This window comes from Variovorax sp. ZS18.2.2, assembly GCF_024701975.1.
Taxonomy (GTDB): Bacteria; Pseudomonadota; Gammaproteobacteria; order Burkholderiales; family Burkholderiaceae_C; genus Variovorax.
Map to the genome: position 1 here is coordinate 111,360 of NZ_JANLNM010000009.1, position 109,826 is coordinate 221,185.

Genomic DNA, 109,826 nt, shown 5'->3' on the forward strand with positions numbered 1-109,826 from the left:
GTCACTTGAGCTCCGCGTCCACCTTGAAGCTGCCCTTGTCCCAGTCCAGCGTGCCGCTGGTCTTCACGGGATAGACGGGCTCCGGCGCGGGCTGGCCGTTCTCGGCCTTGGGCACCAGCGCCAGCGTGCGGGTCTGGCCCGGCAGGATCGGCGTGCCCTCGGGCACCAGCTCGAAGGCGCGGCCCTTGCTGTCTGTCGCGTCCAGGCTGCCTTCGAGGCGGCCGTGTGCGTCGCCGGTGTTGGTCACGGTCACGATGGTGCGGCGTTTGCCGCCGACCTCGCTGCTGGCGATCTGCTTCATCTCGAGCTTGGGCTCGGCGCCGTCGAGCATGAGGTACACGGCCACCGCGATGCGCCCGGTCACCGGCAGGCTCAGGCTCGCGCCCCCGCCCTGGATGATGGTCTGCTGCGCGGGCTCGGTGCCCTCGATGGCGATCATGAAGCGGCACTCGCCGCGCGGCGAACCCGCCGGCGGATCGATCTGGAAGCGGAACGATTTCTTGCCGCGCGCGGGCACCGTCACGCTGCGCCGCTCGAGCGCGACCCAGGGCCGGCAACTGCCGGGCTGCAGGTCGTCGTGGTAGGTGATGTTGCCGTCGGCCGAGTAGCTCCAGTCGATGGTGCGCACCGACACCTCGGTGGGGGCCGGCGCGAGGTTGTGGATGTCCAGCGACTGGCCCAGGCGCACGCCGCTCTTGCCGGACACCTCGAAGCGCGAAGGGGAAACGGCGATCTCGAACGGCGCGGCCGCCACGGCGCCGGCGCATGCCAGCAGCAAAAAGAACGAGGAGGCGCGCAGCCATTGCGGCAGCGCGCGGGTGTGAAGAAGAAGCTTGTTCATGGCAGGGTCTCGATTTCGAAGATCGATTCGAAGCTCAGGGAGGCGCCCGATGGCAGGCGGAGTTCGCGCGGATCGATGCGCAGTGTCAGGTCGAAGGTCTCGTTCATCCACGCCGTGGCAACGGTGCCGCTCCAGACCGGCACGCGCTCGCCCGGGCGGGCGGTGCCGCTCGCGAAGGCGCCGTTGCCGCGCCATTGCACCTGCAGCCCCGACGGAGAGCGCAGGCCCGGGATGCCCGCGGGAATCACGTAGAAGATGCGCGCGCGCCGGCCGATGTAGGGCACGGTCGCGAGCCGGTATTCGATGCGCCCGAACGGCAGGTTGAAGCTGGTGCCGTCGATGGGCTGCGCGTTGCGGAAGTCGCTGTTGACCTGGGCGCGCGGCGAGGTGGAGTCGTCCAGCCGTGCGACCAGCGCGCTGGCCGGAAGCGCCAGGCACAGCAGGAGGCCGGCGCATGCGGCGGTTCTCAGGACGGCGTGCATGCGCGCCTCACTCCATGGACGCCGTGAAGCGCACGGTGCCCTTGTAGTTGCCGGCCGGGTAGACGACGTCGTTGTCGTAGCTGAACTGCAGTCGCGTCGCGTTCATCGCGTTCGACTGGTAGGTGTAGCCCAGGCAGAAGATGAGCCAGAACGAGCAGAAGGTTGCGTTGGCGTTGAAGCTCGCGATCTGCTGGTTGTTGGTGTCGTTGAAGCGGCCGCTCTGGATGTCGCCCGAGGCGGCGTTGCCGTTGTTGCTGGCGACCCAGGTGATCTGGCTGAAGGGAATGGTGGTGCCGGTGCAACTGCCCGACTGGCAGGGCAGGCCCGCCAGCGAGTCGACCTTGAGCGTCACCGGCCGTGCCGTGGCCGAAGAAGTCGTCGGACGGATCGGTGTGACCGAGACGTCGATGGTTTGCGAGCCCGTCACCGCCGTGGGCGTGAGGCCCGCGTTGTTGCCGGTCACGCTGAAGGCCACGGTGTCGACGCCGCTGAGGGAGCCGACCCGCAGCGAAATGGCGTAGACGCCACCGTTGTCCGACACCGTCGTGATGACCGCGCCCGCGGGCATGGCGGCACCCGCCGCCAGCACCACGGCTGCGAGCAGGCCGCGCCACCGGCCCCGTGCCTTGCGGCCGGGTCCGTCGACGTGCGCTGCTCGCAAATGCATCAGATGCCCTGTGCGGTGTAGGTGATGGTGTTGGTGTACGTGTTGGCGCGCCAGTTGGCCGGCGTGCCGCTCAGAGCGTACGTCCAGGTGCCCGTGGCCACCACGTTGGAGGTGAATGCGGTCGAGGCGCAGGCGCCCAGGTTCGCGCCCGGATGGGGCAGCGTGCCGGTGGTCGCCACGGTGAAGTCGGCATTGGCCGGACCGCCGGTGAGGATGTTCCATGCACCCATGGCGCAGTTGATGGTGCCCGTGCCGGCATTGGTCCAGGCGTACACGGTGAGTGCGGCGGCCGTCGTGGCGGTGGTCACGGTCGGGGCTGCGCCACTCCAGTCCACGAAGGTGTTGGCTGCCGTGGCCAGGGGCGCCGTGGGAACGCCGGGGATGCTCAGTGTCGAGGTCCAGGCTATCGTGTCTTGCGTGGTGTTGGTCCCGCCCACGCGCAGCAGGATGAGCTTGGGCACGACCACACTCAGGTTGACCTTGGCCTGCGCCGTGATGGTGCCGGTGCCCGAGCCGTACTGGCTTTCGGCCATGGCGGCGCCGCCGGCGAAGAGGGAGAGGGCTGCCACGGAAATGGCGAGCATGCGATGGGCGATGGAACTGCGGATCATGAAATTGCCTTGGTTGAGAAAGATGAAAGGAGACACACAAAGAAAGACCGGGAAGACACGTCGCTCATTCGCCCACCTTGACCACGGGGATCTCGGCGGTGGCCTGGCCACGCAAGGGAACATTGACGCTCACGCCGCTGTCGCCAGCCGCACCCCAGGGGAGCGGCACGCTGTCGAGGGTGAGCGTCAGTTGATGGCGACCGGTCGTCACCAACGGGAATTCGAAACGGCCGTCGCGGTCGGTCGTGGTGCGGTAGCGGCCGTCCAGCTGCACCTCGACGTTGGCGACGCCGCCTTCGCCGGACTGCTGCGCGCCGTCGCGGTTGGCGTCGAAGAACACGCGCCCGGCCACGCTGCCGCCACCCGCTCCGTTGCTGCGCATGCCGGCGGTCTGGAAGGCGGCGCCCGCGCTGCCCTCCCAGCGCAGGTAGATATAGGCGGTCTTGTCGTTGCTGCGATAGAGCTGCGGGCCCGAGATCGACGTGGGCACCACGGCGGCACGCGCCTGGTTGAAGTTGGCCGCGAAGCCGACGCGCCAGCCCTTGGCGAGTTCCTTCTCGGCCGTGAGCGAGCCCGAGAGGCCACGGCTGGTGTACAGGCCGCCGCTTTGCGAGGTGTAGCGCAGGTTGCCGGCGATGTTGAAGCCGCTGTCCAGCCAATAGCGGAACTGCACGCCCGCCGTGGGGTAGTCGCGCGCCACGCCGCCGCTCTTGTCGTGCGCGTAGCCCAGGGTGGTGGTGAGCTCGGGGCGCATGTTCTCGTAGCGGCCGCCGATCCAGTCCTGCTCCCACTGCAGTTCCTGGCCGGTGGCGGCCTGGTCGCCGAGCACGATCAGTTCGTTGCGCCGCACCGTGAGGCTCAGGCGGCTGCGCGGCAGATCGAAGAAACGCGTTTGATAGAAGGCGTTGCCGTAGAGGCTGCGCGAGTCGGCACTGCTGTTGCTGCTGGCCGATGCTTGCTGGGCCTTTTCATAGCGCGTCTGGTAGACGCTCACGCTGCCGCCGGCCGATGTGTTGCGGTCGAACAGGTACTGGAAATTGCCGTTCCCGCCGGTGCGGCTGTAGCCCGAGAGATTGAAGTTGGCGTCGGGCTGCGCGCGCTCGTAGTCGAGCCCGCCGCCCCAGCTCATGCGGTTCGTGTTGCGGTCCACGCGCCAGTAGGCGCCGCGCGTGCCGGTGGCCACGGCGTAGTCGCCGAAGTAGAGGTTCGGCTTTGCCGTGTAGGCGCCGAATTCGTGGCGATAGAGGCCGGTGCGCGCGCTTGCCTCGACGAAGAGCCCCTGCGAATCGCCGGTGGCCACGCCCGGCGTCTGCGAACTGATGCGGCTGCCCAGCAGCGTGGCGCGGACCTTGAAGTCGCCGCTCTGCGTCACCTCGCGGCCGTAGCCCAGCGACGTGGCCCAGCTCATGACGCTCTTCGATCCGAAGCCCTGGGCGGTGAGCGGGTCGATGTAATACGCGGGGATGTCGCGCGCCTGGTCCACCTGCGCGGCGGCGAACCACTTGTCGCCCAGGCGCTGCGTGAGGCCGAGCCAGCCGAGCGTGCCCTGGTTCTTCTCGAAGCCGGGATACGGGCCGCCGGTCAGGGCGCCACGTTCGCCGAAGCCGGCGCGCAGGTCGGTGCTGTTGTTGAAGATGCGCGTCGATGCGCCGCGCACCGTGGTGCTGCCGAGCGAAAGGCGGTAGTTGCGGCCGAGCCCTTCGGTCAGCTCGCTGTAGATGTCGCCCACCGCGCTGTCGGCGAAAGTCTCCGTGGTGATCGGAAAGCCGAGGTTGCGCAGCGTGATGCGGCCGCTGCTCGCGTCCCGCGCGTAGCCGAGCGATCCGATGCTGCTGCCGCTGGCCAGGCTGTTTCCGCTCAGGTGGCGGCCGTCGGCCTGCAGCACGAACTCCCCGTAGTTGAGCGTCTCGCGGCGGTATTCGAGGCGCTGGCCGAACTCGGTCGCGCGCTGCCGGCCGTAGCCGGAGGTCTTCGAATCGCCAAAACCGATGCGGCTCTCGACCAGCCAGGCGCGAAAGCCCTGCGGCTGTTCTGCCTCTTGGGCGGCGTCGTCGGCGGATGCGGCGCCGGCTTCCGGCGCGCTCATGAAGTTGTCCTGGTAGGCCTTGGGGGCGGCCTCGATGAGCGCCTTCAGGCGCGCCTGCTCGGCCTGGGCGCGGTCCATCGACTGGATGCGGGCATCAGCCGCTGTGGGTTGCACGGCTGTTGCCTTCCCCGAGCCGGTCTGCGCCAGCGCTTGCGAGAGGCAGGAGAGCGCCGCAAGGCAGCCGACGCCCAGCCGCGCGACGACGAGGCGCCACGGCATTCCGGCCGGGCCGGCGGCAATCGACAGTGCCACGCTCGTCATCAAACAACATCTCCGTTCCTTTGGGCAGTGCGGCCCCGGTTGCAATCACAGGGTGCGGAGAGTAGTTCACAACTGTTAATTAAAGTAACTTGTATCAACTGAAAGTATTAATTCTGGTACTCGATGCCAAATTGTTCCGGTCCGAATGTGAAAAGCTGCCCCGTTTACGAACCCAATCGTTGTTTTTGGAACACCGCGCCTCAGTTGAAGAAGTTCGCGCTGCGCCGTCTTTCGGTCACCGCGCCGACTTAGAATTTTTTCGATCTCGACATTTCTCCCTCATGGCTGACTCCTCCAATACCAAACTCCCCTTCCAGGCCGAAGTCGCGCAACTGCTGCACCTCGTCACGCATGCGCTCTACTCCAACAAGGAAATCTTCCTGCGCGAGCTGATCTCGAACGCGTCCGACGCGTGCGACAAGCTGCGTTTCGAGGCGCTCGACCACCCCGAGTTCTACGAGGACCAGCCCGACCTCGACGTGCGCCTGACCTTCGACAAGGCCGCGCACACCCTCACCATCACCGACAAGGGCATCGGCCTGTCGCGCCAGGAGGCCATCGACAACCTCGGCACGATCGCCAAGAGCGGCACCAAGGACTTCATGAGCAAGCTGAGCGGCGACCAGAAGGCCGACGCCCAGCTCATCGGCCAGTTCGGCGTGGGCTTCTATTCGGGCTTCATCGTGGCCGACAAGATCAGCGTCGAATCGCGCCGCGCCGGTTTGCCGGCCGACCAGGGCGTGCGCTGGGTCAGCGGCGGCGCCGGCGACTTCGAGGTGGCCGACATCACGCGTGCCGAGCGCGGCACCAGCATCACGCTGCACCTGCGCGACGATGCCGACGAGTACCTCAACGCCTGGAAGCTGAAGCAGATCGTCGGCAAGTACTCCGACCACATCTCGCTCCCGATCCTCATGGAGAAGGAAGAGTGGAAGGAAGGCGAGAACGACCAGCCCGGCGACATGGTGAAGACCGGCGAGTGGGAAACGGTCAACAAGGCCAACGCCCTTTGGAGCCGTCCCAAGAAGGACATCACGCCCGAGCAGTACGAGGAGTTCTACAAGAGCATCAGCCACGACTACGAGGCGCCGCTCGCCTGGAGCCACAACCGCGTGGAAGGCAGCACCGAGTACACGCAGCTGCTCTACATCCCCGCCAAGGCGCCGTTCGACCTGTGGAACCGCGACAAGGGCGCGGGCGTGAAGCTCTACGTCAAGCGCGTCTTCATCATGGACGACGCCGAGGCGCTGCTGCCCAGCTACCTGCGCTTCGTGAAGGGCGTGATCGACTCGGCCGACCTGCCGCTGAACGTGAGCCGCGAGCTGCTGCAGGAAAGCCGCGACGTCAAGGCCATCCGCGAGGGCAGCACCAAGCGCGTGCTCTCCATGCTGGAAGACCTGGCGAAGAAGCAGAAGACCGCGCCCGAGAGCGGCGAGGGCAAGATCGACGTGGGTTCGGGCGAATCGGTGCCCGCACCCGAGCCGACCGAATCGGTGACCGATGTGGTCGACAAGAACGCGCCCACCGCCGCAGAAGCTGCTGCGGCAGCCGCCGACGAATCCGGCAAGTACGCGAAGTTCTACGCCGAGTTCGGCGCGGTACTCAAGGAGGGCCTGGGCGAGGACATGGGCAACCGCGACCGCATCGCCAAGCTGCTGCGCTTCGCCTCGAGCACCACCGACGCCGTGACCGTGAGCCTGGCCGACTACAAGGCGCGCATGAAGGACGGCCAGGACGCGATCTACTACATCACGGCCGACACCCTGGCCGGTGCCAAGAACAGCCCGCAGCTCGAGGTCTTCAAGAAGAAGGGCATCGAAGTGCTGCTCATGACCGACCGCGTGGACGAGTGGTCGCTCAACTACCTCACCGAGTTCGACGGCACGCCGCTGCAGAGCGTGGCCAAGGGCGCGGTCGACCTGGGCAAGCTGCAGGACGAGGCCGAGAAGAAGGCCGCCGAGGAAGCCGCCGAATCCTTCAAGCCGCTGCTCGAGCGCCTGAAGGAAGCCCTCAAGGACAAGGCCGACGACGTGCGCGTGACCACCCGCCTGGTCGATTCGCCCGCCTGCCTCGTGGTGCAGGACGGCGGCATGAGCACGCAGCTCGCGCGCATGTTGAAGCAAGCCGGCCAGCCCGCGCCCGACCTGAAGCCGGTGCTCGAAGTCAACGCCGAGCACGCGCTCGTGAAGAAGCTCGAGAGCTCCGAGCACTTCGACGACCTCGCCAACATCCTCTTCGACCAGGCGCTGCTCGCCGAAGGGGGCCTGCCGGCCGACCCCGCCGCCTACGTGAGGCGCGTCAACGCGCTCCTGGTGTGACGGCCTGGCCGCGCACCCTTCGTGCAGCAGTCGTCGTTCCGGCGGCGCTGCTGACGATGCTCCTGGTGAGCGGCTGTTCGCACTATCACATCGGTATTCCGCTGGTGCCCGGGCTCTCTCTGGGGCTCGGCGCCAGCAAGGACGGCAATTTCTCCGTCGGGCTCAACACCGGCTGGGGCCCGCTCGGCGCGGGTGTGTCGGTCAACAACACCGGCGTGGTGGCTGGCAATGCGGGCGTGGGTGTCGGCGTCGGCATCGGGCCGATCGGCGCCGGCGTCGGCGTCGGCGTGGGCAAGAGCGTGGTGCTGCACGATCCCAATGCGGGGAAGGCCGGGTACGCGCCCGCGGGCGGTGCCGCGCCGGTCACCACGGCGGCGGTGGGCGCCACGGTGCCGATTTCCGGCACGTCCGGCGTCACCGGCGTGGCGCCCGTGGCGATGATTCCGCCGGCCGCGCCGGTCACGGTCACCAAGGGCGGCGTGACCCGGCCGGTCGCCGCCTCCGCGCCGCAGCAGCAAGCGCCTGCGGTGCGCGTTTCCTACAGCACACCGGCCCCTGCCGCCGTTCCGGCCGGCAGCCTCGGCACGCCGGGCAATCCCGTCGCGCCCTGATGGTCGCGTCCTTCCATTCATCCGCGCCGCGGACCGGCGCGAGGGTGCCCCGATGACTCTCAGCACAGAAGCCGTCCTGGCGCTCGCGCCCGACGATGCGTCGGCCAAGGCCGCCAAGGGCCTCCTCGCACCGGCCAAATGGCCCACGCTCGGGTATTCCGACGAGGCCGTCTGGGGCGAATGCCAGGGCAGCGGCAGCAAGCCGTACCAGACGCAGGTCGATCTCACCGGCCCGGTGTTCCGCTGCTCGTGCCCGAGCCGCAAATTCCCCTGCAAGCATGGCCTCGCGCTGATGCTGCTGCGCGCGCAGAGCGACGCCAGCTTCACCGCCGCCGCGCCGCCGCCGTGGGTGGCCGAGTGGATCGCCTCGCGCCGCGACAAGGCCGAGAAGAAAGAAGCGCGTGCCGCCGAACCCGCGGCCGCTCCCGACCCTGCGGCGGCCGCCAAGCGCGACGCGCAGCGCTGGAAGCGCATCGAAACCGGCGCGCAGGAGCTCGCGCGCTGGCTCGACGACCAGACGCAGCGGGGCCTGGCCTCGCTCGGCAGCGAGCAACAGCAGGCCTGGGGCTCGATGGCCGCGCGCATGGTCGATGCGCAGGCGCCCGGCCTGGGCCAGCGCATCACGCAGGCGGCCGAGCTCATCGGCGCCGGCGAAGGCTGGCCGGCACGGCTGCTCGACCGGCTGGGCCGTCTTCAACTGATCGTCGACGCGGTGCCGCGCCGCGACACGCTTTCGCCCGCCACGCTGGCCGACCTGCGCATCGCGCTCGGCTGGCCGCAGGACCGCGAGGGCCTGCTCGCGGACGGCGAACGCATCAGCGATCACTGGCTCGTGCTAGGCCAGTGCACCGACGAGCGCGACGCGAAGCTGGTCGAGCGCCATGTGTGGCTGCAGGGCCGCACGAGCGGGCGGCGTGCGCTGCTGCTCGACTACTCGCATGGCGGTCGTGGTTTCGAAACCGGCTGGATCAGCGGCAGCGAGCGTGCCGCAGTGCTGTGCTTCTACCCGGGCCACGCGTCGCAGCGCGCGCTGGTGGCCGAGCTGCTGACGGATGCGCCTGCATCGACGGCACCCGCAACCGATACGCCCGACGAATGGCAACGCATGGCGCAACAGATTGCCGCCAATCCGTGGCAGCCGCTGCTGCCGATGGTGTGGGCCGAAGCAATCCCCGCACGTCATGGCGACCAATGGTGGCTGCGCCTCGATGCCGCGCCGCAGGCCTTGCCGATGCAACTGGCGACGCAGGAGGCCTGGCAGTTGCTCGCGCACTCGGGCGGCGCGCCGCTGCGCGTTTTCGGCGAATGGGACGGCGAGCAGTTCGCGCCGCTCACCGCTTGGGCTTCGAACGCTGCTGTCGGAAGCGCGCCGGTCTGGACCTTGGCTGGAGTGCGTACATGAGCCGCCGGGCCGCTCCCAAGGCGAATACCGCAGCGCGAAGCGCGGAGGTCATCGAATGAGTCACTGGAACACGCTGCTGCAGAGCGCACTGGTCGGCACAGGCCGCCAACCCGTGCCGGCGGCCGAAGGCATGGCGGGCGAATTCGGTGGATTGCTGCAAGCGATTCAGGCCGGTGACGCGCAAGGCCAGCTTCTGCGCGTCGCGGGCGCAGTCGCCATCGGCCGCCGCGCCGGCTTCGTGGCGCCAGGCCTCTCGCCTTCCGATGCACCGGTTGCCGCTGCGGACGAGCGCCCCGTGCTGAACGAACCCGCGCTGCAAGCCGCCATCGCCGATGCGCTTGCGAATGGCCCGCTGCGCTTGCAGCACGAAGGCCTCGCCGCGGTGACCGCCGCGGGCCTGCGCCTGCCCCACAACCTTCTGCCCACCGCGCTCGACGCCGGCCGCCGCGCCATCGATCTGCGGCCCGGCGTGATCCCCGCGCTCGGCGAGCGCGGCCTCTGGCTCGCCGCGCGCAATGACGACTGGCGCTACGCCGTCGGCGCCAGCGAGCAGGCCGATGCGCAGACGCGATGGGACGAAGGCAGCCTCGAGCAACGCCGCGCGGTGCTCGTCGAACAACGTCGCAGCGACCCCACCGCCGCGCGCGATCGCCTCGCCGCGGAGCTGCCGCAACTCCCCGCCAAGGAACGCGCCGCGCTGCTCGGCGCGCTGGCCGAGAACATCGGCCCCGACGACGAAGCCCTGATCGACGCCCAGCTCAAGGACCGTGCGCGCGACGTGCGCCAGGCTGCGGTCGAGCTGCTGCAGCGCCTGCCCGCCAGCGCCCATGCGCAGCGCATCGAAGCCTTCCTCGCGCCGCTGCTGTCGCAGGTGGGCGGTGCGTGGCAGATGAACACCCCCGAGGCCGTCGACCCGCGCTGGAAGGACGACGCCATCGATCCCGTGCGCCCCACCCACGACAACCTCGGCGAGCGCGCCTGGTGGCTCTACCAGCTCGTGCGGCAAGCGCCGTTGTCATGGTGGACCACGCACACCGGCATGACGCCTGCCGCGCTGCTCGGCTGGGCCGAGAAAAGCGACTGGAAAGACGCCCTGTTCCGCGGCTGGAATGAGGCCATCCTCGCCGTGTCCGATGTCGACTGGGGCGACGCGATGCTCGACCACCACCACACCCAATACAGCCAGCGCGCCTGGGTCGGCCAGTTGCTGGCGCTGCTGCCCCGCGAACGGCGCGAGCGCCACTGGTTGATCGAACTCGGCCTGGCGGGCAGCGGCGTGCAGAACGTGATCGCCTTCGCCGACCAGGCCTGTGCACCCGGCGAAACGCCATCGGCCGAACTCTCGCTCCAGCTTGCGGCCGCGCTGCGCGCTCGCGTCGAGCGCGGCGATCTCGTCAACGACTACGTGCTGCGCCAGGTGCTCGGCAACGCGGCCGCGCTGCTGCATGCCGATGCGCTGCACCTTTTGGCCGACCTGCCGCGCGCCGCAGAGGAAAGCCCCGGCCTCGCGAGCGCATTGAGCGACGCCGCGCGCATCGTGCGTGCGCGCCAGCTGTTTTCGACCCTTCGTCTTTCGTCCACTTCTTCTTCTTCTTCTTCTCAAGGCCGTCCATGAGCAATGTCCTGCGCCAGCATGCCGAACATCAATTCGCCGAAGAACTCGATGCGCTCCAGAAGGTCGACGACCGCCAGCGCCCGGGCAACTGGAAACTCTCGCCCTGGGCGGTGCTCACCTACCTGATGGGCGGCAAGCTGGCCAACGGCTTCGAGGTCAGCCCCAAGTACATCGGCAATTCGCGCCTGATGGAGATCGCGGTTTCCACGCTCGCCACCGACCGCGCGCTGCTGCTCTACGGCGTGCCGGGCACCGCCAAGTCGTGGGTGTCGGAGCACTTGGCCGCGGCCGTGAGCGGCGACTCGACCATGCTGATCCAGGGCACCGCCGGCACCAGCGAAGAGCAACTTCGCTATGGCTGGAACTACGCCGAGTTGCTGGCCCATGGCCCGTCGGAGAAGGCGCTGGTGCCAAGCCCGCTGGTGCACGCGATGCGCCTCGGCAAGATCGCGCGAGTCGAAGAACTCACCCGCATCCCGGCGGACGTGCAGGACACGCTGATCACCGTCCTTTCGGAAAAGACGCTGCCCATTCCCGAGCTCGGCAGCGAGGTGCAGGCCGTGCGCGGCTTCTCGGTGATCGCCACCGCGAACAACCGCGACAAGGGTGTGAACGAACTCTCCAGCGCGCTCAAGCGCCGCTTCAACACGGTGGTGCTGCCGGTGCCCGCGAGCGAGGCCGAGGAAGTGCAGATCGTGGTCAAGCGCGTGTCCGAGCTGGGCCGCGCGCTCGCGCTGCCGGCCGAGCCGCCCGCGCTGCAGGAAGTGCGCCGCGTGGTGCAGATCTTTCGCGAGCTGCGCAATGGGCAGACCGAAGACGGCAAGACGCGCATCAAGTCGCCCAGCTCCACGCTCTCAACGGCCGAGGCCATCTCCGTCATCAACAGCGGCATGGCGCTGGCCGGCCATTTCGGCGACGGCGTGCTGCGCTCGGCTGATGTGGCCTCGGGTCTCATCGGTGCCGTCATCAAGGACCCGGTGCAGGACCACGTGGTGTGGAAGGAATACCTGGAGACCGTGGTGAAGGAGCGCACCGACTGGAAGGACCTGTACCGCGCCTGCCGCGAACAGCTCTGAGCCCCGCGCCACCCCTGCGACAGCACATGGCTTCACCGCTGCACTACTTCGGCATCCGCCATCACGGCCCCGGCTGCGCGCGCAGCCTGCTGCGCGCCTTCGAGTCGCTGCAGCCCGACTGCATCCTGGTCGAGGGTCCGCCCGAGGCCGAGGGCCTGCTCTCCTTCATGGCGCATGCCGACCTGCGCCCGCCGGTCGCGATGCTGGTGCATGCGAATGACGACACGCGCCTGGCCGCCTTCTATCCCCTCGCCGAGTTCTCGCCCGAGTGGCAGGCGCTGCAGTGGGGCATGAAGCACGCACTGCCCACGCGCTTCATCGATCTGCCGCAGGCGCACCGCATGGCCATCGAACAGGCGGCGCGCGCGGCCGACGAGGCCAAGGCTGAAGCGCCTGCCGAAACGGCGCTCGACGATGACGAGACCGACGAGGTGCCGGTCACCGAAACGGTCCAAGGACCTGAACAAGAACAGACAGCCAACGCACTGCCCGACGACCCCTTCGACTGGCTCGCCCACGCCGCCGGCTATGCCGACGGCGAGAGCTGGTGGAACCACATGGTCGAGGAGCGCGGCGACGGGGAGGACCTGTTCGGCGCCATCGCCGAAGCGATGACCGCTGTGCGCGCCGAAACCCCCGAAGACCGCCGCGGACAGCGTGCGATGGAACGGGAGCAGCTGCGCGAGGCCTTCATGCGGCAATCGATCCGCGAAGCCGTCAAGGCCGGCCACCAGCGCATCGCCGTCGTCTGCGGCGCGTGGCATGTGCCGGCGCTGCAGGGCGCGGTCACCGCCAAGGCCGATGCGGCATTGCTCAAGGGCCTGCCCAAGCTCAAGGTGCTCGCGACCTGGGTGCCGTGGACCTATCGGCACCTCACGAGCGCGAGCGGCTACGGCGCGGGCATCGATTCGCCCGGCTGGTACGAACACCTGTGGCAACAGGGCCAGCAGGTCGCGGGCCGCACGACCGGCTGGCTCGCGCGCGTGGCGCGGCTGCTGCGGGAACACGACCTCGATTGCTCCTCCGCCCATCTGATCGAAGCCACGCGCCTGGCCGAAACACTGGCCGCGCTGCGCGAGCGCCCCGCGCCCGGTCTGCCCGAACTCGACGAGGCCGTGCGCAGCGTGATCTGCATGGGCGAGCAGGCACCGCTCACGCTGATCCACCAGCGGCTCACCGTCGGCGACCGCATGGGCCAGGTGCCCGCCGAAGTGCCGACCGTGCCGCTGCAGCGCGACATCGAGCAGGCGCAAAAGAGCCTGCGCCTGAAGCCCGAGGCGACCGCGAAGACGCTCGACCTCGACCTGCGCCAGCCCAACGACCTCGCGCGCAGCCACCTGCTGCACCGCCTGCGGCTGCTCGACCTGCCGTGGGGCGAAATCACCGCGGGCCAGCGCGCGAGCCGCGGCACTTTTCACGAGGTGTGGCAACTGCAATGGCAGCCCGAGTTCGCGCTGCGCATCATCGAAGCCAGCCGTTTCGGCGCGACCGTGGCGCATGCCGCGAGCGCGCGCGTGATGGAAGAACTGGCGACGGAAACCTCGCTCACCGCGCTCGCCGAGCAGGTCGACATCGTGCTGCTGGCCGACCTGCCGGTCGCCGTGCAGGCCGTGACCCGCGCGCTAGAAGACCGCGCTGCGCTCACCGGCGACGCGGTGCAGCTCATCGGCGCGGTGCCGCCGCTGGCCAACGTGTTCCGCTACGGCAGCGTGCGCCAGACCGACAGCGCGCTGCTCTCCCACGTGCTCGACAGCCTGATCGTGCGCGGCGCCATCGGCCTGCCGATCGCCTGCGGCGCGCTCGATGCCGAAGCCGCCGAGGCGCTGCGCACCCGGCTCATCGCCACGCACGACGCGGTGCGCCTGCGCGATGGCGAAGAAACCACCGCCGCCTGGCGTGCCGCGCTGCGTTCCATCGCCTTCGGCGAGACCGGCGCGCCGTTGCTGCGTGGCGTGAGCTGCCGGCTGCTGCTGGACGATGCGCAGCTCGAAGGCGACACCGCCGCGCAGCAGCTCGGCCGCAACCTCTCGGCCGGCGCACCGCCGACCGAGGCCGCCGCGTGGCTCGAAGGTTTTCTCAACCGCAACGCGATGGTGCTGCTGCACGACGAGGCCGTCTGGTCGCTGGTCGACCGCTGGCTCTCGGGGCTCGGCGAAGAGCACTTCGTGCAGGTGCTGCCGCTGGTGCGCCGCAGCTTCGCGGACTTTTCAGGTTCGGACCGGCGCGCGCTTGGCGAGCGTGCAAAACGCGGCGCGGTCGGCGGCACCTTGCCGGCCGCCGTCGCCGCCACCGACTGGGACGAAACACGCGCGGTGCTCGCGCTGCCGCTGCTGCGGGAACTGCTGGGAGTGAAAGCATGAACGTTCGCTCTTGCTCCCTCTCCCCCTGGGGAGAGGGTTGGGGTGAGGGCATGGGCCTTCGCATCTGCACCGCCTTCGCTGTCGTCGCTGGCCCTCACCCCCGCCCTCTCCCTAAGGGGAGAGGGAGCAACACGAGCACAGAGGCGACTCAATGAGCGCGAATCTTCAAGACCCCGCCGAAGACAAGACACTGCCGCCCACCGACCGTCTGCAGCGCTGGCGCCTCGTGCTCGGCAGCGAAGCCAACGCCAGCTGCGGCGCCGTCGAAGGCCGCGTGCGCGAGATCGACCAAGCGCTCGCCGCGCTCTACGAAGCCGACGGCCGGCGCGGCCTCGGCCAGGGCGGCCAGCGCGGCGGCCGGGGCGATTCCGCGCCCAGCGTGGCGCGCTGGCTCGGCGACATCCGCAAGTACTTTCCGAGCCAGGTGGTGCAGGTGATGCAGCGCGACGCGATGGAGCGCCTGAACCTGCGCCAGATGCTGCTGCAGCCCGAGATGCTGGAGAACGCGCAGCCCGACGTGCACCTGGTCGCCAATCTCGTGGCGCTCTCCAGCGTGATTCCCGCCGGCACCAAGGACACCGCGCGCGCCGTGGTGCGCAAGGTGGTCGATGAGCTCATGAAGAAGCTCGAGGAGCCGATGCGCAGCGCCGTGAGCGGCGCGCTCAACCGCAGCCAGCGCAATCGCCGGCCGCGCCATTCGGAGATCGACTGGAACCGCACCATCCGCGCCAACCTGCGCCACTGGCAGCCCGAATACCGCACCGTGGTGCCGCAGACGCTGGTCGGCTACGGGCGCAAGGCGCGCCAGCCGCAGCGCGAGGTGATTTTGTGCATCGACCAGAGCGGCTCGATGGCCGCCTCGGTCGTCTACTCGAGCATCTTCGGCGCGGTGATGGCGAGCCTGCCCGCGGTGGCGACCAAGCTCGTGGTGTTCGACACCGCCGTGGTCGACATGACCGAGCAGCTGCAGGACCCGGTGGACCTGCTGTTCGGCGTGCAGCTGGGCGGCGGCACCGACATCAACGGCGCGGTCGGCTACTGCCAGAGCCTGGTGCGCGAGCCACGGAACACCATCCTCATCCTGATCTCCGACCTGTACGAAGGCGGCGTGGAAGACAACCTGCTGCGCCGCGCCAACGAGCTGGTCGAGGCCGGCGTGCAGTTCATTGCGCTGCTCGCGCTGAGCGACGAGGGCGCACCCGCCTACGACCGCGACCTGGCCTCCAAGTTGGCGGCACTTGGCGTGCCGTCGTTCGCCTGCACGCCCGATGCGTTTCCGGGCCTGATGGCCGCGGCGATCAAGCGCGAAGACGTCGCAAGTTGGGCCGCAGGCCAAGGCCTGAAAACCAGCCGCGCGGCGTGAGGTGATGCCCGGCCTGTCCCGACGCAAGCTTGCGGCACTGGCCCTCGCGCTTGTGTCGGGCAGAGCAGCGCACGCGCAACGCGACTTCCCGGCCCGGCCGATCCGCTGGATCGTGCCGTACCCCGCGGGCGCGGTCGCCGACATCGTCGCGCGCACCATCGGCACCCAGCTCGCCATCGACACCGGCCAGCCGGTGCAGATCGAGAACCGCGCCGGCGGCAACACCGCGCTCGGCGCCATCGAGGCTGCGCGCGCGCCGGCCGATGGCTACACCGTGCTCTCTGTCGACAACGGCACGCTGGTGTTCAACCCGGCGCTGTACCGCAACCTCAGCTACAACCCGGCGCGCGATTTCGCGCCGGTCACGCTGCTGGGCCGGCTGCCGATGGTGCTGCTGGTCGGCCCGTCCAGCGGCGTGAAGGACGCGCGGGCCTTCATCGCGGATGCACGGGCCTTTCCCGGCAAGGTCAGCTTCGCCTCCGCCGGCACCGGCACGCCGCAGCACCTGGCGATGGAACTGCTCCAGCGGCAGGCGGGTCTTCGCATGGTGCACGTGCCCTACCGCGGCGCCGCGCCCGCACTGGCGGACCTGGCGGGTGGCCAGCTGCCCGCGATGATGAGCGACCTGGCCGCGGCCAACCGGTTCATCCAGAGCAGCAAGGCGCGCGCACTCGCGGTCGCCAATGCCACCCGCCTGCCGCAACTGCCCGCGGTGCCCACCTTCGCGGAACTCGGCCTGCCGCGGGTCGAGGCCGCCGCGCTCATTGGCCTGGCGGTGCCCGCGGGCACGCCGCCCGAGCTGGTGGCGCGGCTGCAGCAGTCGATGGCCAGCGCGATCCACAACCCGGCGGTGCTGCGCAAGCTCGCCGAGTCCGGCGTCGAGCCGGTGGGCAGCACGCCGGCCCAGTTCGAGGCGCTCATCGGCGATGAAACGGCGCGCTGGCATCCGTTGATCAAGAGCCTCAATCTCTCGCTCGACTGATCAAAAAACAGGCAATGTTTCAGTCCCCTTTACGGGGCCTTTGCACGAACTTTGCGCGGGTGTGCCGCCGCCCTCACGCTGAACTAAGAGTGGCTGCCTAGATTGGGGCATCGCACATGGAAGGTCGCGCGGACGGGTTGCACAAGGCAGGCCGGCTCGCACCCAGTCAATGACAATCCGCCGGTTCAATCACGTCATCCTTGCGGACGATTTCTTTCGGTCCGCCGCCAACGGTCTTCCGTACCACGCCGCGAACCGGCGATTCCTGCGCGGTTTTTTCGATTCCACGCTCGGCCGCCTGGGCCTGCCGGTGCGCGAGGTGGCGCCGCTGGAAGGTGGCGGACGCATCGATGTGGCGCGCCTCATGGCCCGGCTCGACCTGCCCTCGACGCCCGCTGGCTGGGCCCGCGCCTGCATCGCCGACCTGCTGCCGGTGCATGGCCGCGAGGGCATGCCGGCCTTCGACCCCGGGTGCCTGGTGATCGGCTGGGGCCTCACGCCGGCGCTGCAGCACTGCATTGCGCGCAGCGGCGCGAGCTACCTGGACATCGAGATCGATCCGCGCCGCTTCACCGAGCACCTGCATTTCTGCGCACGCACGAACGACCCGGTCATCGCCACTGCGCTGCAGGCGCGCCGTGTCGATGAAGAGGTGTTCTGGAACCACGCGGCCGCGCTCAAGGGCCACTTCGCGCGGCACGGCGCGCCGGCGCTGTTCGATCCGCGGCTTCGCATCGGGCTCTTCTTCGGCCAGAGCCTGGTCGACCTGTCGCTCGTGAGCGGCGGGCGCACGATGCACCCCGCGAGCGTGGTCGCACCGCTGCGCGAACTGGCGCGCAGTGTCGACCTGCTGGTGATCAAGCCGCATCCCTACGAGCCCGCGCTGCACGACCTCGCGCCGGTCGCACGGGCCATTCCCAACGTGGCGTGGACCGAGGAGAACACCTACGCGCTGCTGTCGGCCGCCAACGTGCATTTCGCGGCCAGCCTGTCGTCGAGCGTGCTCACCGAGGCGCGCTACTTCCGCAAGCCCGCGCATGCGCTGATCCGCGCCGACCGCAATGCGGCGGGGCAACTGCCGGTGGCGTGCTCGGCGTGGATTCCTGTCGGGCCCGAACTCGGTGCCATGGATTTCATGACCGCCGTCAGTGGCATCGATGACGCAGCACCACGCCACTTCGCCGCATGGCCCGCCACCGCCATCGACCGCGCCTTCATGACCCGCTGGGGCTTCGACGACCAGAGCCGCGGGCTGCACGACGTGGCCGAGCTGCAACTGAGCCGCCCCTACCTGTTCCACCCCGGCAGCCCCGCGACGGGTTGGCTGAGCCACGGCTGGTCGCCGCCCGATGCCGAGGGCGCGAAGAGCGTCGGCGAGCTGGCGTGCCTGGTGATTCCGCTGCCATCGCTGGCGGAAATGCTCTCGCACCAGCAGCCGCACCGCCTCGAGGTGCGCATCGACTTTCGCAGCAACCTCAAGACCACGAGCGTCCACGCGATGTTCGATGGCACGGTGCTGCCCGGCTCCTGCACCACCGGCGCGAAACGGCGCAGCCTGGTGTTCGAAGTGCGGCCCACGGCCGGCAGGAAGTGCCTGGTGCTGCAGTTCGTCGTGGCCGATGCGGGCCGCGGCAACGGGCGCCGCGCGGTCGCCAAGCCGGGCTTCACGCTCAGGAAGCTGCAGGTGTCGCTGCGCACGGCCCGGGGCGTGGTCTCGATGCCGCCGTCGGTGTCTTCAACGCAGTGGTCCGAGATGCGGCCGGTGCGTGCGCTGGCCCGGGTGTTCCGGGCGCTGCGCGATTCGGCGCGCGGGGTTACCGGGTAGGCGGCGCCGCGGCGGCGAGGTCGTGGAGCAGCACCGTCCAGTGCTGCAGGCGTGCGATGGCGGCCTCGCGGCCCTTCTGCGCCGCCTGGTGGGCATTGCCGGTGTCGGCCAGCGCGAGCAGTTCGCTCGCGGCCGTCGTCACGGCGCGCGCGAAATCCCCGGTGCGACCCTGCCACACCACGATGCGATGGTGCAGGCCCAGCTGCGCTGCGCGCTGCGCATTGATCGCCTGCTCGGGCTGGTCGGTCAGGAGCAGCAGGATCGGCTTGCGGTAGATCGCCGCGATCGACAGCGCCGCCATGCCGGGCGCCGAGACGATGAAGGCGCTGCGTGCGGCCATCTCGATCCAGTGCTCGTCCTGCGCATGCCAGCCCGCGCGCTGCGCATAGCCCTCGCCGACGAGGTGCGCCGGCACGCGCGCATCGGCCAGGCCGCGCTCCAGGCCGTCGGCCAGCGCGGCCTCCTGGAAATGCGGATTGAGGTAGACCGCGGCCTGCGGCGCGAGGTCGTCGTGCGCTTCCGTGTCGGCACCCATCACGGCCACCGGCGTGGCAAGTTCGTGCCCGCCGCGGCCGTCGTCCCGTGGCTCGCCATAGGCGAAGTCGTGCGCGATGCGCGCGCGGCTGCGGCCGATCTGCCAGGCGACGATGCGGCCGAAGATGCCCGCCATCCATGCCGGCATGCGCCCGCTGAAATTGGTCTCCAGCGCATGCCGCAGGCTCGCGCCGTACACATGCACCACCTTGCGCCGCCAGCCCGGCATCCAGCCCATGAACAGCAGCGCGGGATGGAAGGAGTCGTTCACCACCAGGTCCGCATCGCGGAACCACGCGCGCAGCCGCAGGATGTCGCGCAGCATGCGTCCCGGGCGGAACACGTAGTGCGCCACGTTGCGATCGGTCTCGCGGCGCAGCATGTTCTGCTCGCGGTCGAACTGCACCGCGTAGTGGCGCGAGAGCACCGGCGCCTCGATGCCGAAGCCGGCAAGAAAGCGCGCGCCTTCGTCGGAGGTGGTGAGCACCTGCACGCTGGCGCCCGCGGCGCGCAGCGAATGCGCGAGCAACTGCGCGCGCATCAGGTGGCCGCGCGCGTCCGCGGTCGCGAGGTAGACGATGCGCGGCGGCATCAATCGACTCAGGCGGCCACCGGCCGTGCACTGCCGGGGCGCAGGCGCAGGGCCAGGCCCGCGACGTACATGCCCAGCGCGCCGGTGATGCCGAAGCCGCGCTCGGTGTCGCGCACCTCGTGCATCAGCTGTGCGAGCCTTGCTTCTTCGTGCGGCGCCACGCAGCGCTGCAGCGTGTGGCTGCAGAGGCGGATGTGGCGGTCTTCGTCGGCGAGCACGCGCGTGAGCAGCGGGTGCAGCGCATGCCGCGGGCCGATCAGCGCGCAATGGCGCTGCAGGATGCGCGAGGCCATCTGCTCGGCGGCAAGGCCGATCGCATAGGCCGGCACGAGGCCGCCGTGCGCGAACTGCGGCGCATGGCGCTGGATGAGGCGCTGCCAGCGCGCGAGCTTGCGCCGGCTCAGCCAGTCGGGCTGCGGCGCTTCTTCGGGCGATGCGGCGGCCTGCGCGGTGCCGCCGCGTTCGATGATGGCATCGGCGAAGAGGCGTGCATGCAATTGCTCGTCGGCCAGGTGCTGGTCGAGCTGGCGCGTGAGCCATTCGGGCGCGCTGGTGCGCAACTCGCGCTGCAGCGCCTGCTCGGACGATTCCTCGCCGACGAGGTAGAGGCGCAACAACATCACTTCACCGGCACGGCTCGCATGCATCTGGCGCAGGGCGGCGCGCTTGATGTGGTGAACCAGCCGCGCCTGCAGCGACGGCCAGCCTTGCAACTGCGGCGGCGCAAGGCAGTCGAACGCGGTGGTCGGCGATGCGGCGTCAGCGTCCATTGGCCTTGGCCACCGGGGCCTGCTGTGGTTGCTGTTGCTGCCAACCGAGCACGAGGCCGATGAAGCTGTCCTGCAGGAACGCGCGCGCCGATGCATCGGCGCCGGCGAACTCGCGCTGCTGGCCGTCGTAGCGCACATAGCCCTTGCCGCCCGCGGCGCCGAGCACCAGCTTCTCGTTCTTCCTGAAGCCGCGTTGCATCAACGGCTGCAGCAGCGACTGCGATTCGAGCCCATAGAGGAACAGGTCGCGCTGCACCACCTGGCGCGGTATCTGCCCGCTCAACGCCTGCAGTTCGAGCGACCAGTTGCCTTGCCGCATCGCTTCGGAGAGTTCGATGCCCTTGGCCGAAGGCGCGCGGAAACGCGCACGTGCCACCGACTTGGAGGCGCGGCTCAAGCCCAGGCCGACGGTGATGTCCGCATCGGTGGCGCCGCCCGTCCGGTTGTCCTGCACCTGCACGATCTCGTTGGCGAGCCGCGCGGCGATGGAAGGTTTGGAAAGCGTCTCGCTGATCTGTGCCGGCGTGAACACGACTCGCTCGGCGCTGCCCTCGATCACCACGACCTGATACGGGTCGATCTTGATGTCGCTGAACTCGCCGCCGATGGGCGAGTGCGCATGGCTGCTCACCGACCACTCGTTGCCCGAGCGGCTGAGCAGGGCGTGGAAGGTCAGCGGCACGCGCTGGCCGCCGTTGCGTGATTGGCCTGAGCCTTGCAGAAGCACATCGCCCACGATGGTCTTCTCGCCGTAGATGCGCGGGTTGGCAAAGCGGATGGTGTGCGCGGCGCTGTCGAGCGCGGCGCGCGTGTCGGCATCGTCCAGCGCGAGACGGTTGCAGTCGCTGGCGGGGCCTGCGAGCGCGGAGAAGGGGCAGCCGCTGTCGGACTTGAAGTTGAAGACGCCGCGGCCGGTGAAGTCGGCGGCACCCGCTGCAACGCATGCGCCGGCCAGCACGAGAAGGCTGAAGATGCTTTTCTTGTTCATGTCGGGCGATGGTAGGAAAGCGCCTGGGCATCCGCGTTGGTGCGGCCGGTGGTGTGCAGGCCGATGCCGCGCGCGAACGCGCCGAGCATGTCGATGGCCGAGAAGCCGACGATCAGCGCCACGCCCGCAAGCCAGCGCAGGCCGCGCAGCGGAGGCAGGTCTTGATGATTGAGCGCGCGCACGCTGAAACCCAGTCGCGTGAACAGCACGCACAGCGGCCCGATCGGACCGCTCTTCGCCAGCCACTGCCAGCGCGCCGACACATAGCTGCGCAGCAGGTGCGGCGTGAGCGAATACGTGTCCTGCCCGCGCATCCAGCGCAGCTTGAGCGCCTCGGCGCGCGTGTCGGGCAGACGGTGCTCGGTGTGGGCCGCGGCCGCGTAGTGGATGGGCACGTTGGCCGCCTTCAGGCGCATGCCCAGCACCTGACAGTGCGCGCGGTACACGCCGTCGAGCGCCTGGTAGCTGTGCTGCTCGAACACGTCGCGGCGAAAGGCCACGTTGTTCGCGTAGAAGTTGCTCGTGGCGCCCGCGTGGTCGGCGTTGGGGAAGTACATGAAGTCGATGGTCGTGAGCGCGGTGCCCACGATGTTGGCCGCGTAGCTCGTGCGGCCTGCCACCACCGCGGGCGCATCGGCACCGCGCGTGAAGGGCATGAGCATCTGCAGCAGCCAGTCGTCGGCGGGCAGGCAGTCGGCGTCGGCGAACACCACGTGGTCGCAGCGCGCCGCATCGGTGGCCGCGAAGCCGACGTTCTTGGCGTCGTAGTAGCCGGTGGCGGCGTCGATGCGCACGAAGTCGATGGGCCGGCCCGCCAGGGCCGTGACAGCCTCGCACGATGCAATGCTCAGCCCGTCGTGCGTGATAACCACCTGGGCCAGGGCCGTGAGCGGCACCTGCTGTTTCGCCAACAGGGCGACGAGGCGCTGCAGGCTGGTGCTCGCGGCGGCCTCGGCATCCGCTCCGCCGCGCAGGTTGTTGGTCTCCAGGACCAGCGCGCAACGCGCGGCAACTTGATCGGGCATCATCGAATTTTCCTGTCCGGACATTGTTTTGAAGGCTTGCATCCTGCTTTTATCTCACAACCGCCGCTGCTGCCAGTGCCTTAAGCAAGGGGTACGGGGAGGGGGTTGCGCATGAAGCTGGCCATCTTCGGCGCCGGTTATGTGGGCCTCAGCTTCGCCGCCTGCATGGCCGAAGCCGGGCACGAGGTGCTGTGCGCGGACGCCGATGCCAGCCGCATCGAAGGGCTGCAACAGGGCCGGATGCCGCTGCACGAGCCCGGGCTGGAGGCGCTGGTGGCGGCGGGACTGGCCGCGGGGACACTGCGATTCGCGGCCGACGAGCGCGCGGCGAGCCTGCATGGAGAAGTTCTCTTCATCGTGGTCAACACGCCCGCTGATACCGAGGGCGATGTCGATCTGCAGCATGTGATGGCCGTGGCGCGCAGCATCGGCCAGCACCGCGACCGGGGCGGCGTGGTCGTCTGCAAATCCACCGCGCCAGTCGGCACCGCGGAGCAGGTCGAGGCCGTGTTGCACGCGGCGCTTTTGCAACGCGGTGCGGCACATCGCATCGCGGTGGCCGTGAACCCCGAGTTCCTGCGCGAAGGCTCGGCCGTGCACGATTGCCCGCAGCCCGACCGTGTAGTGATTGGTGCTACCGACCCCGCGGCCATCGACCTGCTCACGCGGCTCTATGAGCCTTTCGTACGCGACCCGGCGAAGCAACTGCTCGTGATGGACCGGCGCTCGGCCGAACTCACCAAGTACGCGGCCAACGCGATGCTCGCGACCCGCATCAGCTTCATGAACGAGATGGCGCGCGTGGCCGAGCATGCGGGCGCCGACATCGAGATGGTGCGCCGCGGCATCGGCTCGGACCGGCGCATCGGCCCCGACTTCCTGCAGGCCGGCGCGGGCTACGGTGGCTCGTGTCTGGCCAAGGACGTGCGGGCGCTTCGGCATGTGGCTGATCGCGAGGGCCAGCCGCTGCGCATCCTCGCGGCCGTCGAGGCCGCGAACCACGAGCAGAAGGGTCGGTTGTTCGACCTGATGACGCATCACTTCGAAGGCCGCATCGCGAACAAGACCATCGCGCTCTGGGGCCTGGCCTTCAAGCCCGACACCGACGACATGCGCGATGCGCCGAGCCTCGTGCTGCTGGAGCGCTTGTGGGCCGCCGGCGCGCACGTGCAGGTGCATGACCCGGCGGCGATGCCGAATGCGCGCACCATCGTCGGCGAGCGCGGCGATGTGCGCTGGTGCGACACGCCCGAAGACGCGCTGCAGGGCGCCGACGTGCTGGCGCTCGTGACCGAATGGCCCGTGTTCCGCCGTCCCGATTTCACGCGCATCGCGGGCACTCTGAAGACGCCCGCGATCTTCGACGGCCGCAACATCTACGACGCCGCCGAAGTCGAGGCCGCCGGCATCGCGTACTACGGCATCGGCCGCGGGCGTTCAGTGCTGCGCGGCGTGTCTCAGGCGTAAAGAGGTTCCTCGGCCATCTGCTCGCACTGGTCTTCCAGCACGAGGATCTGCCCCTTCCAGTAGTCGCTCGAGCCGAACCACGGGAAGTTGATCGGGAAGATCGGGTCTTCCCAGCGCCGCGCGAGCCACGCGCTGTAGTGGATGAGCCGCAGCGTGCGCAGCGGCTCGATCAGCGCGAGTTCGCGGCGGTCGAATTCGCGGAACTGCTCGTAGCCGTCGAGCAGGCCCGACAGCTGCGAGGTGCGCTGCGCGCGGTCGCCCGAGAGCAGCATCCACAGGTCCTGGACGGCGAAGCCGGTGCGTGCGTCGTCCAGGTCGACGAAGTGCGGGCCACCGCCGGGGCGATCGGTGGGCGTCCACAGGATGTTGCCGGGGTGCACGTCGCCGTGCAGGCGCAGCTTGCGTGGCTTGAAGTCGGAGGCCGGCGGCTGCAGCGCGAGGGCGGTTGCGCGGACCATGTCCAGTGCCTGGTTGCAGAGCTTTTCCCATTCGCGCTGCATGTCGAGCGGGATCTTGTCGTTCTCCAGCAGCCAGTCGCGCGAATCGAGGCCGAAGGTCTGCAGGTCGAGCGTGGGGCGGGCCTCGAAAGGCTTGGCGCTGCCCACGGTGTGGATGCGGGCGAGGAACCGGCCGACCCATTCGAGCACCTCGAAGTTGTCGAGTTCGGGCGCGCGGCCGCCGCGGTAGGGGCTCACGCTGAAGGCGAAGCCCGCGTGGTGGTGCAGGGTCTTGCCGTCGAACACCAGGGGCGGCACGGCCGGCACTTCGGCGGCGGCCAACTCCAGCGAGAAGCCGTGCTCCTCGAGGATCTCGGCTTCGCTCCAGCGTTCGGGGCGGTAGAACTTCACCACCACCGCACTGCGGTCTTCCAGGAACACCTGGTAGACCCGGTTTTCGTACGAGTTCAGGCCGGTGAGCCGGCCGTCGCCGTGCAGGCCGAGCGTCGCGAGCGCGTCGAGCACCACGTCGGGCGTGAGGCTCTCATAGGGATGGGTGTTGGCGGGCGCTGCGGGGGAAAGGGTCATGCGGCGATTGTCGCCACCCCCGCCCGGTTCGCCGTCACAGCCCGCCGGGTTGTTTGTAAAGCGAGAGGATATGGCCCGTGCGCGGGTCGCCCTTGCCGGCCAGCACCTGCGCATAGGCGGCCTGCACGGCCTCGCCGCCGCGGTGCTGCTCGGCGTGCAGCCAGGGGTTGCTGGCGTCGGTCACCGTGGCGAGGAAGTTGCGCCAGGCGGCCACCATGCGCCGGCCGAATTCGTCCGCGCCCCATTCGGTGGTGCGCTTCTTGATCTGCGCCGGCGCGAAGAACAACGTGGCGCGAGGGCCCGACAGGTCCTTGCCCGCGCCCTTGGAGGCGAGTTGCTCCACATGCGTGCCGCCGATCGAGCAGCTGTACTGGAGGTTCGCGAAGCGATCGTGGACGGCGTTGCGCAACCCGCCGTTGCCGGCGAAGTCGATGTACACGCCGGGCGTGTCGGCCGCGATGCTGTCGAGCGCGTCATAGGTCACCACGCGGTGGTAGCAGCCCAGGCTTTCGCAGAAGGCCACGTTGCCGGGCGAGGTGAGGCCGATCACCTCGATGCCTTTGCGCTGGTGCAGCTGGAAGGCGGTGCCATAGGCCGTCTTGCTCGATGCACTTGACAGCAGCATGGTGCTGGCGCCGAAGAAGTCGTTGTCGGCCATGAAGTCGTCGATCAGCCACGAGGTGATGAACAGCGGCCGCAGCAACGCCTGCAGGTCTTCGGTGTCGGTGGTGTAGAGCGGATCGGCGTTGCAGCGGAAATACTGGTTGTAGACCGCGGGCAACTCGGCGCGGTGCGCAGCCGCATCGGTGAAGCGCCCGGGCGAGAGCCGGTCGGGGCTCAGCACGGCGCTCGACGCCATCGGCCAGTAGCCGTAGAGCCGCTCGCCCACCGCCACGCCCGGGTGCAGCGACTGCACGACGCTCGCGAAGCCCCACACCGGGATGCTGCCCCAGCCTTCTTCCTCGGAGGGGAAGAACTGCCAGTAGCTCATCGCATCGCCGAAGGCGGCGTAGGTGATGTTGTTGGAGGTGAGCGCAAAGCTGTCGATGCGCACGCGGACCTGGCCGTCGGCCAAGGGCTGGTCGGTGGCGGTGTGCAGTCGCGTGGTGGGAAGGCTGTCCTTGCGGATCAGAAGGCTGGTGGTGCTCATGGTGTCGATCTCCACGGTGCGTTGAAGGGCGTGCGGCCACGTTAGCCAAGCTTGATGAAAGGCGCTATCGCGTTGTCCCTTTCCGCGTCACCCGTGAGACAACGCCGGGCATGAAAAAAGCGCCCCGGCTTGTGGCCGGGACGCTTTGTTTGCTGCGCTGAGCAGGGAATCAGACGATCGTCAGTTCGACGTCGATGTTGCCGCGCGTTGCGTTCGAGTACGGGCAGACCTGGTGAGCGGTGTCGACCAGCTTTTGCTTCTGTTCTGCGTCCAGGCCGGGCAGCGTGATCGCGAGTTGCACCGAGATGCCGTAGGCAGCGCCGCCGTTCGTCGGGCCGAGGGAAACCTTCGAGTCGATGGACACGTCGTCAGGCACCTTCACGTTGATCTTCGGGCCGACGGCCTTCATCGCACCGATGAAGCAGGCGGCATAGCCGACCGCGAACAGCTGCTCGGGGTTGGTGCCGGGCTTGCCCGAACCGGGCGAGCTGAGCTTGACGTCGATCGCGCCGTCGCTGGACTTGCCTGCGCCGTCACGGCCGCCGACGGTGTGGGCTTCTGCGGTGTAGAGCACTTTGTCGAGCTTGGTGGTCATGGTGATTCCTTTGATGATGGAGGGAGGGGGGTGAAAAAAGCTTCTCTCTTTACTGGATCGAAGCCGGGAGAAAAACGTGGTCGGTCAGGCCGCCTTCTTGACGCGGTCGCGCAGGGTCTGGATCTGCTGGGTGAGCGCGATGAGCTCGGGCACCGAGCATTCGGTGGCGGCCATGAGGCAGCCGGGAACGCCGGCTGCGCGGGCCTTCAGCTTGCGGCCGGCGGCGGTGAGCGTGATGTGCACGCGGCGTTCGTCGGCCACGTCGCGCACCCGGGCCACGTAGCCGTTGGCTTCGAGCCGCTTGAGCAGCGGGGTGAGCGTGCCGGAATCGAGCGAAAGGCGCTCGCCGAGTTCGGAGACCATCAATCCGTCCTGCTCCCAGAGCGCCAGCATGACGAGGTATTGGGGGTAGGTGAGCTGCAGCTTTTCCAGCACCGGCTTGTAGAGCCGGGTCATCGCCAACGAGGCGGAATACACGGCGAAGCACAGCTGATTGTCCAGCTTGAGCATTTCGTCGGCGGAGACGGTGGTGGAGCGCATGGCACGAATTCTATCGAGCAATTGAATTGTGTGCAATGTAATTTGAAAGCATCCGTTTCCAGATGCCTTCAGCCGCGGGTCTTCAGGCCTTGAAGCGCTTCCGCGTCAGCGCCAGCGCGATCCAGAACGCCACGACCGCATACACCGCCAGCACGCCCGCGTGCAGCCACCAGTCGGCCGGCCACTGGTCCATGAAGAGCGGCCGCACCAGCGCCACCGCATTGGTCAGCGGCAGCCATGCGGCCACCGCCTTCACCGCCGAGGGCAACTGCTCCAGCGGAAAGAACACGCCGCTCAGGAACATCATCGGCGTCATGAACAGCGTGAAGTAGTAGGTGAAGAAGTCGTAGCCCTTGGCGAGTGCATTGAAGATCAGCGCGATCGACGAGAAGGTGATGCCCGCGCCGATCAGCACCAGCCACGCGACGACGAGCTTCGGGCTGTGGCTGATGCCGAGGCCCAGCATCACGAACAGGATCGCGGTGACGGTGAAGATCGATTTGAATGCGGCCCACAGCATCTCGGCGAGCACGATGTCGTCCAGGCCGACCGGCGCATTCATGATGCCGTCCCAGGTCTTCTGCACATGCATGCGCGAGAACGCCGAATACAGCGCCTCGAAGCTCGCGGCATTCATCGCGCTCATGCAGATCGAGCCGCTGGCGAGGAACAGGATGTAGGGCACCTTCACGCCGTCCACCGCCACCTGCCCCACCAGCGCGCCCATGCCGTAGCCGAAGGCCACGAGCCAGATCAGCGGCTCGGCGATGTTGCCGATGAGGCTCGGTATCGCGAGCTTGCGCCACACCAGCAGGTTGCGCAGGAACACGGGCCACCAGCGCAGCGAGATCTCGGGTGCGCGCCAGGGGGAGGGCGGGGGCGGCGCGGTGTACGTCGTTGTCGTTGCAGTCGTCGTGTTCATGGTCTAGTTGTTGACATAGCGCTGAGCCCGCAGCGTTTCATTGCGTGCTGGCAAGTCCGCGATGGCGTAGAAAGGCTTTCGCCTTGATTGTCGCTATTGGTTATTAACAGTCTATTCAAACACTTGGCAATTGACGAACTTTGTCAAGTGAGTGGGTTTTATTGTCCTCGTGCAATTCATCACGACTGCAATTGCTGAACTTTTTCGGATGAGAACTTTGAGTGGGCTGTGTAGATAAATCACCCCCCACAATGAATTAGATAGCCTGGCTAGCAAGGCATCTTCAGGGGGATCGTCATGTCTGTATTCGGCGGAGTGTCTGCGCGCACGCTCCAAATTTCAAGCTCCGTCATTCCATCGAGCTGGGGCCGACCGGCTCTGGAGCCGGTGCGCCTTTCCGGCCGCGAGGGCTTGAACTCACTGTTCGAATACGAACTGCTGCTCAAGACCCCCGATGCGTTGAACCTCGGCGCGAGCGGGGCCGCTGACTTCGACCTCGACGGCTTCATTGGCCGAGAGATCACCTGCAACATCCAGCTCGACGGAGCGGGCGTATTCACTCCGGGTGGTGTGGGTGCATCGGTCGATCACATCGGCGCGGGCGTGCGCCAGATCAATGCCCTGATCACCGATGCCGCCATGTGGGGCGAGGAAGGCCGCCACATCCAGTACAGGCTGACGCTGCGGCCATGGTTGCACCTTGCCACGCTGACCACCGACTGCAAGATCTTCCAGAACAAGACCGTCGTCGAGATCCTCGACGAACTGCTGGGCGACTACGACTTCGCTGTCGACAAGCGCCTGATCGAGACCTACCCGGTGCGGGACTACCAGACTCAACTCAACGAGAGCGACTTCGAGTTCTTCAGCCGTCTATGCCAGGAATGGGGTGTCAGCTATTTCTTCGAACACAGCGAAGGCAGACATCGCCTTGTGCTCATCGACAACATGGGCGCGTACAAGAAGAATGCGAGCGCGGCCTATCAGGAGGTGGAGTACCACGCTCCGGGTTGGAAGGTGGATGCCGAGTACGTGCACAGTTTCGTGCCGCACAACCAACTCACGAGCGGCAGGTACGCGACACGCGACTACGACTACACCCGCCCGAGGGCCGACCTGAGCGTCGGCCGCAACGATCCGCGCCCCACCCGGCAGGCCGATGGCGAGGTCTACCAGTGGCATGCCGGTCAAGCCGGCAGCCACTATGTGCAGCCGCGCGCAGGCAGGGCCGAGGCCAACGACCCACAGGGCGAGGGCCGGCAGTTGGCGCTGCTGCGCATGGAGGCACGGCGCACCCACGGCGCCCGTGCGCGGGCCAGCGGCAACCTTCGCGGCATGGTCCCCGGGAGCAGCTTCGCGCTCAGGAAACACCCGCGCCAGAAGGCCAACGCCGAGTACCTGATTCTGGACACGCAGTTGCTGATCGAGGATGTGGCTCTGGACAGCCAGGTCAAGGGCGCTGCACTGGACGGAGGTCAGCGCTGGAAGGTCGAGGTGGACTTCACCGCGCACCCGATGGCGGAGCCATTGCGGCCAGCACCGACACAGGCCAAGCCCTTCACGCACGGGCCGCAGTCCGCACTGGTGGTCGGACCCGAGGGACAGAACCTTTGGACCGACGAACTGGGTCGCATCAAGGTGCAGTTCCCGTGGGACCGCATCGGTCAGAAGAATCAGCACAGCACCTGCTGGATTCGGGTGTCGAGCCCGTGGGCGGGCAACCAGCTGGGAGGCGTGCACATCCCGCGTATCGGGCAGGAGGTGATTGTCGATTTCATCGGCGGCGATCCGGACCTGCCGGTGTGCACCGGACGGCTGCACAACCAGACCAACTTGCCGCCATGGGCATTGCCGGACCAGTCGGCCCTGAGCGGATTCAGGAGCCGAGAGCTGACCCCGGAGGGCGGCAACAGCGCGCCTGGGCGTTCCAATCATCTGGTGCTGGACGACACGCCGGCGAAGATTCAGGTGCAGCTCAAGAGCGACCATCAGCACAGCCAACTGAGCCTCGGGCACATCACGCGCATCGAGGACAACGCCGGGCGCAAGGACCCGCGTGGCGAAGGCTTCGAGCTGCGCACCGACGGCCATGGCGTCATGCGTGCCGCTGACGGCATGCTGATCACCACCCAAGGCCGCGAGCGCGCCAGTGCCCATGCCAAGGACATGGGAGAAACGATCCGCCGCTTCACCCAAGCGCGCGACCAGCACGAGACACTCGCATCGTTGGCCCAGCAGCACAAAGTGCAGGACGAAGAAGACGATCAGGCGAGCGTGAGCGCGAGCCTCAAGGCGCAGAACGACGCACTCAAAGGGAACGACTCGGGCCAGGACGGGTTTCCCGAGATCGCGGCCCCGCACTTGGTGCTGGCCAGTGCGGCCGGCATCGGGGCCACGGCCCATGGCTCGGTACACGTAGCTGCGGGTGAACACATCGCAACGACCAGCGGCGGACACACCAGCATCAGCAGTGGCAAGAGCTTTCTGGCGAGCGCGATGGATGCGGTTCGCCTGTTTGCTCACAAGGCAGGCATCCGCATCTTTGCGGGCAAGGGGCCTGTGCAGGTACAGGCGCAAGACGACCTGATCGAGCTGGTCGCCAAGAAGGCCATCGAACTCATCAGCACGACCGATTGGATCAAGCTCAAGGCCAAGAAGGGCATCGAACTGGAGGCCGATGGCAGCACCTTGCGCATTGGCGACGGCAAGGGCTTTGTCTTCTACACGCCACAGGCCCATCACGTGTGGGCGCGTGACCACCAGACCTTCGGGCCGAAGTCCCTCAAGACGCCCCTGCCGCAATTGCCCACGAGCGTGTGCATTCCCTGCATGCTCAAGGCGGCCAAGGCCGCCAGCGCCATCACCCGTTTCTGAGGGCGACCCTTCGTATGGAAACCTTCTTTCTTGTGGACGGCGCGATGGTGTACAGCGAGATCAGCACCTCCAAGGTGTTTGCCGAAGTGAATGCACCTTGGTTTGCGCCGTTGATGCCGAGCACCGAACTGTGGCTGGCCGGACCGGTCCTGATCTCGCAGGATCAAGCCCGTGCCGCTAACAGTGAACCCGTTGCAACCGAGTGCGTCCGTATCGTCAACAGCTACCCGCACCGGCTGCACTTCGCGGTGATCGAATCAGCACTGCCGCTCGATCAACTGGCCGCGCATCTGCGCCATTTCGTCTATTTCGCAGACGACACGGGGCAACCCTATGGCCTGCGCATCGCGGACGGCCGCGTGATGGCCTATCTGCCGGGCGTGCTGACGCGCGACCAATGGGATGCCCTCACGGCACCAGTCGCGACCTGGGCCATCCATGACCGCATCGGCACGCACAATGCGCTGGTGCTCAACGAGAGTCGTGCAGAGCGCAACGGGGCGCTGGAGCCCTTGGTGCTCAGCGAGACACAGATCGAACGGCTGATCGATGCGGGCGAACCCGATACGCTGCTCGCCCAGTTGGGGGTCACGCCAGACGTTGATGCGTCGAAAAAATTGAAGTGGCATCACGAGGTGGCGCGCTACTGCGTCTCACGCTGGAAGCAAAGCGGCAGTTCCGACCGCCGCGTTCTGCTGACCTTCGCGCGGCGCGTTTTCGCAAGCCAGTGCGAATGGATCAGGGACGCGGGTCGTGTCGAGCAGGAGTTGCGGGCGGCCGCAGCGCAGGCGGTGTGAACTATCAGCAGACCAATGCAACAACAAGCGGACCTTACCAATGACCGAAATGCAGAGAGCTTCTAAACACACTTGGCTGCGCTTGGTGCGCCGTCTTCTCGGGCTCATCCCTCGCTGGCTGCTTGCTGCCGCGGCCCTCTCTCTTGCTACGGCTTGCACCACGGGTTCTAACGACCTTGTGCCGAGGAAAGACATGGTCGGTGCCCCAATCTCGGCCGTAGGTCACTACGGTTCAATGATTGGAGTGCCTGAGTTCTATCTGAATGGGCGTTCGGGTGGCACCGCTTCGGGTTGGGGCGGCGGCGGGGCCACGGTCTGCTGCATGCTGCTGCCCCGCAAGGTCACTGGGCCTGTGATGGTGAAGGTGAACTGGACAACGTGTGACATCAGCGACATCAAGTTCGTGAATGGTCGCGCAGTTGACCCGAGCCAGAAGTGCAAGGAGGAAGAGCATGAGGAAACTGTCCCTGTCAACTTCGCCGTACAACCCGGAGAGGGCGGCTCTGGCCTCTTTGTTCATTTCCTGCCGGGAAACCATGTCGAGGTCTGGTACTCGACCCGTTTTCCCGAGGCAAGTGGTTACCCCGGTCCAGTCTTTCCGCGAGGTCCCGCACCCGACTACGCGCCGTTGCCGGACAAGACTCCACAGCGCGACACCTCAAGCAAGTAATCCGAGGAAGCATCAATGAGCGAATTCAAGACGGTACTCCAACCCGCCCAAGTAAGTTGCCCGCGCGCTCTGCCTTCAACGGCGGCCCACGAATGCGAATTTACGCTGAATATAGGTGTGTTTTTCGACGGCACGGACAACAACCGGAACACTCAAGGGCTTGGAATTCATACCAACGTCGTGCGATTGTCAGAAGCGTATCGAGACTCAACCTCGGAAGGCTACTTCCGCCACTATGTATCTGGCGTCGGCACGCCGTTTTCTGAGATCAACGAAGCCGAGGCTCCTGTCACAGGCGGGCCGTTCGGCGGCGGTGGTGAAGCGCGCATCATCTATGGCTTGTTGCAAGTCATCAACTCCGTCCATCGCTTTCTGAATGGGGAGAATCGCTTTGACGTTCCCCAACTCGCCGCGCTGTGCTCCGAAACCCGTGTTCCACCCGAGATTTCGAGATTTGAGGCGCAACACAGGCTCAACGCAGAACAGAAAATCCTTGACGAACTGGGCCTGCCTCAAGGCTTGGTCAGCGCGGGGGATCGCTCGTTCCTCGGGACTGTGCTGGAGGGTGAACGCAGTCGCTTCATCCGCAAACACGCCACCCAGTTGCAGCAGCAGGTGCAGGCAAGCTCCACCCGTCCGAAGATCAAGGCCATCTATCTGGACGTCTTTGGCTTCAGCCGCGGCGCAGCGCAAGCGCGTGTGTTCGTGACCTGGTTGCATGAGTTGCTGCTCATCGGCGGCCAGTTGTTCGGCGCAGACAGTTATGTGCGCATGCTCGGCCTGTTCGACACGGTGGCGTCGGTCGGTGTGACCGATGGCGCTGGCGGCTTCGGACATAGCGACTGGGCCAGTGCCCGCAACCTGCGGATTCATCCCGCCGTCAAGAATTGCGTTCACTACGTGGCACTTCACGAGTTGCGCACCAACTTTCCGAGCGACAGCGTAGGGCTCTACGGCAGCATTCCATCCAACTGCCAGGAATATCACTGCCCCGGCGCGCACAGCGATGTGGGTGGCGGCTACGGCCCGGGGGAGCAGGGCAAGGGCGTGCGTCTGGTGCGGAAGAATCCTCGTTATGCAGAGGACGGCATGGACTTGGTTCGCGATGATCAGTTGAAGGTCGCCAATCTGCCGCTCAATCAGATGTACGACGCGGCGCTCAAGACGTGTGAGGGGCATGAGTCGATACCGTGGATCGATCCGGAATCTGAAGAAGGTAAGAGGGGCAAACTTCGGGAGCGCTTCGGGCTGGATCGCCTTGAAACCGTGCGGCAGGCCGTGCAGGAATATTTCGAGCGCAGCGGTGTGCCCGCGGGCTTGGAGACCTACGACGCATTGCGTCAGCATGGCTTGCGCTATCTGGCTTGGCGCTACGAAATCAATGACAAGAACAAGTTCGAGGCGCTGCCTAGCGTGATTCGTGCGAGGTCACTGGACCCTGAGGGTTATGGCTTCTACATGAGTGGGCAGAAGATTTTCAAGGAACAGGTTCGCTTGCTGTCGAGCCGCTCTTTCGGGGACCCGAACAAGAATGGCTTCAGTCTGCGAGCCGCAGAGATCTTCGACCAGATGAAGGCGCTGAAAGTCGCCAGCGCTGTAGGCTTGTTTTTCGACGAGTGGGTTCATGATTCCTATGCGGGATTCATCGGCAAGTTCGTGTCAGGAACATCGAGTTGGGCAAGAACAACCGGCGAGATCGCGCACATTGCGGCAGAGACTCAGCGCTATATCCGGTGGCGGGGAAGCTATGCCGGAAGCGACGAGCGGCTCAATGCTTCCGTGCCTGCCGCGAACACTGGTATGCAACAGAAGGCGGCATGAGTGGCCAATCGAAGAGGCAAGTGGCCTCCAGGAACACGTACGTGAAGGGCGAGCATGCGAGATGCTGACAACCGCCCTGTCGTGCGACTAGGCGATCCCACCGATCACGGCGGTGAGGTAATCACGGCGCTTGATTTCGTGGTGCACGGGATTCCTGTGACCGCCGAAGACTGCATGACCTGGTGTCCCAAGTGCAAGGGCAATTTCAGGATCATCACGCCTCGCATTGGCCGCAAGCACTTGGACAAGACGATTGCCTATGAGGGCGATCTGACGGAGTGCGGCGCGAGGCTGATTTCGACGTTACGAGCCTGAAGGCGGCGTACTAGCCATCCTCGCGGATCTGCCGCCCAGTGAGCTTGAGAAAAAGATCCTCGAGATTTGCAGGGCGATGGAAGGTGCGCAGACCTGAGTGCTGCGTGAGCGCATCGAGCAGACGCCGCGCATCCTGCGTGTAGAAGAACACCGTCTCCCCGCTCACCTCGACGCGCGCCGCCATCGCCTTGAGTTCGGGCGACTCGGCCAGCGACAGCGCACCGTTGCCATACACCTCGACCACGTCGGGCTCCAGGTGTTCGGCGATCAGGTCGCGGGGCTTGCCTTCGGCAATCTTGCGGCCGTGGTCGAGCACCAGAAGGCGCGAACACAGGCGCTCCGCCTCGTCCATGAAGTGCGTGGTCAGGAGGATCGACTTGCCCTGCTGCAGCAACACCTGCAGCCGCTCCCACATCAGGTGGCGCGCCTGCGGGTCGAGCCCGGTGGTCGGCTCGTCGAGCAGCAGCAGCTTGGGGTCGTTCACCAGCGCGCGTGCCAGCGAGAGCCGACGGCGCATGCCGCCCGACAGCTCGCCCGGCTTCGCATCGGCCTTGTGCGAGAGCGCAGCGAACTCCAGCAGCTGCGGCACGCGTGCGCGCACCTGCGCCTTGCTGAAGCCGAAGTAGCGGCCGTACACCACGAGGTTCTCGGCGCAGCTGAAGTCGGGGTCGAGCGTGTCGAACTGCGTGACCACGCCCAGCTGCGCTTTGATAGCCAGCGCATCGCGCGGCATCTGCAAACCCAGCGCCGAGATCTCGCCGCCGTCGGGCGCGGTGAGGCCCAGGCACATGCGGATGGTGGTGGTCTTGCCGGCGCCGTTCGGGCCGATCACGCCAAGGCATTCACCGGGTGCGATCTCGAACGACAGGTCGTCGACGACCGTGGTGTCGCCGTAGCGCTTGCGCAGGTGGCTGGCGTGGAAGAGGGGGGAGGTGGAGGAAGAAGAAAGCACACAGGCATTCTGACGCAGGCCCTGATGAACACCGCCATCGCTTCAACCGATGGACAAGCGGCGCCAAACGATGGACAGGCGGCGCATGTTCTGGACAACACCCGGCACAATCGACGCCCAGTCGAATACCGCGAGAGAAGACCCGAAGATGCTGCGTTTTCTGTTGGCACTGTCAGTCGTTTTACTGCTGGGTGCATGTGCTCAATTCCACCGACCGCTCGCGGCGGCGGACCGGACCAAGGTCCAGGAGGTCGACCTTCGCGTGGTCGTCGCGCAGGAGAGCTTCATGTTCTCCGCGCAGGCGCCCGGCTTGAGTGCGGCCACGGGCGGCGGCCTCATCGGCGCGTTGATCGATTCGTCGGTGCAGCAATCGCGGCAAAAGGAAATGAGTGCGGAAGTAGGCGCCATCGTCGGCCCGCTGCTCGATTACGACTACCGTGTCGAGGCCGGCTTGGCCATCGGCGAACTGCTCAACACGCCCAACGCGTTCCCGCTGAAGATCACCTCGTCGCAGGTGCTCGCGGGCATGCCGCCGAAGGCCGAGCAGGACGCCCGCATCGCCGCCACGAAGAGCGGCCGGGCCTACCTGGTGCTGTTGCTGCAGTACGTGCTGGAGCCCGGGCTGGGCGCCTTCACCACGCGCACTACGGCGCTGCTCTGGCAGGACGGCAACAAGGAACCCTCGTACCGCTCCGCCACGATCTACCAGACGCCGGTCAGCGGCGGCGCGCGCGCCACCGTCGTTCGCCGGCTGGGCGCCAACGACGGGCAGCAGCTCAAGGCCGTGATGCGCGATTCGATCCAGCAGACGCTGCACGTGGTGGGGCTCGACCTTGCCGGTGCGCGCTCCGGCGCGATCCGCACCGCGCGGTTCAACGTCAACGGCACTTGGCTCACGCTGGGTGGCCAGGGCTTCGACGAGCAGCCCGGCCGCGTCGCATTTCGCGACCAGGACAACGCGATGTACTCGGTCCGGACGGCCGCACCATGAAGCAACCCTCACAACCTCGCACCGGCCTGGCAGCGGCCGTCCTGTTCGCGCTCTGCGCCATGCCCAGCTTCGCGCAGGCGGTCACCGAGAGCGAAGCGCTCGACATGGTCTACCAGCAGGCGCCGGAACAGGAGCAGCGCCCCAACGGTCCGCCGGTCGAGACCCTTCGCGCGCCGCAGGGCTGCAAGCTCTACCTGCCGGCGATCGAAGACGCCCGCAACAACCAGGTCTACGCCGGCAACCTCACATTGATGATGCCGACAGTGCATGCCACACCGAGGGCGGTGGAGTCGCTGCGCAGCGGCGATGCGGGCATGTGGACGCGCGATGCGTTGCTGTCGACCAAGCGCTACGGCTTCCAGCCCATCGTCGCCGCACCCGCTGCGGCCACTGGTGCCCGGCAGGTCTCGGCCGTGGTCGCATTGCGCCTCGCCCATGCATGGTCCGCGGGGCTCAACCTCGTCTCGCATGTGGTGCTGAAGGTGAACTACCGCCTGCCCGGCGGCGAGATGGCCACGCGCCTCTATCACGGCATGGGCACGCGCGCCAACTGGGCGAGCGGCAACGGCGAGTTCATGTCGGTGCTGAACCTGGGCATGGAAGAGGCGGTGCGCAGCATGGCGACCGATGCCGTGGCGCTGTGCGAGGGCAAGCCCCTTCCGGCACCCGCTCCCGCTGCCGCGCCATAACGGCTACATCCGCAAGCCGCTGAACTCCGTCTTCATCCAGTCGATGAAAGCCCGCGTGCGGGCCGGCAGCAGCCGCGCGTTGGGATAGATCACGCTCACCGGCCGCGGCGGCGGCTCGAAGTCTTCGAGCACGATCTGGAGGCGCCCCTGCGCCACGTAAGGCAGCACCTGGTACGAGAAGAAGGTGCCGAAGCCCATGCCCGCGGCGCAGGCCTCGACGGCGGGCGCAAGGTGGTTGAACTCCAGGCGGTTGCTCGGCGTCACGCCGATCGTCTTGCCGCCTTCGTGGAACTGCCATTGCGGCGGCGCATCGATGCGGCCGCGGACGCAGGGCGCGCCGTTCAGGTCGCGCGGATGCTGCGGCGTGCCGTGGCGCGCGAGGTAGTCGGGGCTCACCGCCACCACGCGCCGGATGGTGCCCAGCGTCTGCGCCACGAGCGACGAATCTTCCAGCGGGCTGATGCGGATGCCGACGTCGATGTTCTCCTCCAGCAGGTTCACCGCGCGGTCGTACAGCAGCACGCTGCAGCGCACCTTGTCGTAGCGCTTCATGAAGCGCGTGATGGCCGGCGCCACGTACATGTGGCCGAACAGCACCGGCGCGGTGATGGTGAGCTGGCCCGCCGGTTCGCGCGCTTCGGCGTTGAGCGCGCGGTCGGCGGCATCGGCCGCGAGCAGCACCTCGCGTGCGCTCGGAAGGTAGTGGCGGCCCTCCTCGGTGAGCGACAGGCGGCGGGTGGTGCGATGAAAAAGGCGCACGCCCAGGTGCGCCTCGAGCGCGGCCAATGAACGCACCACCGCGGGCAGCGAGGTACCCAGCGACTCGGCGGCGCGGGTCATGCTGCCTTGCTCGGCAATCTGCACGAATGTCTGCATGGCTTTGAAGCGGTCCATGCCGCGATTAAACCGGAAAACGCAGCAGTCAAATACAGAAATGACTATTCATTCATCGGATGCAAGAGAGAAGAATCGGGAACACGCCATCCCCAGCCCTCGTCTCGACATTCCAAAGGACCTCCCATGAACGCCATCGCCACCCGCCCCGCGCATCCCATCAAGCTCTACGGCAGCGCCATCTCGGGCCACGTGCACCGCGTGCGCCTGTTCCTCTCGATGCTCGGCCTGCCCTTCGAGGTGATCGAGCTCGACCTGAAGCAGCGCGCCAACCGCACGCCCGAATTCCTGGCGCGCAACCCGTTCGGCCAGGTGCCGGTGATCGAGGACGGCGACGTCACGCTGGCCGATTCCAATGCGATCCTGGTCTACCTCAACGCGCGCTATTCGACCGATCCGTCGCGCTGGATGCCGCAGGACGCGGTGGGTGCGGCGCGGGTGCAGCGCTGGTTCTCGGTGGCCGCAGGCCCGCTGGCCTATGGCCCGGCGGCCGCGCGCGTCATGGCGCTGTTCGGCTTGGCCGCGGACCCTACCGAGACGGTGACGCGTTCGCACGCGCTGCTCGCCGTGATGGAGATTCACCTGGAGCGGCAACCCTTCCTGGCAGCGCCGCACGCCACGCTCGCCGACATCGCGAACTACGCCTACGTGGCGCACGCACCCGAAGGTCGCGTGTCGCTCGAAGCCTATCCACAAGTGCGCGAATGGCTTGCGCGCATTGAAGCCTTGCCCGGTTTCGTGCCGATGGTGCGCACGCCGGTCGGGCTTGCGGCGGCGGCATGATCGCCGCACCCTTTCACGCTGGCGAGCGCGCGCTGCAACTGCACGCTGGCTCGCGCGAGCAGATGGCGGTCGCGGGGCCGCGCGTGATTCGCGACTACATGCCCGACCAGCATCGCGAGTTCTTCGCGCAACTGCCGTTCGTTGTTGTCGGAAGCCTCGATGCGAACCTGCAGCCCTGGGCCAGCGTGCTTGCGGCACCCGCGGGTTTCGCGCATTCGCCCGATGCAACGCACCTGCGCATCGATGCGCTGCCCGCAGCCGGCGATCCGCTCGCGGGCCAACTCGCGCAAGGCGCCCCGCTCGGCTTGCTGGGCATCGAGCCGCAGACGCGGCGGCGCAACCGCATGAACGCCACGGTCGAATCGCTCGATGCCACTGGCTTCATGCTCGAGGTGCAGCAGAGCTTCGGAAATTGCCCGCGGTACATCCAGGCGCGCGAGCCGGTGTTTGTGCCGACACGCACGGACAGCGCATCTGCGCAGTGGCTCGACACGCTCGACCTCGATGCGCAGCGGCTCATCGGCAGTGCGGACACGCTGTTCATCGCCACGGCCTACCCCGATGAAGTGGCAGCGGGCGACGAAGCCGATGCCAGATCGCACGGTGTCGACGTGTCGCACCGCGGTGGCCGGCCCGGCTTCGTGCGCGTCGACGAAGGCGGCGTTCTGACGGTGCCCGATTTCAACGGCAACCGCTTCTTCAACACGCTCGGCAACCTGCTCGCGCACCCGCGGGCCGGCCTTCTGTTCATCGACTACGACAACGGCGAACTGCTTCATATCGCGGCCACCGCGGAGCTCGTGCTGGACGGCCCCGAGTTGGCCGAATTCGAGGGCGCCGAGCGGCTGCTGCGCCTGCATGTCGAGCACGCATTGCGCCGGCCAGCCGCGCTCCCGCTGCGCTGGGGCGATGCGCAGTTGTCGCCGCATCTGGCGGGTACAGGGCACTGGGCCACCGCTCGCGGCTGAACCCGTCAATGGAAGACCGGGATGCGCGCGTTGGCTGAGGGCCGGTAGCGCCAGCCACGTGCGCTGATCGCGTCGAGATCGGGCTGGCGATGCAACAGTGCATCGAGCCCCGCAGCCGCCAGCGTGCACGCCAGCGCCTGACCCGGGCAGGCATGCATGCCGTGGCCGAAGCCGAGCATGCGGCGCCGTTCGCGGATCAGCTTGAAGTTGTCGGGGTCAGGGTTGAAAGCCGGGTCGCGATTGGCAGCGGCCAGCACCAGCAGCACCGCGTCGCCCGCTGCCAGCGGCGTGCCCGCGATGGTGATGGGCTCGATCGCGAAGCGGCGCGTGTTGTGGACCGAAGGATCGTGCCGCGCCGTCTCTTCCACGATGGCCTGCACTCCGTCACGTGTGCGCGCAGTCTGGCGCAACGAAGGCTCGCGCACCAGTGCGATGAGGCTGTTGCCCAGCAGGCCGGCCGTCGCGTCGCAGGTCTGCGAGAGCAGACCGACGAGGTTGGCGAGCAACGAGCGCGAGAGCGGCGCGCCGGTATCGCTTTCGGCCAGCACGGCGGCGAGCGGCGTGCCGTTGCGAGGAGGCGCACTCGCGGTCAGCAGCTCGAAGCGCGTCATCAGTTCGCCTGCAGCAACGCTCGCCGCCTGCAACTGGTCCGCCGTCGACAGCGGCGACAGGCAGGCGACGAAATCGCGCATCCAGTGGTCCACCTGCGGCAGCGTTTCCTCCACAAAGCCGAGCAGGTGCGCGACCGCCCGCACGGGCATGGAAAACAGCGCGTCCGACGAAGGCTCCGTCGGCACATTGCGCGCAACCTGCAAAGCCGCCGCGTGCACGGCATCGAGGTCCAGTCCGGCCAGCGCGCGCTGCAGCGCGGGTCGATGCGCCTGATGCGCAGCGCCGTCGTTCATGCGCACCAGGTGCCCGAACACCTCGCCGGCCGGGCTGCCGACGATGGCGCGCGGCACCGGTTCGGCGGCGGGCCGCACGTGCAGCGCGCCATGCGCGAGCAGCACCGACTCGATGACGTCCGCGCGGCTCGCAACCCACACGCGCAGCCTCTCGTTCCACACAAGCGGCGGGCCTGCGCGCAGCTCGGCATAAAAGGGGTACGGATCGGCATGCGTGACGGCCGCGACCGGGTCGGCGGGCACGCAGTCGGCGAGGGAGGTGGGGCTTGTTTTCATGGCCCGCAGTGTGCAATCGGCGATACCGCCACACTTCGCCCGCGAACGAAGTGTCGATTGCGGCAGCGTCTTACGATCGGCGCATGGACACGATTTCGAACGCCAACGCAGATCTCCAACTGGCCCGCCTCGCAGGCGCCATCGCCGAGCCGGCGCGCGCCCGCATGCTCAACTGCCTGATGGACGGCCACGCGCGCACCGCGACCGAGCTGGCCACCGTTGCCGAGGTGGCTGCCTCCACCGCGAGCGCGCACCTCGCGCGCCTGAAGGAAGAGCGATTGGTCGAAGTGCTCGTGCAGGGCAAGCACCGCTACTTTCGCCTGGCCGACGACAACGTCGCGGCCGCGCTCGAAAGCCTGATGGTCGTGGCCGGCGCACCGCGCGCGGTCGAGTTCAAGCCCAACACGCCGAGCCGCCTGCGCGCCGCGCGCACCTGCTACGACCACATGGCCGGCACGGCCGGCGTTGCGCTGCACGACCGGCTGCATGCGCAGGGCTGGCTCAGCGGCCTGCAGAGCGGTTCGTACGAACTCACGCCCGAAGGCGCGATCGCGCTCGAGAGCCTGGGGGTCGAAGTCGATGCGGTGCGCCGTTCGCGCCGGCGCTTTGCCTGCGCGTGCCTCGACTGGAGCGAGCGTCGTCCGCACCTGGGCGGTGCGCTGGGTGCCGCGTGGCTGCAGCTGTCGCTGCGCCGCGGCTGGGTGCGGCAGGAACTCGACGGGCGCGAACTCGCGCTCACGCCCAAGGCGCAGCGCGAGATGCCGGAGCTGTTCGCCTGAAGGCGCTGTCTCAGGCCTTCAGCTTGAGCAGGTAGATCATCGGCCCGGCCATCGCCAGGTCGAGTTCGAGGAAGCTCTCGAAATCCTTGCCGGCCATCCAGTACGCATCCCAGTTGTTGCGCTTGATGGTCTTCTGCCAGATGTCGGCGCCGGTCGCGCGGCGCACGGCTTCGAGCAGCACGGCGCGGCGCTCGGCGGGCACCTTCTTGCCAGTGAGCACGCCGCGCCAGTTGGCGAGATCGGCGTCCACGCCCTGTTCGCGCACCGACGGAATGCCCAGGAACGGCCGCTTGGACGACACGCCGATCGCGCGCAGCTTGCCACTGGCCAGCGCGTCGCTGAATTCGCTGTAGCCCGAGATGCCGGCCACGGCCTTGCCGGTTTCCAGCGCCTCCACCACCTGCGCGCCGCCGGGGTGCGGCTGGTAGACCAGGCCCGCGGTGTTGCCGGCCACGCGCGCCAGCATACCGGCGTACATGTGATCGACGCCGCCGGCCGAGCCACCCGCGATGACGGTCTTGGCCGCATCGGTGCGCAGCTGGGCGATCAGGTCCTTGGGCGTCTTGACGGGCGAATCGGCCTTCACCGCCACCACTTCATAGTCGCTGGTGAGCCGCGCGACCGGGGCGACCTGCGCCATGGTGACCGCGGGCTTCTGCAGCGCGACTGCGCCGACCATCACCATGCCGCTCATCAAGAGGGTGTCGGGGTCGGCATCGTATTTTTCGACGTACTTCGCCAGGCCGATGGTGCCGCCCTTGCCGCCGATGTTCTCGTAGACCACGTCGCCCGCCGCGCCCGAGGCCAGCAGCGCCGCGCCGAGCGCGCGGCCGGTCTGGTCCCAGCCGCCGCCTTCGTTGGCGGGAATGACGATGCGCAATTTGGCGACCAGCTGCGGCTCGGCCGCGCCGGCAGATCGAGGCCACAGCAGGGCGGCCTGGCCGGCACCGGCAGCGGCGACGCCGCCTGCCACCCATGCGCTGAAATCGCGGCGAGAAAGGGCAGAAGGTGACGATCTAGACATTTTGTTTCCGGTTGTTCTCAAAAGTAACCGGATGATGTCCGCGAAATGTGCAAAACACCTGCACAAGCGCCTAGGTAAAAACCCTGGAAGGCGCCAGCCAACTGCCAACTATTACTGGAAAGCGACCTCCGCGAAGCTGCGCAGCTTGCGGCTGTGCAGCCGGGTCGAGCCCTCTTCCCGAAGGATGTCGATGGCCCGCATGCCGATGCGCAGGTGCTGCTCCACCCGCTCGCGGTAGAAGTGGTTGGCCATACCGGGCAGCTTGATCTCGCCGTGCAAGGGCTTGTCGCTCACGCACAACAAAGTGCCGTAGGGCACGCGGAAGCGGAAGCCGTTGGCCGCGATGGTCGCGCTCTCCATGTCGAGCGCCACCGCGCGGCTCTGGCTGAAGCGGCGCTGCGGCTGGTTGCCGGGCAAAAGCTCCCAGTTGCGGTTGTCGGTGCTCGCCACGGTGCCGGTGCGCATGATCTTCTTGAGATCGGGGCCTTCGTAGCGCGTGATGTCGGCCACGGCCTTCTCGAGCGCGAGCTGGATCTCCGACAGCGCCGGAATCGGCACCCACAGCGGCAGCTCCTCGTCGAGCACGTGGTCCTCGCGCACATAGGCATGCGCCAGCACGTAGTCGCCCAGCTGCTGCGTGTTGCGCAGGCCCGCGCAGTGGCCCAGCATCATCCAGGCGTGCGGGCGCAGCACGGCGATGTGGTCGGTGATGGTCTTGGCGTTGGCCGGGCCGACGCCGATGTTGGTCATCGTGATGCCGCTGTAGTCCTCGCGCACCAGGTGGTAGGCCGGCATCTGCGGCAGCCGCGGCGGCGCGGTGCCCTGGCTGCCGTCGAGCAGGTGGGCGAAGGTGGCGCTCGCGCCGGCATCGAGCCCGCGCCGGCGCGTGATGACGTTGCCCGGTTCGATGAAGGCGATGTACTCGCTGTTCTCGTCGGCCATCGCCTCGTGGCCCAGGCGCACGAATTCGTCGATGTAGAACTGGTAGTTGGTGAACAGCACGAAGTTCTGGAACCACTCGGGCGCAGTGCCCGTGTAGTGGCGCAGGCGGTGCAGCGAGTAGTCCACGCGCGCGGCCGTGAAGAGCGACAGCGGCTGCGCCTCGCCGTCGCGCGCCTCGTAGGTGCCGTTGGCGATGCCGTCGTCCATCACGCCCAGGTCGGGCAGGTCGAACACGTCGCGCATCAGCGCGCGGCGGTCTTCGCTCATCGTGCCTTCGATGTGGTCGTTCTCGGCGAAGGAGAAGTGAATCGGAATGGGCTGCGTGCTGGTGCCCACCTCGAGCTCGACCTGGTGGTTCTCCAGCAGCAGGCGGAATTGGTCGAGGTAGTAGCGCGAGAACAGGTCGGGCCGCGTCAGCGTGGTCTCGTAGCGGCCCGGGCCGGCCACAAAGCCGTAGCTCAGGCCCGCATTGGCCGGCGGCGTGTGGCGCGAGACCGTGTGCGTGTGCACCCGCACGAACGGATAGCAGGCCCGCACCCGGCCCGGCAGCGCGTCCCCGGCCACGAAGCGCAGCATCGACTCGCGCAGATGGGCGAGCCCGCCCTGGTAGATGGCCTTGACCTGGTCGAGTGCGGCGGCGGCGTCGGTGAAGCGGGCGGGGGCGACGAATGTGGGCATATAGGGCATGGCGGCATTGTGCAATGCGGCCGTTCGCCCAGGACGCGGTCAGGCCAACAGGCAGGCCAGCACCTTCGCGAGCATGTCGTCCACATCCACCGCCTGCACCGCCCCCGGCAGTTCCACATCCCCATGCATCACGAACACCGGCTTGCCCCACTTGAGGCCCAGCGCCATTTCCGACAGCGTCCCCATGTTGCCGCCGATGGCGATGAGGCACACGCCGCTGCGCGCGACGATCGCGTTGCGCATCTCGCCCATGCCGGTGGGAATGGCCACGCTGAGCCATTCGTTGGCGTTGCGGTCGTCGTCCTCGGGGAGGATGCCCACCGCGATGCCGCCGGCCTCGGTCGCGCCGCGCGAGGCCGCGGCCATCACGCCGCCGCGGCCGCCGCAGACCACGGCCATGCCCGCGCCGGCCAGCGCATGCGCCACCGCGTAGGCGGCCTCGCACTCGACCGGCCCGCCGTCGCCCGGGCCGAGGATGGCCACCGGCTGGCGATGGCGCGCCGGGCCCCATTGCTTCTGCGCAAGGCGCGTCAGCGCCTCAGTGACCGGCGCCGACAGCACCGCGCTCGCGCCTTCGCGTAACGACATCGCCCACTCCCATCACGATCACACACACCACCATCAGCACCAGCGACAAGGCCGCTGCCACCGCGAAATCCGAACCGCCGTCGCCCACCTGCGCGAGCAGCATCAGCGGCAGGATGTTGAGCTGCGTGCCCACCAGCGCCAGCGCCGTTCCGTAGGTGCCCATCGCGATCGCGGCCACCATGCAGGCGTTCGACAGCACCGAGGGCATCACCTCGGGCACCACCGTGTCCCAGAACGCGCGCGCCTTCGAAGCGCCCAGCGTGCGCGCCGCCTGCGCCGGGCGCAGGTCGAGGTTGGCGAACACCGGGTAGAGCGACAGCGCCACGCGCGGGATCAGGTAGTAGGCATACGCGAAGCCCAGCCCCGACACGCTGTAGATCCAGCTGCCGATGACGGCCGGATCGGCGCCCAGCCCTGCGAGCAGTTGCGTCACGAAGCCGGCGCGCCCGAAGGCGAGGATGAAGCCGTAGGCGATCACCAGCCCCGAGAACGCGAGCGGCAGGCCCAGCAAGGTCATCATCCATTGGCGCCGGCCTTCGGGCTGCCGTGCGAGCTCGATGGCGATGCAGGTGCCCACCAGTGCCGAGATCGCACCCGCCGCAAGACCGAGCCCCAGCGTGTTGCGCAGCGCGCCCAGGAACAGTGGATTGCCGAACAGCCGCCCGAAGGCGCTGCCGCCCTCGGCAAAGGCCTCGGGCAGCAGCGCCGCGAGCGGCACCGCGAAGAAGAGCGCCATGAAGGCCCACGCGGGCCAGGCGCCGAAGCGTCGCATCGCGGCCTACTTCCCCAGCGCGGCTTGCGCCCAGAGCTTGTCGACCTCGGCCTTGCGCTCCGAAGCCTTCACCACGTCGAGCGGGCGGATCTGCGGCGCGGGCGGCATCTTGGCCGCGACATCGGCACTCAGCGGTGTGCCCGGCACCGCAGGCCGCACGAAGCCCTGCGCGAACAGCGTCTGCCCCGCCTCGCTCATGATGAAGTTGAGCCACAGCTTGCCGGCATTCGGGTTCGGCCCGTTCTTCACCAGGCTGATCGCATACGGTGCGGCCACGCTGGCTTCCTTCGGAATCACGACTTCGACCGCATCGCCCATGCCGTCGACATGCTTGGCCTTGAGGCCGTCGTTCTCGTAGCTGATCCACACCGGGATCTCGCCCTTGAGGAACTTGGCGTAGGGCGTGGTGCCTTCCACGCGCAGCACGTTGCCGGCCGCATGCAGCTTGCCGAGGTAGTCGGTGCCGGGCTGCACGTTGTCCACGCTGCCGCCATTGGCGTAGGCCGCCGCGAAGGTCAGCACCTGGCCGATGCCGGTGGAGCGCGGGTCGAGGTAGACGACCGTGTTCTTGAACTCGGGCTTGAGCAGGTCGGCCCAGCTCGTCGGCACGTTCTTCACCAGCTTCTTGTTGACGAGGAAGGCGATGTTGAGCGTGTGGATGGTGAACCAGCGGCCCTCGGCCTCGCGGAACACCGGCGGCAGCTTGTCGAAGTTGACGGGCTTGAAGGGCGCGACCACATCCTTCTTCGCGGCATCGACGGCGGAGGCGGCGAAGTAGTAGGCGGTGTCGGCCTGCGGGCGGCGCTTGGTCTTTTCGAGCGCGACCACGGTGGCGGCCGAGCCGATGTCGTTGTAGGTCAGCTCGATCTCGGGGTAGCGCTTCTTGAAGTCGCGGAACAGCGATTTCCAGTTGGCCCATTCGGGGCCGGTGTCGAAGGAGACGCACAGGCCCTCCTTCTGCGCCTCGGCGTACAGCGCCTTCTCGCCCGCATAGAGCTCGGGGCCGTCGAAGGCGAAAGCCGTGCGGGCCAGCGACAGCACGGGCAGTGCGCCGGCGGCCTGGATCAGATGTCTGCGTTGCATGGTGGCTCCTTGGAAGGATGGATGGGTGTCAGTGGTCGAGCAGGCGAAGGTGTTCGGGCGCGATCGCGATGGCTCTTGCCGCCGGCACGGCCGACTCGGCGAGGAAAGGCTTGCCGGCACCTGCCACCTCGAAGTCGTAGCGCGTGAGCGCACCCAGGTAGCGTTGCGCGCCGGTGCGGCCGGCGAGGCGGTTCACGCTGTCCAGCGCCGGATCGGGCCGGATGTGTTCGGGCCGCACCAGCACGTGCACCGTGGTGCCGTAGGGCCGGGTGCCGGTCTCGGCGAAGAGTTCGGCAAAACCCACATCCAGCCGGCCCGGCGCCGTCACCTTCGCGGGCAGGATCGTCGAGAGCCCGACGAACTCCGCCACCGCGCGGCTCGCGGGGTGCTCGTAGATCTCGCGCGGCGTCGCGATCTGCAGCAGCCGGCCGTCTTTCAGCATCGCCACACGGTCGGCCATCACGAGCGCTTCTTCCTGGTCGTGCGTGACCAGCAGCGTGGTCGCGTTGAAGCGCTGCTGGATCGAGCGGATCTGGTCGCGCAGATGGCCGCGCACGCTGGCGTCCAGCGCAGAGAGCGGCTCGTCGAGCAGCAACGCACGCGGATCGATCGCGAGCGCGCGGGCGAGGGCCACGCGCTGCTGCTGGCCGCCCGAGAGCTGGGCGACCGCGCGCTTCGCGTAGTCGCCCAGGCCGACGATGTCGAGCAGGTCCTGCGCGCGCTGGCGGCGCTCGGCGGTGGCTACCTTGCGCAGCTTGAGCCCGTAGGCCACGTTGTCCAGCACGCTCAGGTGCGGAAAGAGTGCGTAGCTCTGGAACACCATGCCGAGGTGGCGCTGGTGTACCGGCGTGCGCGACATGTCTTCGCCACCGAGCATGATGCGGCCCGTGTGGCCCGTTTCCAGGCCCGCCACGAGCTTGAGCAAGGTCGACTTGCCCGAGCCGCTGGGCCCGATCACCGCCACCAGTTCGCCGGTGCGCACGTCGAGCGACACATCGTGCAGGCCGTGCGTGCTGCCGGGGTAGTTGTAGCTGACGTTGTCGAAGAGGAGGCTCATGCGCGCCGCTTTACCAATGAGGAGGAAAGAAGAGCCGACGCGCTCGCCAGCACGAGAAGAATCACCGTCGCCGCGCAGGCAAATCCCGTCGCGCCATAGAAGGCCTGAAGCAGCACCACCGGGTACGTGCGGTTCTGGAAGCTCGTGAGCAGGTTCGACAACCCGAACTCGCCCACCGAAATCGCCGCCACCATCACCAGCCCGCTGATCAGGCTCTGCCGCAGGCTCGGCAGCACGATGCCGGTGAACTGCTGCCAGCCCGAGGCACCGAGCGTTGCGGCCGCCTGCTCGAGCCGGCCGAGGTCCAGGTGGCGCAGGTCGGTCAGCAGCGTGTTGGTGAGGTAGGGCAGCGTGAGGATCGCGTGCGCGGCGATCAGCAAAGGCATCGAGCCCAGCCACGGTGCGATGTCGGTGTTGAACACGATCATGTAGCCGAAGGCCAGCGTGATCGTGGGCACCGCGACCGGCGTGGCGCTCACGATGCGCGCCGCCAGGCTGCCGCCGCGCCGCGCGCCGTGATACAGCGCATAGGCCAGCGGCAGCGCCAGCACCGTGTTGATCGCGCAGGCGCTCATCGCCACCGCCAGGCTGCTCACGAAGGCCTTGCGGAACGAGGTGTCCAGCCACAGGTCGAGATACCACTGCCCGGTGATGCCCGTGGGCAGCAGCGTGTTGGTCCAGTTGCCGCCGAAGCTGCCGACCAGCAGCAGAGCGATGGGCAGCAGCAGGTACAGGCCGTAGACGAGCGAGATGCCGCGAATCAAGGTGAAGGTCTCCGAGTGACTTGCGCAACCGGCATACTTTCCGGATGCTCTACCTTTTGCGCACGGCGAGTTGCCGTGTTCGAGCGAATTCTAGGAAGCACACGCAACCCCATGGGTGAAAGTTGGATGACGACACTTGAGCAATCGGAAAGTGTTTTTCACAGAACTTTCATCAACCGGAGCCAGGCATGAAGCGCGACTGCCCCACCATCCAGGAGCTGCTGGCTTTCGATGCCGTGGCGCGCCAGCAGAGCATCACGCTCGCGGCGAGCGCCCTGTGCATCACAGTGAGCGCCGTGAGCAAGCAGATCGCGGGGCTCGAAGCCTTTCTCGGTCGCGAGCTGCTGCAGAAGAACGGCCGCGGCGTGCAGCTCACGCCGCAGGGGCGGGTGTACTGGCAGAAGATTTCGGGGGGCTTGCGCGCCATCGAGACCGCGACCTTCGAGGCCCGCTCGGGCGACGCCGGCGCGGGTCTCCTCACACTGGCGAGCGTGCCCACCTTCCTCACCAAGTGGCTCATTCCGCGCCTGCCGGCCTTCAGCCAGAAGAGCCGCCATGTGATGTTGAGCTTCAGCCGCCACCTGGAGCCCAGCGACGGCATTCCGGCCGGCGTGGATGCTGCGATCCGCTACGGCCCCGATGGCTGGCCGGGCGTGGTGTCCGAATACATCGCGGGGCGCGAGTTCGTGCTGATCGTGGCGCGCGCGCTGGTCGAAGGGCGCCACCGCATCGCGCAGCCGATGGACATCGTGGGCCACACGCTCCTGCATCACGAAGGCGCGCCCACCGCGTGGCGCGCGTGGGCCGCGCAGCACGGCGTGCCCGAGGTGCAGACGGTGGCCGGGCCGCGCTTCGCGCAGTATTCGGCGCTGATCCAGGCAGCGCTCAACGGCCTGGGCATCGGGCTGGTGCCGAAACTTCTCGTGCAGGAAGAGCTGGCCGAAGGCTCGCTGCTGAGCCCCTGCGGCACGCCGGTGCGCGTGGACCAGGGGCACTACCTTTGCTACCGCCCCGACCGGCTCGACCTGCCAGCCTTCGCGGCATTTCGCGAATGGATCATGGACGAGGGGCTGAAGTCGCGCGGCGTGGAAGCGTGAAGCGGCGCGCTTCGCTAACCTCTGCGGTCGAACGGACAACCAAGGAAACGAATCGATGAAAGTCGCAGTCATGGGCGCCGGCGCAGTCGGCTGCTACTACGGCGCCATGCTGGCGCGTGCGGGGCACGAGGTGGTGTTGATCGGGCGGCCTTCGCATGTGGAGGCCGTTCGCGCGAATGGCCTCCGCTTGGAGACCAAGGCCTTCGACGAGCAGGTGCGGCTGGCCGCGAGTACCGAGGCCAGCGCCGTGCAGGGCGCCGATCTCGTGCTGTTCTGCGTGAAGTCCACCGACACCGAGTCGGCCGCCGCGCAGATCAAGCCGCACCTTTCGCTCGATGCGCTGGTGCTCACGCTGCAGAACGGCGTCGACAACGACGAGCGCGTGCGCTCGGTGCTGTCGAACGAAGTGGCGGCCGCTGTGGTCTACGTGGCGACCGAGATGACCGGCCCGGGTCATGTGAAGCACCACGGCCGCGGTGAACTGGTGATCGCGCCTTCGCGAACCAGCGAAGAAGTGGCCCGGCACTTGATCGCCGCCGGTGTGCCCACGCAAATTTCCGATAACGTGCGCGGCTCGCTCTGGGCCAAGCTGATCCTGAACTGCGCCTACAACGCGCTGTCGGCGGTGTCGCAGCTGCCTTACGGCGAACTCACGAAGGGTGTGGGCGTGGCCGATGTGATCCGCGACGTGGTCGCCGAATGCCTCGCCGTGGCGAAGGCCGAAGGCGTCGTGATTCCGGGCGACACCGATGCGGCCATCCGCGGCATCGCGCAGTCGATGCCTTCGCAGTTCTCATCGACCGCGCAGGACCTCGCGCGCGGCAAGCTCAGCGAAATCGATCACCTCAACGGCCTGGTCGTGCGCCGAGGCGAAGCGCTCGGCGTGCCCACGCCGGCCAACCGCGTGCTGTTCGTGATGGTGAAGCTGCTCGAAGGAAAACAGCAGAAGGCCGTCGTCTAGCCGGGCATTGGTTCGCGCATGGTGACGAACTCTTCGGCGCCCGTCGGGTGGATGCCGATGGTGCTGTCGAAGATCGCCTTCGTCGCACCCGCGCGCATCGCCACCGCAAAGCCCTGCACGACTTCGCCCGCGTCCGCGCCCACCATGTGCAGGCCCACCACGCGATCGCTTTTCTTGTCGACCACCAGCTTCATGAACGTGCGTTCGCTGCGGCCCGAGAGCGTGTGGCGCAGCGACTTGAACTCGCTCGAGAACACCGTGACCTCGCCGAACTTCGCGCGCGCATCGATCTCGCTGTAGCCGCAGGTGCCGATGTTCGGGTGGGTGAACACGGCGGTCGGAATGAACTCGTAGTCCATCTGCCGCTTGCCCTTGCCGAACAGCGCATCGACCACCACCATCGCCTCGGCCAGCGCGACCGGCGTGAGCTGCACGCGGGTCGACACGTCGCCCACCGCGTAGATCGACGGCACCGAGGTGCGGTAGTGCGCATCGACCGCGATCGCGCCTTTCTCGTCGACTTTCACGCCCGCAGCTTCGAGGCCGAGGCCCCGCGTATTGGGCACGCGGCCAGTGGCAAAGAGCACCGTGTCGGCTTCGATCTGCTGCCCGCGTGCGAGCGTCACGACAAGGCCGTCCGGCCCGCGTGCGATCGACGATGCCTCGCAGTTCAGGCGAATGTCGACGCCCGCCTTGCCCATCTCGTTCGCGAGGAACTGCCGCACGTCGTCGTCGAAGCCGGTGAGCAGGTGCGCGCGCCGGTGCAGCTGCGTCACCTTCGAACCCAGCCCGTTGAAGATCGATGCGAACTCGCACGCGATGTAGCCGCCGCCCACCACCAGCAGGCGCTTGGGGAACGGGTCGAGATCGAACATCGCATCCGAGGTCACGATGTGCTCGCGGCCCGGAATCTCCGGCACATAAGGCGTGCCGCCCGTGGCCACGAGCAGATGGCGCGCGGTGTGGCGCTTGCCGTCGATTTCCACCGTGTGGCCATCGACCAGTTGCGCCCACCCGGTGACGAGCGTGACGCCCGAGTTCTTCAGCAGCGAGGCGTAGATGTCGTTGAGCCGGCCGATCTCCTTCGCGCGTTGTGACTTGAGGTGCGACCAGTCGAACTGCGGCTCGGCGGGCAGCTTCCAGCCGTAGCCCGCGGCTTCCTCGAACGATTCGGCATAGCCGGCCGCATAGCTGTAGAGCTTCTTGGGAATGCAGCCCACGTTGACGCAGGTGCCGCCGAGGTCGGCGGCTTCGGCCAGGCCCACGCGGGCGCCCGTCTGTGCCGCCATGCGCGCGGCGCGAACGCCACCGCTGCCGCCGCCGATGACGAAGAGATCGAAGTCGAATGTGGACATGAAAAGCTCCTTGCGGGCGACTGTAGCGGCGGGTCGATGCCGGTGCATCCGGCGGGGCTTGCCGCGGGATGCACCGCGTCCTGCAAGGGGCATTCCCGCCGCGCACTTGACCTTGAAGCTGCTTCAAGGATTCCACTGCATCGAGGCCTGCGGGAATTCATCGCCATTGGCGACGTTGCTGCGGCCTGTACTTCAGGGAGAAGAAATCATGGGCATGCTGGAAAGACTCTTCGGCGGACATCGCGGTTCGCGGCACGGTGGTGGCGGCGGTGGCCATCACGGTTCCTACGGCGGCTACGGAAACGGCGCACCACCAGCGGCCGGCGGCACTGCATGTCCTGCCTGCCGCGCAGTGAACGCGTCCGGTGCGCGCTTCTGCCAGCAATGCGGCGGCCCGATGCAGCCGGCCGCATGCAGGCAGTGCGGCACGGCGGCGCAACCCGGCGCGAAGTTCTGCGCGCAATGCGGCCAGCCGGCATGACGTGGTCGCGCAGCTGAAGCACCGAGGGAGTCCTCGGGCCGCGGGCGCTGTCAACTCGCGCTCTTCTCGATCACCTGCTCGACGCCTTGGGGTTCACCGGGTTCCCGGTGGTGATACCAAGCCTCATGCGGCGACCATTGATCGCACGCCAGGCATCGCATGGCGACGACATTGATTCATGCGTTAACCGGGTTGTGGTGGAAGCGGGGATCCGCGGCGAAGGTCTCTGCCGTTCGCCGGTCCGGATTCTTCCGTATCACCCATACAGATACTGCGGCAGCCACAACGTCAACCCCGGCCAGATGTACATGAACACCATGCACAGGATCACGATCAGCATGTACGGCATCATCCCCGCGAATATCTGGTTGATCGTCACATGCGGTGGCGAAACTCCTTTCAGATAGAAGGCCGACATCGCCACCGGCGGCGAGAGAAACGCCGCCTGCAGGTTCACGAACACCAGCACGCCGAAGAGCAGCGGGTCGATCTGGAAGTGCGCGAGCAGCGGCAGGAAGATGGGCACGAAGATCACGATGATCTCGGTCCACTCCAGCGGCCAGCCGAGGATGAAGATGATCGCCTGCGACAGCAGCAAAAACTGCAGCGGCGACAGGTTCATGCTCAGCACCCATTCCTCGATGATGCGTTGCCCGCCCAGCAGCGCGAACACCGCCGAGAACAGCGCCGAGCCCACGAAGAGCCAGCACACCATCGAGGTGGTCTTGAGCGTGAGGAAGACCGCCTCCTTGGTCTTCTTGAAGTCCAGCGTGCCGGCCTGCCACGCCATGAGAAACGCCCCGGCCGCGCCGACCGCCGCGGACTCGGTGGCGGTGGTGATGCCGAACAGGATCACGCCCAGCACGATCAGCGTGAGCGTGGCGAGCGGCATCACCGACGAGACCAGCATGCGCAGGATCTCGAACTGCTCCGCGTCCATGCGCCAGTAGTACCAGCCGAGCAGCGCGAGCGTGAAGAGGCTGGCGAGCAGGAAGCCTGTGTAGAAGGCCTCGGGCACGGCGGCGGTCTTCGGTGCTTCGACCGCTTCGCCGAGTTGTTGAAGTCCGCCCTCGGCGGTGGGTGGCGGTGAAGCGGTTTCGCTGCCGGGTGGCTCCTCGACGCCGCCGGGCGGCTCCTGCAAGCCGCTGTCCGATCCGGCTTCCTTCGGGGCGTCGTCGGTCGGCGGTTCGGCCAGGCCGGTGCCGCTTTCGGAGGAAGACGATGAAGAAGCCTCGGGCAGCGTCGCGGCCGCTCCAGCGGTCTTTTGCGTCGCCTGCTGCTCCGTCACCACCGGCGCGTTGTTGTCCTTCTGCGAGTAGATCGTCACGTACCACCACACCGAGCCCAGCGTCGCCGCGGCCAGCGCCAGTGGCACCAGCGCGTTCAGCAAGCTGCGCAGCAGCATCCACCAGGTGATGCGCACGCCCTCGGCCGCGCCACGCAGCGCGCGCGCCGGCGACACCACCGCCGCGAACAGTGCGGGCAGCATGCGCGGCGAGTAGCTGGCCGCGATGTGCGCGACCCATGGCGTGATCGGTGCGCGCTGCTTGTCGGGCGGCAGCTTGGGCGCGACCTTCGGCTGCAGCACGGCCCAGCCGATCACGTAGATCAGGTAGAGAAACGCAAGGAAGAAGCCCGGGAACATCGCGGCCGCATAGAGCTTCACCACCGACTGCCCCGCGACGGCCGCGTACACGATGATCATCACCGAGGGCGGAATCAGGATGCCGAGCGTGCCGCCGGCCGTGATCACGCCGGCTGCGAGCCGCGTGTCGTAGCCCGCGTTGAGCATCGGCCGCATCGCGATCACGCCCATCAGCACCACCACCGCGCCGACCAGGCCGCTCGCGATGCCCCAGAAGGTGCACACGATCAGCGTCGTCACCGCGAGCGAGCCGGGCACGCGGCGGAAGGCGAGCTGCACGCTGTGGAACATCTTGTCCACCAGCGCGCCGCGTTCCATCACATAGCCCATCAAGACGAAGAGCGGGATGGAGAGCAGCGTCTCGTTGGTCATGGCGCCGAAGGCGCGCTGCACCATCAGGTCGAAGACCTTGTTGTCGAGCCAGGGCGAGGCGGGGTCGTAGAAGGCGATGAAGCCGAAGAACATGCCGAGGCCCATCAGCGTGAACGCCGTGGGGAAGCCGAGCATGATCACCACGACGATCAGGCCGAGCATCGAAAGACCGAGTGCGGGTTCGCTCATACGGCACCTCCGGTGCTGTCGCTCTTGCGCTGCTGTGCGGCCTGCTCGATCGACTTGGCCCTGTCGATCACTTCGCGCTTGTCGGCTTCGTCGACATAGCTGCTGCCGGCGAGCTGTTCGCCGACCACGTCCATTTCTTCGGCGTCCTTCAGGCGCGGCGTCCACACGCCGGTCTTCAGGCACAGCGCGCAGCGCACCATCTCGGCGATGCCCTGCACCAGCAACACCGCGCCGGCAATGGGGATCACGAACTTGAAGGGGTACACCGGAATCGGGTCGGCGTTGAAAGTCTGCTCGCGCATCGCGAGCGATTCGCCGAAATAGGTCCAGCCCGACCAGGTGAGCGCCACCACGCCGGGGAGGAAGAAGACCGCGAACAGCACGAGGTCGAGCGCGGCCTGCGTGCGCGGCTTCATGCTGCCGTAGAAGAAGTCGCCGCGCACATGGCCGGCCTGCGAAAGCGTGTAGGCGCCGCCCATCATGAAGAGCGTGCCGTAGAGCATGTTGTTGGCATCGAAGATCCAGGCGGTGGGCGCGTTGAGCGCGTAGCGCTTGAAGACCTCGCCGCACACCAGCAGCATCAGCGCGACGATGAGCCACGAGAAGGTCTTGCCCACGAGCATGCTGAAACGGTCGACGGTGTGGAGGAAACGTTGGATGGTCATGAAGGCATGGCAGGCAGAAAAGCACGCATCAGAAAGCCAGCCATCCGGAGCGTTCCGGATGGCTGGCGCGAACCGTCATCGACAGATCTCTCTCAGGACTTCTTTTTTCCGAAGTAGTGGGCGTAGGCCATCTTGAAATCGACGCCGTAGTCGTTCTGCCACTGCAGCGCACGCTCGGCGAACACGCGTTGCGAGTCCAGCACCTTCTTGAAGAGCGGGTTCTCTCCGGCCTTTTTGTCCACCGTCTTGTCCCACGCGGCAAGCTGCGCGCGCAGCACTGCATCGGGCGTCTTGTAGAACTTGATGCCGGCCTTCTTCATGTCCGCGTAGTCCTGCGAGTTGCGCTGCACCGCCTTCCAGCTCATGTCGGCGCTCGCGGCCTGCACGGCGTAGTCGATGATCGAGCGCAGTTCCTGCGACAGCGCGCTGTACTTGCCCTTGTTGAACAGCACCTCGAACTGCTCGCCCGACTGGTGGAAGCTCTGCAGCATGCAGTTCTTCACCACGTCGGGGAAGCCGAGCGTGCGGTCGCTCGATGCGTTGTTGAACTCGGCCGCATCGATCAGCCCGCGGTCCAGCGCGGGCACGATTTCGCCGCCGGGCAGCGGGTTCACCGCGGTGCCCATCTCGGTGAACATGTCGACCGCCAGCCCCACGGTGCGGAACTTGAGCCCCTTCATGTCTTCCACCTTGGCCACCGGCTTCTTGAACCAGCCGAGCGGCTGCGTGGGCATCGGGCCGTAGAGGTACGACACCACTTCCATGTTCAGGCTCTTGTAGATCTCTTCGAGCAGCGCCTTGCCGCCGCCGTAGTTGTGCCAGGCCAGCACGGTGTTGGCGTCCATGCCGAAGCCCGGGCCCGAGCCCCACAGCGCGAGCGCGGAGTTCTTGCCATAGTGGTAGGCCACCACGCCGTGGCCGCCGTCGAGCGTGCCCTTGTTCACCGCTTCGAGCAGCTGGAAAGCGGGCACCACCGCGCCGGAAGGCAGTACCTCGATCTTCAGGCGGCCGCCGGCCATGTCGTTCACCTTCTTGGCGAAGTCGTTGGCGTACTCGTGGAAGATGTCTTTCGCCGGCCAGGTGCTCTGGAAGCGCAGCGAGGTGGTCTGGGCCATGCTGACCATCGGCGCCGACATGGCGCCTGCGGCCACGGCTGCACCCTTCAAGAGGTTGCGGCGGCGGGGTGATTTGCTGTCTGTCATGTTGTCTCTCTCCATCCAAGTTCTGACCGAAGAAACCCTGCCCGCCTTCTTGGCGTTATGTTCGGCAGGCCCAAGCCCGATCTTTGGCGCGCGCGAAAACGCGACAAACAGGGTTTTCACGAACTGGTGAAAAATTCCACCATCCGGCGAGGGCATCGGGCCAGGTAAAGACGACCGCCGCCCCTGAAGTAACCCTATTGATTGGAAGGATGCAAAGAGATGACTGAACCCGTTGGTGAAAAGGGCTACGCCGGCGACGTGACGCCCGAGCAGGCGGCGCAATGGCAGGCCAGTGGCGAGGCCGTGCTGGTCGACGTGCGCACCGATGCCGAGCGCGAGTGGGTCGGCTATGTGCCCGGTGCCGTGCCGCTGGCGTGGAAGCAATGGCCGGGCATGGCGCTGAACCCGGCGTTCGACGACGGTGTCCGCACTGCGGCTGATGGCGGCAAGAAGCTGGTGCTGCTGTGCCGCAGCGGTGTGCGCTCCATCGCGGCTGCGAAGCGCGCCACCGAGCTGGGGCTGGAGGCCTACAACATCCTCGAAGGCTTCGAAGGGAATCCGGACGAGAGCGGACACCGCGGACAGATCGGCGGCTGGCGCAAGCGCGGGCTGCCCTGGAAGCAGAGCTAGGCAAAGCGAGGCAGAGTTGGGCGTTGGTGCGCTCGCTCCCCGGAACATGAGGTAGCTGCCGCGACGATCGGCTGCTCCATCCGGGTGGAGTCGAAAGCATCGAGAGATCGCAGCCGGCAGACCGGCTGGTTGCGGAACACATGAGGTAAACCCCGATGGCCTTGCGAGCCATGCCCTCATACGATTTCGCTCATCTGCACAATCGATTGTGCAAAACACTCAACCCAACTTGTGCCGCTGCGGCCCACCGCTTGCAGCGTCACCGCCAGATCATGAAGTTCGGCCTTCCTCGCGACCCGCAGCTTTCGTTCCTGTTGCTGGTCAACCTCCTGGTGATCGTGGTCGCGACCGTCTGGTCCCGTGGACAGTTCGCCAGCGCCGACAACCTCCAGTCGATGGCAAGCCAGTTGCCCGAAATCGGCCTGCTCGCCATCGGCGTGATGCTCACGATGATCTCCGGCAACGGCGGCATCGATCTGTCCGGCGCCGCCATGGCCAACCTGGCCGGCGTGGTGGGGGCGCTGGTCGCGCCGCACTTCGTGTCGGCCGACGATGCGCCCGTGCTGTTCACTGCGCTCTTCGTCGTCGTGGCCCTGGTCACGGGCATCGTGGGTGGCGCGGTCAACGGCCTGCTCATCGCACGCCTGGGTCTCACGCCGATCCTGGCCACGCTGGGGACGCAACTGCTGTTCACCGGCATCGCGGTCGTGCTGACCAACGGTTCGGCCGTGCGGCTCGGATATGTGGAGCCGCTGTCGGCCATCGGCAACGACACGGTGCTGGGCATTCCCATCGGCTTTGCCCTCTTTTTCCTGGCAACGCTGTTGCTGGGTCTGGTCCTTGGCCGCAGCGCATACGGCGTCCGGCTCTATCTGATGGGCACGAACCCGAAGGCCGCGCGCTATACCGGCATCTCGCCGACCAGGATTCTGCTCACCACCTACATCCTGAGCAGCACGCTGGCTGCGCTGGCCGGCGTGCTGATCGCCTCGCGTACCGCCAGCGTGAAGTGGGACTACGGCGGCTCGTACCTGCTCATCACCATCCTGATTGCAGTGATGGCCGGCGTGAGGCCCTCCGGTGGATATGGCCGCATGACCTGCCTCTTCTTCTCCGCCACGGCTTTGCAGGTTCTCTCCAGCGCATTCAACCTGGTGGGCATCTCCAACTTCTTTCGCGACTGTGCCTGGGGACTGATGCTGCTGCTGTTCCTGGCCTCCTCGCGCATCGAGTTCAAGCGCTGGTTGCCGCGCCGGGGCTGATCCCGCGAGCCATTCATCCATCCGTTCATTCACCGAAGGCCTCGGCGCAATCCCTTCTTGCGCCGGGTGTGTGTGTCGAAGGGCGACTTTTCAAGGAGACAGCAAAGATGACGAACACAAGAAAACTGATCCCGTGCGCTTTGATCGCGGCCGCGGCGGCCACTGCCGTGGGTGCAATCCACGCACAAGGAAAAGAGCAGACCATCGCCACCGTGGTGAAGATCACCGGCATCAGCTGGTTCAACCGGATGGAGGATGGCGTCAAGGCATTCGGCACCGACAACGCCGGCATCAAGACCTTCCAGACCGGCCCCGGCCAGGCCGATGCCGCGCAGCAGCTGCGCGTGATCGAAGACCTGGTGGCCAAGAACGTCAGCGCGATCGCGGTCGTTCCCTTCGATCCCCCGACGCTCGAGCCGGTGCTCAAGCGAGCCATCGACAAGGGCATCAAGGTGGTGACCCACGAGGCCGACAACCAGAAGAACACGCAGATCGACATCGAGGCCTTCGACAACGCCGACTACGGCGCGCGACTGAACGACCGCATGGCCGAGTGCATGAACAAGAGCGGCAAGTGGACCTCTTTCGTCGGGTCGCTGGGCAGCCAGTCGCATGTGCAGTGGGCCGATGCCGGCGCTGCCAATGCATCGAAGAAATATGCGGGCCTGCAGCTGGTCGCCGCCAAGAACGAGTCCTTCAACGACGCGACCAAGGCCTATGAAAAGACCAAGGAGCTGCTGCGCAAGTACCCGGACATCAAGGGCTTCCAGGGCTCGTCGTCGCTCGACGTGCTGGGCATCGGCCGCGCGGTGGAAGAGGCGGGCAAACAGGGCAAGGTCTGCGTCTTCGGCACCGGCCTGCCCGGTGAAGCCGCCAAGCTGCTGGAGTCCGGCGCCATCACCGGCATCTCGTTCTGGGATCCGAAGGACGCGGGCATCGTCATGAACAAGATGGCCAAGCTCCTGCTCGACGGCAAGAGCCCCGAGACGGGCATGAACCTGGGCGTCAAGGGCTACGAGAAGGTCCAGGTGTCCAAGGGACCCGGGCGCGGCGTGATCGTTCGCGGCCAGGCCTGGGTCGACGTGGACAAGAGCAACTACAAGCAATACCCGTTCTGAGCGCGTCTGAACGAGACCTGAAGCATGACGTCCACCGAGGCTGCAGAAGAAATGCGCGCCACCGCGCGCGAACACGAAGCCGGCATCCACGCGGGCACGGCCGCCACCGGCGCGTTCCTGGAGGTGGTGGGCGTGCACAAGCGCTTCGCCGGCGTGCACGCGCTGCGGGGCGTCTCGCTGACCATCCGGTCCGGCGAGGTCTATCACCTGCTGGGCGAGAACGGATGCGGCAAGAGCACGCTGATCAAGATCATTTCGGGCGTGCAGCCTCCCGATGAAGGCGAGCTGCGCATCAACGGCGTGCGCTTTGCCGCGCTGTCGTCCCTGGATTCGCTCACGGCCGGCATCGAGACGGTCTACCAGGACCTCTCGCTCCTGCCCAACCTGAGCGTTGCCGAGAACATCGGGCTGACCGAGCAGCTCGTTGCGAACCGGGGGCGGCTTTCGCGCCGGCTGGACCGTCGAAAGCTGGCGCAGACGGCCTCCCGTGCGCTCGCGACGGTCGGCCTTCCAGCCTCCACCGACTTTCAGCGCACGCTGGTGGAATCCCTGCCCATCGCGACAAGGCAACTGATCGCCATCGCGCGTGCGATCGCCACGAACGCACGCATGGTGATCATGGACGAACCGACCACGGCGCTCACCAAGCGCGAGGTCGACAACCTGATCGCCGTGGTGCGCAAACTGCAGTCGAATGGCGTGGCGGTGCTCTTCGTGAGCCACAAGCTGGACGAGTGCTACGCCATCGGCGGCGAAGTCATCGTGTTCCGCGATGGCCAGAAGGTGGCGCAGGGACCCATTGCCGCCTTCGACAAGGCAGAGCTGGCGCGTCTCATGACGGGGCGCGACATCGCGACCCAGCGCTACAGGACAACGCCGGCCGACGGCCCGGTGCTCCTGAAGGTCCAGGGGCTCGGGCGGCGCGGTGCTTTCTCGGACGTCGAGTTCGTGCTCGGCCGCGGCGAAATCCTCGGCGTGACGGGGCTGCTCGATTCGGGACGCAACGAACTCGCACATGCACTGGCCGGCGTGGCGCCGGCGGACTCGGGATCGATCGAACTTGCCGGCCAGCGGGTCACCCTGCGACAGCCCGGCGATGCGATCGGGCTGGGCATCGGCTACGTGCCGGAAGACCGGCTCGGCGAGGGGCTGTTCCTCGACAAATCCATCCAGGAAAACATCGTCTCGGTCGTGATCTCGAAGCTTCGCGGTCGCCTGGGGTTGCTGGAGCCGCGACGCGGCCAGGCGCTGGCCGAAACCATCGTGCGGGACCTGCAGGTCGCCACGCCCGATGTGTTGCGTCCCGTGCAGTCCCTGTCCGGCGGCAACCAGCAGCGCGTGCTCATCGGCCGCTGGCTCACCATCGCGCCGCGCCTGTTGATCCTGCACGGCCCGACCGTGGGCGTCGACGTGGGGTCGAAGGACATCATCTATCGGCTCGTCCAGCGCCTGGCCGAGGAGGGGCTGTCCGTGATCCTGGTCAGCGACGACCTGCCCGAGCTGCTGCAGAACTGCGACCGGATCCTGTTGATGAAGAAAGGCCGGCTCGTCTCGCAGTTCGACGCACGGCAACTGGACGAGAGCACGCTCTACCGGGCGCTGCTGTCGGAGACCTTCCCGAGCTAAAAAAAAGATTGCCATGACATCGACAGTGCCCAGCCACTCGCCGGCCGTACAGACGCCCGCGCGCCAACGTCGCCTCCTGGGCGAACGCCCCGAATTCTTCACCGCGCTGATGATCGCCGCGGTCGCGATCGTGGTGGCCTTTCTCAACCCCGACTTCCTCCAGGTCGGGATGCTGTTCGACATCCTTCGCTCCAGCACCGTGGTCGGCATCTTCGCCCTCGGCGTGCTTGTCGTGCTGGCAGCGGGCGGCATCGATGTGTCCTTCACGGCGATCGCGGCGCTCACCATGTACTCGATCACCAAGGCGGTGACGCTTTGGTGGCCGCAGGCGCCGATGCCGCTGATCCTGCTGGCGGGCGCGTCCGGTGGCGTGCTCCTGGGCATGCTCAACGGCTGCCTGGTCGACTGGCTCAAGGCGCCTTCGCTCATCGTCACCATCGGCACGCAGTACCTGTTCCGCGGCTTTCTCCTGACCTTCGTCGGCACGGTGTTCTTCATGGAGATTCCCGATCCGATGGACAGCTTCGGCCGCGCCGCATTGCTGCGCCACGCCACAGCGGAGGGCGCGATGTCCGTGCTTCCCGCATCGGTGCTCGTGTTGGCGGCGGTCGCGGGCCTCACCTGGTTCATCCTCAATCGCACGCTGATCGGCCGTGCGGTGTATGCCATCGGCGGAAGCCTGGGCATTGCGGAGCGCCTGGGCTATCGGCTGCGGGTGGTGCACATGTTCGTGTTCGGCTATGCGGGCCTTCTGGCGGGCATTGCCGGCATCGTTCACGTCTCGAGCAACCGGCTGGCCAACCCCTTCGACCTGGTCGGCACCGAGCTGGACGTGATCGCGGCCGTGGTGCTCGGCGGTGCGCGCATCACGGGCGGCAACGGCACGGTCCTGGGCACGCTGCTGGGCGTGCTGCTGGTCACGCTGATCAACAACGTGCTGATCCTCGCGGGTGTGCCCAGCACCTGGCAGAAGGTCATCGTGGGCGCATTCATCCTGGTTGCCGGCACGCTCTTCTCGCTTCGGCGCGTGCGCTGATCCTGCGGTCGTCTTTTCGCATTCCCCTTTTTCTCATTCATGAAGCACGCATTGCTCGGCATCGACGTCGGAACCTACAGCAGCAAGGCCACCCTGACGACGCTCGACGGACGCATCCTCAACACCGCCACGATCCCCCACGACATCAGCCTGCCGCATCCCGGGCATGTGGAGCAGGACGCCGACAAGGTCTGGTGGCACGACGTCTGCGCGCTGTGCCGGAAGGTGATGGAGGGAACCGGCCTTGGCGGCGATGACGTCGCCGCGCTGGCGGTCAGCGCGATCGGCCCCTGCGTGGTGCCGCTGGACGCGAACATGCGCCCGCTGCGGCCCGCCATCCTCTATGGCGTGGACGTGCGCGCGGAGGCGGAGATCGCAGAGATCGAGGCCGAGTTCGGCGCCGCCGCCATTCGCGAGTTCTCGCTGATGGACCTCACCAGCCAGGCCATCGGGCCGAAGATCCGCTGGATCCGAAAGCACGAGCCCGAGGTCTGGGCGGCCACCGCGCACCTGGCCACCGCCACCTCCTACCTGGTCTTGCGCCTCACCGGCCAGCATTGCACCGACCGGCACACGGCCAGTCACTACATGCCCCTGTACAACCCCCAGACGGGCACGTGGGACGAGCGCTTCAATCGTGCCTTCGTGCCGCTGGACGCGCTGCCGTGCCCCGCCTGGTCCGACGAGATCGCCGGCGAGATCACCGCGGATGCGGCGCAGGCCACCGGCCTTTCGGTCGGCACGCCCGTGGCCGTGGGGGCGGTCGACGCATTGAGCGAGGCGATCAGCGTGGGTGCAGTCGCCCCCGGCGACCTGATGGTGATGTATGGAAGCACCACGTTCTTTGTCCTGGTGCAGGACAAGCCGACGCCCGATCCGCGGGTCTGGACCGTGGCGGGGGCCTACGAGGGGCAATTCAACCTGGCCGCCGGCATGAGCACCACCGGCAGCCTGACGCGCTGGTTCAAGGACGAGCTGGCGCGCGACTTGGAGGAACCGGGCGGCTACGCCGCGCTCTTCGAAGGCGCAGCCAAGGTTGCGCCGGGCGCGGGCGGCCTGCTGGTGCTGCCGTACTTCAGCGGCGAGCGCACCCCCATCAACGACACGCGCGCCAGTGGCGTGATCGCGGGGCTGAGCCTGTCCCATTCCAGGGAGCAGCTTTTCAGGGCCGTTCTCGAAGGGGTGGGTTTCGGCGTGCGGCACAACCTGGAGGCCTTCGCCGATATCGGCGCGAAGGTGCGCCGCGTGGTCGCCGTGGGCGGTGGGGCACAAGGCAATACCTGGCTGCAGATCGTCTCCGACATCGCGCAGGTCGAGCAGGAGGTGCCGGCCGTGACGGTCGGCGCGAGCTTCGGCAATGCGTTCCTGGCGGGCTGTGCGGCCGGCGTGGTGCAGCGCAGCGACATCTCCCGGTGGGTGCAGCCCGGGCGCCGCATCGTGCCGGACCCTTCGCGGCGCGCGGTCTACGACAGCATGTACGCCCAGTACCGCAAGCTCTATGACGGCACCCGCGACGTGATGCACGCGCTGAAATCCATCGCCTCGGGCGGCACCGGTTCAAGCACGCGGCAACCGTAGTCGCCACCCATTGCCAGGGTCGTTCCTCCAACGCTCGAAGACCTCCGATGGAAGATCCGTCTCACGCCCGGCCCGACGCCCTGTTCGAGAGCGAGCTGGCGCGCAACGTCGAACTGGGGCGCGAGCCGTCCGGCGGCATCGGCTGCTACGTCCACGGAACGCCCTCCCGCCTGGAGCGATGGCACTACCACGACGAGTACGAACTCCAACTCGTCGTCCAGACGTCGGGCCGGACTTACGTGGGAAACCATGTGGGAGCGTTCCAGCCGGGCTCCGTCGTCCTGATCGGCCCTCGCGTTCCCCACAACATCGTCTCCCTCGATGCGCCGGCGGCCGGTGTGAACGAGCGCAGTGTCGTGATCCATTTCGCCAGGGACCTGATGCACAAGGCTGCCGAGCTCCTTGCGGAGCTGCAGGGCGCGGTGTCGCTGCTGGATCGCGATCGCTGCGGCATCGAGTTCCTGAATGCCGACCGGGACCTGCACGACGGCTTTCGGCGCGTGCAAGACACATCCGGCGTCGCCCGTTTCTGTGCCCTGGCCGAGCTGTTGCAACGCCTGGACCGGTGGCCCGAGTGCCGGTTCTTCTCCTCGACATCGCCGCCGGACGGTCGAAGCCAGCGCAAGGCTGTCATGGACCCGCGGGTCGAGAGGGTGCAGGCGCTCGTCTACCAGAACTATGCCGACAGGCTGTCGTTGACGAAAGCCGGCGATTGCGCCGGTGTCAGCGCCTATGCCTTCTCCAGGCTGTTCCGACGGGTGACCGGAAGCACCTACACGGACTTCCTGATCAACGTCCGGGTTGCCAGGGCCTGCGAGATGTTGAGCAAGACCGACGTGCAGGTTGCCAGCATCTGCTACATGGTCGGCTTCAACAACATCTCCAATTTCAACCGGCACTTTCGCAGGCTGAAGCACATGACGCCGAGCGAATACCGAAGCCGCATGTCAGGCCGCTTCGGTGCCGCAGCGGCGGAAGGCAGTGCGCGCGCGCAACGCACGCAACGCGCGCAGCGCGCTCAGGCCTCGACCAGCTCGGGCCGGATCTGAATGATCTCGGAGGCCTCGAAGCGCCCTGAATCGATGATCTCGAAGGCCTTGCCGAGCAGCCCCGGGATGTCCTGCCGCACCATGAGCAACGGAAAGCTCAGGCAGGTCGCAAACGGATCCCAGTCGTAGCTTCCGATCGTGCACTGGTGGACCTCTTCGAGCGGAAGGGTCTTGAGGAATCGCACCACGCCCTCCAGCGCAATGGTCGAGTTGACGAACAGCCCGCGCGGCAATCCGCCCATGCGCTGGTACAGCGTTCGCACCGATGCTTCGGCCTGGTCCGCCTCGTAGCCGCAGGCATCCACGTCCGCACCCTCGAGGCTGCCGAACGCCTGCGCAATGGCGTCGGAGAAGCCTTCGATCCGTTGTGCCGTGTTGTGGTCGCTCGGAATGCCGCCGACGAAACAGAAGCGGTTGCGCCGCTTGGCACGCGGTGCCTTCGATCGCTCGATGAGCTTCGCCGTGAGCTCGCGGGCGCCCCAGCGGTTGTCGGAGACGACCGAGGGCGCAAGCTTGCCCGGCAGATCGACATTGAGATGCGCAATGCCGTGGTGCGAGCAGATCCGGCTCACCGCATCGGGCGCGGAGGCGCCTGTCACCAGCAGGTATTCGATCTGGTAGGAGATGAGGGTGCGCGCCGTCTCCGCTTCCAGCTTCGGGTCGCGCAGCGTGCTGACCACGATGGGATAGAGATGCCGCTCGCGCGCCAGCCGTTCGAAGGTCTGCGACATGGCGCTGAAGAAGCGGTTGTCGTGCATCGGGATGAGCATGCCGATCAGCCCCGAGCGCTTGCGCCGCAGGCCGCTGGCCTGCCGGTTGAGCGTGTACTTCAGATCCTTGGCGAGGGCGAGGACGCGTGTCGCCGTTTCCTCGCCGATGCGCCGGCTCTTCCAGGTGCCGTTCAGGATCGCACTGACCGTGGATGCGGAAGTCTCGGCCAGCTGTGCCAGATCGTAGATGGTCGGCTCGCGTCGGCTCATCGCGCGCGACACGATGGAATTGCATCGGACTTACGTTTCATCGAGGGAAGTTTAAGCGCCCAAGTGCTTGCCAGCCTTGGTGTTTCCGGGGAAAAGCCGATCACTCACGGGCCCTCTGGCCGCTGCCTTGCGAGGCCAAAAAGAAAAGGCCCCCTGTTTCCAGGAGGCCCTTTCTCGGGTCGCTCGCGAAAGCGTCAGCTCACAGCGCCGGAATGCGCAGCTTCTGCCCCGGATAGATCTTGTCCGGGTGCGACAGCATCGGCTTGTTCGCCTCGAAGATCGCGTTGTACTTGTTGGCATCGCCGTAGTACTTCTTCGAGATGGCCGAGAGCGTGTCGCCCTTGACCACGTCGTGGTACTGCGCGGGCGGCGCGGCGGGGGCGACCAGGTTGTTGTCCACGCTCGTGACGTTGGCCACGTTGCCCGCGGCGAGCGAGGCTTTCTCGCTGGCTTCCTGCGAGGGCGCCTGGCCGGCGAGGGTCACCACGCCGCTGCTGGCGGCGTAGGTCACTTCGAGCCCGGTGAGGCCGAGGTTCTGTGTCTCGATGTAGGTCTTGATGGCGGCAGCGGCCGCCGTGTTCGCATCGGGCGTGGCCGCCTGGGCCGACGAGCCGCCGAACAGTTTTTCACCGGCTTCCTTGATGAAACTGAGCAATCCCATGGTGTTCTCCTTGTGCCGTGGTGGATGGAATTTGCGAATGTAGCGGTGGAACACCGCAGGCTCGCGTAGGCCCAAGCCGCGTATGCGACGCACGTGCCAGCAGGAATAACCACAAAGTCGCAATAATCCCGCGCATGGCATCCCCCTTCCTCGCAATCGACATCGGCAACACCCGCCTGAAATGGGCGCTCTACGACGGGGCGCATCCGGGCGCCGCGTTGCAGGCCTCGGGCGCGGAGTTTCTGGACCACATCGAACGCCTGGCCGACGGGCCCTGGGCCGACCTGCCCGCACCGGGCTCCATGCTCGGTTGCGTGGTGGCTGGCGACACGTTGCGGCGCCGCGCCGAAGAGCAGATCGTCGAGCGCTTCGACTGCGCGCCGCGCTGGGTGGTGTCCAGCGCCGGCGAGGCCGGCATCGTCAACGGCTACGACCACCCCACGCGTCTGGGCGCCGACCGTTTCGTGGCGATGATCGGCGCGCGCCACCGCATGCTCGCGCAAGGGCCGGCGCGGCCGATGGTGGTGGTGCTGATCGGCACGGCCGTCACTGTGGAGGCGATCGACACCAGCGGCAGGTTCCTCGGCGGGTTGATCCTGCCGGGCCACGGCATCATGCTGCGCGCGCTGGAGTCGGGCACCGCGGGCCTGCATGTGCCGACAGGCGAGGTGCGCGAATTTCCCACCAACACCAGCGATGCGCTCACCAGCGGCGGCACCTACGCCATCGCGGGCGCGGTCGAGCGCATGGTGCAGCACGTGCGCTCGCACTGCGGCGCCGAGCCGGCCTGCTTCATGACCGGTGGCGCGGGCTGGAAGATGGCGCCCGTCATGAACGGGCACTTCGAGCTGGTCGAGAGCCTCATCATGGACGGCCTGCTCGTCATTGCTCGCGAGCGGGCCGCCACCTGAGCTGAAGAAGGATCAGGGGCGCGCGATCAGCGCCTCGGCCACCGCCTGGAACGCCGGCAGCGTGAGCGGATCGTTCCCCGCATTCGCCGCCACCGGGTGCGCGGCGTAGCGCACGATCACCATCTCCGCTTTCGGATCGACGTAGATGCTCTGGCCATGGATGCCGCGCGCCATGTACGCGCCGTGCGGGTTGTTCGACACCCACCACATGTTGCGGTACGACCAGCCCGGCAGCAGCGCATAGCCGGCCCTGGCGAACTTGGCGGGGTCGCCGCCGCGCTGGATGTCTTCGACCACGGCTTTCGGAATCGCCTGCTGCCCATTGGGCGCACGCCCGCCGTTGCGCATGGTCTCGCCGAAGCGCGCGAGGTCGCGCAGCACCGTGTTCAACCCGCCGCCGCCCGACTCGGTGCCGATGCGGTCGACCATGAAGTACGCGTCCTGCTCGGCGCCGATGCGGCGCCAGATCTTCTCGCTCAGCAGGTCGGCCAGCGACTGGTTGCTCGCGCGCCGCAGGATCCATGCGAGCACCTCGGCATTTACCGTCTTGTAGGCGAAGGCGGCGTCGTGTGCGCCTTCTTTCTTCAGCGTCGCGAGGAATTCGTAGAACGACTTGGGGCCGGTGTAGTTCGGGCCCTGCGTCAGCATGCCGCCGGCGCGCGCGTAGTCCCAAATTTCGGCCTTCGGATCGGCGTAGTTCTCCGAGTAGTGCACGCCGATGGTCATGTCCATCACCTGGCGCACGGTGGCGTCGCCGTACGCGGTGTCCTTGAGTTCGGGCAGGTACTTCGTCACTTGTGCCGACGGATCGAGCTTGCCTTCGTCCGCGAGGATCGCCGCCAGCGTGCCGACAAAAGACTTGGTCACCGACATCGCGATGTGCGGCCGCTCCGGCGTGAGCGCGCCGAAATACTTCTCGTAGACCACGCGGCCGCGGTGCATCACGAGGATGCCGTCGGTGTAGGTGCGCGGGATCATCTGCGCGAAGGTCACCGTCTCTTCGCTGCCCAGAGGCTTGAAGGTGACGGCCTCGATGTCATTGCGCGGCGCCGAAGGCAGCGGGCTCGCGGTGCCGCTGCCGCGCCACACGTTGGCCGTGGGCACCGTCTCGCGCACGTGCGAGAAGCTCCAGCGCGTGCGCGGAAACACGCCGCCGACCGGGTTGTCGAAGGTGATCTGCTTGTCGGGCGGGGGCGGAAAGCCCTTCATCCAGCCGAGCGCGTCGACCGAGGTGGCCGCGGGGTCGGGCAGCGCGGCGGGCGCGGGCGTCTGTGCAATGGAGGTGTTCACGGCGAGCAGTGTGAAGGCGGCGGCGAGCGCCGTGCGTTTGAAAAAGGACATGGGTTTACAAGGCTCCGGTGGAATTCATCATCAACGACCGCTGAAACGCGCGGGACGCCGCTCGACGAAGGAGCGCACGCCTTCGGCCGCGTCCTCGCTGTTCGAGAGGCGCTTCTGCGTCTCGATGAATTCCAACACCGCCGCGAGCGGCCCGTGTTCGACGGCCTTGATCACATTGAGCCGCGTGGCCACCACGGCCAGCGGCGCCTGCGCCGCGATGCGCTGCGCAATGGCCAGCGCCGCATCGAGCTCCTGCCCGGCCGGCACCACCTTCTGCACGAAGTGGAGGCGATAGGCCTCGGCGCTGTCGAACTCGTCGGCCGTGAGCAGGTGCAGCATCGCATTGCCCACGCCCGCGCGCTCGGCCATGCGCAGCGTGGCGCCGCCCGTGGCCATGATGCCGCGCTGCACTTCCATCTGCGAGAAGCGGCAGTTGTCGGCGGCCACCACGATGTCCGCGCCCAGCATCAGCTCGATGCCGACCGTGAAGCAGATGCCCTTGACCGCCACCACCATCGGCTTGGTGCGGCGGCGGTAGTCGGGCAGGCCGAAGTCGTGCGGCTCCACCAGGCCGGCGGGAATCGCCTTCTCGCCGCGCTTCATGTACTCGGTGACCGCGGGCAGGTCCAGGCCCGCCGTGAAGTGGTCGCCGAAGGCATGCAGCACGCCCACGCGCAGGTCCGGGTCGTCGTCCAGGCGCGTGTAGGCCTCGGCCAACTGCTTGAACATCGGCGGCGTCCAGCCGTTGCGCTTGGCGGGGCGGTTGATGCCGATCAGCAGCACATGGTCGAGCACCTGGGTGTCGATGCAGCCTTCGGCGGGTGGCGTGGTGGGCGTGGCGGTCATGGCGTTTGTCTCCTTGTTTTTATGGAACGCCGGTTCAGTACGCGTAGACGCCGCGGCCTGTCTTGCGGCCCAGTTGGCCGGCCGCGACCATTTCCTTGAGCAACGGGCAGGGGCGGTACTTGGAATCACCGAACTGCGCGAGGTACACCTCCATCACGGCCAGGCACACATCCAGTCCGATCATGTCGGCCAGCGCCAGCGGGCCGATCGGCTGGTTGCAGCCCAGCTTCATGCCGGCGTCGATGTCCTCGGCCGTTGCGATGCCTTCGGACAGCACGAAGAAAGCCTCGTTGATCATCGGCACCAGGATGCGGTTGACCACAAAGCCCGGCGCGTTCTTCACCGTGATCGGCGACTTGCCCAGCTTCTCTGCCAGCGCCTTGACGGCGTCGTGCGTGGCGTCGCTCGTGAGGTAGCCGCGGATCAGCTCCACCAGCGCCATCATCGGCACCGGGTTGAAGAAGTGCATGCCGATGAAACGGTCGGGGCGCGAGGTGGCGGCGGCCAGTTGCGTGATCGAGATCGACGAGGTGTTCGACGCGATGATGACTTCGGGCGCCACCAGTTCGTCGACCTGCTTCAGGATCTTCAGCTTGAGCGCGTGGTTCTCGGTGGCGGCCTCGATGACGAGTTGCGCGCCCTTCAGGTCGTCGTAATTGGTCGAGCCCTTGATCAGCGCGAGCGCGGCGCTCTTCTGCTCGGCAGTGAGCTTTTCTTTCTTGATGAGGCGGTCGAGGCTGCCCGAGATGGTGGCGATGCCCTTGTCGACGGCCGCCTGGGCCACGTCGACCATCACCACGTTCACGCCGGACACCGCGCAGGCCTGCGCAATGCCATTGCCCATCGTTCCGGCACCGATGATGCCGACGGTCTGGATAGTCATGGGAAAACTCCTTGAAGAACAAAAAAAGGGGAAGGGGGAGCGGGTGGGCGCAAGGCGGCCACCGCAGGAAAACATCGATTGTGAAGCAGCCCCGCGGGCCCGCCGTTCCCGGACGCGACACGGGCGCCCCACCGGTGGCTTACAGTGCGGCGGTTGCTTTTTCTTCTCTCTTTTCGACTTCGACCATGACCACCCTCGGCACCCCCCTTTCCCCCTCCGCCACCCGCGTGATGCTGCTCGGCTCCGGCGAACTCGGCAAGGAGGTGCTGATCGCCCTGCAGCGCCTCGGCGTCGAGACCATCGCGGTCGACCGCTACGAGAACGCGCCCGGCCAGCAGGTGGCCCACCATGCGCGCACCATCACCATGAGCGACCCCGCGCAGCTCAAGGCGCTGATCGAGGCCGAAAAGCCCACGCTGGTGGTGCCCGAGATCGAGGCCATCGCCACGCAGACGCTCCAGGAACTCGAAGACGCCGGCGTGGTGCGTGTGATTCCCACGGCGCGCGCCGCCCGCCTCACGATGGACCGCGAAGGCATCCGCCGCCTGGCCGCCGAGACGCTGGGCGTGCCCACCAGCCCCTACAAGTTCTGCGACTCATTCGACGAACTGCAGACGGCCATCGACGGCGGCATTGGCTACCCCTGCATCGTCAAGCCCGTGATGAGCAGCTCCGGCAAGGGCCAGAGCAAGATCGACGGCCCTGCCGACGTGCAGAAGGCCTGGGACTACGCCATGGCCGGCGGCCGCGTGAGCCACGGCCGCGTGATCGTCGAGGGCTTCATCGACTTCGACTACGAGATCACGCTCTTGACCGTGCGCGCGAAAGACGCGGCCGGTGCCGTGGAAACGAAGTTCTGCGACCCCATCGGCCACGTGCAGGTGAGCGGCGACTATGTGGAGAGCTGGCAGCCGCACCCCATGGCGCCCGCCGCGCTGCAGAAGGCGCAGCAGATCGCGCAGGCCGTCACGGCCGACCTGGGCGGCCAGGGCCTCTTCGGCGTCGAGTTGTTCGTGAAGGGCGACGAGGTCTGGTTCAGCGAAGTCAGCCCGCGCCCGCACGACACCGGCATGGTCACCATGGCCACGCAATGGCAGAACGAGTTCGAGCTGCATGCCCGCGCCATCCTCGGCCTGCCGGTCGATACCTCGCTCAAGAGTCCGGGCGCGAGCGCGGTGATCTACGGCGGCGTCGACGCCACCGGCATCGCCTTCGACGGCGTGGCCGAGGCGCTGCAGGTGCCCGGCAGCGACATCCGCCTGTTCGGCAAGCCCGAGAGTTTTCTCAAGCGCCGCATGGGCGTGGCGCTGGTCCACGCGGCCGACACCGACACCGCCCGCAAGCTCGCCAAGGAAGCGGCTTCGCGCGTGAAGCCCCGCAAGGGCTGAGCCCTTTTTGAAGCGCACGCGACAGCCGTAGCCAGTTTTCGCAAGACCGCGCCGCAAGGGCGCGGGCATGGTGCGGGGTCTTGCCAGAGGCCGAGGTGGGGGGGCGGGTGCATGCGGATACCGCGCATGCGCGATGCGCTTCACACTGAGCGCCCGCCAGCTCGATCCACCGGAGACACCATGCTGCATCCCCAGGCGCGTGCCTTGCTCGACTTCATCGAGGCACGCGGCATTCCGCCGACCCACACGCTTTCGCCCGCCGATGCGCGGGCCTTCTACCGCGAGCGCCGCACCGCCACGCAGCCGCTGCCGGCGGAAGTGGCCGAAGTGCGCGACCTCGCGGCGGACGGCCCGCACGGCACCATCCCGGTGCGGCTCTACCGGCCACTGGGTTCGGGCGCCGGTCCGCTGCCGGTGCTGGTGTATTACCACGGCGGTGGTTGGGTCATCGGCGACCTCGACACGCACGACGTGCTGTGCCGGGAGCTGGCCAACGGCGCGGGCTGCGCAGTGGTCGCGGTCGACTACCGCATGGGTCCCGAGCACCGCTTTCCCACCGCCGTCGACGATGTGCTCGCCGCCACGCGCTGGGTGCGCCGCGAGGCCGCGGCGCTGGGGCTCGATGCGAGCCGTCTTGCGGTCGGCGGCGACAGCGCCGGCGGCAATCTCGCGGCCGTGGTGGCGATCGCGGCGCGCGACGCGGGCGATTTGCCCATCGCCTTCCAGCTGCTGATCTACCCGGCCACCGACATGCGCCGCGGCCACCCGTCGCACCAGGCGAACGGGCAGGGGTACCTGCTGACCAGCGACACGATGACGTACTTCCACGACCACTACATCACCGACGCGAAGAACGACCTCGACTGGCGCGCTTCGCCGCTGCTGCACACCGACCTGTCGAAGCTGCCGCCCGCGCTCGTGATCACCGCCGGCTACGACCCGCTGCGCGACGAGGGGCTCGCGTATGCGGAGGCGCTCACCGCTGCCGGCAACCGCGCGGACTACGTCTGCTTCGAGCGCCAGATCCATGGCTTCATCACCATGGGCAAGGTGCTCGACGAGGCCAACACCGCGGTCGCGCTTTGCGCCACCGAGTTGCATCGCGCGCTGTCTGCCAACTGAAGACGGACTAGGGAAAGTCCCCGCGCAAATGCATGCCGCGCAACAGGGTTGCGCCGCTACGATCCAGCCAACACGAGGCCGCCCACCGCAGGGCAGGCCAGACCCGATGCAGGAGACAAACACCATGCAGCGAGCGAGTGATGCGCCCCCGGAAAACGGTGGCGCACGGCAGGGCGAACGCCTCATGTGGCTCACGCCGCAGCGCGTGTTCTACGCCGGCCTGCTCGGTGCGGCCGCCGAGCGCACGATGGGTGGGCATGGCGTGTACGTGTCGCCCGCGGGCGTGCCGCCGATCCGCATCCGCATCGGGGGCGGCGCCTGGCAGGCGGGCGAGCTCATCGTGGTGCCGCCGCAGGTGCCGCACCATGTCGAGAGCCCGCATCCGCTCATCGTCAACCTGCTGATCGAATCGGAGTCGGTCGACCCCGCGCGCATGCCCGCCTTCATGCAGCACTGCGGCCCGGTCGATGCACCGGCGTTCGTCAAGCGCGTGCGCGATGCCCACGCGCACCTGCTCGCCGCCTCGGGCCGCGGCACGGACTTCGACGGCTTCGATTTCGATGTGCTGATCTTCGGCGAGGCGCTTGCGCCGCGCGTGCTCGATGTGCGCATCCGCAAGGTCATCGACGCGCTCGTGGCCGACCCGGCCGCGCCCACGTCGGCCGAAGACTGCGCGGCCTCGGTGCACCTGTCGTTCTCGCGCTTCCTGCATCTCTTCAAGCAGGAAACCGGCATGGCCTTCCGCGCGTTCCGCGCCTGGAAGCGCGCACGCAGCCTGCTGCGCTACGTGCGCCAGACCACCACGCTCACCGACATCGCGCTGGACACCGGCTACCCCGACTCGACCCACTTCAGCCATTCGATCCGCCAGGTCTATGGCCTGAAGCCCAGCGACATCCTCGCGGGCTCCCGCCGCCTCGCGCTGCACGACGCGGCCGGCGGCTTCAGGCAGTAGGCGAGAAACGGGCGCCCATGCAGATCCTCCAACTCCTGCTGTCGGGCATCGCGCAAGGTTGCATCTACGGGCTGATCGCGCTCGGGTTCGTGCTGATCTACAAGGCCACCGAGACCGTGAGCTTCGCGCAGGGCGACCTGATGATGCTGGGCGCCTTCGGTGCGTTCGCCGGCATGTCGCTCTTCGGCATGCCGTTCTGGCTCGCGGCGATCCTCGCGGTGGTGGCGATGGCGGCCTTCGGTGTGCTGCTGGAGCTGGCGGTGATCCGGCCGATCCTCGGGCAGCCGCAGTTCTCCATCGTGATGCTGACCATCGGCATCGCGTATGTGGCGCGCGGCCTCATCACCATGGTGCCGGGCATCGGCACCGAGACCCACACGCTGCCCGTGCCCTACAAGGACCAGATCTGGAAGCTGGGCGAACTGGTGGTCAACCTCGAACAGCTCGCGATCATCATTGCCACGGCCATCCTGTGCGCGCTGCTGTTCGCGATGTTCCGCTACAGCAAGCTGGGCATCGCGATGCAGGCCTCGTCGCAGAACCAGCTCGCGGCCTACTACATGGGCATTCCGGTGAAGCGGCTCAACGGGCTGGTGTGGGGCTTGGCGGCAGCGGTCGCGGCCATCGCGGGCATGCTGCTCGCGCCCATCACCTTCGTGCACGCGAACATGGGCTTCATCGGGTTGAAGGCTTTTCCGGCGGCGGTGGTGGGCGGCTTCGGCAGCCTGCCGGGCGCGATCGTCGGCGGGCTGGTGATCGGCATCGTCGAATCGTTCGCGGGGTTCTATCTGCCCGATGGCTTCAAGGACACGGCGCCGTACATCGTGGTGCTGCTGATGCTCATGATCAAGCCCAACGGTCTGTTCGGCGAAAAGCTGCGCAAGAAGGTGTAGGCCGATATGCGCTTCATCTTCAAGACCAGCTACGACCAGGACATCCGCCTCGCGCGGCACGGCGGCCATGTTTTCTGGTATGGCCTGCTCGTCGCGTTCCTCGTCGCCGCGCCGTGGTTGATCGAGGAGTACTGGCTCGCGCAACTGACCTTCGTGCTGATCTACGGGATCGTCGGCTTGGGCTTGATGCTGCTGGCGGGCTTTACGGGGCAGTTCTCGATCGGGCATGCGGCTTTCCTCGGTGCGGGTGCGTACACGCAGGGCGTGCTGACCAACATGGGCGTTCCGTTCCCACTCGCGTTGATCGCTGCTGCCGCGTTGTCTGCCGCAGTCGGCGTGGTGGTCGCCTTGCCGGCGCTGCGCGTGAAGGGCATCTACCTCGGCATTGCGACGCTGTCGTTCGGCTTCATCGTCGAGGAAGTGTTCGCGCGCTGGGAAAGCGTCACTGGCGGCAACGGCGGGCTGCATGTGAAGTCGCCGCAGCTTTTCGGCTGGTCGCTGGGTTCGGGCGACGGTTTCTATTTCCTGTGCCTGGTGGTGGCGGTGCTCAGCACGCTGGGCATCCTGAACCTGCTGCGCTCGCCGACGGGCCGCGCCTTCGTCGCCATTCGTGATTCGGAGATATCGGCGCAGAGCATGGGCATCCATCTCGCGCGCTACAAGACGATGTCGTTCGCGATCTCGGCCGCGCTCGCGGGGCTCGGTGGCGCGCTGTACGCGCACAAGCTGAGCTTCATCTCGCCCGACCAGTTCAATATCCTGCAGTCGATCGACTTGTTGCTGATGGTGGTGATTGGCGGCCTCGGCTCGGTGCACGGCGCATTTCTGGGCGCGATCTTCCTGATCGCGATGCCGCAGCTGATCTCGATGGGCAAGGACTGGCTGCCGGCGGTGATCGGCCAGGCGCCGGGCCTGCAAGGGCTGGTGTACGGCGTGGTGTTGATCGCCTTCGTGCTGTTCGAGCCACTCGGCCTCTACGGACGATGGCTCAAGGTCAGGACGTACCTCCAACTCTTTCCGTTCTACCGCAAGGGCCTGTTCAGGCGGCAGAAGTCCTTCACCAAATCGGACCGGTTGAGATGAGCACCAGCAGCGGCGACATCCTCCTTTCGGCCAAGGACCTGAGCGTGCGCTTCGGCGGCGTGCTCGCGGTCAACAAGGTGAGCTTCGACGTGCGGCGCGGGGAAGTGTTCACGCTGATCGGACCGAATGGCGCGGGCAAGACGACGGTGTTCAACCTGATCAGCCGTATCTACACGCCGACCACGGGCGAGATCACCTGGCACGGCGAGGCGGCCGGCCCGCTCGCGCTGACGCAGCAGGCGCCGCATGCGATTGCAGCGCTGGGCATCGCGCGCACCTTCCAGAACATCGAGCTCTTCGAGCACGCGACCGTGTTGCACAACCTGCTGATCGGCCGTCACACGCACCGGCAGACGGGGTTCTGGAGCGAGGTGTTCTTCACGCCTGCCACACGGCGTGCCGAGATTGCGGCGCGTGAAAAAGCAGAGCAGGTGATCGAGCTGCTGGACCTGCAGCATCACCGCGACTCGATGGTGGCCGGCTTGCCCTACGGCGTTCGCAAGGTGGTGGAACTGGCGCGCGCGCTGTGCACAGAGCCCAAACTGCTGCTGCTCGACGAGCCGTCGTCCGGACTCAATGTCGAAGAGACGGCCGACATGGCGTTCTGGATCCAGGACATCCAGCATGAGCTGGGCGTGTCGGTGCTGATGGTGGAGCACGACATGTCGCTCGTGTCGAAAGTGTCCGACCGCGTGCTCGCGATGAACCAGGGCGAGGTGCTGGCCACCGGCACGCCGCGCGAGGTGCAGGCGGATGCGCGTGTCATCGAGGCGTATCTCGGGACGGTGGACGACGTGAGCAGTTTGCGGAGGGTGGCGGCGTGAGTGCTTCGTTCGCTATCTTTGAGGAGGCGCCCGGTATGCGGCGCGGCGCGGTCGCCCCCACTGCGCCGGCCGCTTCGCGGCTCCCCTGCGGTGCTCGCATTTCGCGGGGTCTCGCAGAACTCGCTTCGCTCAAACAGCTGCGATCCCTGATCCGCGAAACGCTGCGCTCCTCGGCGGCGCACAGGGGGCGACCGCGCCGCGCCGCATACCGGGCTTCGGGGTGTAGTGATCGTCCTGTGCGTACCCACGGCGTTGGGGTCCCTGCCCCGGGTGGGCCGTTGAGGCGCCGCCGAGCAGCGCAGCGACGGGCGGATCAGGGCTCGCCGCTGTTTGAGCGAAGCGAGTTCGGCGAGACCCCGCCCGTCGTGAGCAGCGCAGGGGAGCCCGAAGGGCCGGTGACGTCGGCCCGCCCGGGGCAGGGGCCCCAACGCCGTTCCCCGCCCTCAGGAGCACCCGCATGAGCGACGTCGTTCTGCAACTGCTCAACGTTGAAAGCGCCTACGGCCCCATCAAGGCCATCCGGGGCGTGAGCCTCAAAGTTAAGCAGGGTGAGATCGCCACGGTCCTCGGCTCCAACGGTGCTGGCAAGACAACAATCCTGAAGACCATCTCCGGAATCATCGATCCGCGCAAAGGCAGCATCGAATTCCAGGGCAAGGACATCACCGCCAAGGACCCCGCCTTCATCGTGCAGCAGGGCCTGAGCCACGTGCCCGAAGGCCGCGAGGTGTTCCCGCTGCTGTCGGTGAGGGACAACCTGCTGATGGGCGCCTACACCCGCAAGGACCGCGACGGCGTGGCGCGGGACATGGAGACGGTCTACACCTACTTCCCCATCCTGCGCGAGCGCGCCACGCAGGATGCCGGCCTGCTCTCCGGCGGGCAGCAGCAGATGCTCGCGATATCGCGCGCCATCATGGCCGCGCCGCATCTCATCCTGCTCGACGAACCCAGCCTCGGCCTCAGCCCCAAGCTGACGAAGGAGATCTTCGAGATCGTCGTGCGCATCAACCGCGAGCGCGGCACCACGATCCTCTTGGTCGAGCAGAACGCCAACATGGCGCTCAACGCCGCCGACCACGGCTACGTGCTGGAGAACGGACGCATCGTCATGGAGGATTCCTGCGAGCGCCTTCGCGAGAAGGAAGACATCAAGGAGTTCTACCTCGGCGTGAAGGACGACGGCGTGCGCGGCGAGCGGCGCTGGAAAAAGAAGAAGAACTGGAGATGACATGAGCGCAGCGCCGGGCCGCCCCAAGCAAGCTCGCACCGCAGTGCGAAGCACGAAGGTTGTTGAATGAGCACACTCGCATTGCGCGCTCCTGCCGGTCTCTGGGACCTGGCACACCTGCAGCCGCGGCTCGATGTCGTCGTGCCCGGCGACACCATCCCCGCCGTCTTCTGGAAAGCCGTCGAACTGCGCGGCGACAAGGTCTGGATGCGCCAGAAGGAGTTCGGCATCTGGCGCACCTGGACCTGGCGGCAAACTGCTGAGGCCGTGCGCGAGATCGCGGGTGGCCTGCTGGCGCTGGGCTTCGGCCATGGCGAGTGCGCGTCGATCCTCTCCAACACCGTCATCGAGTGGGTGCTGTGCGATGTGGCCGTGCTCAGCTGCGGTGGCGTGTCGAACGGCATCTACCCGACCGATGCGGCCTCGCAGGTCACCTACCTCTGCGAAGACTCGCGCACCTCCGTGCTCTTCGTGGAAGACGACGAGCAGCTCGACAAGGCGCTCGAAGTGCGCGCGCAACTGCCATTGCTGCGCAAGGTGATCGTGTTCGACATGGAGGGGCTGCGCGACCTCGACGACCCCGGCGTCATCAGCCTCGACGCGCTGCGTGCGCTCGGCCGCGAGCACCTGAAGGCGAATCCGCAGGCACTGGAGCAACGCATCGCCGCCTGCCGCGCCGAAGACCTCGCCATCCTCGTCTACACCTCCGGCACCACCGGCAAGCCCAAGGGCGCAATGCACAGCCACCGCGGGCTGGTCTACACCATGCGCGGCTACAACACGCTGCTCGCGCAGGGCGAGACGGACGAGCGCATGTGCTTCCTGCCGCTGTGCCACATCGCCGAGCGCATGGGCGGCGAGTACTTCGCGATGTACACCGGCTCGATCCTCAACTTCGTCGAGAACCCCGAAACGGTGCCCGAGAACGTGCGCGAGATTTCGCCCACGGTGTTCACCGCCGTGCCGCGCGTGTGGGAGAAGTTCTATTCGGGCGTGATGATCGCGCTGAAGGAGGCGAGCCGCCTGCAGCAGGTCGCCTACGGCTGGAGCATCGGCGTCGGCCAGCAGATCGCCGACCGTGTGTTGCAGGGCAAGCCGATCGGCGCGGGGCTGCGTCTGAAGTTCCGCATCGCGCGCTGGCTCGCGCTCAACAACGTGCGCAAGCTCATCGGCATCCACCGCGCGCGCTTCCTCGTGACGGGCGCGGCGCCGATCTCGCCCGACCTCGTGCGCTGGTATCTCGCGCTCGGCGTGCCGATGCTGGAGGTATGGGGCATGACCGAGTCGTGCGGCGCCGCCACCGGCGTGCCGCCTTCGCGCATCGCCCCGGGTTCCATCGGCCCGGCCACCAGCTACAACGAGGTGCGTCTGGACCCGGCGACCGGCGAGATCCTGGTGCGCGGCCCCAATGTCTTCATGGGTTACCTCAACCTGCCGGAGAAGACGGCCGAGACCATCGACGCCGACGGCTGGCTGCACACCGGCGACGTCGGGCTGGTCGACGCGGAAGGGTATTTCCGCATCACCGACCGCATGAAGGACATCATCATCACGGCAGGTGGAAAGAACATCACGCCGAGCGAGCTGGAGAACGAACTCAAGTTCAGCCCCTACGTCACCGACGCAGTGGTGATCGGCGACAAGAAACCCTACCTGACGGTGATCGTGATGATCGATCAGGAGAACGTCGAGAAGTTTGCGCAGGACAACGACGTGCCGTTCAGCAACTACGAGAGCCTGACGCGTGCGCAGGAGGTGCTGGACCTGATCCAGGGCGAGGTCGACCGCGTCAACGCGAAGTTCGCGCGCGTGGAGCAGATCAAGAAGTTCTTCCTGCTCGAGACGCAGCTGAGTGCCGAGGACGAGGAGCTCACGCCGACGATGAAGCTCAAGCGCAAGCTGGTGCAGACCAAGTACGCCGAGCGCATCGAGGCCATGTACCGCTGACCGGTGTTCGAACGTTTTTTGTGTCAACCCGAGGAGACAACCGCATGAAGCCCAAGACAGTGAAAACAGTGACGACTCTGGCCGTGCTGGGCCTTATCGCGACGGTCGCGTCCGCGCAGCAGCAACAGGGCGTGAGCAAGGACGAGATCCGGATCGGCACGATCCAGGATCTGTCGGGTCCGCTCGCGGGCTTCGGCAAGCAGGCGCGCAACGGCATGCAGCTGCGCGTGGACGAACTCAACGAGCAGGGCAACCTCAACGGCCGCAAGCTCAAGCTCTTCGTCGAGGACTCGGGCTACGACCCGAAGAAGGCGGTGCTGGCCGCGCAGAAGCTGGTGAACCAGGAAAAGATCTTCATCATGGCCGGCCATATCGGCACGGCGCAGAACATGGCGGCGATGCCGGTGCAGTTCGACAAGAACATCGTCAACTTCATGCCGATCACCGCGGCGCGCGAGATGTACGAGCCGCTCAACCGGCTGAAGTACTCGTTCGCGGCCACCTACTACGACCAGATCCGCCTGGCGCTGCCCAAGATGATCAAGGACAAGGGCGCCAAGAAGGTCTGCACGATCTACCAGGACGACGAGTTCGGGCTCGAGGTGCAGCGGGGCGCCGAGGCGGGGCTCAAGACAGCGGGGATGGAGCTGGCCGAGAAGACCTCGTTCAAGCGCGGCGCCACCGACTTCAGCTCGCAGGTCGCGAAGATGAAGGCGGCGAACTGCGACCTCGTGGTGCTGGGCACCATCATCCGCGAGACCATCGGCACGGTGGGCGAATCGCGCAAGACCGGCTTCAACCCGACCTTCATCGGCTCGAGCGCGGCCTACACCGACCTGATCCACAAGCTCGGCGGCAAGGCGATGGACGGCGTGTACGCCACGATGACGGTGCAGAACCCCTACACCGACGAGCAATCGCAGCCGCTGCGCTTCTGGGCCAACAAGTACAAGACCAAGTTCAACGAAGACCCGACGGTGTTCTCGGTGTACGGCTACGTGATCATCGATTCGTTCATCAAGGCGGCGACCAAGGCCGGCCCGAACCTCACGACCGACAGCTTCATCAAGTCGATGGACAGCATGACCTTCGAGCCCGACATGTTCGGCAGCCCGAAGAGCAACTACACCGCCACCAAGCGCCTGGGCAACGAGCAGTCGCGGCTGTCGCAGATCAAGGACGGGAAGTGGGTGGTGGTCTCCGATTACGTGACACCGTAAGCGGCTGTCCCAGTACCGGGGCGAGCGGCTATATTTCGCGAAAACCCATCGCGAGAACGCCATGCCCCAGTACTGGTTGATGAAATCCGAGCCCGACGAAGTCTCCATCGACGATGCGCTCGCCGCGCCCGGCGCCACGGTGGCGTGGACGGGCGTGCGCAACTACCAGGCGCGCAACTTCATGCGCGACGGCATGAAGGTCGGCGACGGCGTGCTGTTCTATCACTCGAGCTGCCCGGAGCCGGGCATCGCCGGCATCGCGCGCGTGGCCTCGGGCATCCAGCCCGACCCGACGCAGTTCGATGCGAAGTCGCCGTACTACGACGCGGGCTCGAAGAAGGAAGACCCGCGCTGGCTGCTGGTGGACGTGCAGGCGGTGCGCAAGACCCGGCTGCTGGCCTTGCCCGAGTTGCGCGCCAAGCCCGAGCTGGCCGAGCTGATCATCCTGCGCAAGGGCAACCGGCTGTCGATCACGCCGGTGGAGCCCGCGCACTGGAAGATCATCGAGAAGATGCTGGCCTGAGCTTCTGCGTTCAGGCGACCTTCGACAGGATCGGGAACAGCTTGCCGAGCCCGTCCGCCATCACCTCGACAGCCAGCGCCGCGAGGATCAGACCCATCAGCCGCGTCATGATGTTGATGCCCGTCTTGCCCAGCACGCGCGCGATCGGCTGCGCGAGCGAAAACGCCAGCGCGGTCGCCAGCGCCACCACCACGCCGTAGCCCACCAGCACCGCGAGCTCCCACAGGTGCTGCGCCTTGTCGGCGTAGATCACCACGGTGGAAATGGTGGCCGGGCCGGTCAGCAGCGGGATCGTGAGCGGCACGACCGCGATGGAGGCACCCATCGATGCCTTCACCTCCGTGGCGCGCAGTTCCTCGACGTTGGTCTTGCTCTCGGCCGGTTGCGCATTCAGCATCGACAGCGAACTCATGAGCAGCAGCAGGCCGCCGCCGACCTGGAAGCTCGCGATCGAGATGCCGAAGAAGGCCAGCAGCTGCAACCCCAGCAGCGCGCTCACCGCGATGACCACGAACGCGCTGAAGGCCGACATGCGCACCGTGTGCCGGCGCTGCGCATCGCTGTAGCCCTGCGTGTAGTGGATGAAGAAAGGCACGATGGCCAGCGGGTTGACGATGGCCACCAGCGTGACCAGCGGCTTGATGAGGTCCATCGAGGTGCTCATGGTGCTCACCTTCCTCCGGTCACGTCGAGCAGGGCCATGGTGGTGTAGCTCGCCTCGGCCGACAGCAGCCACAGGACGGCACCGGCAATTTCTTCGGCGGTGCCGCTGCGCTTCATCGGCACGCCTGGGGCCATCTCGGCGGCGCGGCCAGGCTGGCCTCCGGAGGCGTGGATATCGGTGTCGATCACGCCGGGGCGCACCGCGTTCACGCGGATGCCTTCGTCGGCCACCTCCTTGGCCAGGCCGATGGTGAAGGTGTCGATGGCTGCCTTGCTGGCCGCGTAGTCGACGTACTGGCCGGGCGAGCCGATGCGCGCGGCGCCGCTGGAGATGTTGACGATGGCACCGCCTTCGCCGCCGTGCTTCGTGCTCATGCGGCGCACGGCTTCGCGGGCGCAGACAAAACTGCCGATCACGTTGATGCGGAACATGCGCTCCAGCCGCGCGACGCTCATTTCGTCGACGCGCGCCTGCACGTCGACCACGCCGGCGTTGTTGACCAATGCGGTGAGCCGGCCGAGCTTGGCATCGACCTTCTCGAACATCGCGATCACCTGGGCCTCGTCGCCCACGTCGGCCTGCACGGCGATGGCGGTGCCGCCACCCGCGCGGATGGCGCGCACCACCTCGTCGGCGGCCATCGAGTTGCTGGCGTAGTTGACGGCCACCGCGTAGCCGCGCTGCGCGGCCAGCAGCGCGGTGGCGGCACCGATGCCGCGCCCACCGCCGGTGATGAGTAGCACTGGATTCAAAACCTACCTCCTGCAGAGAAACTGCGTGTCAGTTAAAACCGTCGGCTTGGATTACATCATTCGAGGGCTGGCGTATGAGCACGAAAACGATTGACTACTACTTTGCGCCCCAGAGCCCGTGGACCTATCTGGGTCATACCCGGTTCGCGGCGATCGCGGCCGAGGCGGGCGCCACGGTGCGTGTGCGCCCTATCGACATGGGCAGCGTGTTCCCCGTGTCCGGCGGGCTGCCTTTGGGCAAGCGGGCGCCGCAGCGGCAGGCCTACCGGCTGGTGGAAATGGCGCGGTTCTCGCAGCACCTCGGCCTGCCGATGAACACCAAGCCCAAGTTCTTTCCGGTGGCCAGCGACGACGCGGCGCGGATCATCATCGCGGCCGATATCCACGACGGCACCGAGGCCGCGATGCGCGTCTGCACCGCGGTGTTCGCGGCGGTGTGGGTGCAGGAGCGGAACATCGGCGATCCGAACGTGCTCGAAGCCCTGGTCGCCGAATGCGGCCTGCCCGCCAAGCGTTCGGAGCAATCGCTAAGCCAGGCGGTGCAGGAGCGCTACGAGGCCTATACGCAGGAAGCCATCGACATCCAGGTGTTCGGCGCGCCGAGCTATGTGATCGATGGCGAGATTTTCTGGGGGCAGGACCGGCTCGATTTCGTCGAGCGGGCGCTGCGCCAGTGACGACGACAGCTTCTTTCTTCATTTATTCATTCAATTGCCATCAGGAGCATGACGAACATGGGCCAATTCATCGATCTCACAGCCAAGGACGGCTTCAGCTTTCCCGCCTACGTGGCCGAACCCGCGGGCAAGCCGCGCGGTGCGGTGGTCGTGGTGCAGGAAATCTTCGGCGTGAACTCGCACATCCGCTCGGTGGCCGACGGCTATGCGGCCGACGGGTATCTCGCGGTCGCGCCATCGACCTTCCCACGCGTGAAGCCCGGCGTCGAACTCGGCTACACCGACGAGGACATGAAAGAGGGCTTCGGCCTGAAGACCGCGGTCGAGGCGCTGCCCGCGCCCGGCGTGCTGCAGGACATCGAGGCGGCCATCGCCTATGCATCGAAGGCCGGCAAGGTCGGCATCGTGGGTTACTGCTGGGGCGGGCTGCTGGTCTGGCGTGCGGCCAGCCTGCTGCCGGGCCTGGCCGCGGCGGCGCCTTACTACGGCGGCGGCATGACCTCGCCCGAAGAAACCGCGCGCCAGCCCAAGGTGCCGGTGCTGGCGCACTTCGGCAACCAGGACCACTGGATTCCGCTGGACACCATCGAGAGCTTCAAGAAGGCACATCCCGAGGTGGAAGTGCATGTCTACCCGGTCGGCCACGGCTTCAACTGCGACCAGCGCGGGTCGTATGACGCCGAGGCCTCCAAGCTGGCGCGCGAACGCACGCTGGCGTTCTTTGCCAAGCACGTCGGCTGACCTGCGGGTCAGTGCAAGAAAAAGCCCGGCCTGCGCCGGGTTTTCTTATTTCTTGAGGCCCGGCGCGTCGCCCACGCGGGTCTGAAGAAAGTCGAGCAGCGCGCGCAGGGCGGCACTGTTGTGGCGCCGCTGAAGGTACGCGGCCGACAGCCACATGTCCTTGCGCGCGTAGTCCTGCAACACCGGCACGAGCTCGCCATGCTCGATGTGCGATTGCACGAGAAGCGAGGGCAGGTAGATCACGCCGAAACCGCGCATCGCGACCCGGATCAGCGGCGCGCCCTCGGTGCAGTCCATGCGGCTCTTGACGTGCACGTCGAGCGGTTCCCCGCCATCGTCGAAGCGCCATACCGGCTGGGCGCCCAGCAGGGAGTGGGTGAGGGCGTCGTGCCCGGCCAAGTCGCGCGGGTGCTCGGGCTTGCCGTGCTTCTTCCAGTAGACCGGCGAGGCGCAGACCACCATGCTGATGAGCCGCAGTTTGCGCACGATCAGGTTGGCGTCCTCGATGGGGCCGCTGCGGATGTCGACGTCGATGCCCTCTTCCGCGAGATCGACCACGCGATTGGTCAACTGCAGGCTGATACTCACGTCCGGGTAATAGCGCATGAAGTCGGCCAGCAGGTTGGGAAACTCGCCGTTGCCCATGCCGTGCGGGGCCGAGATCCGGAGGCGCCCGGCGGGCTGGCTGGCGCGATCCTGCAGCTCGGCCTGGGTGAGTTCGACCATTTCGAGCACCGGGGTGCTGCGATCGAGCAGCAATTGCCCGGCGTCGGTGAGGCTCACGGAGCGGGTGGAGCGGTTGAGAAGCCGCACGCCGAAGCGGGTTTCGAGCTCGGCCACGTACTTGCTGACGGTGGCTTTCGACATGTCGAGCTTCTTGGCCGCCTGCGAGAAGCTGCCGTGCGAGGCGACTTCGCGGAAGGTTCTGATCAGATCGAGACTGTCCATGTCAAAGCGCCCATTGTTTCCGTTCGAGGAACGTGGTGGTTCGATTCTCCGGCGTTTTTCTCGGGCGAGCTGCGTCACACTCGGTCCACGCGCCGAAGGAGCCGAACCATGAATATCCCGAACATCATCGCCGTTGCCGCCCTGTCGATCCTGACTGCCGTTGGCGCGCACGCACAGGGTTTCGAGCCGGTGCAGCCGCTGAAGGTTGTCGGAAGCCGCGCGCAACTGGAGGCCGAAGGGGCTGCGGCCGCGCGCGGTGGCAACGTCTATGGCGACGTGGTGGCAGCGCCGCTGACCACGCACCCCAGCCAGCTCGATCGCGCCTCGGTCCGTGCAGAGGCGATTGCCGCCGCCCACGCGCCGAACCAGAACCTGGACCGCCGCGCTTTCGCGAACAGCGAAGTGCCGTCGCAGTTTCAAGGAACGCGCACGGGCCGCTAGGCCGAAGACCTCAAGTTCTGGAAGGCCGGGGCCGTGCATGCGGCCCCGGCCTTTTTTCCTTTGCGCGTGCATCTGTGTCGGCATTGTTTCAATAGAGGAAACACCGTGTCTCTGATCCGGGTGTTTTCTCTAGGGAATTTCGTTTGACACTCGCCGCACAGGCAAGCGATACGAGCAAGCCTGGTGGACAAACCATCCGACGAACACAAGGAATTGACATGAAGACCTCGCACATCCTCGCCGCTGCTGCTCTGACCCTCCTGGCCGCGACCGGCGCCCAAGCTGAAACGTACCAAGGCGTGAACACCGCCGTCTCGACCAAGAGCCGCGACGAAGTCAACGCCGAAGCCACGCGCACCGCAGCGGCTCCGAACCAGAACGTGACCCGCGGCTCGCGCGGCCCGGAAACGGTCGCCGTGTCGAAGGACCGCTCGATCGTGGAAGCCGAAGCCGTTCGCACCTCCTACGCTCCCGACCAGAACGTGACCTCGGGTTCGCGCGTCAACAGCAAGGTCGTCTCGACCATGGTGAACCCGATGGACGCACGCGTTCAAGCCCAGCAAGGCACGGGCGCAACCGCCAAGTAAAGAACCCGCCCCTCGGGGCAGTTCAGTAAAAAGGCCACGCTTTCGCGTGGCCTTTTTCGTTGGGCGGGTGATTGGTTATCAGCGCGTTCGCGCGAGGTAGCGCTTGCGCCAGAAGACCAGCACCAGCAGCACCGCGATGACCAGCATGGCCGTCATCGCGATCCAGAAGCCGTCGGCCTTGTGCACCAGTGGAATGAACTCGAAGTTCATGCCGAAGATCCCCGCGATCAGGTTCAGCGGCAGGAAGATGGCGGTCAGCACGGTGAGCACCCGCATGATGTCGTTGGCACGGTGGCCCTGGACGCTGAAGTGCATCTGTACCGCCGTCTCGGCGTTCTGCTCGAGCCGGTGCACGTGGTGCACCACCCGCTCGATGTGTTCCAGCACGTCGCGGCTCCTGATCATGATCAGCTCCCGCTCGCGCTGCTCGGCGTCGCCCTTGGGCGGCGGCAGGGTTTCAAGCGTGTCGATCCAGTCCTGCATGGCAGCGCGCTGGTCTTCGCAGATCTCGTCCAGGTGGTGTAGCGACTGCCGCGCCTCCATCAGCGCGCCCCAGTTGGTGAAACGGCTGCGCGGATCGATCAGTTCGGTCTGCCAGTGGTCGAGCTGCTTGGTGAGCTCGCGCCGCAGGTCGAGGTAGCCGTCGACGATCTGGTTGATGACGCGCAGCATCAGGTCCGAAGGCCCCGTAGGCACGCGCGTGGAGGTCGCGCGCACGTCCAGCGCGGGGGCGCCGCGGTCGTCGGACGACCCGGCCGCCAGCAGCCGCGCGGCGAAGGCGTCGCGCACCGCGCCGTCCTCGGGATGCACCGAAAGCAGTACCCGGTCGAACACTGCGAAGCCGACCGGACGAGTGTCGACGCGGCGCAACACGGGCGGGCCACCGCGAGGCTTGGAGCTGGAGGTGGTGGAGATGAGCGGGGCTTCGTTGCCATCGCCCTTTCCATTGCCGAGAGACGCCTGCCCTTGGCCGGTGGCGAGGCGCCTGAACACCAGCACGTCGTACTGCGAGGTGTAGTCGTAGTGCGAGGGCAGCTGGTCGTTGAGCAGGTCGGCCACGTGCAGGTCCACCAGCTGGGTCTGACACAGCGTCTGGAGGATCTGCTGGACCTCGGCCAGGGAAGCGCGAAATTCCTCGCGCGTGAGCGAAATCCAGAGATAGCCATCGGCGGCGCACGCGCCCGGCACGGCCAGCGGCGTGAGCGCCGGATGCTCGCTGACCTGCGAACGGTTGATTTCGAAGATGCGCATCGCCCTGCCTTGGTTTTCTTCTCCGCCTGTCCAGCTCGCCCATGTGCGATGGGCCTGGATAGCTATTATTTTTGTAGCAGTCGCGCAGCGTCAAGCGCGAAGTAGGTGAGCACGCCATCGGCACCGGCCCGCTTGAAGGCCAGCAGGCTTTCGAGCACCACGGCATCGTGGTCGAGCCAGCCGTTCTGGGCGGCCGCCTTGAGCATCGCGTATTCGCCGCTCACCTGGTAGGCGAAGGTCGGCACATGGAATTCGTCCTTCACCCGGCGCACGATGTCCAGGTACGGCATGCCGGGCTTGACCATCACCATGTCGGCGCCTTCGGCGATGTCGAGCGCCACCTCGCGCAGCGCTTCGTCGCTGTTGCCGGGGTCCATCTGGTAGACCTTTTTGTTGCTTTTCCCGAGCGTTGCGGCGGAGCCGACGGCATCGCGGAACGGGCCGTAGAAGGCGCTGGCGTACTTGGCGCTGTAGGCCATGATGCGCGTGTGAATGTCGCCGCGGGCTTCGAGGGCGGTGCGGATGGCGCCAATGCGGCCGTCCATCATGTCGCTGGGCGCCACAATGTCCACGCCAGCCTGCGATTGTGTGAGTGCCTGCTTCACCAGCACTTCGACGGTGGCGTCGTTGAGGATGTAGCCGCTGTCGTCGAGCAGGCCGTCCTGCCCGTGGCTGGTGTAGGGGTCGAGCGCCACGTCGGTCATCACGCCGAGTTCGGGGAAGCGCGACTTGAGGGCGGCGACCACGCGCGGAATCAGTCCGTCGGGGTTGAAAGCCTCGTCGCCGGCGGGCGTCTTGAGGCTCGCGTCGATCACCGGAAACAGCGCCATCACAGGAATGCCCGCCGCCACGCATTGCTCGGCAACCGGCAGCAACAGGTCAAGACTCAGACGGTCCACGCCGGGCATGGAGGGGACGGCATCGCGCCGCTTTTCGCCTTCCTGCACGAACACCGGGTAGATCAGGTCGTTGACCGTCAGCGTGTTCTCGCGCACCAGGTTGCGGGTGAAGGCGTCCCGGCGCAGGCGTCGCGGGCGGCCGGCGGGGAACATGGCAAGGGGGGAGTGAGGGCGCGTCATAATCCCGAAAATTGTGCCTGAAGCATTCCGTCGCCGTGTTGTCGCCTGCGAGACAGGTTGTCTGACAACTACGGAGATTCATAGCCATAAAGTTCTAAATAAATAGTTATGAATTGCAAAGAAAATGGCCCGGTCGCTTGAAACCTTGTTTCGTCTTTGTTAAATTCTGAAGCGGGCGGCTTGCCGCTCCCCGCTTTTCCTCCCTGAGCGGGTGCCTTGATGTGTGACAGCAAAAGGGCTTCCCAGCCCGACGTGAAGACGTCGGGCTTTTTTTTGTCCGGGGCTTTCCGGGCGTTACGTGACGGCCCCGTGTGACAGTGCGGTGCACCACTAAACTGCCGCCATGCTCTGGGTCAAATCTCTCCACATCGTCTTCATCGCAAGCTGGTTCGCCGGGCTCTTCTACCTGCCGCGGATCTTCGTCAATCTTGCGATGGTGCCCCCGGAGTCGGTCGCAGAGCGGGAGCGTCTGCTCCTGATGGCGCGCAAGCTGCTGCGCTTCACCACTTTCCTGGCCGTCCCAGCGCTGGGCTTCGGCCTGTGGCTCTGGCTGGGCTACGGCATCGGCCGCGGGCCGGGAAACGGCTGGATGCATGCCAAGCTGGCGCTGGTGCTGGTGGTTCTCGGTTATCACCATGGATGCGGCGTGCTGCTGCGCCGTTTCGTGGCGGGAGGCAACCAGCGCAAGGATGGCTGGTACCGCTGGTTCAACGAGCTGCCGGTGCTGCTGCTGCTCGGCATCGTGATTCTGGTTGTCGTCAAGCCGTTCTGAGCCCGATGGACACGCTGGAGAAGCCGCACAAGTCCGCTGCGCTTCCCCTTGCGCTCGCCTATGCGGCGCTGATCGTCTACGCGAGCCTCTATCCCTTCGCCGACTGGCGCGACCAGGGCATCGCGCCCTGGGCCTATCTGTCAGCGCCATGGCCCAAGTACTGGACGGGTTTCGACTTCGCGATCAACGTCGCGGGCTACGTGCCCTTCGGTTTCCTGTGCGCCCTGGCGGTGCTGCGTACGCGCCGGACCGCCGGCGTCTGGGGCGCGGTGCTGCGCGCCGCCGTGGGCGGCGCGGCAATCGCCTTCGCGATGGAGACGCTGCAGAGCTACCTGCCCGCGCGCATCCCTTCCAACGTCGATCTGGGGCTGAACACGACCGGCACGGTCCTGGGCGCCGTGCTGGCGGTGGGGCTCGAGCGGCTGGGGGCGGTGGCCCACTGGGGCCGTGCGCGCTCGCAATGGTTCGTCGAGGAGTCGCGCGGCGCCCTCGTGCTGCTCGCGCTCTGGCCGTTCGCCTTGCTCTTTCCCGCGGCCGTCACCTTCGGCCTGGGCCAGGTGTTCGAGCGACTCGAGGTCGCGATTTCCGAATGGCTGCTCGACACGCCCTTCATCGACTGGTTGCCCGTGCGGCAGTTCGAACTCGAGCCCCTGGTGCCGGCGGTGGAGTTGCTGTGCGTGATGCTCGGCGCGCTGGTGCCGTGCCTGCTGGGCTACCTTGCGGCGCGCACCGTGGTCCAGCGCGCGATGCTGCTCCCGCTGATCTTTCTGGCGGGCTTTGCGGCATCGGCGCTGTCGGCCGCCCTGAGCTATGGCCCCGCGCATGCCTGGGCGTGGCTGGATCTTCCCGTCCAGGTCGGCATGGCGGCGGCGCTCGTTGCAGGCGTGCTGCTCGTGGCCGCGCCGCGCCGCCTGTGCGCGGCTTTGTTGCTGGTGGGGCTCGTGCTCCAGCTGAGCTTGCTGAACCAGGCGCCCGAGAGCGCGTACTTCGCGCAGACCCTGGCGACCTGGGAGCAGGGGCGCTTCATCCGCTTCCACGGGCTGGCCCAGTGGCTGGGGTGGGTCTGGCCGTTCGCCGTGCTGGCGTACGTGGTGGCGGCCCTGTCGCGCCGGGGGCGGCTCGCGCCGTAGCCCGGGTATCGGGATGGCGGTCACTAAAATCGACCGATGCCCAGTTCCACCCCCGCCGCGCCGTCCGGCTACTACGGCCGCCACATCTTCTTCTGCCTCAACGAGCGCAAGAACGGCGAAGACTCCTGTGCCATGCACAACGCGCAGGAAGGCTTCGATCGCTGCAAGGCGAAGGTGAAGGAGGCCGGGCTCTCCGGGCCCGGCAAGGTGCGGGTCAACAAGGCGGGGTGCCTGGACCGCTGCGCCGGCGGACCGGTGGCGGTGGTGTACCCGGAAGCCGTCTGGTACACCTTCGTCGATGCCGACGACATCGACGAGATCGTCGAGTCGCACCTGAAGAATGGCGAGGTCGTCGAGCGGCTCCTGCTGCCCGCCGACGTCGGACGCTGAACTTTCTCGCGGACGCTTCGCTCGTACCGTGCTCCCGACCGGCGCTGCCGGCCCGCTCACCCCTCCAGCCATGAACTCCCAGACCGAAAAGATCAGCCTCCAGGGCGCTGCCGGCGCGATCGAGGTGCAGCGCGACCAGCCTGCCGGCACCCCGCGCGGCATCGCGGTGATCGCCCATCCGCATCCGCTGTTCGGCGGCACGATGGACAACAAGGTCGTGCAGACCCTGGCGCGCGCCTTCGTGTCGTGCGGCTGGACGACGGTGCGCTTTAACTTTCGCGGCGTCGGCGCCAGCGAAGGGGTGCACGACGAAGGGCGCGGCGAGCTGGAAGACATGCTGAATGTCGTCGGCCAGCTCGCGCCCGAAGGCCCCCTGGCCATCGCCGGCTTTTCGTTCGGTGCCTTCGTCGCGACCGGTGCAGCTGAACGACTCTGGACCGTGCGCGATATCCAGCAGATTGTGCTGATCGGCACGGCTGCCGCGCGCAACACCGTCGCCACGCTGCCGGTCGAAGCCCACGATCGCATGCTGGTGGTCCATGGCGAAGCCGACGACACCGTGCCGCTCGCCGCCGTGATGGATTGGGCGCGGCCACAGTCACTTCCTGTCACGGTTATTCCCGGGGGCGGCCATTTCTTTCACGGACAATTGCCGCTGCTCAAAAGTCTGGTTGCCCGCCACCTCCGCGCGGGCATTGAATGAAAGCCTCACGGGCTTGTTTTCGTCTCTTCTCATCCTCCCCATGAATCGTTTTTTCAATGCGCTCCGCGCACTGGTGCTGACTGCCGCTGCCTCGGTCGGCGTGATCGCCGCCGCTCAAGTGCCGGCACCGCCCGAAGTCGCCGCGCGCAGCTACCTGCTGCTGGACGTGACCGCGAACCAGATCCTTGCGCAGAAGGACATCGACAGCCCGGTGGAGCCGGCTTCGCTCACCAAGTTGATGTCGGCCTACATCGTGTTCGACGCGCTGCGCGCCAAGAAGATCACGCTGACCCAGACCTTCCCGGTCAGCCCGCGCGCCTGGAAGATGCCGGGTTCCCGCATGTTCATCGACCCGAAGATGCAGGTGCCGGTCGAAGACCTGATCAAGGGCCTGATCGTGCAGTCGGGCAACGACGCCACGGTGGCGCTGGCCGAAGGCGTGGGTGGCACGGTCGAGCATTTCGTCGAACTCATGAATGCCCAAGCCAAGGCGCTGGGCATGAAGAACACCAGCTACAAGAACCCCGAGGGCCTCACGGCGCCCGGCCACACCACCACGGCTCGCGACCTGAGCATCCTGGCGACCCGGCTGGTGCGTGACTTCCCGGAGGAAGCCAAGTACTACGCCATCAAAAAGTACCGCTACCCGGGCACGCCGTCGACCAACGACACCAACCGCAACCTGCTGCTGTTCCGCGATCCGACCGTCGATGGCCTGAAGACCGGCCATACCGAAGCCGCCGGCTACTGCATGATCGCCACCGCCAAGCGCGATTTCCCGAACCTGACCGGCGGCCGCCGCCTGCTTTCGATCGTGCTGGGTGCCTCGAGCGAGACCGTGCGCGCCAATGAATCGCAGAAGCTGCTGAACTGGGGCTACACGGCCTACGACGCCGTCCGCCTGTTCGACGCCGGCCAGCCGGCCGCCACGCCCGCGGTCTGGAAGGGCAAGGAAAACGTGCTGAAGCTGGGCCGCCCGGAAGCCATCGTCGTCGCGGTCCCCGCCGGCTCCGCCAGCAAGATCAAGACCCAGGTGGCGCGCCCTGACCCGCTGGTGGCGCCGTTCATCAAGTACCAGGCCGTGGGCTCCCTCAAGGTGACGCTGGACGACCAGCCGGTGGCCGATGTGCCGCTGGTGGCCCTGGAAGCGGTCGAGCAGGCGGGTGTTTTCGGCCGTGCCTGGGACGCCATCCGCCTCTGGATCAAATAGAAGGGCTGGGCAAGCGGAGCCGCCAGCACGCGCTGGCTGCGCCTGACCTTGCCGTTTCAAGCTCGCCTGCTATACTCGTGGGCTTTTCGGAATTTTCCGAAGGGTTTCACGTTTTCGTTATTCCCGGCTTCCTCGCCTTGCGTCACGTCAAGGACAAGGACGGTTTCACAGCCAAGGCCGGGTTGTTTTGGGACTAATTCATTCATGCCAACCATCAATCAACTGGTGCGTCAGGGTCGAACGGTCGAAAAGATCAATTCGAAGAGCCCTGCCATGCAGAACTCGCCGCAACGTCGCGGTGTCTGCACCCGCGTCTACACCACGACGCCAAAGAAGCCCAACTCGGCGCTTCGTAAAGTTGCCAAGGTCCGTCTGACCAATGGCTTCGAAGTCATCTCCTACATCGGCGGCGAAGGCCACAACCTGCAGGAACACAGCGTCGTGCTGGTTCGCGGCGGTCGTGTCAAGGACTTGCCCGGTGTTCGCTACCACATCGTGCGCGGTTCGCTCGACTTGCAAGGCGTGAAAGACCGCAAGCAGTCGCGCTCCAAGTACGGCGCGAAGCGTCCCAAGAAGGCTTAAGCCTTCTTCCTGTCGTCAAAAACAAACGGTGTTCGGTTACCTTGGCGGGTACATCGAACGAAGTGACCCAATCCCGGGTCGAGTAAGTGAGAGTCCTGATTGGCTCTCGCGGTGCCGGAAGCGGTGCCAACTGAAGCAAAGAGGTTAGAAAAATGCCACGTCGTCGCGAAGTCCCCAAACGTGAAATCCTGCCGGATCCCAAGTACGGCAATGTCGAGCTGTCGAAATTCATGAACGTGATCATGGAAGGCGGCAAGAAGGCGATCGCCGAGCGCATCATTTATGGCGCGCTCGACTTCATCGAAAAGAAGAACCCTGACAAGGACCCGCTCGAAGCTTTCACCGTTGCCATCAACAACGTGAAGCCGATGGTCGAAGTGAAGTCGCGCCGCGTCGGTGGTGCGAACTACCAGGTGCCGGTCGAAGTCCGCCCTGTCCGTCGCCTCGCTCTGTCGATGCGCTGGATCAAGGAAGCCGCTCGCAAGCGCGGCGAAAAGTCGATGGCCCTGCGTCTGGCCAACGAACTCATGGAAGCCACGGAAGGCCGTGGCGGCGCCATGAAGAAGCGCGACGAAGTGCACCGCATGGCAGAAGCCAACCGCGCCTTCAGCCACTTCCGCTTCTAAAAATCAAACTTCGCTTGGGCGTTGGGTGTTGAGTGCCGGGCGATGTCGTCCGGGCTCAGGGCCCAGCGCTCAACGCATTTAACCCGAAAGTAAATCATGTCTCGCAAGACCCCCATCGAGCGCTACCGCAACATCGGCATCTCCGCGCACATCGACGCCGGCAAGACCACGACGACCGAGCGCATCCTGTTCTACACCGGTGTGAACCACAAGATCGGTGAAGTGCACGATGGCGCCGCCACGATGGACTGGATGGAGCAAGAGCAAGAGCGCGGCATCACGATCACCTCGGCTGCCACCACCTGCTTCTGGAAGGGCATGGCGGGCACGTTCGACGAACACCGCATCAACATCATCGACACCCCCGGCCACGTGGACTTCACCATTGAAGTCGAGCGCTCGATGCGCGTGCTGGACGGCGCCGTCATGGTGTACGACGCGGTCGGCGGCGTGCAGCCCCAGTCCGAAACCGTCTGGCGCCAGGCCAACAAGTACAAGGTTCCGCGCCTCGCGTTCGTCAACAAGATGGACCGCACCGGCGCCGACTTCCTGCGTGTGCGCCAGATGATGGTGGATCGCCTGAAGGCCAACCCCGTCGTGATCCAGATCCCGATCGGCGCCGAAGAGCGCTTCCAGGGCATCGTCGACCTCGTCAAGATGAAGTCGATCATCTGGGACGAAGAAAAGGGTGTGACCTTCAAGTACGGCGAAATCCCGGCCGACCTGGCCGACGTGTGCGCCGAGTACCGCGAAAAGCTCGTCGAAGCCGCTGCCGAAGCGAGCGAAGAGCTCATGAACAAGTACCTCGAAGGCAATGAGCTGACCGAAGTCGAAATCAAGGCTGCGATCCGCCAACGCACCATCGCCGGCGAAATCCAGCCGATGCTGTGCGGCTCGGCCTTCAAGAACAAGGGCGTGCAGGCCATGCTCGACGCCGTCGTCGAATACATGCCCGCACCGACCGACATTCCGCCGGTCAAGGGCATGGACGAAGACGAAGTGCCGACGACCCGCAAGGCCGACGACTCCGAGAAGTTCTCCGCGCTCGCATTCAAGCTCATGACCGACCCGTTCGTCGGCCAGCTGACCTTCGTGCGCGTCTACTCCGGCGTGCTGACCAAGGGCGACAGCGTCTACAACCCGGTGCGTGGCAAAAAAGAGCGCATTGGCCGGATCGTGCAGATGCACGCCAACAACCGCGTCGAAGTGAGCGAAATTCGCGCCGGCGACATCGCTGCCTGTATCGGCCTGAAGGAAGTGACCACGGGCGAAACCCTGTGCGATCCCGCAGCCATCCTGACGCTCGAGCGCATGGTGTTCCCGGAGTCGGTGATCTCGCAAGCCGTGGAGCCGAAGACCAAGGTCGACCAGGAAAAGATGGGCATCGCCCTGCAACGCCTGGCACAGGAAGACCCGTCGTTCCGCGTCAAGACCGACGAAGAATCGGGCCAGACCATCATCGCCGGCATGGGCGAGCTCCACCTTGAAATCATCGTGGACCGCATGAAGCGCGAGTTCGGCGTGGAAGCCAACGTGGGCAAGCCGCAAGTGGCCTACCGCGAAACGATCCGCAAGACGGTCGAAGATGCCGAAGGCAAGTTCGTTCGCCAGTCGGGCGGCAAGGGCCAGTACGGTCACGTGATCCTGAAGCTCGAGCCGCAGGAAGCGGGCAAGGGCTTCGAGTTCGTCGACGCCATCAAGGGCGGTGTGGTTCCTCGCGAATACATCCCCGCGGTGGAAAAGGGCGTTGTGGAAGCGCTGACGCAAGGCGTGCTGGCGGGCTACCCCGTCGTCGACGTCAAGGTCACGCTGCATTTCGGCTCGTACCACGACGTGGACTCGAACGAAATGGCGTTCAAGATGGCCGCGATCTTCGGTTTCAAGGAAGGCGCCCGCAAGGCCAGCCCCGTGATCCTGGAGCCGATGATGGCCGTGGAAGTCGAAACGCCTGAAGACTACGCCGGCAACGTGATGGGCGACCTGTCCTCACGCCGCGGCATGGTGCAGGGCATGGAAGACATGATCGGTGGCGGCAAGGCCATCAAGGCCGAAGTGCCGCTGTCGGAAATGTTCGGCTACTCGACCACGCTGCGTTCGATGTCGCAAGGCCGCGCCACGTACACGATGGAGTTCAAGCACTACGCTGAAGCTCCGCGCAACGTTGCTGAAGCGATCGTCGCTGCACGCGCCAAGTAAGTTTTGAAGAATGCAGGGCCACGCAGTGCGTGGCTCTCTTTGTCTGCGATCCGGTGCCGCCGCGTTCCCGTGCGAGGCGAACCAGCAATTGGGTGCAGACATAAAACCAATACACGGGAATGCTCTTTCAAGGATTGAAAAATGGCAAAAGGTAAATTCACCCGCACCAAGCCGCACGTGAACGTGGGCACGATCGGTCACGTTGACCACGGCAAGACGACGCTGACGGCTGCGATCGCAACCGTTCTGTCGTCCAAGTTCGGCGGCGAAGCCAAGGCTTACGACCAGATCGACGCAGCGCCCGAAGAAAAGGCCCGCGGCATCACGATCAACACCGCGCACGTCGAGTACGAAACGGCCAACCGCCACTACGCACACGTGGACTGCCCTGGCCACGCCGACTATGTGAAGAACATGATCACCGGCGCCGCCCAGATGGACGGCGCCATCCTGGTGTGCTCGGCCGCTGACGGCCCGATGCCCCAGACCCGTGAACACATCCTGCTGGCTCGCCAGGTGGGCGTGGGTTACATCATCGTTTTCCTGAACAAGTGCGACATGGTCGACGACGCCGAGCTGCTCGAGCTGGTCGAAATGGAAGTGCGCGAGCTGCTGGACAAGTACGAGTTCCCTGGCGACGACACCCCCATCATTCACGGCTCGGCCAAGCTCGCCCTGGAAGGCGACAAGGGCAAGCTGGGCGAAGAAGCCATCATGAAGCTGGCCGAAGCGCTGGACACGTACATCCCGACGCCGGAGCGCGCTGTGGACGGCACGTTCCTGATGCCCGTCGAAGACGTGTTCTCGATCTCGGGTCGCGGCACCGTGGTGACCGGCGCTGTCGAGCGTGGCGTGATCAAGGTTGGTGAAGAAATCGAGATCGTCGGCATCCGCCCGACCGTCAAGACCACCTGCACCGGCGTGGAAATGTTCCGCAAGCTCCTGGACCAAGGTCAGGCTGGCGACAACGTCGGCGTGCTGCTGCGCGGCACCAAGCGCGAAGAAGTCGAGCGCGGCCAAGTGCTGTGCAAGCCCGGCTCGATCAAGCCGCACACGCACTTCACCGCCGAGGTGTATGTGCTGTCCAAGGACGAAGGTGGCCGTCACACGCCGTTCTTCAACAACTACCGTCCGCAGTTCTACTTCCGCACGACGGACGTGACCGGCGCGATCGAGCTGCCCAAGGACAAGGAAATGGTCATGCCTGGCGACAACGTCAGCATCACCGTCAAGCTGATCAACCCGATCGCGATGGAAGAGGGCCTGCGCTTCGCCATCCGTGAAGGCGGCCGTACCGTGGGTTCGGGCGTCGTGGCAAAGATCCTCGACATCTAAGCCGGACGCAAAGGAAACATCATGGCTACCAAGCAAAAAATCCGCATCCGCCTGAAGGCGTTCGACTACAAGCTGATCGACCAATCGGCTGCCGAAATCGTTGACACCGCCAAGCGCACCGGCGCGATCGTCAAGGGCCCGGTGCCCCTGCCGACCCGCATGAAGCGTTTCGACATCCTGCGTTCGCCGCACGTCAACAAGACGTCGCGCGACCAGCTCGAGATCCGCACGCACCAGCGCCTGATGGACATCGTCGACCCGACCGACAAGACCGTGGACGCGCTGATGAAGCTCGACCTGCCGGCCGGCGTGGACGTCGAGATCAAGCTGCAGTAAACAGTAAGAACTCCCAGCGTCGCGTTTTGACGAAGCCCGCCTGCAGAAATGCAGGCGGGCTTTGTTTTTTGCGGTGCGGCTATGGCATCCTCTCGCACCGGTAATTCGTTCAAGCATCGGCCGGGGCTGAAACGAGGGCAGCACAACTATGAGTCACAAGTTCTCTTTTGCGTTGGGCGCGGCGTGCGTTGCTGCCGTGCTGTTGGCGGGCTGCGGCGGTGGTGGGGGCGGCGGCGGTGGGGGATTTCCGATCCTTCCACCGGGCAATCTGGTTGCTCTGAGCGGCAAGGCCACCTATGAATCCGTTCCGAACACGAATGGCCCTCTTGTCTATTCCGCGACGTCCGTCAAGCCGGTGCGCGGTGCGATGCTGGAGGTGCTCGATGCAACCTCCTCCGCGCAGCTCGCGGTGACCACCACCGACGACAGTGGGGCGTACTCGGTTGCCGTGCCGGCGAACACGACGATCGTCGTGCGCGTGAGGGCGCAACTGACCCGTGCCGGCGCCTTGCCGAGCTGGGACGTGAGTGTTCGCGACAACACCCAGAGCGGCGCCTTGTACTCCATGCAGTCATCGGCGTTTGCGTCTGGCGCTGCCGCGCTGACGCGCGATCTGCGCGCCGACACCGGCTGGGGTGGTTCGAGCTACACCAGCCAGCGCGTGGCTGCGCCGTTTGCCGTGCTCGACACGGTCTACACGGCGATGCAAAAGGTGTTGTCGGTGGCGCCGGCGACGGCATTCCCGGTGCTGCGCGTGTTCTGGAGTCCCAACAACAAGCCGGCCGGCGGCAGCGTGGCGGCCGGCGACATCGGGAGTACCTTCTTCATCAACCGCAGCACGGGTCGCGAGATCTACGTCCTCGGCCGGGAGGATGTGGACACCGACGAATTCGATGCGCCCGTGATTGCGCATGAATGGGGCCACTACTACCAATCGGCCTTCAGCCGCGACGACTCGCCAGGCGGCTCCCATTCGCTGGACGAGCGGGTCGATCGGCGGCTCGCGTTTTCCGAGGGCTGGGGCAATGGCTGGTCGGGCATTGCACTCGGGCGAAACAACTATGTGGATTCGCTGGGTGCCCAGCAGTCAAGGGGCGGCAACGTGAATCTCTCGGTGGGACCGACGACCAATCCGGGGTGGTACCGGGAGGGCTCGATCCAGACGATCTTCTGGAATCTCAACCAGCAGGTCGGCTTCAAGCCCATCCACGACGCGATGACGGGCATCCTTTTCAGGAGCGGCGCTCCGGTTTCGTCGATCCATCCCTTCACCGCAGCCTTCAACGCGACCACGCCGGGCAGTGCTTCCGCTTTGGCTGGCTTGTTGAGCGGGCAAAACATCAGCACCACCGCCAACGACCCCTACGGCGACACCGAGACGAACAACGGTGGCTTGCCGACGGTCCCGAACGTGGTGCAGCCGATGTATCGGACGGCCACCGTGGGCGGCGCGCCGACCCAAGCATGCGTCTCCAATGTCGAGGGTGATGACAACAAGCTTGGCAGCTTCGCATACCTCCGATTCACTGCGCCTGCAAACCGCGACTACCAGTTCACGGTCAATGGCGGTCCCGTGGGCGCCAATCCCGACTTCGATATCTTCCGGGGTGGCCTGGTCGCGCGAACCAGCAACAGGGTCAGCCTGGGTGCCGGCGACTACGTTCTGGCTGTCAGCGACCTCAACAATTCCGGATCACCGACGTGCTTCAACGTCACCATTCAATAGGGAGGGCCGTCATGAGCATCCGACCACGTTCGATGATTTTCCTGGCCTGGTTTGCAATGGCCGCTTTGTCAGCACCCGCCATGGCCGATGGCGTGCCGGGTGTGCGTCATGCCAAGTCCACTTCACATCGCGAGGCGCCCATGACGACGGCGGCGCGCAAGCCGAACGACTCCGGCGTGACGCTGCGGTTCCGGCTCGACGCCGTGCCGCAAGTGGGTCGCGGCACGCCTGTCGTGCTGGAGTTCGGCGGTGTGAGCGACCCGGACGGCGCGACGGTACGTTTCAGCGCCGATGCCGGCCTGACGGTCTCGGGCAGCGACACACTGGCGCTGCCGAGGGCAAGGCGCACCTCCGCGACCGTTACCGTGGTGAGTGAGCGCGAAGGGCTCACCTACCTCAACGTCTTCATCACGCAAAAAGGCGCCATGAGCGCCATTTCGATCCCCATCCAGACCGGCACGGCGGTGCCGGTCCTGAAGTCCTCTGGCGAGCTGAAATCCACCCCGGACGGGGAAAACATCATCACGATGCCTGCCAGGTAGGCAGAAAACGGGCAAAAAGGGCCGGATCGACCCCGAAAATCCGGCCCACAACACCGCTTGCACGGCGCCCGCATCGCGGGCTATAATCGCTGGCTCTGCCCTTGGTGCGTCCGTAGGGGTGTAGTTCGAGCAGAGATTTATCAACCTCCTTCCGCAGGCCGGGAAACCAGCCAAACGCTGTCGCCAATTGAAGTGGCAGCGGCGAAGGGAGCTTCCATTTTTGGAGAAAACAAATGAGTCTGAGCAACTCCCTCGGGTTGCTGGGCCGCAAGGTGGGGATGATGCGTCTCTTCACCGATGACGGGGACGCAGTTCCTGTCACGGTGGTGGATGTGTCCAACAACCGTGTGACCCAGATCAAGTCCCAAGAGACCGATGGCTATGTCGCCCTGCAGGTGACGTTCGGTTCGCGCAAAGCATCGCGCGTGACCAAGCCCGAAGCCGGCCACCTTGCCAAGGCAGGTGTCGAAGCAGGCGAAATCATCCAGGAATTCCGCGTCACTGCCGAAACCGCAGGTCAGCACAAGGCTGGCGGCGTGATTGCAGCGGGCAGCGTGTTTTCCGTGGGCCAGAAGGTGGACGTGCAAGGCACTTCCATCGGCAAGGGCTTCGCAGGCACGATCAAGCGCCACAACATGAAGTCGCAACGCGCGTCGCACGGTAACAGCCGTTCGCACAACGTTCCCGGCTCGATCGGCATGGCACAAGACCCCGGTCGCGTGTTCCCCGGCAAGCGCATGACGGGTCACCTCGGCGATGTGACCAAGACAACGCAAAACCTCGATGTGTTCCGCATCGACGAAGCGCGTCAACTGCTGCTCATCAAGGGCGCGATCCCGGGTTCGAAGGGTGGCTTCGTCACCGTGCGTCCCGCCATCAAGGCCAAGCCGCAAGCGGCTGAAGGAGCGAAGTAATGCAACTCGAACTCCTGAACGAACAAGGCCAGGCCGCGTCGAAGTACGACGCCCCCGAGACCGTGTTCGGCCGTGACTACAACGAAGACCTGGTTCACCAGATCGTCGTTGCATTCCAGGCCAACGCCCGCCAAGGCACGCGCGCCCAGAAGGACCGCGAGCAGGTCAAGCACTCGACCAAGAAGCCTTTCAAGCAAAAGGGAACGGGCCGCGCCCGTGCCGGTATGACGTCCTCGCCGCTGTGGCGCGGGGGTGGCCGGATTTTCCCGAACATGCCTGACGAAAACTTCTCGCAGAAGATCAACAAGAAGATGTACCGCGCCGGCATGGCCGCCATCTTCTCGCAGCTCGCTCGCGAAGGCCGTCTGGCCGTGGTGGATTCGCTGACCGTGGATTCGCCCAAGACGAAGCCGCTGGCAGCCCGTTTCAAGGCAATGAATCTCGAGTCCGTGCTCGTGATCGCCGAAGAAGTCGACGAAAACCTGTACCTTGCCTCGCGCAATCTGGTCAACATCCTCGTGGTCGAACCCCGTTACGCCGATCCGGTGTCGCTGGTTCACTACAAGAAGGTGCTGGTCACCAAGGGTGCCGTCGACAAGCTCAAGGAGATGTTCGCATGAGCCGCGTGAACCCTACCGCCGCTGAACGTACGTTCGAAGAAGGCCGCCTGATGGCGGTGCTGGTCGCCCCGATCGTGTCCGAAAAGGCAACGATGGTCGGCGAGAAGTCGAACGCTGTCACTTTCAAGGTGCTGCAAGACGCCACCAAGCCCGAGATCAAGGCCGCTGTCGAACTGATGTTCAAGGTCGAAGTCCAGGGCGTGTCGGTGCTCAACACCAAGGGCAAGACCAAGCGCTTTGGCAAGTCCATCGGCCGCCGCGACAACGTTCGCAAGGCCTATGTGACGCTCAAGCCCGGTCAAGAGCTCAACCTCGTCGGGGAAGGCGCTTAATCATGGCCGTCATCAAGATGAAACCCACTTCGCCGGGCCAACGCGGCGCGGTGAAGATTTCGCGTGACCACCTGCACAAGGGTGCTCCTCACGCAGCCCTGCTGGAACCCCAGTTCCAGAAGGCCGGCCGTAACAACAACGGTCACATCACGATCCGTCATCGTGGCGGCGGTGCCAAGCACCACTACCGCGTTGTCGACTTCGTGCGCAACAAGGACGGCATCCCGGCCAAGGTCGAACGCATCGAATACGACCCGAACCGCACCGCCCACATCGCTCTGGTCTGCTACGCCGACGGCGAGCGCCGCTACATCATCGCCCCGCGCGGTCTGGAAGCTGGTGCAACGCTGCTGTCGGGCGCCGAAGCCCCGATCCGCGCCGGCAACACCCTGCCGATCCGCAACATCCCGGTCGGCTCGACGATCCACTGCATCGAACTGCAACCCGGCAAGGGCGCGCAGATCGCGCGTTCCGCCGGTACGTCGGCGACGCTGCTGGCTCGTGAAGGCGTCTACGCCCAGGTCCGCATGCGTTCGGGTGAGGTGCGTCGCATCCACATCGAATGCCGCGCAACCATCGGCGAAGTGGCCAACGAAGAGCACAGCCTGCGCCAACTCGGCAAGGCCGGTGTGAAGCGTCACATGGGTATTCGCCCGACCGTTCGCGGTGTGGTGATGAACCCGGTCGACCACCCGCACGGTGGTGGCGAAGGCAAGACTGGCGAAGGCCGCCACCCTGTCGACCCATGGGGCAACCTGACCAAGGGCTATCGCACCCGTAACAACAAGCGCACGCAGGTCTTCATCGTGTCGCGTCGCAAGAAGTAAGGGATAGCCCATGACTCGCTCTCTCAAAAAGGGTCCTTTCGTCGACCACCACCTGGTGGCCAAGGCCGACAAGGCTGTGACGACCAAGGACAAGAAGCCGATCAAGACCTGGTCGCGTCGTTCGATGGTTCTGCCCGAGTTCATCGGTCTGACCATCGCCGTGCACAACGGCAAGCAACACGTGCCTGTGTACATCACCGACCAGATGGTCGGCCACAAGCTCGGCGAATTTGCGCTCACGCGCACGTTCAAGGGGCACCCCGCGGACAAAAAAGTCCAGAAGAAGTAAGGAACGACCATGTCTGAAACACGTGCAGTCCTCCGCGGTGTCCGCCTCTCGGTCGACAAGGGCCGTCTGGTCGCGGACCTCATCCGCGGCAAGAAGGTCGATCAAGCGCTCAACGTTCTGCAGTTCACGCAGAAAAAGGCCGCTGTGATCATCAAGAAGGTGCTCGAGTCGGCGATTGCCAACGCCGAGCACAACGACGGTGCCGATATCGACGAGCTGAAGGTCAAGACCATCTACGTCGAGCAAGGTGCAACGCTCAAGCGCTTCACGGCGCGGGCCAAGGGTCGCGGCAATCGCATCAGCAAGCCCACGTGCCATGTGTACGTGACGGTTGGCAACTAAGAAGGCCTGGAAGAAATATGGGACAGAAAATCCACCCAACCGGGTTCCGCCTTGCGGTTACCCGTAACTGGTCCAGCCGCTGGTACGCAAGCGACCGCGATTTCGCGGGCATGCTGGCCGAAGACATCAAGGTTCGCGAATACCTGAAGAAGAAGCTGAAGAACGCTTCGGTCTCGCGCGTCATGATCGAACGTCCCGCCAAGAACGCTCGCATCACGATCTACTCGGCACGTCCGGGCGTCGTGATCGGCAAGAAGGGCGAAGACATCGAGAACCTCAAGCGCGAACTGGGCAAGCAGCTCGGCGTGCCGGTTGCGGTCAACATCGAAGAAGTGCGCAAGCCCGAAATCGATGCGCAACTGATCGCCGACAGCATCACGCAGCAGCTCGAAAAGCGGATCATGTTCCGCCGTGCCATGAAGCGCGCCATGCAAAACGCCATGCGTCTGGGTGCCCTGGGCATCAAGATCATGTCGTCGGGCCGCCTGAACGGCATCGAAATCGCTCGCTGCGAGTGGTATCGCGAAGGTCGCGTGCCGCTTCACACCCTGCGCGCCGACATCGACTACGGCACCTCGGAAGCCAAGACCACCTACGGCGTCATCGGCGTCAAGGTCTGGGTCTACAAGGGCGACACGCTGGGTCGCAACGACCTGCCGGCCGTCGAAACGCCGCGTCCTGAAGAAGAACGTCGTCCGCGCGGTCCGCGCCGCGATGGCCGCCCGGGTGGCGACCGTCCGGGTTCGGATCGCCGTGGTCCCGGCCCCCGTGCCGGCGCCCGCGGCCCGATCGGTGGCAACACCGCGCCGGCCGATGGCAGCGACAAGCCCGCCGAAGCAACCGGCGGTGCCGGTGCAGACTCGAAACCCGCCGTTAAGCGCGTCCGCAAAGCCGCGCCAGCTGCAGCAGCTGACGGTGCCAAGACCGAGTGATCGGTCTTAGAACTACGGAGTATTAAAAATGCTGCAACCTGCACGCAGAAAGTTCCGCAAGGAACAAAAGGGCCGCAACACCGGCATCGCAACCACGGGTAACTCGGTTGCGTTCGGTGACTTCGGTCTCAAATGCACCGACCGCGGCCGCCTCACAGCGCGCCAGATCGAAGCCGCTCGTCGCGCGATTTCACGTCACGTGAAGCGCGGTGGCCGTATCTGGATCCGCGTGTTCCCGGACAAGCCAATCTCGACCAAGCCCGCCGAAGTGCGGATGGGTAACGGTAAGGGCAACCCCGAGTACTACGTCGCTGAAATTCAGCCTGGCAAGATCGTGTTCGAGATCGTCGGCGTGCCCGAAGAACTCGCCCGCGAAGCGTTCCGCCTGGCCGCCGCCAAGCTTCCGCTGCGCACGACGTTCGTCGCTCGCCAGCTCGGCGCCTGAGAGGAGAACACCCATGGCAACACGTAAGAAAAAAGAAACCGTGGCTCCGGCCAAGGTGACCAAGGCTGCAACCCTGCGCACGAAAGATGTCGCAGCGCTGCAAACCGAAGTCAAGGAACTGCAGAAGGCCCATTTCGGCCTGCGCATGCAGAAAGCCACGCAACAGCTGTCGAACACCTCGACGCTGCGCGTGACGCGCCGCGACATCGCGCGCGCCAAGACCATTCTTGCGCAGAAGCAGCAAGAAACCCAAGCCGCCAAGTAAGGAGTGAACATGACGGAAGCTAAAAAATCCCTCAAGCGCACCTTGATCGGCAAGGTGGTCAGCGACAAGCGTGCCAAGACCGTGACCGTGCTGGTCGAGCGCCGTGTGAAGCACGAGCTCTACGGCAAGATCGTGGCCAAGACGAGCAAGTACCACGCCCATGACGAAAATGGCGAGTACAAGCTGGGCGACACCATCGAGATCACGGAAAGCCGTCCGATCTCGAAGACCAAGAACTGGGTCGTGACCCGCTTGGTCGAGAAGGCCGTGCTGGTCTGATCTTCGAGTTCAACGACTCAACCGGAAACGGCCCACAATGTGGGCCGTTTTTCTTTTTCAGGAGCATTCAATGATCAAAGTCGGTGACACCCTTCCTTCGGCAACCCTGCAGGAATATTCCGAAGTCGAAGGCGAAGGCTGCAGCATCGGCCCGAACGCGGTGGACGTGAGCAAGGCTTCGGCCGGCAAGACCATCGCGCTGTTCGCGCTGCCGGGCGCCTTCACGCCCACCTGCTCGGCCAAGCACGTGCCGGGCTACGTGCAGCACTTCGACGACTTCAAGGCGGCCGGCGTGGACGAGATCTGGTGCGTGAGCGTGAACGACGCCTTCGTGATGGGCGCCTGGGCACGCGACCAGAAGACCGGCGCCAAGGTGCGCATGCTGGCCGACGGCAGCGCCGATTTCGCCAAGGCCACCGGCCTCACGCTCGATCTGACGGGCCGCGGCATGGGTCTGCGCAGCAACCGCTATTCGATGCTCGTGAAGGACGGCAAGGTCGCGACGCTCAACGTCGAGGCACCGGGCAAGTTCGAAGTCAGCGACGCGGACACGCTGCTGGCGCAAGCCCGCGGCTGATCGATCGGCCGATCGATCAGAGATCGGCCTTGAGGTAGTGAGCCCCGGCGATGGGGTTGTGATAGTAGGGCGGCACTTCCACGAAGCCCAAGTCTTCGTAGAGTGCCCGCGCCGATTCCATATCGTCGAGGGTGTCGAGCAGCACGCAGCCGTAGCCTGCGGCGCGCGCTGCATCGAGGATGGCTTCGGCGAGCTGCCGGCCCAGTCCGAGGCCCCGGAAGCCGGGCCGCACGAACAGCCGTTTCATTTCCGCCGCATTCGCATAGTCCGCGTTGTCGAGTGGGCGCAGGGCGCAGCACCCTGCCACATGCGCCAGCGAGCCATCGGCGCGCTGCAGCGTCGGGGCCTGCCGGCCCGCTTCTTCCTTGATGTTCGCCGGATCCACCAGCGCCAGCACCAGCGTGCCGCGCGGTTCGGCGTATTCACCCGGCAGGTCGGCCAGTTCGCTGTCGAAATCCTGGAAGTCCAGGTCGATGTTCAGCGAGGCGGCATAGTCGCGGAAGATCGCCCGCGTCGCATCGATCTCGTGGGCTTCATCGGGCGTGAGCAGCACGACGACCGGCGTGTCTGCCAGCGGCAACGGGCGTGAAACCGAAGAGCTCATACGCGCAACGACGCCACCCAGTACGCCACGCCCGCGCACAGCGCGAACAGCACCAGCGCCAGCCCGCGCGAAGCTGCATCGTCGCGGCTCCCGGCGACCTGGCCATTTGCGCTCGAGAGCAGCTTGTCGCCTGACACCATCGGCCGCACCAGGCGATGCCGCCTGACCAGCACGTAGAACAGCACGGCCAGCACGTGCAGGCTGACGAGCGTGATCACGGTCCACTTGCCCTGTGCCTTGTGCCAGCCGGTGGCAAAGCTCACGACCGCACCCGAAACGAAACGGGTGAGCGGCCCGGAGGCGGAAATCTCGTCGTCGGCCATGAGCCCGGTGGCGACCTGAAACGCCAGGATCGCCAGCACCCCGAACACCGAGAGCGCGCCCAGCGGCGTGTGCCCGATCAGGTGGTCCGGATGTGCCCGCCCCCGCAGATAGTTGACGACCGAACCCGGCGCGTAGATGAATGCCGCGAAGCGCGACCATCGTCCGCCCACAAAGCCCCAGAGCAGCCGGAACAGCAACAGCGCGAGCACCGTGTACCCGAGGCGGAAGTGCCATTCCATGATGCCGTTCAGGCCGGTGCCGATCAGGCCGAGCACGGCGATGGCCAGCGCCCAGTGGAAAAGACGCGTCGGCAGGTCCCAGACACGCGTCGGGGCCGCGGTGCTGGCGGTCGCATGGAGGGCGGCCACGGAGGTGTCGGTCATCGATGGGAGCGCGGATGCGCGAGGCTGCGGAAGGCGGAGGTTAGCAAAGTCCGGGCGCAAGGCGGCTTCGGGTTGTTGCTATGCGCCCGACATGGCCTGCCCCTACACTCGGCCGCAGCGCTGCGTTCGACGGCGTTGCCTACCCCACACAAGGACCCACGATGACCCGACTTGCCTCGTTCGCCCTTGCAGCCGCCTGCGCTGCGATGTCCCTGCCCGCCGCGGCCCAGTTCGCCAAGCCCGAGGACGCCATCAAGTACCGCCAGAGCGCGCTGTTCGTGATGAGCCAGCACTTCGGCCGCCTGGGCGCCATGGCCAACGGCCGGGTTCCCTACGACGCGGCGGCTGCCGCAGCCAACGCCGAAATCGTGGCCGAAATGGCCAAGCTGCCCTGGGCGGGCTTCGGCCCCGGCACCGAGGGCGGCAAGGCCAAGCCCGAAGTCTGGAAGGAAGACGCCAAGTTCAAGGAACGCCAGCAGAAGCTGATCGAGGAAACCGGCAAGCTGGTGGTCGCCGCCAAGGCCGGCAACATCGATGCGCTCAAGGCCCAGTTCGGCCCGACCGGCGCGAGCTGCAAGGCTTGCCACGACAGCTTCCGCAACCAGTAAGGGCGGCTGCAAAAAGACAAAAGGCGCTACTTGGTAGCGCCTTTTTTATTGGGGACGGAGAGGGTTCAGGCCTCTGCGAGCAGCTTCTCGATGAGCTTGTGCAGTTCGGCGAAGTCGGGCTCGCCCACGTAGCGCTTCACGATCTCGCCCTGCTTGTTGACCAGGTAGGTGGTTGGCGTGAGCTTCACGTCGCCCCAGGCCTGTGCCACGCTGCCGGTGTTGTCGATCGCCACCTTGAACGGCAGCTTTCGGGTTTCGGCGAAGTTGACGACGTAGCTCGGCGGGTCGTAGCTCATGGCCACCGCCAGCGTGTCGTAGCCCTTGGACTTGTACTTGTCGTAGGTTGCGATGACCTTGGGCATCTCGCCGACGCAGGTCACGCAACTCGTGGCCCAGAAGTTGACCAGGGTGACCTTGCCCTTCAGGTCGGCGGTGGTCTTTTGGCTGCCGTCCAGCAGCACGAAGGTAGAGGTCGGGGCCGCCGTGTTGCCGGAGCCGAGGTACACGCCCACGCCGACGGCCAATGCAAGGGCGATGGCGGCGGCAGCGATGTATTTTTTCATGGCGGCGACTGAGAGAGGGAGGGGGAAAGAGGGGCGGCGCGATTCTAGTTCCGCCTGCGCGACCGTGCTGGTGAGGGCCCATCCGGCATCGCGTGGTTCGATAATCGCTCCCCCATGCCGTCGTTCGCCCCCCGCCCCTGGCTTGCGCTGACAGCCGCCGCAGCCGCTTTTCTCGCCGCCTGCAGCCCCGCCTTCAACTGGCGCGAGGTGCCGATCGCCGATGCGGGTCTGGTCGCGCTCCTGCCCTGCAAGCCCGACCGCGCGAACCGCGCGCTGCCCTTGAGCGCCGAATCCGTGCAGGTCGACATGGCTGGCTGCGAGACCGGCGGCGCGACCTTCGCCATTGCCCATGCTTCCGCCGGCAGCCCGGAGCAGGCCGAGGCCTGGCTCAACGCCTGGCGCGCGGCCACGCGCAGCCAGTTGGGCGATGCGAAAGTGGCGGAAGCCCCGGCGGCTCTGCAGCGCGCGACCGCAATGCCCGCGCCGGCGCGGCTCGATGCGCAACCGGCCCAGCCGGGCGCCGCGCCCGTCCAGGTGCTCTGGTTCGCCCAATCGCAGAAAAACGGCACCGTGGCGCTTTATCAGGCCACCGTGCTCGGCAGGCCTTCGTCCCCCGAGGCACCCAAGACCTTCTTCGAAGGTCTGCGCCTCCCATGAGCGGCGGCGCTGTCCGTTTTTTCGCGGGCTGATGCGTTATGTCTTATCTCTACTTTCCCTGGGCGCCCCCGCATAATCGACGCGTCGTCCTCCGAGCCGCATGAACAGCATCCTCATCATCGCCCACTCACCGTTCGCACAGGCGCTGCGGCAGTGCGCGCTGCATGTGTTTCCCGACTGCGAGCAGGCCGTCGTCGCGCTCGACGTGCTGCCCAACGTGTCGCCCGAGGAAACGCTGGCCGCCGCACGCATCACGCTCCAGCAGCAGCTGCACGCCCCGCGCTCGCAGGTGCTGGTGCTGGCCGACGTGTTCGGCGCCACGCCCTGCAACGTGGCGCAGAAGCTGGTGGACGGCGTTCATTCG

113 protein-coding genes (2 of these 113 cut by a window edge) are annotated in these 109,826 nt (G+C 66.4%); 71 read left to right on the forward strand and 42 right to left on the reverse strand.

What is annotated here, in order from left to right; genetic code table 11:
- The 6 genes from NU688_RS27860 to NU688_RS27885 all read right to left on the reverse strand — a co-directional run.
- Nucleotides 1-5: the 5' end (the start) of a hypothetical protein gene (locus NU688_RS27860; protein WP_257864083.1), read on the reverse strand. Its footprint begins 679 nt before the window's first position; 5 of the gene's 684 nt are visible here — the first part of the coding sequence; the start codon lies at nt 3-5; the stop codon falls past the left edge of the window.
- Nucleotides 2-841, reverse strand: a complete 840-nt coding sequence (locus NU688_RS27865; RefSeq protein ID WP_257864084.1) for a hypothetical protein — start codon at nt 839-841, stop codon at nt 2-4. Before NU688_RS27865 ends, NU688_RS27860 begins: the two co-directional genes overlap by 4 nt.
- Nucleotides 838-1,323 (reverse strand): hypothetical protein, encoded by a 486-nt coding sequence (locus NU688_RS27870; protein ID WP_257864085.1) that lies wholly within the window; start codon nt 1,321-1,323, stop codon nt 838-840. The genes NU688_RS27865 and NU688_RS27870 overlap by 4 nt, the downstream gene beginning before the upstream one ends.
- Nucleotides 1,324-1,330: 7 nt before the next feature.
- Entirely contained in the window at nt 1,331-1,990 is a 660-nt protein-coding gene (locus NU688_RS27875) for a hypothetical protein (RefSeq protein WP_257864086.1), read from the reverse strand.
- Nucleotides 1,990-2,601, reverse strand: coding sequence for a hypothetical protein (locus NU688_RS27880; RefSeq protein WP_257864087.1), 612 nt, complete (start codon nt 2,599-2,601; stop codon nt 1,990-1,992). Before NU688_RS27880 ends, NU688_RS27875 begins: the two co-directional genes overlap by 1 nt.
- Nucleotides 2,602-2,665: 64 nt before the next feature.
- On the reverse strand, nt 2,666-4,948 hold the full coding sequence (locus NU688_RS27885; protein ID WP_257864088.1) for an SdrD B-like domain-containing protein: 2,283 nt from the start codon (nt 4,946-4,948) through the stop codon (nt 2,666-2,668).
- 281 nt (nt 4,949-5,229) lie between these two features.
- Between NU688_RS27885 and htpG the strand changes: the two genes are divergently transcribed.
- The 9 genes from htpG (at nt 5,230) to NU688_RS27930 (ending at nt 18,500) form a co-directional block, all read left to right on the forward strand.
- Nucleotides 5,230-7,266, forward strand: coding sequence for a molecular chaperone HtpG (gene htpG / locus NU688_RS27890; protein WP_257864089.1), 2,037 nt, complete (start codon nt 5,230-5,232; stop codon nt 7,264-7,266).
- Nucleotides 7,263-7,877: a hypothetical protein gene (locus tag NU688_RS27895; protein ID WP_257864090.1), complete on the forward strand. Its 615-nt coding sequence runs from the start codon at nt 7,263-7,265 to the stop codon at nt 7,875-7,877. The genes htpG and NU688_RS27895 overlap by 4 nt, the downstream gene beginning before the upstream one ends.
- A 52-nt stretch (nt 7,878-7,929) precedes the next feature.
- Entirely contained in the window at nt 7,930-9,279 is a 1,350-nt protein-coding gene (locus NU688_RS27900) for an SWIM zinc finger family protein (protein ID WP_257864091.1), read from the forward strand.
- 55 nt (nt 9,280-9,334) lie between these two features.
- The gene (locus NU688_RS27905) at nt 9,335-10,894 is read left to right on the forward strand and encodes a DUF5691 domain-containing protein (protein WP_257864092.1); all 1,560 of its coding nucleotides are present in this window, start codon (nt 9,335-9,337) and stop codon (nt 10,892-10,894) included.
- A complete protein-coding gene (locus NU688_RS27910; RefSeq protein ID WP_257864093.1) occupies nt 10,891-11,970 on the forward strand; it encodes an AAA family ATPase in 1,080 nt (359 codons plus the stop codon). The genes NU688_RS27905 and NU688_RS27910 overlap by 4 nt, the downstream gene beginning before the upstream one ends.
- 26 nt (nt 11,971-11,996) lie before the next feature.
- Nucleotides 11,997-14,330 carry a DUF5682 family protein gene (locus NU688_RS27915; protein ID WP_257864094.1) on the forward strand — a complete coding sequence of 778 codons (2,334 nt, stop codon included), beginning with the start codon at nt 11,997-11,999 and terminating at the stop codon, nt 14,328-14,330.
- 151 nt (nt 14,331-14,481) lie between these two features.
- On the forward strand, nt 14,482-15,693 hold the full coding sequence (locus tag NU688_RS27920) for a VWA domain-containing protein (RefSeq protein ID WP_257864095.1): 1,212 nt from the start codon (nt 14,482-14,484) through the stop codon (nt 15,691-15,693).
- A gap of 4 nt (nt 15,694-15,697) precedes the next feature.
- Nucleotides 15,698-16,675: a tripartite tricarboxylate transporter substrate binding protein gene (locus tag NU688_RS27925; RefSeq protein WP_257864096.1), complete on the forward strand. Its 978-nt coding sequence runs from the start codon at nt 15,698-15,700 to the stop codon at nt 16,673-16,675.
- Between the two features lie 169 nt (nt 16,676-16,844).
- The gene (locus NU688_RS27930) at nt 16,845-18,500 is read left to right on the forward strand and encodes a hypothetical protein (RefSeq protein ID WP_257864097.1); all 1,656 of its coding nucleotides are present in this window, start codon (nt 16,845-16,847) and stop codon (nt 18,498-18,500) included.
- Here NU688_RS27930 and NU688_RS27935 read toward each other — a convergent pair.
- The 4 genes from NU688_RS27935 to NU688_RS27950 are packed head-to-tail and all read right to left on the reverse strand — an operon-like array spanning nt 18,490 to nt 22,412.
- Complete coding sequence (locus tag NU688_RS27935; protein ID WP_257864098.1) at nt 18,490-19,626, reverse strand: hypothetical protein; 1,137 nt, start codon at nt 19,624-19,626, stop codon at nt 18,490-18,492. The genes NU688_RS27930 and NU688_RS27935 overlap by 11 nt on opposite strands.
- A gap of 8 nt (nt 19,627-19,634) precedes the next feature.
- A complete protein-coding gene (locus NU688_RS27940; RefSeq protein WP_257864099.1) occupies nt 19,635-20,396 on the reverse strand; it encodes a hypothetical protein in 762 nt (253 codons plus the stop codon).
- Nucleotides 20,386-21,384, reverse strand: a complete 999-nt coding sequence (locus tag NU688_RS27945; RefSeq protein WP_257864100.1) for a hypothetical protein — start codon at nt 21,382-21,384, stop codon at nt 20,386-20,388. The genes NU688_RS27940 and NU688_RS27945 overlap by 11 nt, the downstream gene beginning before the upstream one ends.
- Complete coding sequence (locus NU688_RS27950) at nt 21,381-22,412, reverse strand: glycosyltransferase family 2 protein (protein WP_257864101.1); 1,032 nt, start codon at nt 22,410-22,412, stop codon at nt 21,381-21,383. Before NU688_RS27950 ends, NU688_RS27945 begins: the two co-directional genes overlap by 4 nt.
- Nucleotides 22,413-22,520: 108 nt before the next feature.
- Between NU688_RS27950 and NU688_RS27955 the strand changes: the two genes are divergently transcribed.
- The gene (locus NU688_RS27955; protein ID WP_257864102.1) at nt 22,521-23,876 is read left to right on the forward strand and encodes a UDP-glucose/GDP-mannose dehydrogenase family protein; all 1,356 of its coding nucleotides are present in this window, start codon (nt 22,521-22,523) and stop codon (nt 23,874-23,876) included.
- Here the strand turns inward: NU688_RS27955 and NU688_RS27960 are convergent.
- The 5 genes from NU688_RS27960 to NU688_RS27980 all read right to left on the reverse strand — a co-directional run bounded on the left by NU688_RS27960 (nt 23,867) and on the right by NU688_RS27980 (nt 28,108).
- Nucleotides 23,867-24,901, reverse strand: a complete 1,035-nt coding sequence (locus tag NU688_RS27960) for a serine/threonine protein kinase (RefSeq protein WP_257864103.1) — start codon at nt 24,899-24,901, stop codon at nt 23,867-23,869. The genes NU688_RS27955 and NU688_RS27960 overlap by 10 nt on opposite strands.
- A gap of 34 nt (nt 24,902-24,935) precedes the next feature.
- Entirely contained in the window at nt 24,936-26,051 is a 1,116-nt protein-coding gene (locus NU688_RS27965; RefSeq protein WP_257864104.1) for a DUF2855 family protein, read from the reverse strand.
- A gap of 169 nt (nt 26,052-26,220) precedes the next feature.
- Nucleotides 26,221-26,646, reverse strand: a complete 426-nt coding sequence (locus NU688_RS27970; RefSeq protein ID WP_257864105.1) for an organic hydroperoxide resistance protein — start codon at nt 26,644-26,646, stop codon at nt 26,221-26,223.
- An 84-nt stretch (nt 26,647-26,730) separates the two neighbouring features.
- Nucleotides 26,731-27,186 (reverse strand): MarR family winged helix-turn-helix transcriptional regulator, encoded by a 456-nt coding sequence (locus NU688_RS27975; protein WP_257864106.1) that lies wholly within the window; start codon nt 27,184-27,186, stop codon nt 26,731-26,733.
- 82 nt (nt 27,187-27,268) lie between these two features.
- Nucleotides 27,269-28,108, reverse strand: a complete 840-nt coding sequence (locus tag NU688_RS27980; protein WP_257864107.1) for an ABC transporter permease — start codon at nt 28,106-28,108, stop codon at nt 27,269-27,271.
- A gap of 411 nt (nt 28,109-28,519) precedes the next feature.
- On the opposite strand from NU688_RS27980, the gene NU688_RS27985 reads away from it, so the two are divergent.
- The 5 genes from NU688_RS27985 to NU688_RS28005 are packed head-to-tail and all read left to right on the forward strand — an operon-like array spanning nt 28,520 to nt 34,585.
- Complete coding sequence (locus NU688_RS27985) at nt 28,520-30,982, forward strand: type VI secretion system Vgr family protein (RefSeq protein WP_374684698.1); 2,463 nt, start codon at nt 28,520-28,522, stop codon at nt 30,980-30,982.
- Nucleotides 30,983-30,996: 14 nt separating this feature from the next.
- Complete coding sequence (locus NU688_RS27990; protein ID WP_257864109.1) at nt 30,997-31,779, forward strand: DUF4123 domain-containing protein; 783 nt, start codon at nt 30,997-30,999, stop codon at nt 31,777-31,779.
- A 40-nt stretch (nt 31,780-31,819) separates the two neighbouring features.
- The gene (locus tag NU688_RS27995) at nt 31,820-32,449 is read left to right on the forward strand and encodes a DUF3304 domain-containing protein (RefSeq protein WP_257864110.1); all 630 of its coding nucleotides are present in this window, start codon (nt 31,820-31,822) and stop codon (nt 32,447-32,449) included.
- A 15-nt stretch (nt 32,450-32,464) separates the two neighbouring features.
- The gene (locus NU688_RS28000; RefSeq protein ID WP_257864111.1) at nt 32,465-34,270 is read left to right on the forward strand and encodes a DUF2235 domain-containing protein; all 1,806 of its coding nucleotides are present in this window, start codon (nt 32,465-32,467) and stop codon (nt 34,268-34,270) included.
- 54 nt (nt 34,271-34,324) lie between these two features.
- Complete coding sequence (locus tag NU688_RS28005; RefSeq protein ID WP_257864112.1) at nt 34,325-34,585, forward strand: PAAR domain-containing protein; 261 nt, start codon at nt 34,325-34,327, stop codon at nt 34,583-34,585.
- A 10-nt stretch (nt 34,586-34,595) separates the two neighbouring features.
- On the opposite strand, the gene NU688_RS28010 is transcribed toward NU688_RS28005, so the two are convergent.
- Nucleotides 34,596-35,537, reverse strand: coding sequence for an ATP-binding cassette domain-containing protein (locus NU688_RS28010; protein WP_257864113.1), 942 nt, complete (start codon nt 35,535-35,537; stop codon nt 34,596-34,598).
- A 148-nt stretch (nt 35,538-35,685) separates the two neighbouring features.
- Here NU688_RS28010 and NU688_RS28015 point away from each other — a divergent pair, with 148 nt between their 5' ends.
- A complete protein-coding gene (locus tag NU688_RS28015; RefSeq protein WP_257864114.1) occupies nt 35,686-36,528 on the forward strand; it encodes a hypothetical protein in 843 nt (280 codons plus the stop codon).
- A complete protein-coding gene (locus NU688_RS28020; RefSeq protein ID WP_257864115.1) occupies nt 36,525-37,217 on the forward strand; it encodes a hypothetical protein in 693 nt (230 codons plus the stop codon). The genes NU688_RS28015 and NU688_RS28020 overlap by 4 nt, the downstream gene beginning before the upstream one ends.
- Before the next feature lie 3 nt (nt 37,218-37,220).
- Here NU688_RS28020 and NU688_RS28025 read toward each other — a convergent pair whose 3' ends face one another.
- Nucleotides 37,221-38,111 carry a LysR family transcriptional regulator gene (locus tag NU688_RS28025; protein WP_257864116.1) on the reverse strand — a complete coding sequence of 297 codons (891 nt, stop codon included), beginning with the start codon at nt 38,109-38,111 and terminating at the stop codon, nt 37,221-37,223.
- A gap of 126 nt (nt 38,112-38,237) precedes the next feature.
- Here NU688_RS28025 and NU688_RS28030 point away from each other — a divergent pair, with 126 nt between their 5' ends.
- Nucleotides 38,238-38,894: a glutathione S-transferase family protein gene (locus NU688_RS28030; protein ID WP_257864117.1), complete on the forward strand. Its 657-nt coding sequence runs from the start codon at nt 38,238-38,240 to the stop codon at nt 38,892-38,894.
- The gene (locus NU688_RS28035; protein ID WP_257864118.1) at nt 38,891-39,862 is read left to right on the forward strand and encodes a pyridoxamine 5'-phosphate oxidase family protein; all 972 of its coding nucleotides are present in this window, start codon (nt 38,891-38,893) and stop codon (nt 39,860-39,862) included. The genes NU688_RS28030 and NU688_RS28035 overlap by 4 nt, the downstream gene beginning before the upstream one ends.
- 5 nt (nt 39,863-39,867) lie before the next feature.
- Here NU688_RS28035 and NU688_RS28040 read toward each other — a convergent pair whose 3' ends face one another.
- Entirely contained in the window at nt 39,868-41,043 is a 1,176-nt protein-coding gene (locus NU688_RS28040; RefSeq protein ID WP_257864119.1) for a cytochrome P450, read from the reverse strand.
- A gap of 83 nt (nt 41,044-41,126) precedes the next feature.
- Between NU688_RS28040 and NU688_RS28045 the strand changes: the two genes are divergently transcribed.
- Entirely contained in the window at nt 41,127-41,822 is a 696-nt protein-coding gene (locus NU688_RS28045) for a helix-turn-helix transcriptional regulator (RefSeq protein WP_257864120.1), read from the forward strand.
- A 10-nt stretch (nt 41,823-41,832) separates the two neighbouring features.
- Here the strand turns inward: NU688_RS28045 and NU688_RS28050 are convergent, their stop codons facing one another.
- The 7 genes from NU688_RS28050 to NU688_RS28080 all read right to left on the reverse strand — a co-directional run bounded on the left by NU688_RS28050 (nt 41,833) and on the right by NU688_RS28080 (nt 48,739).
- Nucleotides 41,833-42,846 carry a tripartite tricarboxylate transporter substrate binding protein gene (locus NU688_RS28050; RefSeq protein WP_257864121.1) on the reverse strand — a complete coding sequence of 338 codons (1,014 nt, stop codon included), beginning with the start codon at nt 42,844-42,846 and terminating at the stop codon, nt 41,833-41,835.
- 111 nt (nt 42,847-42,957) lie between these two features.
- Entirely contained in the window at nt 42,958-44,475 is a 1,518-nt protein-coding gene (locus NU688_RS28055; RefSeq protein ID WP_257864122.1) for an AMP nucleosidase, read from the reverse strand.
- 39 nt (nt 44,476-44,514) lie between these two features.
- On the reverse strand, nt 44,515-45,063 hold the full coding sequence (locus NU688_RS28060) for a TIGR00725 family protein (RefSeq protein WP_257864123.1): 549 nt from the start codon (nt 45,061-45,063) through the stop codon (nt 44,515-44,517).
- Nucleotides 45,014-45,835: an ABC transporter permease gene (locus tag NU688_RS28065; RefSeq protein WP_257864124.1), complete on the reverse strand. Its 822-nt coding sequence runs from the start codon at nt 45,833-45,835 to the stop codon at nt 45,014-45,016. Before NU688_RS28065 ends, NU688_RS28060 begins: the two co-directional genes overlap by 50 nt.
- A 6-nt stretch (nt 45,836-45,841) precedes the next feature.
- Entirely contained in the window at nt 45,842-46,918 is a 1,077-nt protein-coding gene (locus NU688_RS28070) for an extracellular solute-binding protein (RefSeq protein ID WP_257864125.1), read from the reverse strand.
- Nucleotides 46,919-46,946: 28 nt separating this feature from the next.
- The gene (locus NU688_RS28075) at nt 46,947-47,975 is read right to left on the reverse strand and encodes an ABC transporter ATP-binding protein (protein WP_257864126.1); all 1,029 of its coding nucleotides are present in this window, start codon (nt 47,973-47,975) and stop codon (nt 46,947-46,949) included.
- On the reverse strand, nt 47,972-48,739 hold the full coding sequence (locus tag NU688_RS28080; protein ID WP_257864127.1) for an ABC transporter permease: 768 nt from the start codon (nt 48,737-48,739) through the stop codon (nt 47,972-47,974). Before NU688_RS28080 ends, NU688_RS28075 begins: the two co-directional genes overlap by 4 nt.
- A gap of 188 nt (nt 48,740-48,927) precedes the next feature.
- Between NU688_RS28080 and NU688_RS28085 the strand changes: the two genes are divergently transcribed.
- Both NU688_RS28085 and NU688_RS28090 read left to right on the forward strand, forming a co-directional pair.
- Nucleotides 48,928-49,836 (forward strand): LysR substrate-binding domain-containing protein, encoded by a 909-nt coding sequence (locus NU688_RS28085; RefSeq protein WP_257864128.1) that lies wholly within the window; start codon nt 48,928-48,930, stop codon nt 49,834-49,836.
- A gap of 55 nt (nt 49,837-49,891) precedes the next feature.
- Nucleotides 49,892-50,797, forward strand: a complete 906-nt coding sequence (locus tag NU688_RS28090; protein ID WP_257864129.1) for a ketopantoate reductase family protein — start codon at nt 49,892-49,894, stop codon at nt 50,795-50,797.
- Here NU688_RS28090 and gorA read toward each other — a convergent pair.
- On the reverse strand, nt 50,794-52,152 hold the full coding sequence (gene gorA, locus NU688_RS28095; RefSeq protein WP_257864130.1) for a glutathione-disulfide reductase: 1,359 nt from the start codon (nt 52,150-52,152) through the stop codon (nt 50,794-50,796). The two genes, NU688_RS28090 and gorA, sit on opposite strands and share 4 nt — an antisense overlap.
- A 214-nt stretch (nt 52,153-52,366) precedes the next feature.
- On the opposite strand from gorA, the gene NU688_RS28100 reads away from it, so the two are divergent.
- Nucleotides 52,367-52,633 (forward strand): zinc ribbon domain-containing protein, encoded by a 267-nt coding sequence (locus NU688_RS28100; RefSeq protein ID WP_308340337.1) that lies wholly within the window; start codon nt 52,367-52,369, stop codon nt 52,631-52,633.
- Nucleotides 52,634-52,889: 256 nt separating this feature from the next.
- Here NU688_RS28100 and NU688_RS28105 read toward each other — a convergent pair whose 3' ends face one another.
- The 3 genes from NU688_RS28105 to NU688_RS28115 all read right to left on the reverse strand — a co-directional run bounded on the left by NU688_RS28105 (nt 52,890) and on the right by NU688_RS28115 (nt 56,706).
- Nucleotides 52,890-54,839: a TRAP transporter large permease subunit gene (locus NU688_RS28105; protein WP_257864132.1), complete on the reverse strand. Its 1,950-nt coding sequence runs from the start codon at nt 54,837-54,839 to the stop codon at nt 52,890-52,892.
- The gene (locus tag NU688_RS28110) at nt 54,836-55,504 is read right to left on the reverse strand and encodes a TRAP transporter small permease subunit (protein WP_257864133.1); all 669 of its coding nucleotides are present in this window, start codon (nt 55,502-55,504) and stop codon (nt 54,836-54,838) included. The genes NU688_RS28105 and NU688_RS28110 overlap by 4 nt, the downstream gene beginning before the upstream one ends.
- Nucleotides 55,505-55,596: 92 nt before the next feature.
- Nucleotides 55,597-56,706: a TRAP transporter substrate-binding protein gene (locus NU688_RS28115; protein WP_257864134.1), complete on the reverse strand. Its 1,110-nt coding sequence runs from the start codon at nt 56,704-56,706 to the stop codon at nt 55,597-55,599.
- Between the two features lie 219 nt (nt 56,707-56,925).
- Between NU688_RS28115 and NU688_RS28120 the strand changes: the two genes are divergently transcribed.
- From NU688_RS28120 to NU688_RS28150, 7 genes are all read left to right on the forward strand, one after another.
- Nucleotides 56,926-57,336, forward strand: coding sequence for a rhodanese-like domain-containing protein (locus NU688_RS28120; protein ID WP_257864135.1), 411 nt, complete (start codon nt 56,926-56,928; stop codon nt 57,334-57,336).
- Nucleotides 57,337-57,608: 272 nt separating this feature from the next.
- Entirely contained in the window at nt 57,609-58,598 is a 990-nt protein-coding gene (locus NU688_RS28125; protein ID WP_257864136.1) for an ABC transporter permease, read from the forward strand.
- Nucleotides 58,599-58,705: 107 nt separating this feature from the next.
- Nucleotides 58,706-59,716 carry an autoinducer 2 ABC transporter substrate-binding protein gene (locus tag NU688_RS28130; protein WP_257864137.1) on the forward strand — a complete coding sequence of 337 codons (1,011 nt, stop codon included), beginning with the start codon at nt 58,706-58,708 and terminating at the stop codon, nt 59,714-59,716.
- Between the two features lie 24 nt (nt 59,717-59,740).
- Nucleotides 59,741-61,342, forward strand: coding sequence for a sugar ABC transporter ATP-binding protein (locus tag NU688_RS28135; RefSeq protein ID WP_374684699.1), 1,602 nt, complete (start codon nt 59,741-59,743; stop codon nt 61,340-61,342).
- Nucleotides 61,343-61,355: 13 nt separating this feature from the next.
- On the forward strand, nt 61,356-62,378 hold the full coding sequence (locus NU688_RS28140) for an ABC transporter permease (protein WP_257864138.1): 1,023 nt from the start codon (nt 61,356-61,358) through the stop codon (nt 62,376-62,378).
- Between the two features lie 39 nt (nt 62,379-62,417).
- Nucleotides 62,418-63,956, forward strand: a complete 1,539-nt coding sequence (locus tag NU688_RS28145) for an FGGY-family carbohydrate kinase (RefSeq protein WP_257864139.1) — start codon at nt 62,418-62,420, stop codon at nt 63,954-63,956.
- A gap of 47 nt (nt 63,957-64,003) precedes the next feature.
- Nucleotides 64,004-65,005, forward strand: a complete 1,002-nt coding sequence (locus NU688_RS28150; RefSeq protein ID WP_257864140.1) for an AraC family transcriptional regulator — start codon at nt 64,004-64,006, stop codon at nt 65,003-65,005.
- Here the strand turns inward: NU688_RS28150 and NU688_RS28155 are convergent.
- Together NU688_RS28155 and lysM are read right to left on the reverse strand one after the other, a co-directional pair.
- Nucleotides 64,975-65,985, reverse strand: a complete 1,011-nt coding sequence (locus NU688_RS28155) for a substrate-binding domain-containing protein (RefSeq protein WP_257864141.1) — start codon at nt 65,983-65,985, stop codon at nt 64,975-64,977. The two genes, NU688_RS28150 and NU688_RS28155, sit on opposite strands and share 31 nt — an antisense overlap.
- Before the next feature lie 199 nt (nt 65,986-66,184).
- Nucleotides 66,185-66,646 (reverse strand): peptidoglycan-binding protein LysM, encoded by a 462-nt coding sequence (gene lysM / locus NU688_RS28160; protein ID WP_257864142.1) that lies wholly within the window; start codon nt 66,644-66,646, stop codon nt 66,185-66,187.
- A gap of 134 nt (nt 66,647-66,780) precedes the next feature.
- Between lysM and NU688_RS28165 the strand changes: the two genes are divergently transcribed.
- Nucleotides 66,781-67,557 (forward strand): type III pantothenate kinase, encoded by a 777-nt coding sequence (locus NU688_RS28165; RefSeq protein ID WP_257864143.1) that lies wholly within the window; start codon nt 66,781-66,783, stop codon nt 67,555-67,557.
- A 12-nt stretch (nt 67,558-67,569) separates the two neighbouring features.
- Here NU688_RS28165 and NU688_RS28170 read toward each other — a convergent pair whose 3' ends face one another.
- From NU688_RS28170 to NU688_RS28180, 3 genes are read right to left on the reverse strand one after another with little or no spacing between them, the layout of a single operon-like run.
- Nucleotides 67,570-68,898 (reverse strand): serine hydrolase, encoded by a 1,329-nt coding sequence (locus NU688_RS28170; protein WP_257864144.1) that lies wholly within the window; start codon nt 68,896-68,898, stop codon nt 67,570-67,572.
- A gap of 30 nt (nt 68,899-68,928) precedes the next feature.
- On the reverse strand, nt 68,929-69,744 hold the full coding sequence (locus NU688_RS28175) for a crotonase/enoyl-CoA hydratase family protein (RefSeq protein WP_257864145.1): 816 nt from the start codon (nt 69,742-69,744) through the stop codon (nt 68,929-68,931).
- A gap of 34 nt (nt 69,745-69,778) precedes the next feature.
- A complete protein-coding gene (locus NU688_RS28180) occupies nt 69,779-70,627 on the reverse strand; it encodes a 3-hydroxybutyryl-CoA dehydrogenase (RefSeq protein ID WP_257864146.1) in 849 nt (282 codons plus the stop codon).
- Between the two features lie 185 nt (nt 70,628-70,812).
- Between NU688_RS28180 and purT the strand changes: the two genes are divergently transcribed.
- The 10 genes from purT to NU688_RS28230 all read left to right on the forward strand — a co-directional run bounded on the left by purT (nt 70,813) and on the right by NU688_RS28230 (nt 81,813).
- A complete protein-coding gene (gene purT / locus NU688_RS28185) occupies nt 70,813-72,015 on the forward strand; it encodes a formate-dependent phosphoribosylglycinamide formyltransferase (RefSeq protein WP_257864147.1) in 1,203 nt (400 codons plus the stop codon).
- A gap of 180 nt (nt 72,016-72,195) precedes the next feature.
- Nucleotides 72,196-73,137, forward strand: a complete 942-nt coding sequence (locus NU688_RS28190; RefSeq protein ID WP_257864148.1) for an alpha/beta hydrolase — start codon at nt 72,196-72,198, stop codon at nt 73,135-73,137.
- A gap of 124 nt (nt 73,138-73,261) precedes the next feature.
- Entirely contained in the window at nt 73,262-74,092 is an 831-nt protein-coding gene (locus NU688_RS28195; protein ID WP_257864149.1) for an AraC family transcriptional regulator, read from the forward strand.
- A gap of 17 nt (nt 74,093-74,109) precedes the next feature.
- Nucleotides 74,110-74,985, forward strand: a complete 876-nt coding sequence (locus tag NU688_RS28200; RefSeq protein ID WP_257864150.1) for a branched-chain amino acid ABC transporter permease — start codon at nt 74,110-74,112, stop codon at nt 74,983-74,985.
- Nucleotides 74,986-74,991: 6 nt separating this feature from the next.
- Complete coding sequence (locus tag NU688_RS28205) at nt 74,992-76,068, forward strand: branched-chain amino acid ABC transporter permease (protein WP_257864151.1); 1,077 nt, start codon at nt 74,992-74,994, stop codon at nt 76,066-76,068.
- Nucleotides 76,065-76,892 carry an ABC transporter ATP-binding protein gene (locus NU688_RS28210; protein ID WP_257864152.1) on the forward strand — a complete coding sequence of 276 codons (828 nt, stop codon included), beginning with the start codon at nt 76,065-76,067 and terminating at the stop codon, nt 76,890-76,892. Before NU688_RS28205 ends, NU688_RS28210 begins: the two co-directional genes overlap by 4 nt.
- Before the next feature lie 457 nt (nt 76,893-77,349).
- Nucleotides 77,350-78,123 (forward strand): ABC transporter ATP-binding protein, encoded by a 774-nt coding sequence (locus NU688_RS28215; RefSeq protein ID WP_257864153.1) that lies wholly within the window; start codon nt 77,350-77,352, stop codon nt 78,121-78,123.
- 66 nt (nt 78,124-78,189) lie between these two features.
- Nucleotides 78,190-80,070 carry a long-chain fatty acid--CoA ligase gene (locus NU688_RS28220; protein ID WP_257864154.1) on the forward strand — a complete coding sequence of 627 codons (1,881 nt, stop codon included), beginning with the start codon at nt 78,190-78,192 and terminating at the stop codon, nt 80,068-80,070.
- A 44-nt stretch (nt 80,071-80,114) separates the two neighbouring features.
- Nucleotides 80,115-81,290 carry an ABC transporter substrate-binding protein gene (locus NU688_RS28225; RefSeq protein ID WP_257864155.1) on the forward strand — a complete coding sequence of 392 codons (1,176 nt, stop codon included), beginning with the start codon at nt 80,115-80,117 and terminating at the stop codon, nt 81,288-81,290.
- Between the two features lie 61 nt (nt 81,291-81,351).
- Entirely contained in the window at nt 81,352-81,813 is a 462-nt protein-coding gene (locus NU688_RS28230; protein ID WP_257864156.1) for an EVE domain-containing protein, read from the forward strand.
- A gap of 10 nt (nt 81,814-81,823) precedes the next feature.
- Here NU688_RS28230 and NU688_RS28235 read toward each other — a convergent pair whose 3' ends face one another.
- Nucleotides 81,824-82,477 (reverse strand): MarC family protein, encoded by a 654-nt coding sequence (locus NU688_RS28235; protein ID WP_257864157.1) that lies wholly within the window; start codon nt 82,475-82,477, stop codon nt 81,824-81,826.
- Between the two features lie 5 nt (nt 82,478-82,482).
- Nucleotides 82,483-83,229 (reverse strand): SDR family oxidoreductase, encoded by a 747-nt coding sequence (locus NU688_RS28240; RefSeq protein WP_257864158.1) that lies wholly within the window; start codon nt 83,227-83,229, stop codon nt 82,483-82,485.
- 74 nt (nt 83,230-83,303) lie between these two features.
- Here NU688_RS28240 and NU688_RS28245 point away from each other — a divergent pair, with 74 nt between their 5' ends.
- Together NU688_RS28245 and NU688_RS28250 are read left to right on the forward strand one after the other, a co-directional pair.
- Nucleotides 83,304-83,906, forward strand: a complete 603-nt coding sequence (locus NU688_RS28245; RefSeq protein WP_257864159.1) for a 2-hydroxychromene-2-carboxylate isomerase — start codon at nt 83,304-83,306, stop codon at nt 83,904-83,906.
- Between the two features lie 57 nt (nt 83,907-83,963).
- Nucleotides 83,964-84,647: a dienelactone hydrolase family protein gene (locus NU688_RS28250; RefSeq protein ID WP_257864160.1), complete on the forward strand. Its 684-nt coding sequence runs from the start codon at nt 83,964-83,966 to the stop codon at nt 84,645-84,647.
- A gap of 45 nt (nt 84,648-84,692) precedes the next feature.
- Here NU688_RS28250 and NU688_RS28255 read toward each other — a convergent pair whose 3' ends face one another.
- On the reverse strand, nt 84,693-85,595 hold the full coding sequence (locus tag NU688_RS28255) for a LysR family transcriptional regulator (protein WP_257864161.1): 903 nt from the start codon (nt 85,593-85,595) through the stop codon (nt 84,693-84,695).
- 108 nt (nt 85,596-85,703) lie between these two features.
- Between NU688_RS28255 and NU688_RS28260 the strand changes: the two genes are divergently transcribed.
- Both NU688_RS28260 and NU688_RS28265 read left to right on the forward strand, forming a co-directional pair.
- Nucleotides 85,704-86,036 carry an alpha/beta hydrolase gene (locus NU688_RS28260; protein WP_257864162.1) on the forward strand — a complete coding sequence of 111 codons (333 nt, stop codon included), beginning with the start codon at nt 85,704-85,706 and terminating at the stop codon, nt 86,034-86,036.
- A gap of 218 nt (nt 86,037-86,254) precedes the next feature.
- Nucleotides 86,255-86,623, forward strand: coding sequence for a DUF4148 domain-containing protein (locus NU688_RS28265; RefSeq protein WP_257864163.1), 369 nt, complete (start codon nt 86,255-86,257; stop codon nt 86,621-86,623).
- 78 nt (nt 86,624-86,701) lie between these two features.
- Here NU688_RS28265 and NU688_RS28270 read toward each other — a convergent pair whose 3' ends face one another.
- Both NU688_RS28270 and hemB read right to left on the reverse strand, forming a co-directional pair.
- Nucleotides 86,702-87,874, reverse strand: coding sequence for a magnesium transporter CorA family protein (locus NU688_RS28270; RefSeq protein ID WP_257864164.1), 1,173 nt, complete (start codon nt 87,872-87,874; stop codon nt 86,702-86,704).
- 65 nt (nt 87,875-87,939) lie between these two features.
- Nucleotides 87,940-88,926: a porphobilinogen synthase gene (gene hemB, locus NU688_RS28275; protein WP_257864165.1), complete on the reverse strand. Its 987-nt coding sequence runs from the start codon at nt 88,924-88,926 to the stop codon at nt 87,940-87,942.
- 370 nt (nt 88,927-89,296) lie between these two features.
- Here hemB and NU688_RS28280 point away from each other — a divergent pair, with 370 nt between their 5' ends.
- The 23 genes from NU688_RS28280 to NU688_RS28390 all read left to right on the forward strand — a co-directional run bounded on the left by NU688_RS28280 (nt 89,297) and on the right by NU688_RS28390 (nt 106,323).
- Complete coding sequence (locus NU688_RS28280) at nt 89,297-89,725, forward strand: CopD family protein (RefSeq protein ID WP_257864166.1); 429 nt, start codon at nt 89,297-89,299, stop codon at nt 89,723-89,725.
- A gap of 5 nt (nt 89,726-89,730) precedes the next feature.
- A complete protein-coding gene (locus tag NU688_RS28285; protein WP_257864167.1) occupies nt 89,731-90,855 on the forward strand; it encodes a VanZ family protein in 1,125 nt (374 codons plus the stop codon).
- A 36-nt stretch (nt 90,856-90,891) separates the two neighbouring features.
- On the forward strand, nt 90,892-91,245 hold the full coding sequence (locus tag NU688_RS28290; protein WP_257864168.1) for a ferredoxin: 354 nt from the start codon (nt 90,892-90,894) through the stop codon (nt 91,243-91,245).
- 70 nt (nt 91,246-91,315) lie between these two features.
- Nucleotides 91,316-91,948, forward strand: coding sequence for an alpha/beta hydrolase (locus tag NU688_RS28295; protein WP_257864169.1), 633 nt, complete (start codon nt 91,316-91,318; stop codon nt 91,946-91,948).
- 40 nt (nt 91,949-91,988) lie between these two features.
- Entirely contained in the window at nt 91,989-93,158 is a 1,170-nt protein-coding gene (locus NU688_RS28300; RefSeq protein ID WP_257864170.1) for a D-alanyl-D-alanine carboxypeptidase family protein, read from the forward strand.
- A 204-nt stretch (nt 93,159-93,362) separates the two neighbouring features.
- On the forward strand, nt 93,363-93,740 hold the full coding sequence (gene rpsL, locus NU688_RS28305) for a 30S ribosomal protein S12 (RefSeq protein WP_013543948.1): 378 nt from the start codon (nt 93,363-93,365) through the stop codon (nt 93,738-93,740).
- A gap of 152 nt (nt 93,741-93,892) precedes the next feature.
- On the forward strand, nt 93,893-94,366 hold the full coding sequence (gene rpsG / locus NU688_RS28310; RefSeq protein ID WP_013543947.1) for a 30S ribosomal protein S7: 474 nt from the start codon (nt 93,893-93,895) through the stop codon (nt 94,364-94,366).
- 96 nt (nt 94,367-94,462) lie between these two features.
- Nucleotides 94,463-96,562, forward strand: coding sequence for an elongation factor G (gene fusA, locus NU688_RS28315; protein WP_257864171.1), 2,100 nt, complete (start codon nt 94,463-94,465; stop codon nt 96,560-96,562).
- A 141-nt stretch (nt 96,563-96,703) separates the two neighbouring features.
- Nucleotides 96,704-97,897: an elongation factor Tu gene (tuf, locus tag NU688_RS28320; protein WP_257864172.1), complete on the forward strand. Its 1,194-nt coding sequence runs from the start codon at nt 96,704-96,706 to the stop codon at nt 97,895-97,897.
- A 21-nt stretch (nt 97,898-97,918) separates the two neighbouring features.
- Complete coding sequence (rpsJ, locus tag NU688_RS28325) at nt 97,919-98,233, forward strand: 30S ribosomal protein S10 (RefSeq protein ID WP_007838118.1); 315 nt, start codon at nt 97,919-97,921, stop codon at nt 98,231-98,233.
- Between the two features lie 148 nt (nt 98,234-98,381).
- Nucleotides 98,382-99,959, forward strand: a complete 1,578-nt coding sequence (locus NU688_RS28330) for a hypothetical protein (protein WP_257864173.1) — start codon at nt 98,382-98,384, stop codon at nt 99,957-99,959.
- An 11-nt stretch (nt 99,960-99,970) separates the two neighbouring features.
- Complete coding sequence (locus tag NU688_RS28335; RefSeq protein WP_257864174.1) at nt 99,971-100,501, forward strand: hypothetical protein; 531 nt, start codon at nt 99,971-99,973, stop codon at nt 100,499-100,501.
- A gap of 233 nt (nt 100,502-100,734) precedes the next feature.
- A complete protein-coding gene (gene rplC, locus NU688_RS28340) occupies nt 100,735-101,415 on the forward strand; it encodes a 50S ribosomal protein L3 (RefSeq protein ID WP_093443820.1) in 681 nt (226 codons plus the stop codon).
- Nucleotides 101,415-102,035, forward strand: coding sequence for a 50S ribosomal protein L4 (rplD, locus tag NU688_RS28345; protein ID WP_013543942.1), 621 nt, complete (start codon nt 101,415-101,417; stop codon nt 102,033-102,035). Before rplC ends, rplD begins: the two co-directional genes overlap by 1 nt.
- The gene (gene rplW / locus NU688_RS28350) at nt 102,032-102,367 is read left to right on the forward strand and encodes a 50S ribosomal protein L23 (RefSeq protein ID WP_007838129.1); all 336 of its coding nucleotides are present in this window, start codon (nt 102,032-102,034) and stop codon (nt 102,365-102,367) included. Before rplD ends, rplW begins: the two co-directional genes overlap by 4 nt.
- A 2-nt stretch (nt 102,368-102,369) precedes the next feature.
- Nucleotides 102,370-103,194, forward strand: a complete 825-nt coding sequence (gene rplB, locus NU688_RS28355; protein WP_042578708.1) for a 50S ribosomal protein L2 — start codon at nt 102,370-102,372, stop codon at nt 103,192-103,194.
- A gap of 10 nt (nt 103,195-103,204) precedes the next feature.
- Entirely contained in the window at nt 103,205-103,483 is a 279-nt protein-coding gene (gene rpsS / locus NU688_RS28360) for a 30S ribosomal protein S19 (protein WP_007838132.1), read from the forward strand.
- Between the two features lie 9 nt (nt 103,484-103,492).
- Nucleotides 103,493-103,825 carry a 50S ribosomal protein L22 gene (rplV, locus tag NU688_RS28365; protein ID WP_007838134.1) on the forward strand — a complete coding sequence of 111 codons (333 nt, stop codon included), beginning with the start codon at nt 103,493-103,495 and terminating at the stop codon, nt 103,823-103,825.
- 17 nt (nt 103,826-103,842) lie between these two features.
- Nucleotides 103,843-104,757 carry a 30S ribosomal protein S3 gene (gene rpsC, locus NU688_RS28370; RefSeq protein WP_013543940.1) on the forward strand — a complete coding sequence of 305 codons (915 nt, stop codon included), beginning with the start codon at nt 103,843-103,845 and terminating at the stop codon, nt 104,755-104,757.
- A 28-nt stretch (nt 104,758-104,785) separates the two neighbouring features.
- A complete protein-coding gene (gene rplP, locus NU688_RS28375) occupies nt 104,786-105,202 on the forward strand; it encodes a 50S ribosomal protein L16 (RefSeq protein ID WP_007838137.1) in 417 nt (138 codons plus the stop codon).
- A 55-nt stretch (nt 105,203-105,257) separates the two neighbouring features.
- A complete protein-coding gene (gene rpmC, locus NU688_RS28380) occupies nt 105,258-105,467 on the forward strand; it encodes a 50S ribosomal protein L29 (protein ID WP_041946241.1) in 210 nt (69 codons plus the stop codon).
- A 9-nt stretch (nt 105,468-105,476) separates the two neighbouring features.
- Nucleotides 105,477-105,746, forward strand: a complete 270-nt coding sequence (gene rpsQ / locus NU688_RS28385) for a 30S ribosomal protein S17 (protein WP_013543938.1) — start codon at nt 105,477-105,479, stop codon at nt 105,744-105,746.
- A 70-nt stretch (nt 105,747-105,816) separates the two neighbouring features.
- Complete coding sequence (locus tag NU688_RS28390; RefSeq protein WP_093079077.1) at nt 105,817-106,323, forward strand: peroxiredoxin; 507 nt, start codon at nt 105,817-105,819, stop codon at nt 106,321-106,323.
- 16 nt (nt 106,324-106,339) lie between these two features.
- On the opposite strand, the gene NU688_RS28395 is transcribed toward NU688_RS28390, so the two are convergent.
- Together NU688_RS28395 and NU688_RS28400 are read right to left on the reverse strand one after the other, a co-directional pair.
- Nucleotides 106,340-106,927: a GNAT family N-acetyltransferase gene (locus NU688_RS28395; RefSeq protein WP_257864175.1), complete on the reverse strand. Its 588-nt coding sequence runs from the start codon at nt 106,925-106,927 to the stop codon at nt 106,340-106,342.
- Nucleotides 106,924-107,634 (reverse strand): cytochrome b/b6 domain-containing protein, encoded by a 711-nt coding sequence (locus NU688_RS28400; protein WP_257864176.1) that lies wholly within the window; start codon nt 107,632-107,634, stop codon nt 106,924-106,926. The genes NU688_RS28395 and NU688_RS28400 overlap by 4 nt, the downstream gene beginning before the upstream one ends.
- 161 nt (nt 107,635-107,795) lie before the next feature.
- On the opposite strand from NU688_RS28400, the gene NU688_RS28405 reads away from it, so the two are divergent.
- On the forward strand, nt 107,796-108,242 hold the full coding sequence (locus NU688_RS28405) for a cytochrome c (protein WP_257864177.1): 447 nt from the start codon (nt 107,796-107,798) through the stop codon (nt 108,240-108,242).
- Between the two features lie 65 nt (nt 108,243-108,307).
- Here the strand turns inward: NU688_RS28405 and NU688_RS28410 are convergent, their stop codons facing one another.
- Nucleotides 108,308-108,805 (reverse strand): TlpA disulfide reductase family protein, encoded by a 498-nt coding sequence (locus NU688_RS28410; RefSeq protein WP_257864178.1) that lies wholly within the window; start codon nt 108,803-108,805, stop codon nt 108,308-108,310.
- Nucleotides 108,806-108,919: 114 nt separating this feature from the next.
- Here NU688_RS28410 and NU688_RS28415 point away from each other — a divergent pair, with 114 nt between their 5' ends.
- Both NU688_RS28415 and NU688_RS28420 read left to right on the forward strand, forming a co-directional pair.
- On the forward strand, nt 108,920-109,462 hold the full coding sequence (locus NU688_RS28415; protein WP_257864179.1) for a hypothetical protein: 543 nt from the start codon (nt 108,920-108,922) through the stop codon (nt 109,460-109,462).
- A 100-nt stretch (nt 109,463-109,562) separates the two neighbouring features.
- On the forward strand, nt 109,563-109,826 hold the 5' portion of the coding sequence (locus tag NU688_RS28420; RefSeq protein ID WP_042578717.1) for a PTS sugar transporter subunit IIA. The gene runs 192 nt beyond the window's last position; the window shows 264 of its 456 coding nt (coding positions 1-264); its start codon is at nt 109,563-109,565; the stop codon falls past the right edge of the window.

Bases quoted from the DNA above. Each gene is read 5' to 3' on its own strand.
- NU688_RS27865 (WP_257864084.1), bottom strand. From the start codon at position 841: ATGAACAAGCTTCTTCTTCACACCCGCGCGCTGCCGCAATGGCTGCGC.
- NU688_RS27870 (WP_257864085.1), bottom strand. From the start codon at position 1,323: ATGCACGCCGTCCTGAGAACCGCCGCATGCGCCGGCCTCCTGCTGTGC.
- NU688_RS27875 (WP_257864086.1), bottom strand. From the start codon at position 1,990: ATGCATTTGCGAGCAGCGCACGTCGACGGACCCGGCCGCAAGGCACGG.
- NU688_RS27880 (WP_257864087.1), bottom strand. From the start codon at position 2,601: ATGATCCGCAGTTCCATCGCCCATCGCATGCTCGCCATTTCCGTGGCA.
- NU688_RS27885 (WP_257864088.1), bottom strand. From the start codon at position 4,948: ATGACGAGCGTGGCACTGTCGATTGCCGCCGGCCCGGCCGGAATGCCG.
- htpG (WP_257864089.1), top strand. From the start codon at position 5,230: ATGGCTGACTCCTCCAATACCAAACTCCCCTTCCAGGCCGAAGTCGCG.
- NU688_RS27900 (WP_257864091.1), top strand. From the start codon at position 7,930: ATGACTCTCAGCACAGAAGCCGTCCTGGCGCTCGCGCCCGACGATGCG.
- NU688_RS27905 (WP_257864092.1), top strand. From the start codon at position 9,335: ATGAGTCACTGGAACACGCTGCTGCAGAGCGCACTGGTCGGCACAGGC.
- NU688_RS27910 (WP_257864093.1), top strand. From the start codon at position 10,891: ATGAGCAATGTCCTGCGCCAGCATGCCGAACATCAATTCGCCGAAGAA.
- NU688_RS27915 (WP_257864094.1), top strand. From the start codon at position 11,997: ATGGCTTCACCGCTGCACTACTTCGGCATCCGCCATCACGGCCCCGGC.
- NU688_RS27920 (WP_257864095.1), top strand. From the start codon at position 14,482: ATGAGCGCGAATCTTCAAGACCCCGCCGAAGACAAGACACTGCCGCCC.
- NU688_RS27925 (WP_257864096.1), top strand. From the start codon at position 15,698: ATGCCCGGCCTGTCCCGACGCAAGCTTGCGGCACTGGCCCTCGCGCTT.
- NU688_RS27930 (WP_257864097.1), top strand. From the start codon at position 16,845: ATGACAATCCGCCGGTTCAATCACGTCATCCTTGCGGACGATTTCTTT.
- NU688_RS27935 (WP_257864098.1), bottom strand. From the start codon at position 19,626: ATGCCGCCGCGCATCGTCTACCTCGCGACCGCGGACGCGCGCGGCCAC.
- NU688_RS27940 (WP_257864099.1), bottom strand. From the start codon at position 20,396: ATGGACGCTGACGCCGCATCGCCGACCACCGCGTTCGACTGCCTTGCG.
- NU688_RS27945 (WP_257864100.1), bottom strand. From the start codon at position 21,384: ATGAACAAGAAAAGCATCTTCAGCCTTCTCGTGCTGGCCGGCGCATGC.
- NU688_RS27950 (WP_257864101.1), bottom strand. From the start codon at position 22,412: ATGATGCCCGATCAAGTTGCCGCGCGTTGCGCGCTGGTCCTGGAGACC.
- NU688_RS27955 (WP_257864102.1), top strand. From the start codon at position 22,521: ATGAAGCTGGCCATCTTCGGCGCCGGTTATGTGGGCCTCAGCTTCGCC.
- NU688_RS27960 (WP_257864103.1), bottom strand. From the start codon at position 24,901: ATGACCCTTTCCCCCGCAGCGCCCGCCAACACCCATCCCTATGAGAGC.
- NU688_RS27965 (WP_257864104.1), bottom strand. From the start codon at position 26,051: ATGAGCACCACCAGCCTTCTGATCCGCAAGGACAGCCTTCCCACCACG.
- NU688_RS27970 (WP_257864105.1), bottom strand. From the start codon at position 26,646: ATGACCACCAAGCTCGACAAAGTGCTCTACACCGCAGAAGCCCACACC.
- NU688_RS27975 (WP_257864106.1), bottom strand. From the start codon at position 27,186: ATGCGCTCCACCACCGTCTCCGCCGACGAAATGCTCAAGCTGGACAAT.
- NU688_RS27980 (WP_257864107.1), bottom strand. From the start codon at position 28,108: ATGAACACGACGACTGCAACGACAACGACGTACACCGCGCCGCCCCCG.
- NU688_RS27990 (WP_257864109.1), top strand. From the start codon at position 30,997: ATGGAAACCTTCTTTCTTGTGGACGGCGCGATGGTGTACAGCGAGATC.
- NU688_RS27995 (WP_257864110.1), top strand. From the start codon at position 31,820: ATGACCGAAATGCAGAGAGCTTCTAAACACACTTGGCTGCGCTTGGTG.
- NU688_RS28000 (WP_257864111.1), top strand. From the start codon at position 32,465: ATGAGCGAATTCAAGACGGTACTCCAACCCGCCCAAGTAAGTTGCCCG.
- NU688_RS28005 (WP_257864112.1), top strand. From the start codon at position 34,325: ATGCGAGATGCTGACAACCGCCCTGTCGTGCGACTAGGCGATCCCACC.
- NU688_RS28015 (WP_257864114.1), top strand. From the start codon at position 35,686: ATGCTGCGTTTTCTGTTGGCACTGTCAGTCGTTTTACTGCTGGGTGCA.
- NU688_RS28020 (WP_257864115.1), top strand. From the start codon at position 36,525: ATGAAGCAACCCTCACAACCTCGCACCGGCCTGGCAGCGGCCGTCCTG.
- NU688_RS28025 (WP_257864116.1), bottom strand. From the start codon at position 38,111: ATGGACCGCTTCAAAGCCATGCAGACATTCGTGCAGATTGCCGAGCAA.
- NU688_RS28030 (WP_257864117.1), top strand. From the start codon at position 38,238: ATGAACGCCATCGCCACCCGCCCCGCGCATCCCATCAAGCTCTACGGC.
- NU688_RS28035 (WP_257864118.1), top strand. From the start codon at position 38,891: ATGATCGCCGCACCCTTTCACGCTGGCGAGCGCGCGCTGCAACTGCAC.
- NU688_RS28040 (WP_257864119.1), bottom strand. From the start codon at position 41,043: ATGAAAACAAGCCCCACCTCCCTCGCCGACTGCGTGCCCGCCGACCCG.
- NU688_RS28045 (WP_257864120.1), top strand. From the start codon at position 41,127: ATGGACACGATTTCGAACGCCAACGCAGATCTCCAACTGGCCCGCCTC.
- NU688_RS28050 (WP_257864121.1), bottom strand. From the start codon at position 42,846: ATGTCTAGATCGTCACCTTCTGCCCTTTCTCGCCGCGATTTCAGCGCA.
- NU688_RS28055 (WP_257864122.1), bottom strand. From the start codon at position 44,475: ATGCCCTATATGCCCACATTCGTCGCCCCCGCCCGCTTCACCGACGCC.
- NU688_RS28060 (WP_257864123.1), bottom strand. From the start codon at position 45,063: ATGTCGTTACGCGAAGGCGCGAGCGCGGTGCTGTCGGCGCCGGTCACT.
- NU688_RS28065 (WP_257864124.1), bottom strand. From the start codon at position 45,835: ATGCGACGCTTCGGCGCCTGGCCCGCGTGGGCCTTCATGGCGCTCTTC.
- NU688_RS28070 (WP_257864125.1), bottom strand. From the start codon at position 46,918: ATGCAACGCAGACATCTGATCCAGGCCGCCGGCGCACTGCCCGTGCTG.
- NU688_RS28075 (WP_257864126.1), bottom strand. From the start codon at position 47,975: ATGAGCCTCCTCTTCGACAACGTCAGCTACAACTACCCCGGCAGCACG.
- NU688_RS28085 (WP_257864128.1), top strand. From the start codon at position 48,928: ATGAAGCGCGACTGCCCCACCATCCAGGAGCTGCTGGCTTTCGATGCC.
- NU688_RS28090 (WP_257864129.1), top strand. From the start codon at position 49,892: ATGAAAGTCGCAGTCATGGGCGCCGGCGCAGTCGGCTGCTACTACGGC.
- gorA (WP_257864130.1), bottom strand. From the start codon at position 52,152: ATGTCCACATTCGACTTCGATCTCTTCGTCATCGGCGGCGGCAGCGGT.
- NU688_RS28100 (WP_308340337.1), top strand. From the start codon at position 52,367: ATGCTGGAAAGACTCTTCGGCGGACATCGCGGTTCGCGGCACGGTGGT.
- NU688_RS28105 (WP_257864132.1), bottom strand. From the start codon at position 54,839: ATGAGCGAACCCGCACTCGGTCTTTCGATGCTCGGCCTGATCGTCGTG.
- NU688_RS28110 (WP_257864133.1), bottom strand. From the start codon at position 55,504: ATGACCATCCAACGTTTCCTCCACACCGTCGACCGTTTCAGCATGCTC.
- NU688_RS28115 (WP_257864134.1), bottom strand. From the start codon at position 56,706: ATGACAGACAGCAAATCACCCCGCCGCCGCAACCTCTTGAAGGGTGCA.
- NU688_RS28120 (WP_257864135.1), top strand. From the start codon at position 56,926: ATGACTGAACCCGTTGGTGAAAAGGGCTACGCCGGCGACGTGACGCCC.
- NU688_RS28125 (WP_257864136.1), top strand. From the start codon at position 57,609: ATGAAGTTCGGCCTTCCTCGCGACCCGCAGCTTTCGTTCCTGTTGCTG.
- NU688_RS28130 (WP_257864137.1), top strand. From the start codon at position 58,706: ATGACGAACACAAGAAAACTGATCCCGTGCGCTTTGATCGCGGCCGCG.
- NU688_RS28135 (WP_374684699.1), top strand. From the start codon at position 59,741: ATGACGTCCACCGAGGCTGCAGAAGAAATGCGCGCCACCGCGCGCGAA.
- NU688_RS28140 (WP_257864138.1), top strand. From the start codon at position 61,356: ATGACATCGACAGTGCCCAGCCACTCGCCGGCCGTACAGACGCCCGCG.
- NU688_RS28145 (WP_257864139.1), top strand. From the start codon at position 62,418: ATGAAGCACGCATTGCTCGGCATCGACGTCGGAACCTACAGCAGCAAG.
- NU688_RS28150 (WP_257864140.1), top strand. From the start codon at position 64,004: ATGGAAGATCCGTCTCACGCCCGGCCCGACGCCCTGTTCGAGAGCGAG.
- NU688_RS28155 (WP_257864141.1), bottom strand. From the start codon at position 65,985: ATGAGCCGACGCGAGCCGACCATCTACGATCTGGCACAGCTGGCCGAG.
- lysM (WP_257864142.1), bottom strand. From the start codon at position 66,646: ATGGGATTGCTCAGTTTCATCAAGGAAGCCGGTGAAAAACTGTTCGGC.
- NU688_RS28165 (WP_257864143.1), top strand. From the start codon at position 66,781: ATGGCATCCCCCTTCCTCGCAATCGACATCGGCAACACCCGCCTGAAA.
- NU688_RS28170 (WP_257864144.1), bottom strand. From the start codon at position 68,898: ATGTCCTTTTTCAAACGCACGGCGCTCGCCGCCGCCTTCACACTGCTC.
- NU688_RS28175 (WP_257864145.1), bottom strand. From the start codon at position 69,744: ATGACCGCCACGCCCACCACGCCACCCGCCGAAGGCTGCATCGACACC.
- NU688_RS28180 (WP_257864146.1), bottom strand. From the start codon at position 70,627: ATGACTATCCAGACCGTCGGCATCATCGGTGCCGGAACGATGGGCAAT.
- purT (WP_257864147.1), top strand. From the start codon at position 70,813: ATGACCACCCTCGGCACCCCCCTTTCCCCCTCCGCCACCCGCGTGATG.
- NU688_RS28190 (WP_257864148.1), top strand. From the start codon at position 72,196: ATGCTGCATCCCCAGGCGCGTGCCTTGCTCGACTTCATCGAGGCACGC.
- NU688_RS28195 (WP_257864149.1), top strand. From the start codon at position 73,262: ATGCAGCGAGCGAGTGATGCGCCCCCGGAAAACGGTGGCGCACGGCAG.
- NU688_RS28200 (WP_257864150.1), top strand. From the start codon at position 74,110: ATGCAGATCCTCCAACTCCTGCTGTCGGGCATCGCGCAAGGTTGCATC.
- NU688_RS28205 (WP_257864151.1), top strand. From the start codon at position 74,992: ATGCGCTTCATCTTCAAGACCAGCTACGACCAGGACATCCGCCTCGCG.
- NU688_RS28210 (WP_257864152.1), top strand. From the start codon at position 76,065: ATGAGCACCAGCAGCGGCGACATCCTCCTTTCGGCCAAGGACCTGAGC.
- NU688_RS28215 (WP_257864153.1), top strand. From the start codon at position 77,350: ATGAGCGACGTCGTTCTGCAACTGCTCAACGTTGAAAGCGCCTACGGC.
- NU688_RS28220 (WP_257864154.1), top strand. From the start codon at position 78,190: ATGAGCACACTCGCATTGCGCGCTCCTGCCGGTCTCTGGGACCTGGCA.
- NU688_RS28225 (WP_257864155.1), top strand. From the start codon at position 80,115: ATGAAGCCCAAGACAGTGAAAACAGTGACGACTCTGGCCGTGCTGGGC.
- NU688_RS28230 (WP_257864156.1), top strand. From the start codon at position 81,352: ATGCCCCAGTACTGGTTGATGAAATCCGAGCCCGACGAAGTCTCCATC.
- NU688_RS28235 (WP_257864157.1), bottom strand. From the start codon at position 82,477: ATGAGCACCTCGATGGACCTCATCAAGCCGCTGGTCACGCTGGTGGCC.
- NU688_RS28245 (WP_257864159.1), top strand. From the start codon at position 83,304: ATGAGCACGAAAACGATTGACTACTACTTTGCGCCCCAGAGCCCGTGG.
- NU688_RS28250 (WP_257864160.1), top strand. From the start codon at position 83,964: ATGGGCCAATTCATCGATCTCACAGCCAAGGACGGCTTCAGCTTTCCC.
- NU688_RS28255 (WP_257864161.1), bottom strand. From the start codon at position 85,595: ATGGACAGTCTCGATCTGATCAGAACCTTCCGCGAAGTCGCCTCGCAC.
- NU688_RS28260 (WP_257864162.1), top strand. From the start codon at position 85,704: ATGAATATCCCGAACATCATCGCCGTTGCCGCCCTGTCGATCCTGACT.
- NU688_RS28265 (WP_257864163.1), top strand. From the start codon at position 86,255: ATGAAGACCTCGCACATCCTCGCCGCTGCTGCTCTGACCCTCCTGGCC.
- NU688_RS28270 (WP_257864164.1), bottom strand. From the start codon at position 87,874: ATGCGCATCTTCGAAATCAACCGTTCGCAGGTCAGCGAGCATCCGGCG.
- hemB (WP_257864165.1), bottom strand. From the start codon at position 88,926: ATGTTCCCCGCCGGCCGCCCGCGACGCCTGCGCCGGGACGCCTTCACC.
- NU688_RS28280 (WP_257864166.1), top strand. From the start codon at position 89,297: ATGCTCTGGGTCAAATCTCTCCACATCGTCTTCATCGCAAGCTGGTTC.
- NU688_RS28285 (WP_257864167.1), top strand. From the start codon at position 89,731: ATGGACACGCTGGAGAAGCCGCACAAGTCCGCTGCGCTTCCCCTTGCG.
- NU688_RS28290 (WP_257864168.1), top strand. From the start codon at position 90,892: ATGCCCAGTTCCACCCCCGCCGCGCCGTCCGGCTACTACGGCCGCCAC.
- NU688_RS28295 (WP_257864169.1), top strand. From the start codon at position 91,316: ATGAACTCCCAGACCGAAAAGATCAGCCTCCAGGGCGCTGCCGGCGCG.
- NU688_RS28300 (WP_257864170.1), top strand. From the start codon at position 91,989: ATGAATCGTTTTTTCAATGCGCTCCGCGCACTGGTGCTGACTGCCGCT.
- rpsL (WP_013543948.1), top strand. From the start codon at position 93,363: ATGCCAACCATCAATCAACTGGTGCGTCAGGGTCGAACGGTCGAAAAG.
- rpsG (WP_013543947.1), top strand. From the start codon at position 93,893: ATGCCACGTCGTCGCGAAGTCCCCAAACGTGAAATCCTGCCGGATCCC.
- fusA (WP_257864171.1), top strand. From the start codon at position 94,463: ATGTCTCGCAAGACCCCCATCGAGCGCTACCGCAACATCGGCATCTCC.
- tuf (WP_257864172.1), top strand. From the start codon at position 96,704: ATGGCAAAAGGTAAATTCACCCGCACCAAGCCGCACGTGAACGTGGGC.
- rpsJ (WP_007838118.1), top strand. From the start codon at position 97,919: ATGGCTACCAAGCAAAAAATCCGCATCCGCCTGAAGGCGTTCGACTAC.
- NU688_RS28330 (WP_257864173.1), top strand. From the start codon at position 98,382: ATGAGTCACAAGTTCTCTTTTGCGTTGGGCGCGGCGTGCGTTGCTGCC.
- NU688_RS28335 (WP_257864174.1), top strand. From the start codon at position 99,971: ATGAGCATCCGACCACGTTCGATGATTTTCCTGGCCTGGTTTGCAATG.
- rplC (WP_093443820.1), top strand. From the start codon at position 100,735: ATGAGTCTGAGCAACTCCCTCGGGTTGCTGGGCCGCAAGGTGGGGATG.
- rplD (WP_013543942.1), top strand. From the start codon at position 101,415: ATGCAACTCGAACTCCTGAACGAACAAGGCCAGGCCGCGTCGAAGTAC.
- rplW (WP_007838129.1), top strand. From the start codon at position 102,032: ATGAGCCGCGTGAACCCTACCGCCGCTGAACGTACGTTCGAAGAAGGC.
- rplB (WP_042578708.1), top strand. From the start codon at position 102,370: ATGGCCGTCATCAAGATGAAACCCACTTCGCCGGGCCAACGCGGCGCG.
- rpsS (WP_007838132.1), top strand. From the start codon at position 103,205: ATGACTCGCTCTCTCAAAAAGGGTCCTTTCGTCGACCACCACCTGGTG.
- rplV (WP_007838134.1), top strand. From the start codon at position 103,493: ATGTCTGAAACACGTGCAGTCCTCCGCGGTGTCCGCCTCTCGGTCGAC.
- rpsC (WP_013543940.1), top strand. From the start codon at position 103,843: ATGGGACAGAAAATCCACCCAACCGGGTTCCGCCTTGCGGTTACCCGT.
- rplP (WP_007838137.1), top strand. From the start codon at position 104,786: ATGCTGCAACCTGCACGCAGAAAGTTCCGCAAGGAACAAAAGGGCCGC.
- rpsQ (WP_013543938.1), top strand. From the start codon at position 105,477: ATGACGGAAGCTAAAAAATCCCTCAAGCGCACCTTGATCGGCAAGGTG.
- NU688_RS28390 (WP_093079077.1), top strand. From the start codon at position 105,817: ATGATCAAAGTCGGTGACACCCTTCCTTCGGCAACCCTGCAGGAATAT.
- NU688_RS28395 (WP_257864175.1), bottom strand. From the start codon at position 106,927: ATGAGCTCTTCGGTTTCACGCCCGTTGCCGCTGGCAGACACGCCGGTC.
- NU688_RS28400 (WP_257864176.1), bottom strand. From the start codon at position 107,634: ATGACCGACACCTCCGTGGCCGCCCTCCATGCGACCGCCAGCACCGCG.
- NU688_RS28405 (WP_257864177.1), top strand. From the start codon at position 107,796: ATGACCCGACTTGCCTCGTTCGCCCTTGCAGCCGCCTGCGCTGCGATG.
- NU688_RS28410 (WP_257864178.1), bottom strand. From the start codon at position 108,805: ATGAAAAAATACATCGCTGCCGCCGCCATCGCCCTTGCATTGGCCGTC.
- NU688_RS28415 (WP_257864179.1), top strand. From the start codon at position 108,920: ATGCCGTCGTTCGCCCCCCGCCCCTGGCTTGCGCTGACAGCCGCCGCA.